At 47.3% G+C, this 115,343-nt stretch carries 103 protein-coding genes, 1 tRNA gene and 1 other RNA gene (2 of these 105 running past the window's edge); 45 read left to right on the top strand and 60 right to left on the bottom strand.

Annotated elements, in window-relative coordinates; translation table 11 throughout:
* Positions 1-222, top strand: partial view of a phosphoglycolate phosphatase gene (gph, locus tag FIU82_RS01875; RefSeq protein WP_152440185.1) — the final stretch only. Its footprint begins 450 nt before the window's first position; only the last 222 of its 672 coding nucleotides appear in the window; its start codon lies beyond the left edge, outside the window; the stop codon is at positions 220-222.
* Here gph and FIU82_RS01870 read toward each other — a convergent pair.
* The 12 genes from FIU82_RS01870 to FIU82_RS01815 form a co-directional block, all read right to left on the bottom strand.
* A complete protein-coding gene (locus tag FIU82_RS01870) occupies positions 219-1,172 on the bottom strand; it encodes a sulfite exporter TauE/SafE family protein (RefSeq protein WP_152440184.1) in 954 nt (317 codons plus the stop codon). The two genes, gph and FIU82_RS01870, sit on opposite strands and share 4 nt — an antisense overlap.
* 16 nt (positions 1,173-1,188) lie before the next feature.
* A complete protein-coding gene (locus tag FIU82_RS01865; protein ID WP_152440183.1) occupies positions 1,189-1,980 on the bottom strand; it encodes a TauD/TfdA family dioxygenase in 792 nt (263 codons plus the stop codon).
* Complete coding sequence (locus FIU82_RS01860) at positions 1,977-2,960, bottom strand: L-tyrosine/L-tryptophan isonitrile synthase family protein (RefSeq protein WP_045980399.1); 984 nt, start codon at positions 2,958-2,960, stop codon at positions 1,977-1,979. The genes FIU82_RS01865 and FIU82_RS01860 overlap by 4 nt, the downstream gene beginning before the upstream one ends.
* A 25-nt stretch (positions 2,961-2,985) precedes the next feature.
* Positions 2,986-4,599: an NAD(P)/FAD-dependent oxidoreductase gene (locus FIU82_RS01855; protein WP_022945981.1), complete on the bottom strand. Its 1,614-nt coding sequence runs from the start codon at positions 4,597-4,599 to the stop codon at positions 2,986-2,988.
* A 9-nt stretch (positions 4,600-4,608) separates the two neighbouring features.
* Positions 4,609-5,784 (bottom strand): hypothetical protein, encoded by a 1,176-nt coding sequence (locus FIU82_RS01850; RefSeq protein WP_152440182.1) that lies wholly within the window; start codon positions 5,782-5,784, stop codon positions 4,609-4,611.
* A 10-nt stretch (positions 5,785-5,794) separates the two neighbouring features.
* The gene (locus tag FIU82_RS01845; RefSeq protein ID WP_152440181.1) at positions 5,795-6,595 is read right to left on the bottom strand and encodes an outer membrane lipoprotein-sorting protein; all 801 of its coding nucleotides are present in this window, start codon (positions 6,593-6,595) and stop codon (positions 5,795-5,797) included.
* Positions 6,576-8,945 (bottom strand): RND family transporter, encoded by a 2,370-nt coding sequence (locus tag FIU82_RS01840; protein ID WP_152440180.1) that lies wholly within the window; start codon positions 8,943-8,945, stop codon positions 6,576-6,578. Before FIU82_RS01840 ends, FIU82_RS01845 begins: the two co-directional genes overlap by 20 nt.
* 90 nt (positions 8,946-9,035) lie before the next feature.
* On the bottom strand, positions 9,036-9,623 hold the full coding sequence (locus FIU82_RS01835; protein WP_022945979.1) for a TetR/AcrR family transcriptional regulator: 588 nt from the start codon (positions 9,621-9,623) through the stop codon (positions 9,036-9,038).
* A 124-nt stretch (positions 9,624-9,747) separates the two neighbouring features.
* Complete coding sequence (locus tag FIU82_RS01830; protein ID WP_235045758.1) at positions 9,748-10,263, bottom strand: DUF3016 domain-containing protein; 516 nt, start codon at positions 10,261-10,263, stop codon at positions 9,748-9,750.
* A gap of 406 nt (positions 10,264-10,669) precedes the next feature.
* Positions 10,670-12,319 (bottom strand): chaperonin GroEL, encoded by a 1,650-nt coding sequence (groL, locus tag FIU82_RS01825; protein ID WP_152440179.1) that lies wholly within the window; start codon positions 12,317-12,319, stop codon positions 10,670-10,672.
* Positions 12,320-12,374: 55 nt separating this feature from the next.
* Positions 12,375-12,662 (bottom strand): co-chaperone GroES, encoded by a 288-nt coding sequence (locus FIU82_RS01820; protein WP_022945976.1) that lies wholly within the window; start codon positions 12,660-12,662, stop codon positions 12,375-12,377.
* Positions 12,663-12,775: 113 nt separating this feature from the next.
* Positions 12,776-13,255 carry an FxsA family protein gene (locus FIU82_RS01815; RefSeq protein ID WP_022945975.1) on the bottom strand — a complete coding sequence of 160 codons (480 nt, stop codon included), beginning with the start codon at positions 13,253-13,255 and terminating at the stop codon, positions 12,776-12,778.
* Positions 13,256-13,395: 140 nt separating this feature from the next.
* Between FIU82_RS01815 and cutA the strand changes: the two genes are divergently transcribed.
* The 8 genes from cutA to FIU82_RS01775 all read left to right on the top strand — a co-directional run bounded on the left by cutA (position 13,396) and on the right by FIU82_RS01775 (position 20,885).
* A complete protein-coding gene (gene cutA / locus FIU82_RS01810; protein WP_022945974.1) occupies positions 13,396-13,716 on the top strand; it encodes a divalent-cation tolerance protein CutA in 321 nt (106 codons plus the stop codon).
* Entirely contained in the window at positions 13,716-15,500 is a 1,785-nt protein-coding gene (locus FIU82_RS01805; RefSeq protein ID WP_152440178.1) for a protein-disulfide reductase DsbD, read from the top strand. Before cutA ends, FIU82_RS01805 begins: the two co-directional genes overlap by 1 nt.
* 250 nt (positions 15,501-15,750) lie before the next feature.
* Positions 15,751-16,203, top strand: a complete 453-nt coding sequence (gene aroQ / locus FIU82_RS01800; protein ID WP_045980406.1) for a type II 3-dehydroquinate dehydratase — start codon at positions 15,751-15,753, stop codon at positions 16,201-16,203.
* Positions 16,204-16,228: 25 nt separating this feature from the next.
* Positions 16,229-16,693: an acetyl-CoA carboxylase biotin carboxyl carrier protein gene (gene accB / locus FIU82_RS01795; RefSeq protein ID WP_045980407.1), complete on the top strand. Its 465-nt coding sequence runs from the start codon at positions 16,229-16,231 to the stop codon at positions 16,691-16,693.
* Positions 16,694-16,720: 27 nt separating this feature from the next.
* A complete protein-coding gene (gene accC, locus FIU82_RS01790) occupies positions 16,721-18,061 on the top strand; it encodes an acetyl-CoA carboxylase biotin carboxylase subunit (RefSeq protein ID WP_022946050.1) in 1,341 nt (446 codons plus the stop codon).
* Positions 18,062-18,473: 412 nt separating this feature from the next.
* A tRNA-Ile gene (locus tag FIU82_RS01785) sits at positions 18,474-18,550 on the top strand.
* Positions 18,551-18,860: 310 nt separating this feature from the next.
* Positions 18,861-19,951, top strand: a protein-coding gene (locus FIU82_RS01780) for an IS3 family transposase (protein ID WP_216651817.1) whose coding sequence is annotated in 2 segments (ribosomal slippage) — positions 18,861-19,110 and positions 19,110-19,951 — 1,092 coding nt in all. Because the reading frame shifts where the segments join, the coding sequence is not laid out codon by codon here.
* 364 nt (positions 19,952-20,315) lie between these two features.
* Positions 20,316-20,885, top strand: a complete 570-nt coding sequence (locus tag FIU82_RS01775) for a sce7726 family protein (protein ID WP_152440177.1) — start codon at positions 20,316-20,318, stop codon at positions 20,883-20,885.
* Here FIU82_RS01775 and FIU82_RS01770 read toward each other — a convergent pair.
* On the bottom strand, positions 20,854-21,963 hold the full coding sequence (locus tag FIU82_RS01770) for a beta family protein (RefSeq protein ID WP_152440176.1): 1,110 nt from the start codon (positions 21,961-21,963) through the stop codon (positions 20,854-20,856). The two genes, FIU82_RS01775 and FIU82_RS01770, sit on opposite strands and share 32 nt — an antisense overlap.
* Before the next feature lie 517 nt (positions 21,964-22,480).
* Here FIU82_RS01770 and FIU82_RS01760 point away from each other — a divergent pair.
* From FIU82_RS01760 to FIU82_RS01750, 3 genes are all read left to right on the top strand, one after another.
* The gene (locus FIU82_RS01760; RefSeq protein WP_239385152.1) at positions 22,481-23,266 is read left to right on the top strand and encodes a replication initiator protein A; all 786 of its coding nucleotides are present in this window, start codon (positions 22,481-22,483) and stop codon (positions 23,264-23,266) included.
* A gap of 323 nt (positions 23,267-23,589) precedes the next feature.
* The gene (locus tag FIU82_RS01755; RefSeq protein WP_152440174.1) at positions 23,590-23,832 is read left to right on the top strand and encodes a hypothetical protein; all 243 of its coding nucleotides are present in this window, start codon (positions 23,590-23,592) and stop codon (positions 23,830-23,832) included.
* 68 nt (positions 23,833-23,900) lie between these two features.
* On the top strand, positions 23,901-25,271 hold the full coding sequence (locus FIU82_RS01750) for a hypothetical protein (RefSeq protein ID WP_152440173.1): 1,371 nt from the start codon (positions 23,901-23,903) through the stop codon (positions 25,269-25,271).
* 47 nt (positions 25,272-25,318) lie between these two features.
* Here FIU82_RS01750 and FIU82_RS01745 read toward each other — a convergent pair whose 3' ends face one another.
* Positions 25,319-25,651 carry a hypothetical protein gene (locus tag FIU82_RS01745; protein WP_152440172.1) on the bottom strand — a complete coding sequence of 111 codons (333 nt, stop codon included), beginning with the start codon at positions 25,649-25,651 and terminating at the stop codon, positions 25,319-25,321.
* A gap of 195 nt (positions 25,652-25,846) precedes the next feature.
* Between FIU82_RS01745 and FIU82_RS01740 the strand changes: the two genes are divergently transcribed.
* Positions 25,847-26,017: a hypothetical protein gene (locus FIU82_RS01740; RefSeq protein ID WP_152440171.1), complete on the top strand. Its 171-nt coding sequence runs from the start codon at positions 25,847-25,849 to the stop codon at positions 26,015-26,017.
* 1 nt (position 26,018) lies between these two features.
* On the opposite strand, the gene FIU82_RS01735 is transcribed toward FIU82_RS01740, so the two are convergent.
* A complete protein-coding gene (locus FIU82_RS01735; protein WP_239385153.1) occupies positions 26,019-26,483 on the bottom strand; it encodes a thioredoxin domain-containing protein in 465 nt (154 codons plus the stop codon).
* A gap of 158 nt (positions 26,484-26,641) precedes the next feature.
* On the opposite strand from FIU82_RS01735, the gene FIU82_RS01730 reads away from it, so the two are divergent.
* The 4 genes from FIU82_RS01730 (at position 26,642) to yjjG (ending at position 31,168) form a co-directional block, all read left to right on the top strand.
* Positions 26,642-28,789 carry a TonB-dependent siderophore receptor gene (locus FIU82_RS01730; RefSeq protein ID WP_152440170.1) on the top strand — a complete coding sequence of 716 codons (2,148 nt, stop codon included), beginning with the start codon at positions 26,642-26,644 and terminating at the stop codon, positions 28,787-28,789.
* A 245-nt stretch (positions 28,790-29,034) separates the two neighbouring features.
* Positions 29,035-29,892, top strand: coding sequence for an HDOD domain-containing protein (locus FIU82_RS01725; RefSeq protein ID WP_152440169.1), 858 nt, complete (start codon positions 29,035-29,037; stop codon positions 29,890-29,892).
* A 41-nt stretch (positions 29,893-29,933) separates the two neighbouring features.
* Entirely contained in the window at positions 29,934-30,494 is a 561-nt protein-coding gene (gene yjjX, locus FIU82_RS01720) for an inosine/xanthosine triphosphatase (protein WP_138508601.1), read from the top strand.
* 2 nt (positions 30,495-30,496) lie between these two features.
* Positions 30,497-31,168 (top strand): pyrimidine 5'-nucleotidase, encoded by a 672-nt coding sequence (gene yjjG / locus FIU82_RS01715; protein WP_152440168.1) that lies wholly within the window; start codon positions 30,497-30,499, stop codon positions 31,166-31,168.
* An 81-nt stretch (positions 31,169-31,249) separates the two neighbouring features.
* Here yjjG and nagP read toward each other — a convergent pair whose 3' ends face one another.
* The 6 genes from nagP to secA form a co-directional block, all read right to left on the bottom strand.
* Entirely contained in the window at positions 31,250-32,557 is a 1,308-nt protein-coding gene (gene nagP, locus FIU82_RS01710) for an N-acetylglucosamine MFS transporter NagP (protein WP_022946057.1), read from the bottom strand.
* 407 nt (positions 32,558-32,964) lie between these two features.
* Positions 32,965-35,586 (bottom strand): family 20 glycosylhydrolase, encoded by a 2,622-nt coding sequence (locus FIU82_RS01705; RefSeq protein WP_152440167.1) that lies wholly within the window; start codon positions 35,584-35,586, stop codon positions 32,965-32,967.
* Between the two features lie 173 nt (positions 35,587-35,759).
* The gene (ggt, locus tag FIU82_RS01700; protein ID WP_152440166.1) at positions 35,760-37,466 is read right to left on the bottom strand and encodes a gamma-glutamyltransferase; all 1,707 of its coding nucleotides are present in this window, start codon (positions 37,464-37,466) and stop codon (positions 35,760-35,762) included.
* Positions 37,467-37,593: 127 nt separating this feature from the next.
* Positions 37,594-39,684, bottom strand: coding sequence for a M13 family metallopeptidase (locus FIU82_RS01695; RefSeq protein WP_152440165.1), 2,091 nt, complete (start codon positions 39,682-39,684; stop codon positions 37,594-37,596).
* Between the two features lie 92 nt (positions 39,685-39,776).
* Complete coding sequence (gene mutT / locus FIU82_RS01690) at positions 39,777-40,166, bottom strand: 8-oxo-dGTP diphosphatase MutT (protein WP_152440164.1); 390 nt, start codon at positions 40,164-40,166, stop codon at positions 39,777-39,779.
* A 66-nt stretch (positions 40,167-40,232) separates the two neighbouring features.
* Entirely contained in the window at positions 40,233-42,938 is a 2,706-nt protein-coding gene (secA, locus tag FIU82_RS01685; RefSeq protein ID WP_022946063.1) for a preprotein translocase subunit SecA, read from the bottom strand.
* Positions 42,939-43,353: 415 nt separating this feature from the next.
* On the opposite strand from secA, the gene FIU82_RS01680 reads away from it, so the two are divergent.
* Entirely contained in the window at positions 43,354-43,851 is a 498-nt protein-coding gene (locus FIU82_RS01680; RefSeq protein ID WP_138548627.1) for a DUF721 domain-containing protein, read from the top strand.
* A 33-nt stretch (positions 43,852-43,884) separates the two neighbouring features.
* On the opposite strand, the gene lpxC is transcribed toward FIU82_RS01680, so the two are convergent.
* The 16 genes from lpxC to mraZ form a co-directional block, all read right to left on the bottom strand.
* On the bottom strand, positions 43,885-44,796 hold the full coding sequence (lpxC, locus tag FIU82_RS01675) for a UDP-3-O-acyl-N-acetylglucosamine deacetylase (RefSeq protein WP_022946065.1): 912 nt from the start codon (positions 44,794-44,796) through the stop codon (positions 43,885-43,887).
* An 86-nt stretch (positions 44,797-44,882) separates the two neighbouring features.
* Complete coding sequence (ftsZ, locus tag FIU82_RS01670; RefSeq protein ID WP_022946066.1) at positions 44,883-46,154, bottom strand: cell division protein FtsZ; 1,272 nt, start codon at positions 46,152-46,154, stop codon at positions 44,883-44,885.
* A gap of 21 nt (positions 46,155-46,175) precedes the next feature.
* Positions 46,176-47,405, bottom strand: a complete 1,230-nt coding sequence (gene ftsA, locus FIU82_RS01665) for a cell division protein FtsA (RefSeq protein ID WP_022946067.1) — start codon at positions 47,403-47,405, stop codon at positions 46,176-46,178.
* A complete protein-coding gene (locus FIU82_RS01660) occupies positions 47,402-48,181 on the bottom strand; it encodes a cell division protein FtsQ/DivIB (protein WP_022946068.1) in 780 nt (259 codons plus the stop codon). The genes ftsA and FIU82_RS01660 overlap by 4 nt, the downstream gene beginning before the upstream one ends.
* Complete coding sequence (locus FIU82_RS01655; RefSeq protein ID WP_045980420.1) at positions 48,182-49,093, bottom strand: D-alanine--D-alanine ligase; 912 nt, start codon at positions 49,091-49,093, stop codon at positions 48,182-48,184.
* The gene (gene murC / locus FIU82_RS01650; RefSeq protein WP_040643288.1) at positions 49,090-50,553 is read right to left on the bottom strand and encodes a UDP-N-acetylmuramate--L-alanine ligase; all 1,464 of its coding nucleotides are present in this window, start codon (positions 50,551-50,553) and stop codon (positions 49,090-49,092) included. Before murC ends, FIU82_RS01655 begins: the two co-directional genes overlap by 4 nt.
* An 11-nt stretch (positions 50,554-50,564) precedes the next feature.
* On the bottom strand, positions 50,565-51,620 hold the full coding sequence (gene murG / locus FIU82_RS01645; RefSeq protein WP_152440163.1) for an undecaprenyldiphospho-muramoylpentapeptide beta-N-acetylglucosaminyltransferase: 1,056 nt from the start codon (positions 51,618-51,620) through the stop codon (positions 50,565-50,567).
* Positions 51,617-52,828 carry a cell division protein FtsW gene (ftsW, locus tag FIU82_RS01640; protein WP_022946072.1) on the bottom strand — a complete coding sequence of 404 codons (1,212 nt, stop codon included), beginning with the start codon at positions 52,826-52,828 and terminating at the stop codon, positions 51,617-51,619. The genes murG and ftsW overlap by 4 nt, the downstream gene beginning before the upstream one ends.
* Positions 52,825-54,153 carry a UDP-N-acetylmuramoyl-L-alanine--D-glutamate ligase gene (murD, locus tag FIU82_RS01635; RefSeq protein WP_152440162.1) on the bottom strand — a complete coding sequence of 443 codons (1,329 nt, stop codon included), beginning with the start codon at positions 54,151-54,153 and terminating at the stop codon, positions 52,825-52,827. Before murD ends, ftsW begins: the two co-directional genes overlap by 4 nt.
* Positions 54,153-55,235, bottom strand: coding sequence for a phospho-N-acetylmuramoyl-pentapeptide-transferase (gene mraY, locus FIU82_RS01630; protein WP_022946074.1), 1,083 nt, complete (start codon positions 55,233-55,235; stop codon positions 54,153-54,155). Before mraY ends, murD begins: the two co-directional genes overlap by 1 nt.
* Positions 55,235-56,620 (bottom strand): UDP-N-acetylmuramoyl-tripeptide--D-alanyl-D-alanine ligase, encoded by a 1,386-nt coding sequence (gene murF / locus FIU82_RS01625; RefSeq protein WP_045980424.1) that lies wholly within the window; start codon positions 56,618-56,620, stop codon positions 55,235-55,237. Before murF ends, mraY begins: the two co-directional genes overlap by 1 nt.
* The gene (murE, locus tag FIU82_RS01620) at positions 56,620-58,089 is read right to left on the bottom strand and encodes a UDP-N-acetylmuramoyl-L-alanyl-D-glutamate--2,6-diaminopimelate ligase (RefSeq protein WP_022946076.1); all 1,470 of its coding nucleotides are present in this window, start codon (positions 58,087-58,089) and stop codon (positions 56,620-56,622) included. Before murE ends, murF begins: the two co-directional genes overlap by 1 nt.
* Complete coding sequence (locus FIU82_RS01615) at positions 58,082-59,905, bottom strand: penicillin-binding transpeptidase domain-containing protein (protein ID WP_045980425.1); 1,824 nt, start codon at positions 59,903-59,905, stop codon at positions 58,082-58,084. Before FIU82_RS01615 ends, murE begins: the two co-directional genes overlap by 8 nt.
* Complete coding sequence (gene ftsL, locus FIU82_RS01610) at positions 59,902-60,228, bottom strand: cell division protein FtsL (protein WP_022946078.1); 327 nt, start codon at positions 60,226-60,228, stop codon at positions 59,902-59,904. Before ftsL ends, FIU82_RS01615 begins: the two co-directional genes overlap by 4 nt.
* Positions 60,225-61,163: a 16S rRNA (cytosine(1402)-N(4))-methyltransferase RsmH gene (gene rsmH / locus FIU82_RS01605; RefSeq protein ID WP_022946079.1), complete on the bottom strand. Its 939-nt coding sequence runs from the start codon at positions 61,161-61,163 to the stop codon at positions 60,225-60,227. The genes ftsL and rsmH overlap by 4 nt, the downstream gene beginning before the upstream one ends.
* Positions 61,164-61,186: 23 nt before the next feature.
* Positions 61,187-61,645, bottom strand: coding sequence for a division/cell wall cluster transcriptional repressor MraZ (gene mraZ, locus FIU82_RS01600; RefSeq protein WP_045980475.1), 459 nt, complete (start codon positions 61,643-61,645; stop codon positions 61,187-61,189).
* A 430-nt stretch (positions 61,646-62,075) separates the two neighbouring features.
* Between mraZ and FIU82_RS01595 the strand changes: the two genes are divergently transcribed.
* From FIU82_RS01595 to FIU82_RS01585, 3 genes are read left to right on the top strand one after another with little or no spacing between them, the layout of a single operon-like run.
* Entirely contained in the window at positions 62,076-62,402 is a 327-nt protein-coding gene (locus FIU82_RS01595; RefSeq protein ID WP_022946081.1) for a hypothetical protein, read from the top strand.
* A 2-nt stretch (positions 62,403-62,404) separates the two neighbouring features.
* Positions 62,405-62,866, top strand: a complete 462-nt coding sequence (locus tag FIU82_RS01590; protein ID WP_022946082.1) for a hypothetical protein — start codon at positions 62,405-62,407, stop codon at positions 62,864-62,866.
* Complete coding sequence (locus tag FIU82_RS01585) at positions 62,832-63,068, top strand: hypothetical protein (protein ID WP_022946083.1); 237 nt, start codon at positions 62,832-62,834, stop codon at positions 63,066-63,068. Before FIU82_RS01590 ends, FIU82_RS01585 begins: the two co-directional genes overlap by 35 nt.
* Here the strand turns inward: FIU82_RS01585 and FIU82_RS01580 are convergent.
* Complete coding sequence (locus FIU82_RS01580) at positions 63,065-64,045, bottom strand: glutathione S-transferase family protein (RefSeq protein WP_130148111.1); 981 nt, start codon at positions 64,043-64,045, stop codon at positions 63,065-63,067. The two genes, FIU82_RS01585 and FIU82_RS01580, sit on opposite strands and share 4 nt — an antisense overlap.
* Positions 64,046-64,057: 12 nt before the next feature.
* Entirely contained in the window at positions 64,058-64,897 is an 840-nt protein-coding gene (locus FIU82_RS01575; RefSeq protein WP_152440161.1) for a pirin family protein, read from the bottom strand.
* A 423-nt stretch (positions 64,898-65,320) separates the two neighbouring features.
* Between FIU82_RS01575 and FIU82_RS01570 the strand changes: the two genes are divergently transcribed.
* From FIU82_RS01570 to FIU82_RS01550, 5 genes are all read left to right on the top strand, one after another.
* Entirely contained in the window at positions 65,321-67,426 is a 2,106-nt protein-coding gene (locus FIU82_RS01570; protein WP_253946335.1) for a TonB-dependent siderophore receptor, read from the top strand.
* Between the two features lie 9 nt (positions 67,427-67,435).
* Positions 67,436-68,155, top strand: coding sequence for an ABC transporter ATP-binding protein (locus tag FIU82_RS01565; RefSeq protein WP_152440160.1), 720 nt, complete (start codon positions 67,436-67,438; stop codon positions 68,153-68,155).
* Complete coding sequence (locus tag FIU82_RS01560) at positions 68,155-69,555, top strand: DUF3526 domain-containing protein (protein ID WP_152440159.1); 1,401 nt, start codon at positions 68,155-68,157, stop codon at positions 69,553-69,555. Before FIU82_RS01565 ends, FIU82_RS01560 begins: the two co-directional genes overlap by 1 nt.
* Positions 69,552-71,021, top strand: coding sequence for a DUF3526 domain-containing protein (locus FIU82_RS01555; protein WP_152440158.1), 1,470 nt, complete (start codon positions 69,552-69,554; stop codon positions 71,019-71,021). The genes FIU82_RS01560 and FIU82_RS01555 overlap by 4 nt, the downstream gene beginning before the upstream one ends.
* 462 nt (positions 71,022-71,483) lie before the next feature.
* Complete coding sequence (locus tag FIU82_RS01550) at positions 71,484-72,464, top strand: helix-turn-helix domain-containing protein (RefSeq protein ID WP_152440157.1); 981 nt, start codon at positions 71,484-71,486, stop codon at positions 72,462-72,464.
* Between the two features lie 68 nt (positions 72,465-72,532).
* Here the strand turns inward: FIU82_RS01550 and rnpB are convergent.
* Both rnpB and rsmI read right to left on the bottom strand, forming a co-directional pair.
* Positions 72,533-72,903, bottom strand: an RNA gene (gene rnpB, locus FIU82_RS01545) — RNase P RNA component class A.
* A gap of 41 nt (positions 72,904-72,944) precedes the next feature.
* On the bottom strand, positions 72,945-73,811 hold the full coding sequence (gene rsmI / locus FIU82_RS01540) for a 16S rRNA (cytidine(1402)-2'-O)-methyltransferase (RefSeq protein ID WP_022946088.1): 867 nt from the start codon (positions 73,809-73,811) through the stop codon (positions 72,945-72,947).
* 90 nt (positions 73,812-73,901) lie between these two features.
* Between rsmI and FIU82_RS01535 the strand changes: the two genes are divergently transcribed.
* From FIU82_RS01535 to dolP, 4 genes are read left to right on the top strand one after another with little or no spacing between them, the layout of a single operon-like run.
* A complete protein-coding gene (locus FIU82_RS01535) occupies positions 73,902-75,791 on the top strand; it encodes a penicillin-binding protein activator (RefSeq protein WP_253946334.1) in 1,890 nt (629 codons plus the stop codon).
* Positions 75,760-76,131, top strand: a complete 372-nt coding sequence (locus FIU82_RS01530; protein ID WP_152440155.1) for a YraN family protein — start codon at positions 75,760-75,762, stop codon at positions 76,129-76,131. Before FIU82_RS01535 ends, FIU82_RS01530 begins: the two co-directional genes overlap by 32 nt.
* Complete coding sequence (locus FIU82_RS01525; RefSeq protein WP_022946091.1) at positions 76,132-76,722, top strand: SIS domain-containing protein; 591 nt, start codon at positions 76,132-76,134, stop codon at positions 76,720-76,722. It begins immediately after the preceding gene.
* On the top strand, positions 76,722-77,288 hold the full coding sequence (dolP, locus tag FIU82_RS01520) for a division/outer membrane stress-associated lipid-binding lipoprotein (protein ID WP_045980429.1): 567 nt from the start codon (positions 76,722-76,724) through the stop codon (positions 77,286-77,288). Before FIU82_RS01525 ends, dolP begins: the two co-directional genes overlap by 1 nt.
* Before the next feature lie 104 nt (positions 77,289-77,392).
* On the opposite strand, the gene FIU82_RS01515 is transcribed toward dolP, so the two are convergent.
* From FIU82_RS01515 to FIU82_RS01495, 5 genes are read right to left on the bottom strand one after another with little or no spacing between them, the layout of a single operon-like run.
* Complete coding sequence (locus FIU82_RS01515) at positions 77,393-79,486, bottom strand: type IV pilus secretin PilQ (RefSeq protein WP_022946662.1); 2,094 nt, start codon at positions 79,484-79,486, stop codon at positions 77,393-77,395.
* Positions 79,470-80,006, bottom strand: a complete 537-nt coding sequence (locus FIU82_RS01510; RefSeq protein ID WP_022946663.1) for a pilus assembly protein PilP — start codon at positions 80,004-80,006, stop codon at positions 79,470-79,472. The genes FIU82_RS01515 and FIU82_RS01510 overlap by 17 nt, the downstream gene beginning before the upstream one ends.
* Positions 80,006-80,605, bottom strand: a complete 600-nt coding sequence (locus tag FIU82_RS01505; protein ID WP_045980430.1) for a type 4a pilus biogenesis protein PilO — start codon at positions 80,603-80,605, stop codon at positions 80,006-80,008. Before FIU82_RS01505 ends, FIU82_RS01510 begins: the two co-directional genes overlap by 1 nt.
* Positions 80,602-81,168, bottom strand: a complete 567-nt coding sequence (locus FIU82_RS01500; protein ID WP_022946665.1) for a PilN domain-containing protein — start codon at positions 81,166-81,168, stop codon at positions 80,602-80,604. The genes FIU82_RS01505 and FIU82_RS01500 overlap by 4 nt, the downstream gene beginning before the upstream one ends.
* Positions 81,156-82,235 carry a pilus assembly protein PilM gene (locus FIU82_RS01495; protein WP_022946666.1) on the bottom strand — a complete coding sequence of 360 codons (1,080 nt, stop codon included), beginning with the start codon at positions 82,233-82,235 and terminating at the stop codon, positions 81,156-81,158. The genes FIU82_RS01500 and FIU82_RS01495 overlap by 13 nt, the downstream gene beginning before the upstream one ends.
* A 134-nt stretch (positions 82,236-82,369) precedes the next feature.
* Here FIU82_RS01495 and FIU82_RS01490 point away from each other — a divergent pair, with 134 nt between their 5' ends.
* Complete coding sequence (locus FIU82_RS01490; RefSeq protein ID WP_152440154.1) at positions 82,370-84,931, top strand: penicillin-binding protein 1A; 2,562 nt, start codon at positions 82,370-82,372, stop codon at positions 84,929-84,931.
* Positions 84,932-84,982: 51 nt separating this feature from the next.
* Here FIU82_RS01490 and metL read toward each other — a convergent pair whose 3' ends face one another.
* Together metL and metB are read right to left on the bottom strand one after the other, a co-directional pair.
* On the bottom strand, positions 84,983-87,328 hold the full coding sequence (gene metL, locus FIU82_RS01485; RefSeq protein ID WP_152440153.1) for a bifunctional aspartate kinase/homoserine dehydrogenase II: 2,346 nt from the start codon (positions 87,326-87,328) through the stop codon (positions 84,983-84,985).
* Between the two features lie 9 nt (positions 87,329-87,337).
* The gene (gene metB, locus FIU82_RS01480; protein WP_152440152.1) at positions 87,338-88,498 is read right to left on the bottom strand and encodes a cystathionine gamma-synthase; all 1,161 of its coding nucleotides are present in this window, start codon (positions 88,496-88,498) and stop codon (positions 87,338-87,340) included.
* A 179-nt stretch (positions 88,499-88,677) separates the two neighbouring features.
* Between metB and metJ the strand changes: the two genes are divergently transcribed.
* Entirely contained in the window at positions 88,678-88,998 is a 321-nt protein-coding gene (gene metJ, locus FIU82_RS01475; RefSeq protein ID WP_022946657.1) for a met regulon transcriptional regulator MetJ, read from the top strand.
* 191 nt (positions 88,999-89,189) lie between these two features.
* Here metJ and FIU82_RS01470 read toward each other — a convergent pair whose 3' ends face one another.
* Positions 89,190-90,434, bottom strand: coding sequence for a malic enzyme-like NAD(P)-binding protein (locus FIU82_RS01470; RefSeq protein WP_130148090.1), 1,245 nt, complete (start codon positions 90,432-90,434; stop codon positions 89,190-89,192).
* A 465-nt stretch (positions 90,435-90,899) separates the two neighbouring features.
* The gene (gene rpmE / locus FIU82_RS01465; RefSeq protein ID WP_081604468.1) at positions 90,900-91,115 is read right to left on the bottom strand and encodes a 50S ribosomal protein L31; all 216 of its coding nucleotides are present in this window, start codon (positions 91,113-91,115) and stop codon (positions 90,900-90,902) included.
* Positions 91,116-91,411: 296 nt separating this feature from the next.
* Here rpmE and priA point away from each other — a divergent pair, with 296 nt between their 5' ends.
* The 5 genes from priA (at position 91,412) to FIU82_RS01440 (ending at position 96,554) form a co-directional block, all read left to right on the top strand.
* Complete coding sequence (priA, locus tag FIU82_RS01460; RefSeq protein ID WP_253946333.1) at positions 91,412-93,565, top strand: primosomal protein N'; 2,154 nt, start codon at positions 91,412-91,414, stop codon at positions 93,563-93,565.
* A 19-nt stretch (positions 93,566-93,584) separates the two neighbouring features.
* Entirely contained in the window at positions 93,585-94,115 is a 531-nt protein-coding gene (locus FIU82_RS01455; protein WP_151173290.1) for an SPOR domain-containing protein, read from the top strand.
* Between the two features lie 154 nt (positions 94,116-94,269).
* The gene (hslV, locus tag FIU82_RS01450; RefSeq protein ID WP_022946651.1) at positions 94,270-94,788 is read left to right on the top strand and encodes an ATP-dependent protease subunit HslV; all 519 of its coding nucleotides are present in this window, start codon (positions 94,270-94,272) and stop codon (positions 94,786-94,788) included.
* A gap of 11 nt (positions 94,789-94,799) precedes the next feature.
* Positions 94,800-96,128 (top strand): HslU--HslV peptidase ATPase subunit, encoded by a 1,329-nt coding sequence (hslU, locus tag FIU82_RS01445; protein WP_152440151.1) that lies wholly within the window; start codon positions 94,800-94,802, stop codon positions 96,126-96,128.
* A gap of 51 nt (positions 96,129-96,179) precedes the next feature.
* Positions 96,180-96,554, top strand: coding sequence for a gamma-butyrobetaine hydroxylase-like domain-containing protein (locus FIU82_RS01440; RefSeq protein ID WP_022946649.1), 375 nt, complete (start codon positions 96,180-96,182; stop codon positions 96,552-96,554).
* A 91-nt stretch (positions 96,555-96,645) separates the two neighbouring features.
* Here the strand turns inward: FIU82_RS01440 and FIU82_RS01435 are convergent, their stop codons facing one another.
* The 3 genes from FIU82_RS01435 to FIU82_RS01425 form a co-directional block, all read right to left on the bottom strand.
* A complete protein-coding gene (locus tag FIU82_RS01435) occupies positions 96,646-98,526 on the bottom strand; it encodes a methyl-accepting chemotaxis protein (protein ID WP_152440150.1) in 1,881 nt (626 codons plus the stop codon).
* A gap of 139 nt (positions 98,527-98,665) precedes the next feature.
* Entirely contained in the window at positions 98,666-99,694 is a 1,029-nt protein-coding gene (locus tag FIU82_RS01430; protein ID WP_151173293.1) for an MJ1255/VC2487 family glycosyltransferase, read from the bottom strand.
* Positions 99,691-100,215 (bottom strand): phosphatase PAP2 family protein, encoded by a 525-nt coding sequence (locus FIU82_RS01425; protein WP_022946646.1) that lies wholly within the window; start codon positions 100,213-100,215, stop codon positions 99,691-99,693. Before FIU82_RS01425 ends, FIU82_RS01430 begins: the two co-directional genes overlap by 4 nt.
* A gap of 167 nt (positions 100,216-100,382) precedes the next feature.
* Here FIU82_RS01425 and rraA point away from each other — a divergent pair, with 167 nt between their 5' ends.
* Positions 100,383-100,904, top strand: a complete 522-nt coding sequence (gene rraA / locus FIU82_RS01420; RefSeq protein WP_045980436.1) for a ribonuclease E activity regulator RraA — start codon at positions 100,383-100,385, stop codon at positions 100,902-100,904.
* Between the two features lie 8 nt (positions 100,905-100,912).
* Positions 100,913-101,965 (top strand): formimidoylglutamase, encoded by a 1,053-nt coding sequence (locus tag FIU82_RS01415; RefSeq protein WP_022946644.1) that lies wholly within the window; start codon positions 100,913-100,915, stop codon positions 101,963-101,965.
* Here the strand turns inward: FIU82_RS01415 and FIU82_RS01410 are convergent.
* Positions 101,962-103,686 carry an EAL domain-containing protein gene (locus FIU82_RS01410; protein ID WP_152440149.1) on the bottom strand — a complete coding sequence of 575 codons (1,725 nt, stop codon included), beginning with the start codon at positions 103,684-103,686 and terminating at the stop codon, positions 101,962-101,964. The two genes, FIU82_RS01415 and FIU82_RS01410, sit on opposite strands and share 4 nt — an antisense overlap.
* A gap of 79 nt (positions 103,687-103,765) precedes the next feature.
* Positions 103,766-104,992: an imidazolonepropionase gene (hutI, locus tag FIU82_RS01405; protein WP_152440148.1), complete on the bottom strand. Its 1,227-nt coding sequence runs from the start codon at positions 104,990-104,992 to the stop codon at positions 103,766-103,768.
* Positions 104,993-105,108: 116 nt separating this feature from the next.
* Here hutI and hutC point away from each other — a divergent pair, with 116 nt between their 5' ends.
* From hutC to hutH, 3 genes are read left to right on the top strand one after another with little or no spacing between them, the layout of a single operon-like run.
* Positions 105,109-105,822, top strand: a complete 714-nt coding sequence (gene hutC, locus FIU82_RS01400; RefSeq protein WP_053910180.1) for a histidine utilization repressor — start codon at positions 105,109-105,111, stop codon at positions 105,820-105,822.
* A gap of 50 nt (positions 105,823-105,872) precedes the next feature.
* A complete protein-coding gene (gene hutU / locus FIU82_RS01395; RefSeq protein WP_152440147.1) occupies positions 105,873-107,561 on the top strand; it encodes a urocanate hydratase in 1,689 nt (562 codons plus the stop codon).
* Entirely contained in the window at positions 107,554-109,083 is a 1,530-nt protein-coding gene (gene hutH, locus FIU82_RS01390; RefSeq protein ID WP_152440146.1) for a histidine ammonia-lyase, read from the top strand. Before hutU ends, hutH begins: the two co-directional genes overlap by 8 nt.
* Here the strand turns inward: hutH and FIU82_RS01385 are convergent.
* Complete coding sequence (locus FIU82_RS01385) at positions 109,080-109,841, bottom strand: NADP-binding protein (RefSeq protein WP_152440145.1); 762 nt, start codon at positions 109,839-109,841, stop codon at positions 109,080-109,082. The two genes, hutH and FIU82_RS01385, sit on opposite strands and share 4 nt — an antisense overlap.
* A 69-nt stretch (positions 109,842-109,910) precedes the next feature.
* Between FIU82_RS01385 and FIU82_RS01380 the strand changes: the two genes are divergently transcribed.
* Positions 109,911-110,333, top strand: a complete 423-nt coding sequence (locus FIU82_RS01380; protein WP_152440144.1) for a BLUF domain-containing protein — start codon at positions 109,911-109,913, stop codon at positions 110,331-110,333.
* A gap of 83 nt (positions 110,334-110,416) precedes the next feature.
* Positions 110,417-111,787: an oxygen-independent coproporphyrinogen III oxidase gene (gene hemN, locus FIU82_RS01375; protein ID WP_152440143.1), complete on the top strand. Its 1,371-nt coding sequence runs from the start codon at positions 110,417-110,419 to the stop codon at positions 111,785-111,787.
* A 35-nt stretch (positions 111,788-111,822) separates the two neighbouring features.
* Here the strand turns inward: hemN and FIU82_RS01370 are convergent, their stop codons facing one another.
* The 4 genes from FIU82_RS01370 to FIU82_RS01355 all read right to left on the bottom strand — a co-directional run bounded on the left by FIU82_RS01370 (position 111,823) and on the right by FIU82_RS01355 (position 114,757).
* Positions 111,823-112,323: a DUF2489 domain-containing protein gene (locus FIU82_RS01370; RefSeq protein WP_151173301.1), complete on the bottom strand. Its 501-nt coding sequence runs from the start codon at positions 112,321-112,323 to the stop codon at positions 111,823-111,825.
* Complete coding sequence (yihI, locus tag FIU82_RS01365; RefSeq protein WP_152440142.1) at positions 112,320-112,895, bottom strand: Der GTPase-activating protein YihI; 576 nt, start codon at positions 112,893-112,895, stop codon at positions 112,320-112,322. The genes FIU82_RS01370 and yihI overlap by 4 nt, the downstream gene beginning before the upstream one ends.
* A 2-nt stretch (positions 112,896-112,897) precedes the next feature.
* Positions 112,898-113,551 carry a class I SAM-dependent methyltransferase gene (locus tag FIU82_RS01360; RefSeq protein ID WP_152440141.1) on the bottom strand — a complete coding sequence of 218 codons (654 nt, stop codon included), beginning with the start codon at positions 113,549-113,551 and terminating at the stop codon, positions 112,898-112,900.
* Between the two features lie 573 nt (positions 113,552-114,124).
* Positions 114,125-114,757 (bottom strand): cytochrome c, encoded by a 633-nt coding sequence (locus tag FIU82_RS01355; protein ID WP_022946632.1) that lies wholly within the window; start codon positions 114,755-114,757, stop codon positions 114,125-114,127.
* A gap of 255 nt (positions 114,758-115,012) precedes the next feature.
* Between FIU82_RS01355 and yihA the strand changes: the two genes are divergently transcribed.
* Positions 115,013-115,343: the 5' portion of a ribosome biogenesis GTP-binding protein YihA/YsxC gene (gene yihA, locus FIU82_RS01350; RefSeq protein WP_152440140.1), read on the top strand. Its footprint extends 317 nt past the window's final position; 331 of the gene's 648 nt are visible here — the first part of the coding sequence; its start codon is at positions 115,013-115,015; the stop codon falls past the right edge of the window.

The following is a 115,343-nucleotide window of genomic DNA, read 5'->3' as shown; positions in this document are numbered from 1 at the left end:
CCAGCCATGCTGTTTAGTGCCTTAAATAATCTCAGTCTTGATATTAGCGAAGGCATATATGTGGGAGATTCAAAAAATGATGTGGCAACCGCCAGAAACGCCGGCTGCCCGGTGATCTGCGTTAATTATGGCTACAACCACGGGTTGGATATCGCCGATGCTAATCCGGATAAAATCATCACCCACCTTGGAGAGGTCGAGACATTGCTCGCGGCGCGTTAAGCGCCTTTTGCCTTCACCCACCGCTCAGGGAGAATGCCCCCGCGTTGGCGCAATGCAAGTACAACCACCGCGAGCGTTGCCGCCACCAATAGCACCTTCAATACCAGCGAAAATTGTAATATCACCACCGTTGAGCACACTTCAATGAATATCAACGCATAAATAAAGCGTAATACGTACTTTTCGTTGATTTTACTCATTACATACCCTCCTAGCGGTGCGCCTATGGCGACCACGGGAGCGGCGAAAAACCACGGTTCAAAGGCCACATGAGCGCCGCTTAGCTGCCCTTGTAAAATGAGCAGTACACTGCCAGTCACAGAAAGTATCGCCATAAAACACACTGTGGTTGGGATCAGTGCTTTAGCATCGAACTTTTGCCGCAATACCAGGTAGAAAAACAGCAAGGTATCAGCTCCGGCGCCAATATATGCCGAGAGTAACCCGCCCAGTGTGGCGATAAGATACAGCGACCAGCTGTTTCGCCACTGCAGCAACCGCGTATCACAGCGCTGCATCAATAAGTAACTACAAGCCAATAGCAAGAAACTAAAGGTGATCTTAAGAGGTTCACCGTCAACCGATAATGAAAACCCACACGCTAAACCAAATAACGCAAAGGGCATTAATCGCGCCAGCAGTGACCAATATATGCGGACCCCGCGAGAAACAAAAAAAATGGTGGCAAAGGTCATTCCCACAGACTGAATCGCCAATGAGAAGACCTTTGCGCTGTGTGCTTCAAACCCGAATAACTTAGTGAAGACCGGAAAAGCAACAGCTCCGCCACCTAAGGGCGTCGCACCTGCGACAAAGGATCCTAATACCATAGTCAACGATGTTCCCCAGTTATGCACAGCATCAGTGACACTGAACTGCGTCGCAAATGCTGAACTCCACGCTATAAAAAATAGCGTCAGTAAAGTGGGGTAAAGATAAGCTCTTTTCATCGTTATTGGTTGCTCGTTACAAAATATGAACACGCTTAAGGTGTCGCGTTAACCCTTCACCTTGAAAGCGGTGGCGACCATGCAACATGGCATGGTTATCCACCAGCAAGTAATCGCCTTGTGTCCACTGATGGGCGTAGAAGCTATCGCTGCCATATAGGTGAGCTATCAGCTCACGCAAAAAAGCGTCACCTTGCGACGAGGACATGCCCTGCACCTGGGTCTCCACTGGATTAACGGCCATATTATCCTCATTGAAGGGTTCAATAAAGCGCATTCGCTGACGTTTAGTCGCTGGATGCGGGCTAATCAGTGGCTCCTCAATAGCCCCACCATAATGCGCTTTTTTCTCAGCAAAATAGCGGATCACCTTATCTTGATACTGCTGCAACTGCTGGGATGAACAGCTCTCAAGCAACCTACAGGTATTCACAAAGGTGGTTTCACCGCCACCACTCATGGCACTACTTTGTAGACACTGAAAGAAGTTAAATCGCGGCGTTGCCCCTGCAAAGGCACCATCCCAATGCAGCTCAACCTTTCCTTGACTAAAAATATGATTTTGCGGCTGTTGGTTTATTTTTAAATCCAGCACATAGCCAAAATCCCACGCCAGCAGCGGCCCCAGCTTTTTCGCAAAGGCCACCATTTGCTCATCGCTGCTGGGGTCAAAGCCACGCAGCAGCACCATACCTTGGTTCAAGATCACTTGCTCAAGTTCGGCAATGTTTAAATGTGCTAGTTTCTTAGCACCGCTTTCTCGTGCGTCAATCGTGAAGCACGCCGGTGAGACCTGTTCGCTGATCATAACTGTGGCTCTCTGTGCATACGCTCATAGTGGCTGGCTTGGCCATTAATGAACACTAAGACACAACCCAGCTGCTCGGCTTGCTCCCGAGGCATCAAACTGTGCTCGTCGCCATCTTTAACGAGTACTGAGTGCCAAGGCGTTGTCCACACGTCGTTTTGTGATACCAGTGAAATGCCGATTTTCTCAGAAACCAGATACTGCGGGTGAATCGATAATCGCAGCGCCTGAGGCAACTCCTGTTTCAACAATCGCCCCCACGCATTACTGCGCTGAATAACACGGTAAGCGGCGGTTTTAGCAACCTTTTGCAGCGCTGTGCGGCTATGTTGAGAAAACTTTTCGATACCCGAGAAATCTTCTAACATGAAACGGGTAATGCCCTTGTACATGGTGCTGGCTTCTTTCTCTGTTTTAATGCGCTGACGCAGAGATTTTAGCGTTTCACCGTATTCAATCATCAGCTCCTCACGCAATACCGCAAAGTCATTGACCTTGTCATATACATCTTCGAGGTTAAAGAAGTCGAAATAATCTGGATAATGTTGATTGGCAAAACGACGCAAGCCGTTTACATACTCACTGACATGGGCGTCGCTGACATGGATAATATCGGCGAAAACGCGCCCATCCGAGCAAATTGTTACTTTTGCACCCGGCTCATAAACCTCCTCAATTTGCTGACATAATTGCACCAGCCGCTCAAATGCAAAAAACTCTCCTTTATCTGGCAGATAGCCCAAGGTTTTGTTGCGATTGGGTGATTTTGCCGGAAAGGCTGGCAGCACCATATTGATGGGCTGCTGGCGGTGAACAAAATCCAACACCTTTTCATAATGACCGGCTATTTGCTCGTCAAACGCCACATCTTGCTCAATCGGTAGCAGCCGCCGCTGGGCAAAAATGAGTTCTAAAATAGCCCGCGCAGTGGCATCCGCCGTGTGTGCATTAACCCTGTTGTTGTTTGCTAAATTTTCCATTTTTGTGCTCTTTGTTCTGTCAGTATCAGTGTTTAAATAATTCCATCGCGTGGGTAAGCGATAGCTTGTCATTAATTGCTGCTTCGACCACTAGCGGCATTTTTTCTTCATCAAAGTCCATACGCTGAATTTCACACAGACTGCGTAAGAACCCTAAATAAGTGACTTCCAATAAGGCCTTATCGAGTTCGGCTATGGCCATCTCGTCTAACATGACGCCTCGGCTATGGGCGTGTTTCATGCGGCACTTGGTGAGCTCTATATCAAAGAAGTGACCGCGATTAAGGCGATACTCTTGACCTTGGATCAGCTGGATAAACTCATCTTTAAGTTCATGAATGCGGGAAATCGCCGCCCCTTGCACCATGGCCAGCGCTTTTTCATTCAGCTGCTCTTGGCTCATTTCACTCATGCTCGGGCAATAACCAAAATGGCGCGCCATGGACGAAGGTAAAATAAAGCCGAACCAATGCATTAATAAGGCTTCAAAATGCGTGCGGTGCACCTCGTAGCTGCCGTGGTAGTTCCCGGTAATATGCAGCATAAAGCTCTCAAACCAGCCTAAAAGGTAGGCATTGAAGGCCTTGGTTTTGCCTGCAAACATGGCCTCGTTACCGGCTAAATCTGCCTCTATAAGTTCACCAATCATGCGATTAGCGTCGGTTAAATAGGCCGAGCCCGGTGACAATAAGGGGTCTAAAAAGGCCGATGACATGCCGGTGAGGAACCAACGATCGGTTGAGAACGACTGCTTGGCCCGCCGTGATAGCCGCTTCATGGCTTTGTAATCCTGCAATTCGAAGTGGCTGCCCAGAATTTCCTGCATACATTTATGCGAGCGTAAAAATTCCACGAAGTCGTCACTGGTTCTCACATTTAAGCTGACATCGGTATTTTTAGCGGTTACACCGATACTGACAGTGTGCTCATCCAATGGAATGAGCCATAACCAATACCCTTTATACATAAAGTGGTTGGTCGCTAATGCGCGGGTGGTAAAGTTGGTACGTGCACGCCACTGCTCACTGCCCAGGCTATCGAGTGGCGTGGTAAACTTAAACCTCGCCCAAGCTGAGCTCACAGAGTGGCGATGATCTTGCGACTCGATTAAATCCAGCTTTTTACCCAGCGGCGCAGCAAACCCGGCGGCATCGACTAAATAACGACAGCGAAAGGATTTGTCTGCGGTTTTCACGCTGTGACCATGCTCGCCATCGAGTTCGATATCGCTGACCGTCTCACCCAGTAAAACGTCCACACCAATATCTCGGTTAAAGCGCACTAGGTCGTTATCAAACTTAGCACGATCAATTTGGTGCGCCGGAATACCGTGATACCAGGTGCGCCCAAGCTCACTCATTTCCTCGACATTGAGATCACGGTCGACGCTGTCGAAGAAAAATCGCAAACCATGTTTGTACAAATGGTTGGTGTCTAGGTAAAAGCCCAGTTGTAGATCACTGGCGGCATAATCCCAAAACGATTCTAGGGTTGATTCCCCGACCCAAGAATTAAATGACTTTTTGCGCTCTAACACGGTGACCGATAGCTCGGGGTGTTTTAGTTTTAATTGTCGTGCTAAGCAACCACCAGCCATTGAACCACCGATGATCACAACATCACTATACTGACTTACCATACATGCTCCTTACAGGTAATAGGTCAATCTTACTTCTATAAAGTCATCATCTCGGTAGAGGTAAAGCGGCTGCTGTGGCTGTTGATCAACAAACATCCGGGCCTCAATATCAAGACTCAACTGACTATGAATACGGGTTTCGAATTCGCCCTTAATAGCGATGGAATCGCCGCCATTATCGATAAGGGCTCCCAATAACAAGGTGGTGGCATCGGTGTCGTTCCAAGCGAGGCGAGAGCCTACAAAGCTGCTATTACGATATATTTGATTTTCCCGAGCCTCGGCGTCGGTGTCGCGGTGCAGCTCCAGCAACAGACTGAGATCTTTACTGCTGCCCGCCACCCCATAAAAGTAATATTCTCCCCCTAAGGTGTAAGCCCAGCTATTACCACCGTAATCATGATTGCGGTGCACCGCTTCGAGCTTACCGAGCCACCGCTCACTGGTGTATTGCGCATCAAGGCCCCATTGCTGCAAGGCGCTGTAAATGGCTTGCCCTTGGCCTTGCTCGGTGATCTCAAAGGCTGGGGTTTTATCTAAACCGTGGAAGAAATAAGCACCGACATCCCAATCATCGAGCACCGTGGCATAGCGCAGCGCCAGTGATTCCCGAGTGTGCTCAGATAAACCGACAAAGCGCTCTTGGCTAATGGCCACTGGCAATGAAAAGCGCTCATCGGGTTGGCTGTAATCGCGGGAGCGAAACCAAGGCATAGATAACAGCGATAAGGTGCCGTTTTCGGTAAAGTAGTCAACCTGCACCAATAGTTCGCCAAGTTTCTCTTCGCCTTCAAAATTACGTGCAGGAATACGCTGATTGACAATATCCACCAAATGACGAGACTCTGCGACGCCCCAAAATACCGTGTTCATACCGGCGCTTAGCTGCCAGTTATAAAAGGTTTTCTGTAAGTAAGCCTCTTGTAAATCCCATTCAGGCAGGGCGCTATTGGTCGCGGCCACAGTCACCACCGGCTTTATATGTGCTTGTATACCCGAGGCGCGGGAGCGGTAATCAAGCTCAAGCCATAGCCTTGGGTCCCAAGCAAAGTTATGCGTTTGCTGAGCCCGAGCGCTATCACTATTGTATTGCCGGGCGCCGAGCTCTACCGCAGGCGTTATTTGCCATTGACCATATACGCAAGGCGCAAACACACAGAGCAATAGCCACCCCTTCCTGAACATCACTACATCCTTACTTCAATGACGATTTAACAAAATCGCGATTACTTAAGCGCACAGAGAAATCGTAATCAGAGAACACCAAGGTGGTTTTTTTACCGCTTTGATGGTTTTCCATATGCATAGTTTGTGGTCGCCAGAATTTGTCTTGATAGTACTGATAATCAGACAATGTCAGGGTTTTAAGATGGGCTTCTTTACGGTCATAAAAGTCGATTTTGCGCACCTGGTAATGACTTAAATCGATTAAGGCGCGCTGGCGGGTATAACCAGAATTTTCATACTTGGGAATACGGTCGACCACCGCACAGGTGAACTCACCGCATTGCTGCTCATCAATATAGCGATATTCGTACTTATTGAGCTCTTGGGCGGTAAAATCTTCAAAAGCAAACTCACTGCCCACAAAGGGGCCCGATTTATTCGCCGAAGAAATGCGCTTTACGCGTTTTAGCGCTGGAAGATAAAGCCATTGATCGTCTGGCTCCAGTATTTGCGCATGCGATAACAGCTTGGTGTCTTGTACATCGGCTGGGGAGTTAAAGACAATAAGGCTTTTATCGCCTTTATCTTCGTCGGCCACTTCTTTGGTGAGCATGCTTAAGCTGCGACTCGATTTACGCCCGCTGGCATCTTCAAGGTGCATCATGACATCGACACGACTGACGCCAAAGCCGCGATCGGAGCGGTCACTTTGTGCCGCGATTTCATAGCCTCGTTGTTGCGCATCACTGGAAGCAGTTGCAGCCCAAACAGGGGTGATAAATGTGACTGCCGATAGCATGGCAAAAGCACTAGGAATTAATGGCTTCATGCGGGTTCTCCTTAATAGCTGAAAGACTCGGTTGAGATGAGGTAGACGGGCGTGCAACAAGTATGAGCAGCGCCGGGAGTAATAAGAAATCAATGATCAGTGCCATAACAATGGCCAGCGCCGTTAACATGCCCATTTGCGCGTTGATCATAAAGGTGGAGTAAGCCAGCACCATAAAGCCGCCCGCTAAAATTAAGGTGGTCACGAAGATGGCCTCTCCGACAGTGGTAAACGCATATTCAATGGCCGCTTGCGGTGTGAGGTCGCGCTCTCGCCGAGCTCTTAGGTACTTGCTGAGGAAGTGCACGGTGTTATCGACAATGATCCCTAACGAAGTGGAGGTCACTGTGGCTGCCGCAACCCCCACTTGCCCCACTAACAGTGCCCACACGCCAAAGGTGAACAACATCGGAATGGTATTGGGGATCAAGCTTAAGAAACCGTACTTAAGGCTACGTAAGGTGAGGATCATAATCAGGCAAATCGCGATGATGGCAATGGCATTACCACTGAGCATGCTTTGTGCGTTACGTTGGAAAATATGTGAAAACATCACCGTAGCGCCAGTGGCTTTGGCATGCATCGCCGCTGGCGTGTTGCTTTGCAGCCAGCCTTCAGCGCGCTCAATAAAGGCCTGAATTTCTGCAGTAGACAGGTTATCTAACGTCAGGCTTAACCGTGAAGCCGATTTATCCATACTGACGCGGTCGGTTAAATCGAGGCCAAAGGGCAGTGACATCTCGTACAGCAACAGATACTGCGCCGCTAACTGGCGATTATCAGGCAAGCGATATAGCGCCTCGTTATCCTGATGCATATTCTTATTTAAGCGTTTAATGATGTCGGTGTAGCTATACACATGGACTACTTCTGGCTGTTGACGTAACCACGTGGTGAAATCTGCCAGTCCCTGCTGGTACTCGGGTTTACTGACGCCGCCACTTTCACCACTTTGAATGTCAAACTCCACTACATAAATGCCTGTTAAGTGCTCCATGGTGAAGTCGGTATCGCGACGAAACTCAACGCGCTGATCAAAGTAGTTTACGAACTCGTCATTGAGCTCAATTTGCGGAATAGCCAAGCCACAGCCAATGCTCAGTAGCACTGTCGCAGCAATAATCATTCGATACTTTTTCGCGACCTGATTACCAAAGCGCCCTAACCACACATTCAGCCCGTTGCGCTTTTTCTTATAGGTTTTTTTATCCGGCAAAATAGTCAGTAAACAAGGCAGGAATACCAGTGAGAGCAACCAAGCTGCGGCGATACCCATCGCGGTGATGTTCCCTAAATCAGCAAATGGCGGCGCATCAGACATATTTAAGGTTAAAAAACCAACGATGGTGGTGATGCTGGTAATGGACACGGCAACAAAATTGACCCGTAAGCTCTCTTTAATTGCAGCGAGCTTGTCCATGCCCTCTCTTCGCGCGCTTGCGTAAGACAACAGCACGTGGATGCTATCGGCAATGGCCAAGGTGAGAATTATGGTCGGTGCGGTAATGGAGATAGGCGTAAGCTCTATGCCGATATAGCCAGTTAGGCCCATGGCCGCAGCACTGGCAAGGATCACTACGCCCACCGCAGCAATGGTACCGGGAATACTGCGCAGGCTCATATACATCACCACGATGAGCACTAGGTACATAATCGGCGTGAGGGTTTGCGCATCGGTTTGCCCAGCCTCACTAAAGGCGTTGTTGAGCATAGAGATGCCACTAATAGCAAAGGTAAGCTCAGGGTGCTGCTTCTTCATTTGCGCCACTAAATCGCGCACATAATTCACCGCTTTTGGCACTTCCGCCAAAGACTCCCCTGGATATTGCACGGTAATATTAATACCCGAGGTGCGGCCATTGTTGGCAATCAACCGGTTGGCCAGTAGCGGCTCATCAAGGGCTATGCGTGCTTTTTCTTGCAACGCTGGCCAAGATAATTGCTCGGCATTTTTGATCAGATCGGCGACGATAAGGTCGTCTTGCTCAGCATAGGTATGTTGGAAATTAGTGATAGAATCGACACGACTCGCAAAAGGGGTTTTCCACGCCTGTTCGGTGAGCTGCTCCACCACCTTCGCATGATTAGGCGTTAACCCTTGGCTTTGCTCGTCGTGCACGACGATCAGAATGTTGTCATTTTTACTGTATTTGTCTTGGAAGTTCTCAAAGGCAACGAGCTCTGGGTTCTCAGGGCTGAAAAACGCCCGGTAGTCGTTCGAGAAAGTGAGCCCTTTAGCTCCTATTGCCAGTGCGATGCAAATCAGCACACTGACAATAAGCAATAGCCAAGGGTAGCGTGTCACGCACTGCCCCCACCGCAGGGCTAAGTTGCTAATAAAGTGGTTCATTATCACTCCTTATAACAGAACGCACATTCTGATAATAGTAAAAAATAACGCCTCAAGTGAGGCTCTTTATTTTCATAATAGCACAGTACCTTATTCGGGTTCAGCCATCATGTCGAATATAGTCGTCAAATATTGCCGTAATGTGTCACGATGAAAATCACTGCGAGCCATCACTGCTACGCCTTGCAACACACCGAGTAAGCACACGCTTAAATCAAATGCACTGAGCTCCTGGCGTACTTCGCTACGTGCTTGAGCTCGCTCAATAAAATGCTGAAACTGTGCGGTTAGCTTGGCATAAATATCACGCACAATGCTGTTCACATCCATATCTGTTTCACCAATCTCGGTAGCTGTATTGCAAATAAGACAGCCATTAGCGCCATGCTCTGCAATGTTCTCGCTGTACATGGAGAAAAAACAGCGTAGGTCTTCAAGCTCACCATCACTCTGCGCAATGCGCTTTAACCCCGGGCTAATTTTGCTGAGGGAATACTCTTGCAAACACCGTTTGAACAGTTCTTTCTTGTTACCAAATTCTTGGTAAAAACCATACCTACTCACACCTGTTGCTTTAACCAACTGCTCCATTGATGTATCGCGGTAACCTTGGCGCCAAAACATAATAGTTGCCTTGCGCAGGGCTTCACTTACATCAAATTCTCTGGTTCGTGCCATAGGTTGTTCTCTGCTTAGCGTTTTTAAGAATGTACATTCTTAAATAAAAAAGATCAAGTTAAGATCAAAAAGAAAAAGCGCCCATTGGGCGCCTAACTTTGCCTTAATTAAAGAGTGCTAGTCGCTAGCGATAGGCTTTCTTCGGCTCGATACCCAGCTCAGGCAGCAATGTTTTCTCAAACCACGAGCTTATCAAGCGAAAATCATAATAGTTGGCTTCGTTGGCTCGAGGTGAGCGAATGCGATCCATAAACTGCATGTCTTTTAAATCCGCTTCCCCTTCACTGACCACGTTACCCTCGGCATCGGTGACCGAGTAAGTAAAGTTAATCTTAGGCATGTAAATAGGTTTAATCACGCGGATCTCATTCATCCCAAAGCGCACATCGCCGGCCAAATCGAGGTTGGTGATCTCAGCGTTAAACACATACCCTTCAGGCAGATTTTCTGCTTCTCTACTAAAGTGCTTATTAAAGTTTTTAACCAGTCGCTTATGAAACGGTCCTTTTACTTCATTAGCTGGACGCGCATCGGTGTAGTCGTCTAAGTCATGCCATTTGATTTTTGCTTCGCCAGCATAGCTACTAAGGGATGTAACTAATGCCGCGATTGCCAAACTGTAGCTCAGTGATTTCATCATACTCTCCAATTGCGTACGTCTATCTACTATAGACCGCTTGTTGTGTTGTTTGATTACTAAAACACCGCCAAGTTCGTAACAATTAGTAATCATTAATAACTATTTGTAGCCTGTGTACCCAATCGAGTCAACGCCCAGCAACTAACCCCTCTGAGTTTAACAGTTTGCCTCGTCGAATCTCTCATTTAGCAGCAGCGACTTTTTATTGCTTGAGTCTAACGTTCGCTACTTTTTGAGCGCCCAACCAATAGGTGTTACTAAGCCAATAATCGTTGCCGCCTTCAACTTTCTCTCAGTACGTCAGAAGAATATTGCTGTCAGGGCCAGGTTAGGGATTAAATTCAGCAGCCATAAAAAAACCCAGCCGAAGCTGGGTTTTTATAAAGCGAGATAGCTTGAGGGATGATTACATCATGCCGCCCATGCCACCCATTCCGCCCATGCCACCCATATCTGGTGCAGCTGGTGCGTCTTCTTTAGGTAGTTCAGCAACCATCGCTTCTGTGGTGATCATTAGACCGGCTACCGAAGCTGCGAACTGCAATGCAGAGCGTGTTACTTTCGTTGGGTCAAGGATACCCATCTCTAGCATGTCGCTGTACTCGCCTGTTGCCGCGTTGTAACCGTAGTTACCTTCGCCACCTTTGACTGCGTTAACAACCACAGATGCTTCATCACCAGCGTTAGAAACGATTTGACGAAGTGGCGCTTCCATAGCGCGAAGGGCTACGTTGATACCATGATTTTGGTCTTCGTTGTCAGCGGTAAGTGAAGCAATCTTAGTTGCTACACGAACCAGCGCTACACCACCACCAGGTACAACACCCTCTTCAACCGCAGCACGCGTTGCGTGTAACGCATCTTCTACGCGGTCTTTCTTCTCTTTCATTTCAACTTCGGTCGCAGCGCCGACTTTGATTACTGCAACACCGCCAGCTAGTTTCGCCATGCGCTCTTGTAGTTTCTCTTTATCGTAATCAGACGTCGCTTCTTCGATTTGCGCTTTGATTTGACCCACACGGCCATCAATCGCTTCTTGCTCACCAGCACCATCAATAATGGTGGTGTCATCTTTGGTGATTACTACGCGCTTCGCTGTACCTAAGTCTTCTAGTGTCGCTTTTTCAAGCTCAAGACCGATTTCTTCAGAAATCACTGTACCACCGGTTAGGATGGCGATGTCTTGTAACATCGCTTTACGACGGTCACCAAAACCAGGCGCTTTAACCGCAGCTACTTTAACGATGCCACGCATGTTGTTAACAACCAATGTTGCCAGTGCCTCACCTTCTAGGTCTTCAGCAACAATCAGCAATGGCTTGCTAGTTTTCGCTACCGCTTCTAGCGTAGGTAGAAGCTCACGGATGTTTGATACTTTTTTGTCAACCAATAGGATGTGTGGGTTATCTAGTTCAACAACACCTTTTTCTGAGTTGTTGATGAAGTAAGGAGAAAGGTAACCACGGTCGAACTGCATACCTTCAACAACATCCAGTTCATTCTGTAGTGATTGACCTTCTTCAACAGTGATAACACCAGACTCACGGCCTACTTTTTCCATTGCTTCAGCAATGATTTCACCAATTTCTTTGTCAGAGTTGGCTGAGATAGTACCCACCTGAGCAATGGCTTTGTTATCTGCACAAGGCACAGAAAGGTTTTTCAATTCCTCTACTGCAGCGGTAACGGCTTTGTCGATACCGCGCTTAAGATCCATTGGATTCATACCCGCAGCAACAGCTTTAAGGCCTTCGTTAACAATTGACTGTGCTAGTACGGTTGCAGTAGTGGTACCGTCACCGGCAGCGTCATTCGCTTTTGAGGCTACTTCTTTAACCATCTGCGCGCCCATGTTCTCGAACTTGTCTTCAAGCTCAATTTCTTTCGCTACAGAAACACCATCTTTAGTGATTGTGGGTGAGCCAAAAGACTTATCTAGAACAACGTTACGGCCTTTAGGACCTAAAGTTACTTTTACTGCATCTGCTAATACATTTACGCCTTTAAGCATTTTAGTGCGGGCGTCATTTGCAAAACGTACTTCTTTTGCTGCCATTGTTTCTTTCCTCTAAATTCTGTTTAAACCAAGTGTGTCAACATCAAGGGGTGAGTTAGCTCACGATACCTAGGATGTTGTCTTCACGCATAATTAGGTACTCTTGACCGTCGATTTTTTCAGTCTTCTCAACGTAAGAGCCGAACAACACAGTGTCGCCCGCTTTTACTTCCAATGCGCGTACTTCGCCGCTATCCAATACTCGGCCGTTACCTACTGCCACTACTTCACCTCGCGATGATTTTTCAGCCGCAGAACCAGTCAGCACGATACCGCCAGCAGACTTGGTCTCTTCTTCTAGACGCTTAACGATCACGCGATCATGTAAAGGACGAATGTTCATTTGTTTGTTTCTCCTAACAGTTTCTGAACAACTACAGAAAAGTCATTAAAATTTAGTTGCCATATCTAATGGGGGTCGAGGTTTTAAAACCCAAGAGTAAAAATTAAAATTTTTTACTCTTTTCGTTCATATTCACCTTCGATGGTGGTGTGCTCTTCGCGACGCTCACTGTGTTGATGCTGTTGATGGCTGTGAAATTCAGCACTGAAGGTGCTTTGCCCCATACCTTGGCTCATGCGCACTTGCGCCTGAGAAGCAAAGGTTGCGGCCATTTTATTGCGCACTGCTGGCGTCAGTAATAAGAAGCCGAATACGTCGGTCACTATACCGGGCGTCAACAACAGAACGCCAGCAATGATGACACAGATACCAGTAAACATTTGTTTTGCAGGCATTTGCCCTTGTGCCATTTGCACCTGCGCCTCACGCATTGCGCCAACGCCTTGTTGCTTCACCAGCTTAGCGCCCAAAATCGCGGTAACGATAATTAAGGCAATGGTGGCAACGCCGCCAATCACCTCGCTTAATTGAATCAATAGCGCGATTTCGATGATTGGAACAATGATAAATAGTAAAAAAAGTGCTCTGAACATAACGGCTCTCATAAAAGTCGATGAAATAGAATTGAGGTTGATAAGGTCAGATTTCAAGTCATCTGTTGTCGCTCTATGGGCTTTGCCCTTGCTATCAGCTAGTATGGGGGTTAGAAACGGGACTCACAAAAAGGTTCAGTATGACTACTCACTACCGGCTTATCTTTACAACTTGTGCAAATAAACAAGAAGCACGCGCGATGGCAGAACAATTGGTGCAGTTAAAACTCGCCGCCTGTGTCAACATTCTTCCCGAAGTAGAGTCAATCTACATGTGGCAAGGAGAAGTGGCCAGCGAAAACGAGACCAAACTGCTAATTAAAACCAAGTCTGAGAAAATGAACCAGGTGATCCAAACCATTAAACAGCTACATAGTTATGAAGTGCCTGAAATTCAGGTTGTTGATGTGGCCACCGGAAACCTGGCGTATTTTAATTGGATGGATGAGGTATTAAATTAATGCGTTATGTGCTGTTTTTGCTCACCTTAGCCTTTAGCTCGCTAAGTTGGGCGAACAACTCCGTTTTAAATAGCTTATTAGAGCCCTCTAAAAGCACTTTTCTCCCCGTTGAGCAGGCATTTAAGCTCGACTTTGACCAACAAGGCGACACCTTATTTGTAGGCTGGGATATTGAGCCAGGTTATTATCTCTACAAACACAAGTTAGAGTTTGTCGGTAAGGGCGCCACCATCACCCCACCCAGTGACCTTCCCCAAGGGGACATGATTGAAGACGAGTTTTTCGGTCGCACTGAGGTCTATTTTGATAGTGTGAGTATTATCTCCAAACTCAGTGATGTGGGTGATAATGCCAGTGTCAAAGTGCGTTATCAGGGCTGCGCCGAAGCAGGCCTTTGCTACCCCCCTGAAGTGGTGGAAATTCCGCTTACGGCTCTTGCTGCCAGCACTGCGACAGCCGAGACGCCAACCAGTGAGGCTCCGGCTAACAAGGCCACCAGTGATGAGGGTGAACAATCACTCACTGAGCGTTTAGCCAGCCAAAGCTTAGTCACTAATTTAGTATTCTTTTTTGTTGTCGGTATCGGCCTGGCGTTTACACCTTGTGTGTTCCCCATGTTCCCGATTCTTTCTAGCTTAATCGCTGGGCAGAAAAACCTCTCTACGAAAAAAGCCTTTAGCCTGTCGTTTGTTTATGTACAAGGCATGGCCGTTACCTACGCGCTACTAGGTTTAGTGGTTGCCTATTTCGGCGGGCATATTCAAGGCTATTTACAGCACCCCTATGTATTAATCAGCTTTAGTTTGCTGTTTGTATTGCTGGCGCTATCGATGTTTGGGCTTTACGAAATTCGTTTACCCCAAAGTTTGATGAGCCGCCTAACAGAAGTCAGTAATAAGCAAAAAGGCGGAAACTACACCGGCGTATTCTTGATGGGCGTGCTCAGCGGCCTGATTGCCTCGCCGTGCACCACAGCACCACTTTCTGCAGCGCTACTTTATGTGGCTCAAAGCGGCGATTTTGTGGTTGGTGGCTTGACCTTGTATGCCCTAAGCCTAGGTATGGGCCTACCGCTGCTGCTATTAGGCACCTCGGGCGGGAAATTACTCCCCAAGGCCGGTGGTTGGATGGAGCAAGTAAAAACCTTGTTTGGCTTTTTAATGTTGTTTGTGCCACTTATCTTATTAGAGCGTATTTTACCTTTCGAGGTGATCCTGCTAATGGCCGGCTTGTTGGCAATTGCTACCGCTATCTACTTACATTATTGGCAAAGCGGGCAAAGCCAAGGGAAAGGAAAAACGACTCTATGGAGCTTTGCCATGCTGCTGTTTGTTGGTGGCTTAATGCTGGTACAAAACTATATTTGGCCTAAGTCACAAAGTAACAGCACGGCTGCGACAGTTTCCTCTAACGAAAAGTATGGTGAATTTGTACATGTAGCCAATTTAGCAGAGCTGGAAACCTTGATTGCCCAAACCGATGGCTTGGTGATGGTTGATCTCTATGCCGAGTGGTGTGTGGCATGTAAAGAGTTTGAGAAGTACACATTCCCGAAAGACAACGTGCAACAGCAGTTTGAGCATTTCACCTTAGTACAGGTCGACCTCACCGAAAGTAACGACACCACCATTGAATTAATGGAGCACTACACCGTGTTTGGTCTACCAAGTATTTTGTTTTTTGATAACAGCAACGAAGAATTACCTGAGCTGAGAGTCACCGGTTTTATGGGGGCAGATGAGTTTGCTTCCCACCTACAAGCAGTACGTGACGCAGCACAGTAATCCTTTTTACTGATTAATGCAGGGTGAGCCTCATCACCCTGCTCACTTTCCATGCACTAGTAAACCCCACCTAACCAACCCTGGTTAACAAGGTCATTAGACCAGTATTTTGCTGCTATTTACGTCGAACTCTCTATAATAGTCGGCAAACGTGAGAAAAGTTTGCTATTTGCTACTTTTGCCCTTAAGTTAAATACTATTATTTGTACAATCACTTAAAACTCACACGATAAAGGATTTTAGTCGCATTATGGCTGCAAAGTTTAAGATTTTAGTTATTAACGGTCCTAACCTAAACATGTTAGGTAAGCGTGAGCCGGATAAATATGGCGTAAAAACACTGGCGCAGATCACCGGTGAACTAAATGATGCAGCAGCGGCCTTAAATGTTGAGCTGGCGCACTTTCAAAGTAACAGCGAAGCAGCATTAATAGAGCACATTCACGACGCGTGGCAGCAATTTGATAGCATTATTATAAACCCTGCCGCATTCACCCACACCAGTGTGGCTCTGCGTGATGCTCTACTCAGTGTTGATATTCCCTTCTTTGAAGTTCACCTCAGCAACATTCATCAACGCGAACCCTTCCGTCACCACTCTTACTTTTCTGACGTGGCACAAGGGGTTATCTGCGGTTTTGGTGCAATGGGTTACCACTTCGCGCTTCAAGCAGCGGTCAACCGGTTGCAGAATTCGAATTAAAAACTAACTAACAGGCGGGTTTTTCATGGACATTCGCAAAATAAAGAAATTAATTGAACTAGTTGAAGAGTCTGGCATTGCTGAGCTTGAGATCACCGAAGGTGAAGAGTCGGTACGTATTAACCGTCATAGCCAAGCTCCTGCGATGCCACAGCATTACGCCTTGGCGCCACAAGCAGCTCCTGCTCCTGCAGCCCCGGCGGCTGCTCCAGCAAGTGATGCACCAGCAGCGAGCGATGCACCTGCTCGCCCTAGCGGCCATGAAGTAACCTCACCTATGGTTGGTACATTCTACGCGGCCTCTTCACCAGAAGCCGCTGCTTATGTTGAGGTAGGTAGTAAAGTTAACGTAGGCGACACTTTGTGCATCGTTGAAGCGATGAAGATGATGAACCAGATTGAAGCTGACAAAGCCGGTACGGTTAAAGCAATCTTGGTTGAGAATGGCGAGCCCGTTGAGTTCGACCAACCTCTTTTCATCATCGAATAATCGCGCAACTCAAACAAGGCACTAACTATGTTAGATAAAGTTGTTATCGCAAACCGAGGTGAAATTGCACTTCGTGTTCTGCGCGCCTGTAAAGAGCTAGGTATAAAAACGGTTGCCGTGCATTCTACCGCCGACCGTGACCTGAAACACGTGCTCCTTGCAGATGAAACTATTTGTATTGGTAAGCCACCTGCTACCGAAAGCTACTTAGATATCCCCCGCATTATTGCTGCGGCGGAAGTCACCGATGCAGTCGCTATTCACCCAGGTTATGGTTTCCTATCGGAAAACGCTGATTTTGCCGACCAAGTTGAGCAAAGTGGCTTTGTATTTATTGGTCCTAAAGGCGACACCATTCGTCTTATGGGTGACAAAGTATCGGCCATTGAAGCGATGCGTAAAGCCGGCGTTCCTTGTGTACCCGGTTCTGATGGTCCGCTCACTAACGACACCGAACGTAATATGCAAATTGCTAAGCGCATCGGTTACCCAGTGATCATCAAAGCCGCTGGCGGCGGTGGTGGCCGTGGTATGCGCGTAGTACGCAGCGAGAAAGAGCTGGTCGACTCCATCGCCCTTACTCAGCAAGAAGCCAAGCAGTTCTTTGGTAACGGCATGGTTTATATGGAAAAATTCCTAGAAAACCCACGCCATATCGAAGTGCAAGTATTGGCAGACGGCCAAGGCAACGCAATTCACCTAGGTGAGCGTGATTGCTCGATGCAACGCCGCCACCAAAAAGTAGTTGAAGAAGCACCTGCTCCGGGTATCACCGCAGAAATGCGTAAGTACATTGGCGATCGCTGTACTCGCGCGTGTATTGAAATTGGTTATCGCGGCGCGGGCACCTTCGAATTCCTATATGAAAACGGTGAGTTCTACTTTATAGAGATGAATACCCGTATTCAGGTAGAGCACCCTGTAACAGAAATGGTAACAGGCATTGACCTAATCAAAGAGCAGTTAAAAATTGCTGCTGGTCAGCCATTATCAATCACTCAGGAAGATGTGCAAATCCGTGGTCACGCTATTGAGTGCCGTATTAATGCGGAAGACCCAAAAACCTTTATCCCGTCTCCGGGTAAGATCACCCGCTTCCACCCAGCCGGTGGTTTGGGGATTCGCTGGGATAGCCACATTTATGCGGACTACACTGTACCGCCACATTATGACTCAATGATTGGTAAGCTTATTTGTTACGGTGAGAACCGTGACGTTGCCATTGCTCGCTCGCGCAACGCGCTCAACGAGTTGGTTATCGACGGCATTAAAACCAATACCGAGCTTCATAAACTGATTTTATCGGACGAGAACTTCAAAAATGGTGGCACTAATATCCACTATTTAGAGAAGAAACTTGGCCTATAGAGCTAAATGTTAAGCAAAGCCAAAGCCGACCTACGTCGGCTTTTTTTGTGCCTGCAAACCCTAAATCGCTTTTTGTAAGTAGCGCGCACTCACCCACCGTCTTAAAAAAAGCCCAGAGCAAGTCGTTTACGAGGTTACAGCCCAAACTATGCCCTTAGGTTAATTAGTAAGCGATTGATTTCGAGCGGCAAAATAATCACCCCACAGCTAGTGACAAGGCCCACAAAAGTTTTTATACTGCTCGGCGCTTGTCAGGATACTGATACCTTTATCAGTGGCACGCAAATGGCCCTATAGCTCTGTTGGGCGAATCAAGACCGAAGTACCGCTTCGCAGCTTGATGAGGTGGAGGCTGGAAGCCGACAGGATACCGCTTCATGGATGAATTCAATGAGCACTTACAAAACAAAATGGCCCTATAGCTCAGTTGGTTAGAGCGCACGACTCATAATCGTTAGGTCCCTGGTTCGAGTCCAGGTGGGGCCACCATTTTTCCTACTCTTCCACGTTATTAACTGATAACCGAATCCCTTCGGTGCTACCTCTGTGCTACTTTGCAGTATAGTTATTTTCTTGGCTGAGTTTCACAATGCGCAAACCGTCATTTGGAATTAAGTGTGCTCTTTTCCCATCGTAAACGGCTAAATACCTGTGTGAAAAGCGAATTAACCCTCCTTCAAGAATTTTCTCATCACCTTTGAAGATAAACACACAGTCAGAGTCTGTGACCGGCCCCCAATAAATAGATCCACAACTTCGATGAATTTGGGCATGATGAATACCATAAAAGGGGCTTATCATGAAATCAAAACGCTTTTCAGTTGAACAAATTGTGTCTGCTATCAAGCAACAAGAAGCAGGGTTGAGTATTGCGGATATATCTCGAAAAATGGGGATTGCCGAAGGCACATTTTACGCATGGAAGAAGAAGTATGCAGGCCTTGAGTCTGACCAGGTACGTGAACTTAAGCAGCTTCGTGAGGAAAACGAAAAACTCAAGCGTATTGTTGCTGATTTAACGCTCGACAAAGTGATGTTACAGGATCTGAACACACGAAAGTTCTGAGCGTGTCGCAGCGCCGTAAGGCGACACGCCATTTGATGAACCTATATGACGTGAGTGAACGTCGAGCCTGTCGATTGACGGGATTGAGTTGTACCGCTTGCCGTTACAAACCTTGCCGCGAGCCTCAGGAGGCTCTGAGGCAGCGCATTGTCGAAATAGCTCAATCTCGTGTTCGCTATGGTTACAAACGTATCCATGTGATGTTGAAACGAGAAGGTATTCACGTGAACAAGAAGCGAGTACATCGCTTGTACTGTTTAGAAGGGCTTCAGCTAAGGCCAAAGCGTCCTAGGCGTAACGTCAGCGGGGCACGCCGCAAGCGAGACTATGTAGCCAGTAGTCACCCAAACGAAGTCTGGGCAATGGACTTCGTTTCTGATCAACTGACGACGGGGAACAAGTTTCGTATTCTCACCGTGGTAGATACATTCACTCGTGAATGTTTAGCAGCAGATATCGGCGCTCGCTTGCGTTCTGAAAATGTTGTCTCAACGCTCACACGGCTGTGTCGAACAAGAGGTACCCCTAAGCGTATTCATTGCGATAACGGGAGTGAATTTGCCGGACAAATGACAGATTTATGGGCTTACACGAATAAAGTAACACTGGCCTTCTCTCGTCCAGGAAAGCCATCTGACAATGCGTTTATCGAGTCACTAAACGGCAGCTTCAGAGACGAATGCTTGAATTGCCATTGGTTCGAATCGTTATCTGATGCTAAATTGAAAATCGACGCTTGGCGAAATGACTATAATCAAAGTCGACCTCACCAGGCTTTAAATAACCTGTCGCCAACGCAGTTTGCGGCATCCATTGAAAACTAACATGCCTATTTCATTGAGCAAGTGGTACTAAATATGGGGGCCGGTCATAATATGAATTATCTCATCGAATGAATGGTACTAATTCAGGGGAAAGGTCAGCTTCAGACATAGATTCTAATAATCTTTGCTGCCAGAATGAAAATAACTACTAGCCTGTTTTTAAAAAGCTTTCACATAATATTCAAAGGAGCTAAAAATTATGGGACGGTTGATTATCAGCTTATTGATGCTTTTAAAATTTCTTTCCATCAACCTCGATGGAGTTAAAACTACACGGACGAATAGATGATAAGATCAAAACTCGGTACTAAGTTGACATTATCGTTATTCCACATATCATCCTTTTTATTTTTCAACCCCGCCTATGAATGAGATTGATGTACGACAGGCCGTTCATAAAAAACTGCTTAAGAAGTATCGCAATGATGGCACAACTTTAATTGTTGATGAGTTGGGCGTACGTCAAGGCAGTGCCCGAGTAGATATCGCGGTTGTAAATGGTGTGCTACATGGCTTTGAACTAAAAAGTGCGAAAGACAATTTAAATAGGTTACCAGCACAAGTAGAGCACTTTTCCTCAGTCATGGACAAAATGACTCTTGTCGTTGCTGATAATCATCTCCAAGAAGCTATGGAAATAATTCCCAGTTGGTGGGGAGTGAAAGTAGTTGCTCAAGGTCAACGAGGCGCAATACATATCAGCACTGCGCGTAGAGAGAAAACAAATAAATATGTTGATCCATGGGCTTTATCACAACTTCTCTGGCATGAGGAAATATTGGACGGTTTGGCTATGTGTGGAATAACCAAAGGAGTTAAATCCAGGCCGCGCTGGGTACTTTGGGAAAAGCTGGCAAAAGAAATGCCTCTTGACCAGCTTAAGGATTTTGTTCGTTCAACTCTCAGAGCGCGTTCAGATTGGAGAGATACCTAGCGATCACTGAAGCATGATGATTAATTCCCACATCCTTCCAAGTAAAGCCCGCACCACAACGAACGTCATTTGTCGCCCTATCTGCAATATAGCGATCTCCGGGGCTAAATTCTGGACCATATTGTTTATAAAAAGGGCTCTCCACGAGAATTTGGCATAGGCGCTGTGTTTGTCCCCAGCCAGGTCCTTTAATCCCCCCTTTTCCTTTTACTTGCTCACCTTTTACGAAGATCCAATGATTCTCATCTGAATATCGAATTGTAGCTGCGGGATTCATAAACTCTACTGGCGTTGAATAATCTAACTCCGCCGGCGCAAGTGCGTAATCACCATACGCTGGTAGCCGTGGTAAGCCTGCAATTCGCATGAGTTCTTTCCATAGCTCAAACTCAAGCATTGGCCTTGTGATTACTTTATCTTTTTCAATACCCGACATCGAAGCCAGATAAGAAGTGGAAGCCATTGATAAAGATCTCCATGCCGTTAGACCATTCAACTGCATAAGGGCCAACACCAAGCGCTCTTTCAATGCACCTTTGTTCTCGAACGATACAGTTTTTATATCTAGTAATAGATCTGTATCCTCAAACACTGTGGAAATACACTCATATAGCTCTTCACATGCTTCAACAATAGCATCTGAGTTTAAGTTGCTTACATCTAGCCTTAAACAAATACCATGGCCTGAATGGCGGTTCGCCGCCTCAATGTAGTCTCGGCTTGACTCTAAGGTGACTACCGGTACAAAGTTTATGTTAGCTTCTTTAGCAAGTGCTGCGATACAGTCTAAAGAATGTAGCTCTTCTCCATCTTCAGTAACGATATACTGATCAAACATGATGGCATCTAACCTCAGGACCCGATCTCCCGACATTGCAGGTATAAGCTTTTCCAAGCAAAGTCGGATATGCTCTTCTACTGAGTATTTATCTCCCCCACCATCTTTTCTCGAGAGCTTTGGAATTGGCGGAATTTCCCATATAGGATTGACCCCCCCAGCTACATCAATTGGTAGCTTGGAGATGGCATCACACTCACCTCTTTGAATTCTTAGTACAGGATAATAATGGTAGTCCATAAGGCTGATTCCTTTTATAAGCCAAAATGTTGGGTGTTCTAAGTATATGGAGGCAGTATAATTATCATTCAAGTCCGGTATGATAAACGAGCTATTCAGTATGCTATAAATAGCTAAATATGACCCCCCTCAAAACTGTGAAACGAAAACCCCTTTAAAGTCACCGGGGTTTTTCAAAGATTTTTTGGTCTCTACCTATTTACACTTCCCTTGAGCTAACAGTAAAGGCTTGGAGTTAACCATTTACCTTCAATGCCAAAGGTTATTAAACAAGGGCATTTTTCATGAATAAGTTTTTTTATCGTTCAGAAGAAATCGCTGAATTTCTTTTTATCAGCAAACAGTTTCTGTTCAATCAGATCTCGAAGAATAAACAAGGCCATGGGAATTACCCTTTACCTCCACATATAAAAATCGGTGGGCGCCTTCTTTTTCCCGTTGAAGACTTCCATACCTGGTTAGACTCGCAACCACGCCAGTAAAGTACTTTGTGGCGATGTGTAGTATGAAGTGTTCAATGGGACGAGTTAGCCTCAAATCAGACATGTTTTCTATGGTTTGGCCTGTTTTTGCACTTGATGGTAAATCAAAAGGTGCAATGGAGTTTGAGTACAAGGGAGTAAAGATAAAAGTTATCCCAAGCGTATTGGGGCGTGCAACAATCAAAGACAAAGAGATTCTGGTTTTCTGCTTAAGCCATGTCATGGCATCAAAAAATGCGGATTTACCAGTTAGCAACACTGTCAGCTTCAATAGCTATGACTTACTCAAAGCAACAAAGCGTGGAACATCTGGCAAAGAGTACAAGCAACTTGAAAAAGCGCTTCATCGATTAGCTGGCACACAGATTACCACTGATCATAAATTCAATGGAAAGCGCTTTTTGGAAACTATGGGCCTCATTGACCACTTTAGGTTAATTGAAGGCGACGGACTTAGTTATTGGCAAATAACCTTACCTGACTGGATTATGGAATCCATCAATAGTAACGATGTACTAACACTTGATGATGCCTACTTCCAATTGAAAACACCATTTGAGCGCCGCCTATACGAAATCTGCCGTAAACGCTGCGGCAAGCAACCATCACACAAAATTAAACTTGATAACCTACGCGAAAGAATTGGTATCCGGCTACCGCTCGCAGCTTTCAGAGGACGAGTTATCAAGAGCAATAAAATCTTGGATTACAGAATTAGAGTCGAGCGTGATGATATTCTTATATTCCGCGACTCAGATAAGGGAAGGCAATTGCTTGGTGAGTTCGAGATTAAGCGTCTAAAGGCAACGAAAAACCTCTAACCCCCTATGGATAGTATCGTACTTTTGATTATTATTCTTTGCTGCCCCCCAATAGATATGAGCCCTTCCACCAACTTAACGCAGAGCTCCCTAAACTTATATTCGAAAAAACAATAAACGAAACTGTCCTTAATTTTGCCTTCATAACCACATCGTATACAGTTCAAAAAAAGAACATCAATGTTGATTTCTTACTCAATATGCTGGTAGCATACGCTCCCTAGAGCGCGAAAGTGGATTTTTGTGGGCTTTTGTTGGTTCATTTATTGCTCTAGTCAGTAGTTCCGACTAATTTTAGTAGTGAACAATGATAAGGATAAACTATGTATATTCTCTATATTCTGATTGCTCTGGTTGGTTTAACACTCACTTTGAACCAAGTTTTTTCTATAGTTGCAGATGAGCGCCAGAGAAACAAAATGAAAGCAGTTGAAGATAAGCTCGACAAAGCCGGAGTTACCCCTTCTGGTTCAACTTTGTCGCATGGCATGTACGTGAACAAAAGCAATGGTGAACTGGTAGCTGACCAGAAACCTTCTGCCGTATGGTATAAGCGCCTCATATAAAAATAAGTAAAAATAATTGACTAGAAAGCTCACTAAAAGTGGGCTTTTTTGTATTTGGAGAAAAAAGAATGGAGTTCACTCATATTGGCTGGATCCCCTGTATTAACGGCCACTTAGATTACGGACTAATGGCTCCGGGTATTTCAGGTAGCTTCACCACAAAAAAATTACGAGACAACAAAACTACCAGAGTTAACTTCGGCCATAGAAAACAATATGACCACCATTCCCGTAGGATAATTCTCCAATCCAAATTAGACTGGAAAGATACCAATACCCCTGACTTCGACGGAGAGTTCAGGATAGTCGTCGTTGGGGAAACTAATGAGTCAGAAAATTTAGATAATCGTATTCTTAGTGGCAAGTTGTTTATTTACCCATTGTCTGAAGAGCCTGAACTCACCAGTGAAGGCAAAAGTGAATTACCTTGGTTTGAACACATTCATCAAGCCAAATCCTTTCAGGATAAGATAAATAGTAAGTTAAGTAGCGAAGCTTGGGAAAAGCTACAACAGCAGTTAAATACCCACTTCCTCGGCGTAAAAAGTTCACTAGAAAGTGACTTCAAAAAACATATTTCATCTCACTTTTATGAAATATGCTTTCAAGTCGACCCCCATGGATTCACCAAATTAAAACTAACCAATTCTTCTACCACACTAAGTGATGAAAAAAAGTACTTAACTCTAAGACAAGCGTTTTATTACATCAAGTACTCTCTTCATTCACACAAGCACCACTACATAGAAGAGGACTCATTAACAACTATCGTTCCTCTTGGGAATTCAACTTCAAGCCACAAGCGGCAAGTAGCCTTAAAACTTCTTGGTCAACTTAAACGAGAGCTAACTAGTATAAAGCGAACATACTCTAGCGGTGGACAAAAAGCTTTTGGCGAAGAGCAAGGTATAATTTCCTATATGAACTCGCTATGCGCTTCTCTAAAGTCAGCTAGGTACATAGATGAAAGCACATATACAAGAGAGAAAGAGTATTTAAATTCTTTATCTAGCTCTTTTTCCGTCCAATCAGGAAAGCGAGAGAAAAAAGACCGAAGTGAAGGAGACATACGCTCTAAATATCGAGTGTATGTCGCTTGGGTACTTTCTCTGATCAGCATCATATGGCTTGTTATCGTAAAAGGGTTTATTAACTACTCAGATACAAACAAGATCGATGCTCCAGGTGGTCTAATAACGCAACTAAGCGCTGTCATCTTAACCCTAATTTGCGGTAGTTTCTTGTACAAAAAGCTTGTAGATAGGGAAATAGAAAATACATTGAATACCGAAGGCCTAATTGCATGGGTTGAAAGAAACTACATAATCGAGAATCAGGTTTTCCGAAAAAAACAATATATTAGAATTCTTAAGGCAGCCCTCACACTTATTTTAACAGTTGGTGTTATTTGGGGCCTGCATGCAACGATTAGCTTCTAAGGTCGGAGACCATGCTTTTCTGGGTGTTACAACACTTAGAAAAGCGCCTAAATAAGTTCAGACAACAACATTAATTTACCCTCTTTTCCAAATTTGCTAATAGCAGTTCTCAAGTTTGCTATAAGATCATACGTGTCACAATCAGGCGAACCGTTTGAAAGTACTTGTCTCCTATTTACAACATCTTCTGCCGGCTCCCTGAGCTCCTCAGCTGTTAATATTGTATACCCAGCAGCTACATCACTTTGATCGGTTAAGTGGTTTAGCAAGCGTTTTTTAGGTCCAGTTAACCAGCCTCTGCTCGTTACTTTACCAAACACATGAGGCGATACCTTGTATTTTTTACGGCGTTCAAAGGTTTCAACTAGTTTAGTAGTCATAGGGAATTCAACGTCTCACCATTATTGGTGTCTTTCAGAAGGTATAGCTTGTCCTACATAAACACCTGCGACCAAGACAATTGCAATAGCTCCATCTCCCGTAAACCGGTAAACGTTGCAAACTCGCTGTAATCGCAAAACGCCTCTCGGCCATGTGGCGAGTATGGCCTTGCGTCTGGTGAGCATAAAGCCGCCATGAACCACTTAGTGCCGCATCTGAAAACGGTGGCGCATTATCTAGGTGTAGAGCGCTTTATTGATGTGCAAATACAAGGACAAGAATTTGCTGATGAGCGCCACCAGCAATCTCGAGAGCAGGCATTTTCGCGCCTTAGTGAGCTTGCTCAGCAGCTCACTGCGCAATGACTTAAAACCGCGTAAGGTCGGCTGCTAGCGATTTTTTGGGCTTTTCAACCACACGGTGAATTTCTTGCCCCTCATCTAGAACAATAAACGTGGGTGTGTACTTAAGATTAAAACGTTGAGCCACACCCGCCTTATCCTGCTTTTGGTAGTCCACGGCAACGAACGACACCTGGGCGAGCTCAACTTCGCTGTGCTTTAGCAATTTAAGCAGTTTAGGGACTTCCCGCTCACTGTCGTGACACCAGGTGCCTAACAACACCACTAACTCCTTACCAGCTAACTTAGCCATTGCTTGTAAGTCTTGCTCTGTGGGTTGGTAGTCTTGGTAATGCTGTTGAAAAGCGGGGTAATCGCTTAGCAACTGCTCGCCGCTCATCGCTCCTTGCTGCACCTGCTGGGCTTGCAGGGGTGTTACCATCAACAAAGCACACAACAGGGCGCAACTAACACTTAGAAATACTTTCATTTATCCTCCGGCGTCATGGTAAAACATTAAATGATAATGATTTACATTTATTCACCTTTCTTTATAATGGCTCGCGTATCTAATTCAGTTCCAAAGCGTCTAGCAGTTTCACAATCCTGTAAGCGCTTCTTTATTCATCAAAATAACGGATTTATTTTATGTGCTCTTTTAGATTTTCCCTACCTTTTTTAAGTCTTTTACTTTCGTTCAGCTCCATCAATTGCGCCTTAGCCAGCGCTAAAGACGATACCCGTCATATCGAGGTTCTCACGGTAACCGGACAAAAGCTCAATAACAGAGACTATCGCGTTGAGTCTTTAAATTCGGCCACCGGGCTGGATTTGAACCACCTTGATACCCCACAATCTGCCATTGCTATTAACCAGCAGCGTATGCAAGACCAACAGCTGACCAGCCCTGTCGAGGCGATTGGTGCTGTCACCGGGATCAGTATTCGCGAGGCGGATAATGGCAAGTTTTCCATTCGAGCGCGCGGTATTGGCGTCAACAGTATTTTATACGATGGTATTGCAACCACCTACGACACCCGCTTCAACTACGGAGATAACTTAACCGATACAGCAATTTATGAACGCGTTGATGTGGTACGCGGTGCCACTGGATTAATGTTAGGAGCCGGTAACCCTTCTGCAGCTATCAACCTTATCCGCAAACGCCCAACCGAGGTCGCTCAGGTTAATGTCTCTGCTTCACTGGGCTCATGGGACTATCAACGAGCAACCGTTGATGCCTCTGGAGCACTGAGCCAACAAGGGGGAGTTCGTGGTCGAGTTGTTGCTGCCTACAGCGACCGTGAATCTTTCCAATCGCGCTTTGCACAGAGCCAAACCACTTTATACGGCGCAGTTGAAACCGATATTGGTCGCGCTAGCTTATTACGAGTAAGTGCGGACTATCAATACACCGACCCAGAAGGAACCATGTCTGGAGGGATGCCGATATTTTATAGTGATGGTAGTCGCACGCAGTACGACCGTGGCACCTCAACGGCACAACCTTGGTCATCATCAAAAACCCAAGCGCTTAATTCGGTGGTGACGTTTGAGCATCACTTCAATTCACATTGGCAACTCTCAGCCAGCTATATATATGGCGATAACGACTTAGAGTACGATGTCTGGTGGGTACGCGGAAACCCCGATCGGGAAAGCAATGAGGGCATGCTCCCCGGCTCAGTTAACTTTATTGACGCCGAACGAACGCAGCACACAGGCGATATCGAGCTACTGGGCCAGTTTGACTGGCTAGGCCAATCGCATCAGCTGCTTGTGGGTTGGAATCAGCAAAAGCAAGAATTTGCCACGCCTTACTACCCAGCAATCAACGCTCCAACCCAGGTCGGTGATTTTCGCCAAGATGATTATGCATTCCCTGCGCCGCAGTGGGCTGACACCGCCGCTTACGGCTCGTATGGTGAGACCGAGCAACAGTCAGCCTATGTGGCTGCACAGTTGAAACCAACGGCATCATTGTCGGTAATTAGCGGTGTGCGCTTAAATCAATGGCAAACCGATACCGATAATTTCGGCCGGGCGCATGATTACTCACTAAACGACGAACTCACTTACTATTTAGGGTTGTCTTACGCGCTCACCGATAACTGGGTTGTTTATGCCAACAGCGCTGATATTTTCTCACCACAAAGCTTAATTGGCGAACAAGGCCAATATCTCGACCCAGTGCAAGGAGAAAACCTCGAGTTGGGTATTAAAGCCACCTTGTTTAACGACAAGCTCGATGTTGCTTTTTCAGCCTTTCAAATCGACCAAGATAATGTTGGTGAATACACTGGCGAGACCATTCCAGGCACCACGCAGCGTATTTATAAAGGCATTGACGGCACCCGCACTAAAGGCGTAGAGCTCGAACTTAACGGTGCTATCACCGAAAATTGGCAAGTGTATCTGGGTTATACTCATGCCGAGGGCGAAACACCAGAAGGCGAGATATTAAACTCAACCAACCCAGAAGATCAGATTAAAGTCTTTTCTACCTATGATTTTTCTGGCGCCCTAGCTGGCTTAACCCTCGGTGGTGGCATTAACTGGCAAAGCGAAACCTTTGATGAAGTTTCCAACCCAGTGACCGGCCCAGTAGAAGTAGGTCAAGGTGGCTACGGTATCGCCAATATCATGGCTCGTTATGCTGTTTCTGAGCACCTTACGCTCAGCATTAACCTCGATAATCTCTTTGATAAACGCTACTACAATCAAATAGGTTTCTACGATCAATACCGCTACGGCGCGCCACGCAACTTTAAAGCCTCAGTGCGCTATCAGTTCTAAACCCTTATCGAATGTTCTTGGTGCGCTGCCCTGCAGTGCACCACTTCCTTTGCTCACTGCCCTACTCCCTACACCACTGTGGTGATAACACGTTGCAAGTGCACGACTTTTCGGGTCACGACCGTGAATTTACGCTAAACTTAGGCGTGATAGTGACTGTACTTGGTGTATAACAACTAAACCCTAGAGGCTCAGCACGGGTGCATCCTTTTTTTGATGCGCGCCAACTAACTTTGGGAGAGGCAATGCAAGGTATTGACGAAACATTACTGTCACAGCTAGAAGCTGGATTTAAGCTGCCTGTTAAGCCCGCCGCATTAGAGCAGCTGCAAGCGGAGTTAAACCGCAACGATCCCAGTATTGATGTTGTTAGTGAGCTTATTGCCACCGACGTGGCGATGTCAGCTACCGTGCTTCGCGTGGTAAATTCACCCAATTTTGGTAAAGAAAAGGAAATCACCGATATTAACTACGCGGTGATTCTCTTAGGCCTCAATACTATTAGCCATATTGTCTCCCGCTATTTGCTCAAACAAGTATTTCGGCAACAAGGGTGCTGTATTTCCCTGGCGCGGTTTTGGGATACCTCAACCGAGATCTCACGCTTATGCGTTTACATCGGCCAAAGCTTAACGCGAAGCTTGCCTGCTGATAATTTACAAACATTGGGGTTATTTCATGATATCGGCATTCCCGTGATGGCGATGAATTATCCTGATTACGTGAACGTACTAAACGAAGCCAACGACAACGTCCATGCATCGTTGACTCAGCTTGAAGATAAACGCTATCCCTGTAATCACGCCATCCTTGGTTTTTACATGGCCCATTCTTGGCATTTACCGAAAGTGCTGTGCAATACCGTGCTTCGCCATCATGATTTAGACTTTTTAGATGAACACCAAAGCAGTGAAGAAGAGCGCTTGTACTACGCGATTTTAAAGGTGGCAGAAAACATTGCTCATACCCACAAACGCTTTCGTAGCATCAATAATTGGTCCAGCATTGAAAGCCAAGTATTAGTCACTCTGGGGTGGCAACAAAATGAATATCAAGCCCGTTTGGAAGCTGGAGAGTCACTACTGATATTTAATGCCAATTGAGCATGCTACACTTTGGGCAAACAGCACAATAAGGACGACACATGCTTGAATGCCACAGCGACAAACCCATTACGCTGATTGTGGGCTCTAAAAACCCAGTAAAGATCAATGCCGCCAAAGCCGCCCTTGCCACCTATTTCCCGGATAGAGACATTATTTGCCAAGGTGTGGACGCTCCCTCAGGAGTTGCCGATCAACCTTTAGGTGAGGCGCAAACCCTGCTTGGTGCGCACAACCGCATTCGTTATTGCCAAGCGCATTATCAAGGTGATTATTACATGGCTATGGAAGGCGGCGCCGCGCAGTTCGACTACGGGGCGGCCACTTTTGCCTTTGTGGTTATCGCTCATGGCGACGAGCACAGTGTCGGACGTAGCTGCAATTTGCCGCTGCCAAAGCACTTATACCAAAAACTAGAGCAAGGCCAAGAGCTTGGCAATGTGATGGATGAAGCTTTTGCAACCAAGAATATTAAACAGCAAGGCGGTGCTATTGGCTTGTTAACCCAAGGCCACGCCACCCGTCAAAGCAGTTACCAACAGGCCTTGTTACTGGCAATGGCACCTTTTAATCACAGTGAGTTATTTGCGAGTACACGTTAATTATGCGCTACCCTTGGATTCTTTTTGATGCCGATGAAACCCTGTTCCACTTTGATGCTAAAGCGGGCTTAACACACATGTTTGCCCGCTATGAAGTGGACTTTGCTGACGCTGATTACCGCACCTTCGAAGCCGTAAATCGGCCATTATGGGTGGCATATCAGGACAACACCATCACTGCGCAGCAGTTACAGGAACGCCGTTTCGAGCACTGGTCCGAGCGCCTAGGCGTGAGTGCTCGAGAGCTAAACTTACGCTTTATGGAAGCGATGGCAGAAATTTGCCAACCCCTGCCCGGTGCAATCGAGCTGCTTAACGCGCTACAAGGTAAAGCGAAGCTGGGCATTATCACCAACGGTTTTACTGAACTACAAAGCGCACGATTAGAAAAAACCGGCTTAAAAGGCGCTTTTGAGTGGTTGGTTATTTCTGAGCAAGTCGGCTATGCCAAACCTCATATGGCGGTATTTGACCATGCCTTCGCGCTAATGGGCCACCCACCAAAAGAGCAGATACTGATGGTTGGCGATACACTGGAATCGGACATTGTTGGCGGCATCAATGCGGGCATTGATACTTGCTGGCTAAATCGCCATGAGAAACAGGCCCCTGAGCATATGACCCCAACATATGAAGTAAAGTCGCTGTGCCAGCTAAGAACGTTGCTACTGTAACGCCGAGCCTACCAATATAAAAAATGCCAGCACATGGCTGGCATTCACACACGGGAATATTTCTAATGGAATAGAAATTAGTTACTTCCAAGAGGTCATCTTGTGACCTTTGAGGGCATAGAACAGGAAGAATACATAGCTAGGTAACATCACCCAATACGCATTTTGCTGTCCTTCTGCGGAAATCGTTGAACCGGTCGCTAAACTCAAAAACACTGGGCCGAACGCCCCACCAGCAATCCCCATCACTAATAGGCCTGAGCCGACGCTAGTCAGTTTGCCTAAGCCCGATAATGCCAGTGGCCAAATTGCTGGCCATACCACAGCGTTAGCTAGACCACACAAAGCGAGCATCAGTACCGTGTCTGGTAGTGCAGGCCCACCAAAAGGCACTAACAATGCTTGCGCTAACACCGTAGAGTCGCGACTCACTGTGGTAATACCAATCACCAAGGCAAAGCCGAGAATTGCTGAGCCACTGAGTGCGGCTTGCTGGGAAATAACGCGCGGAATAAGAATAATCCCAAGAATATAACCCGCCACCATGCACACCATAGTGTAAGAGGTCATGACCCCGTAGTTTTCCACGCCGAGAGCGAGTGCATAAGAGCCAATAGTATCACCGGCGATCACCTCAACTGCGACGTACAAGAACAGGGCCATCACGCCCAGAGCCAAGTTCGGGTGCGCTAATGCGGCTTTAACCTGACCCTTACCACCTGCTTGCTCTTCATCATCGACCAACTCAGGCAGCGGAGAATATTTAACAGCTAACGCCAACGCACCGATAAACAGTGCCATGCCCACATAAGGCCATACTAAGCTGTTAGCCATGGCATCAATATCATCTTGGCTGAGCTCTTTGCCCACTAAACCGGTAAAGTTGCTAATAATCAGTGCGGTAAACACCATAGGCGCAAACACCCCTGCACCTTTATTTAAAATGCCCATAATACTTACACGTGCTGCCGCTGACTCTTCAGGGCCAATGCGCACGACATAAGGGTTAACGGCTGTTTGCAGCAAGGTTTGCCCTATCCCCATCACCAATTGGGCAAATAAGAACAATGCAAACACTTGGGTTTTGGCGGCCGGAATGTATAAGAACCCCGCGACCATCATAGTTGCCATACCCAGTGCCATGCCATTTTTATAGCCGATTTTCTTAATCACTAGTGCTGAGGGCACAGCCGTAAAAGTAACCGCAATATAGAAAGAAAATAGAATAAGCGAGGCCTGAAACGGCGTCAGCTTCAAAATTTGTTGGAGGTAAGGCATCAATGAGCCATTGAGCCATGTTGCGAACCCTAGAATAAAAAACAGGGTTGCGACAATGGCCATAGGCACAAAGTTGCTTTGCTTTTTAGTTGTTGACACTGTTGCTTCCATAAACTCTTCTCGTTGTCGATATAGATAACACCAAAACTAAGCAGATCATATAGTTATCTCTACCGTTTCGATGGAAGCTGACTTCAAAGCCAGCATATAAGTAAGCGCACAAGCTCACCGAATATAAATATTATTGTTATAGCCGCGCTTTTTTCACAGCACGTTAGGATAAAACTAACGCCTAGTTCACAAAAATGACAGCGCTGCCATAAACTGTACGTCAAAAGCGTTTATTTTACCAGCAAGAATTTTATCAGCCTGATAAAGGGCCATATAACAAAGAGTTGGCTTAATTATGCCGGGTTACAAAGGTTATTAACCGGCGCTTTGCGCTGTCTATATGCAATGAGTGGAGGGATACAAAAAAGGCATCGCCTCACAGCCATGCCTTTTTATGTATGCGGTGATTAACGCACGCTAGTGGTGCGACTGATTTGATTATTCACCCGTGAGCGCAGTAACACCTCAGCGTTCGCACTGACAGTGACCGACTGCTTATAAGGCTGCCAAGTACTGCCGTTATCTAGGCTGTATTCGATACTTAGCCCAGGGTAGGCGCTGTTAGCCACCAACTTACCCTGCTCGATCACACCGCCAGGCACCGGTAAGTGCAAGGTAATGCCATCACGATCGAGCTTGTACAGCTCCTTTATTGCTAAGGCACTGGCAAAGCGCTGCCAATCCTGCTGGCGTGCGCGAGAATCGGGTTGCTCTCCTTCCCACTTCGCTTTGTGCCATGCACGCTCAGCGACCGCAAGCATACGGGGGAAAACCATAGCTAAGACTTGTTCTTCGGTACGAATCGTTTCAGACCATACCTGCCCTTGCATTCCCAACACATTTTCAGGCTTTTCCAAGGCTGGCATTGGTCGACCCACCAAGGCTTCGAGGTTATCTATTTTATCGCGAGCGCGGGTATAATCAGCATTGGCATATAGGTCGTCAGGCATATAACCAAACACTTTCTCGGTATCAGTGTAGCGCGTTGCCCAGTAATATCCGCGCTCTTGTGGGTGCGCTTCATAAGGGTGGTCAAAATACAAGTGTGTGCCATGGGAGAGGATCACTTGATAACCGGCGTTAGCCAAGCGATAGGCGCGATCGGCGACGCCCCATTCCCAAATATTGTCCCAGGCGTTGGTAAAGAACACCTCGTTGGGGTATTCATCGCGGTTAAACGGGTTGACCTTGTCGTACATAATGCCGTCTTCCCACACCCCAGGGGCAATGCCGCGCTTATGCAGCAACTGCGCCACCCGCTGAGTAAAGTAGGGTTTTAAATCAGCCACTCCAGCCACCCCATTGTTGGCTTCGGCAAATAGCGCTTGGCATGCGGGAGAGCCAACCCAAGAGCCAGCTCCAACTTCATCACCGCCGATGTGCAAGTAGCGAAGTTTAGTCCCTGCTTCACGGTACATTTGCTGTAACTCATAAGTGACTTTATCCATAAATGCATAGGTTGAGTCCAAGCACACATTCATTGAGTTATCGGTGTAATTTTGCACCGTGATATAGCTGGACGTGTCTTTTGGGTCACTGAGCAGATAGCGAGTGGCGGCACTTAAATCAACCTGACTAAATTCTTGAGTATCGGGTTGTGGGTTAGTTAAAGAGCCTTGAGCATATTGCTCAGCCTGCTGCTTAAGACGACGATAACGAGCTTCCATCGCTTTAATAGAGGCACGAGCATGGCCGGGCCCCTCAATTTCTGGGATGATCTCAATATGGCGGGCTTTGGCAAACTGCAATAGCTCGATAAAGTCGGCGCGACTTAAGTAGCCATTGCCGGAACCTGACTTAAATGGCCCCGTGCCCAACTGCGTAAGCAAACAGCGATTTTCTTGTAGGTCGAAACAACGATACGCGCCAATTTCAGTAAGCTCGGGTAAACCAGGAATTTCTAAGCGCCATCCCTCATCTTCGGAAAAATGCCAATGTAAGCGGTTCATTTTATAGCGCGCCATTTGCTCTACGAGCTTGAACATCGCTGCCTTACCATGATAATTACGGCCATTGTCGTAGTGCATGCCACGCCAGCCATAACGGGGATTATCGCGCACTTCAAGGTTCGGTAATGTTGCCTCTCCAGTCGCTGGTAACAGCGCCAACAAACTCTGCATACCATAAAAAGCACCGGCATTATCGTGGCCCACGATGCGGATAATGTCGTCATCAATTTCCAGGTAATACCCTTCAGGCTCACCGACCTGAGCATCCACACTGAGCTTAATGACTTTATCTTCGCCAGTATTAAGGTGGTCGGCCTGAGCGCTGAGATTCAAGCCATATTTGGCTTTAAGATCCGCAGTGAAGAGCGCAACTTCTGAGCTTAACTGCCCGGCAAAGCTGATACTCCAGCTCTCGTCTAACACCGCACTGCCACGATGGTAATCCACCTCTTGTGGCCTAGGAATAATCCGTTTAACTGCTTGTTCAGCATCGACCTTGGTTAAACCTTGGTTACGCTCAAAACGCACCTTTGCATCAACCAAGATGGTTTTATCTTCGGGGTTGTTGTAACGGCGGAGCTGCTTGGGCTCACTAAAAGGGGTAACGAAGTCACTAAAGTCCTCGCTGTCGGTATTAGCAAAAATAGCAGGCTTAGTATCCTTAGCTACAACAAAGGCACGGGGCATAAAGTCACTGTAAGCGACTATCCATACACTGGCTTCAAATGGGATCACTAGGGTTTCACCACTGGCTAAACCGGCAAAGTCACTGGTGGGGATTAATCGATGTAAGTCGCCATTAACATGCTCGATACGCAGCCCTTTAACGCTTTGCTCCTTCATTTTGCGCACGTTATGCAAGTAGATTTGCCAATCTCCCTGGCCTGCCGGCAGCGCCACATCGGAGCGGTTAGTCAGGGTAATGCTGCCAAGAAAGCTGCTGTCTTTGTTGTGGAAGTTGTCTTCTACCGCGAACATAAACTCGGTATTCGCGGCAAACTGGTTAACTTGCTCTTGGCTCAGCTGAGCCTGAGCCGCAATGGGGAGCATTAAGGCGGCGATAAAGCGTTTTCTAAACATGGTGACTCATTCCTTCCCTTGTTGGTGTTATTGTTTTTTTTGGCTGATTATCGACCATCATATAAAATTCACAATGACAGCGCTATCATTTATCGACTATTTACATCCGCTGATAAAACACAAAGGCGGCCGAAGCCGCCTTTATCAATTAATACAATCTGCCTGCTAGGGTATCAATATCCCGCCGCATGACCGTCTTTTCTGGTTTCAGAGGCGCCGTAATAAACTCCGTTTTCCAGGTCACGCATAATCGCTTGATACCCTCCGAATGGCCCCACTGCGCCTTGCAGGGTATGACCTTTTTTCATTAGCTGACGCTGCGTTTCCATACTAAAGCCAGTTTCGAGTGATACATAGCCGCCGTCGGTCATCACTTCATCAGTAGGCTGGCTGGAGCCCGTATGTAAGATCCGAGGCGCATCGCCCGCTTCTTGCAAGTTCATACCAAAATCAATCATATTGATGAGGATTTGCGCGTGCATTTGTGGCTGTGTTGCTCCTCCCATCACCCCATAACTCATGTACGGTTCGCCATCTTTGGTCACAAAGGCAGGAATAATGGTATGGAACGGACGCTTGCCGGGTTGGTACTGATTAAAATGCCCGGGCTGCAACGAGAATAACTCTCCTCGGTTTTGCAGTACAAAACCCAGCTTTTCGGGGGTCATGCCTGAGCCCATACCGCGATAATTACTTTGAATGAGCGACACCATGTTACCGTCTTTGTCTGCGGTCGTGAGGTAAATGGTATCCCCTTCTACCGGTCCGGCTTGATCGCGCTTCGCCGCTTTATTGGGGTCAATCAACTTGCGTCGCTCGTCGGCATAGTCTTTAGAGATCAGCCGTTGCACAGGAATGTCATTAAACGCAGGGTCAGCATAATATTTAGCGCGATCAGCAAAGGCTAACTTCTTCGCCTCGACAAAAGTATGAATATACTGCGCACTATCAAAGCCCATGGCGGCAATATCATAGTCTTCAAGAATATTAAGGATTTGCTGTGCCGCGATCCCCTGACCATTCGGCGGCAACTCCCATAGCGTATGACCACGATAGGTGCTGGCCACCGGCTCGACCCATTCGCTAGTATGGTTCGCTAAATCTTCATAGCGCAGATAACCACCGTGGGCTTGCATATAACGGTCTATTTCTTTGGCGATTTTGCCCTTATAAAACGCATCACGCCCGCCCATGGCTAGCTGTTTATAGGTATTAGCCAATGCCGGGTTTTTAAATATCTCGCCTTTTTTCGGCATTTCACCATCAGCCATAAAGACTTCTTGGAAACCCGGGTATTGAGCCCGCGCTGACACACTGCGCTGCATGTAATAGGCAATCAATTCACTGACCGGAAAGCCGTTTTCCGCATACTCTATACTCGGCTTTAGAATTTTTGCCATGCTCAACGAGCCAAACTTTTTATGCAGCTCAAACCAGCCATCGACAGCACCGGGCACAGAAACCGGTAAAGGCCCATAGCTGGGGATTTTACCTTCCTCAGCGGTGAGTTTCTTTAGTTCCTCGAAACTCAAGCCTTGGGGCGAGCGCCCTGAGGCATTCAAACCATAAAGTTTGTCATCCTCAGCTGAGTACACAATGGCAAATAAGTCGCCGCCAACTCCGCACCCTGTGGGCTCGACCAGGCCAAGCGTGGCATTGGCGGCAATCGCAGCATCAATGGCATTCCCGCCTTGTTTGAGAATATCTAAGGCCACCTGTGTGGCCAGCGGTTGGGAAGTTGCTGCCATTCCTTGCGTTGCAATCACTTCCGAACGGCTGGCAAAGCTATGGCCGGTAATACGATCATAAGCCTGGGCCACCCCAGATAATACACTGAGCGAAATCCCTGCTGCGCATAGTCCTAATGTTATTCGCTTCATACTCTACTCTGTTGTTTTTTTAGTCGCCTAATTAACTTAGTGATAAATCGACAGTGAAGCAATGTCTTTGCGGTCGCCAACATAAAAAAGCCCAGCAATTGCTGGGCCTTGTAGCGATTAATGGAAATTACCAAATCTTAACGCGATCTTCGGGTTTGATGTACATCTCATCCCCTTCCTTGACGTCAAAGGCCTCATAGAATTCAGGCATGTTTGGCAATACACCAATCACACGGTAGTGACTTGGGGCGTGAGGGTCAGTCATCAAACGGTTGCGTAGCTCTTCATCACGATACTTACGACGCCAAATTTGTGCCCAGCCCATGAAGAAACGCTGCTCACCCGTGAAACCATCCAACTCTGGCGCTGGTTGGCCATTTAATGACAGCTGATAAGCCTTGTAGGCCACGGTTAGGCCGCCTAGGTCACCAATGTTTTCGCCCAGTGTTAGCTCGCCGTTGACGCTGGCATCTTCAAACGGAGCGAAACCGTTAAACTGCTCCACTAATTTCTTACCGCGCTGTTCAAACTGCGCTAAATCCTGCTCACTCCACCAGTTACGTAGGTTTCCATCACCATCATACTTAGCACCTTGGTCATCAAAGCCATGGCCTAGTTCGTGGCCGATCACCGCACCAATCGCACCGTAGTTGACGGCGTCATCCGCTTCTAGGTTGAAAAATGGCGGTTGTAAAATAGCTGCTGGGAACACAATTTCGTTATTCACCGGGTTGTAATAGGCATTAACGGTCTGTGGCGTCATGTGCCACTCAGAACGATCAACCGGCTTACCTAGTTTCTCGCGCATTTCGTTATACGCCCACTCGCTGTAGCGAATAAAGTTACCCGCTAGGTCATCTGCTTTAATTTCCAGTGCCGAGTAATCTTTCCACTTATCTGGGTAACCGATTTTCGGAGTGAATTTATTTAGTTTTTCTTTGGCGGCCACTTTGGTTTCAGCGCTCATCCACTCAAGGCCGTCAATCGCTTGGTCAAAGCCTTTGATCAGGTTCTCTACCAGCTCCTCCATACGCGCTTTCGCTTCTGGCGGGAAGTTGTCTTTGACATAGACCTTGCCGAGCATCTCGCCTAACACGGCATTGGCAGAGTCCACCGCCTTTTTCCAGCGCGGTTTTTGCTCTTCTACGCCACGTAATGTGGTGCTGTAGAAAGCGAATTTACGATCGACAAAGTCTTTACTTAGCTCATCGGCATAGTTGCTCACGAAGTGGAAAGTCAGGTAATCCTGCCAAGTATCCAGCTCAGTTTCTGCGAAGATGCTGCCAAAGTCCTCAAAGTAAGACGGTTGGCGAATGATCACTTCTTTGCTGTCGATGTCCGATTGCGCTAAGAACTGCGCAAAGTCGAATTCACCCGTTAATTCACTGGCCTCGGCTACAGTCATCTTATTATATGATTTGGTTGCATCACGGCTTTGCACTCGGCTCCACTGGGCTTTGGCAAGCTTACTCTCTAATGCAACGATATTCTGGGCCGCTTGCTGAGCATCTTCAACACCCGCTTTAGTCAGCATATCAGTGATGTAAGTAATATATTCATCACGAATAGTGGCGAACTTTTCTTCATCTTTTAAGTAATAATCACGATCTGGTAGACCTAGGCCTGATTGCGATACATAAAGCGCATATTGGCTAGAGTTTTTGGCATCATTGTTAACATACCAAGCAAATGGCGTGGTACCACCTTGAATGCGAATGTCGGCCATCAGCGATACTAACTCTGACTTATCGCTCACGGCGGCAATGTTCTCTAAGTACGGCTTTAATGGCGTAATACCTTTTTCTTCAAGCGCATCAGTATTCATGTAGCTGGTATAAAATGCGCCTAGCTTTTGCTCATCACTGCCCGCTTTAGCGTCGCTATTTTTAGCTGCTGCTTCAATCACTTCTTTAAGCGCTGCTTGCGACTGATCATATAAAGCGGTGAATGAGCCGTAGTTAGATTTATCACCGGGAATCTCGGTGCGCTCAAGCCATTGGCCGTTAACGTGATAGTAGAAGTCATCTTGTGCACGCACGTTACTATCGATATTTTCAATCTCAATACCTGAACCCAGCTGCTGCGATTTTTTTGTTTCTTGTTTTGCAACTGTTTCTGCTTGTTGATTGTTACTGCTTGACTGTGTTGGCTGCTCATTGCAACCAGTCAAACCTAATGCTAAGGCCGTAGCCGCAGCAACTAAGGTTACTTTATACATGTTGTTGTCCCGATTAGATTAATAGAGTTATTATTCCGACTACGCCATATTAACCTGAACATTTGCTAAACACAGGCGCAGTTTGTAACAATTTATGACTGTTCCAGTAGCTTGTTGATGATCGCTACATTCGCCTCAGGAAAGGCGTAGTCGTTTAAGGCTGCGATATCCACCCAAGCCCCTTGCTGCCCTTCGGCACCATGTGGTTCGCCACTGAAATCGGCGACGGTATGAATATGCAGACACACATGCTTATCGCCGTAGTCATGCTCGATGCGCATAAACTCTTCGGTGCTATGCACACGGATTGCCACTTCCTCGTGTAGTTCCCGGCTCAGCGCTTGGGCAACTGATTCACCCACTTCAATTTTACCCCCAGGAAACTCCCACAGCCCGCCCTGGTGCTTATCTTCTGGACGCTTACAAATATAGGTTTGCGATTCGCGTTTAATAATACCTACGGCAACGTCAACCTGCTTCATAGTACAACTCCATAAACAAAAAGCGGCAATATGCCGCTTTTTAAAACCATTATTTTAACTGTGCTATTAGCTTAATTTGCCACAGCACTGCTTATACTTTTTACCTGAACCACAAGGACAGGGAGAGTTACGGCCCACCTTAGGCTCACTACGAGAAGCCACAGCTGCCTGCGGCGCATCGCCACCGACTTGCTCAGCATCAGCATGTTGATACTGACGAGGAACTTCTTCCGATTTACGGTGCTGCTCTTCGACTTTCTCTACGTCTTCTTCGGCACGCACTTGTACCTTGCTTAGAATATTAACTACATCAATCTTGAGGTTCTCTAACATAGCAGAGAACAACTCAAACGATTCACGCTTGTATTCTTGCTTCGGATTTTTCTGCGCGTAGCCACGTAAATGAATGCCTTGGCGTAAGTGGTCCATCGCGGCAAGGTGATCTTTCCAGTGCTGATCCAGGCTTTGTAGCATGACCGCTTTTTCAAATTGGCGAAGCACTTGTGCGCCGACCATTTCTTCTTTCGCTTTATAAGCGTTGGCCGCCTCATCAACAATACGATCACGCAGCTTTTCTTCAAACAGCTTGTTATCGTCGGCCAGCCACTGCTGGATAGGTAACTCGAGCAGGAAGTCAGCTTTTAGACGCTCTTCCAGACCGGGTACATCCCACATTTCTGCCAATGATTGCGGCGGAATGTATTGATCAATCACGCCATTAACCACGTCATGGCGGATGGCGGTAATTGTCTCTGAGATATCCCCTTCTTCAAGCAACTCGTTACGCTGTGCGTAAACGACGCGACGTTGGTCATTGGCCACATCATCGTACTCAAGTAGTTGCTTACGAATATCAAAGTTACGGGCCTCAACTTTACGCTGCGCATTTTCAATTGCACGGTTAACCCATGGGTGCTCGATAGCTTCGCCACGCTGCATACCTAGCTTGCGCATCATGTTAGTCATGCGTTCGCCGGCAAAGATACGCATCAGTGCATCTTCCATTGATAGGTAGAAACGGCTTGAACCCGCATCCCCCTGACGACCAGAACGACCACGTAGCTGGTTATCGATACGGCGAGACTCATGGCGCTCAGTACCAATAATATGCAAGCCACCGGCAGCGATAACGGCATCATGGCGCTCTTGCCACTTAGCCTTGATGTCGGCGATTTGCTCTTCACTTGGGTTATCAAGCTTATCGATATCACTTTGCCAGTTACCGCCGAGCACGATATCGGTACCACGACCGGCCATGTTAGTCGCAATTGTTACTGTGCCAGGCAGACCTGCATCAGCAACGATATCCGCTTCTTGGGCGTGGAATTTGGCATTCAATACGTTGTGCTGAATTTTCTCTTTACGCAAGTATTGCGACAGATACTCAGAACTCTCAATTGAAATGGTCCCCACGAGTACCGGTTGGCCGCGCTCTTGGCAGTCTTTAATATCTGCTAAGATAGCTTCGTACTTTTCGTCTTGCGTCAGGTAAACCAAATCAGCACGATCGTCGCGGATCATCGGTTTGTTGGTAGGGATAACAACCGTATCTAGGCCATAGATTTGTTGGAATTCGAACGCTTCGGTATCAGCGGTACCCGTCATACCGGCCAAGGTTTCATAAATGCGGAAGTAGTTCTGGAAGGTGATCGATGCCAGCGTCTGGTTCTCGTTTTGGATTTTCACCCCTTCTTTGGCTTCAACCGCTTGGTGTAAGCCCTCAGACCAGCGACGCCCTTCCATAGTACGACCGGTGTGCTCATCAACAATAATAACCTCATTGTCTTTGACCACGTAATCAACATCTTTCTGATACAGCTTATGAGCTCTAAGAGCCGCATAAACATGGCTCAGTAGGGTGATGCTACCAGCTGAGTACAACGAGTCACCTTCTTCGATTAGACCCCGTTGCGTTAATAGTTCTTCAACTTTAACTTGGCCGCGCTCGGTCAGGTGAACTTGCTTGCCTTTTTCGTCGATAGTGAAATCACCATCGCCTTCAACACCCTCTTCGTCTTCTTTTTCTTGCAGTTCAAGCTCAGGCACAATCTTATTGATTTGCGTATATAGCTCTGAGCTATCCTCTGCTGGGCCAGAAATAATCAGCGGGGTACGCGCTTCGTCAATAAGGATTGAATCCACTTCATCGACAACAGCGAAGTTGAGTGGTCGTTGCACACGCTCATCAATGCTGAAAGCCATGTTGTCGCGCAAATAGTCGAAACCAAACTCATTGTTAGTACCGTAGGTAATATCTGCACTGTAGGCTTCTTTTTTCTGCATCGGCATCATGCCAGGCACGTTACAGCCAACCGATAAACCTAAGAACTCGAACAGCGGGCGGTTGGTTTCCGCGTCTCGCTTGGCAAGGTAATCATTCACGGTAATAACGTGCACACCTTTGCCGGTCAAGCCATTTAAGTAGGCTGGCAACGTTGCCGTCAGGGTTTTACCTTCACCGGTACGCATTTCTGCGATACGGCCCTGATGTAATACCATGCCGCCAATTAGCTGCACGTCGAAGTGGCGCATGCCATAAACACGCTTAGAAGCCTCGCGCACAACAGCAAAGGCTTCTGGAAGAAGGTCATCTAGACTGGTGCCATTATCGTAACGTTCGCGAAACTCGGCGGTTTTCGCCTTTAACTCGTCATCACTGAGCGACTCTAGTTGGCTCTCTAACGCATTTATTAAAGCGACCGTTTTGCGTAGGTTTTTTATTGTGCGGTCATTGCGGCTACCAAAAACCTTGGTAAATAATTTAGTGATCATGATTTAACCGTTACATTCTCATCTGCATTAAGCGCTCTGGGTCAAACCCGAGTCACTTGCTTACTTAATATCATCCATTTATACAGCACCAGCGTGACATTAGAAGCACTTGGCGTGGACAAACTAAAATGTGACTGCTTGAGCGGTGTACTTTTGAGCGACATCATAACAAACTCAATGAATTGCAGCACCTAATAATACCAATTCCATTTATCCTGTTGGCCGCAGTAGTTTACAGCATTAGAAATTAATGGCATTGGTATTATCGCTGGCCTATCATAGCGTTCATAGAGATCTTTGCAATCATCCGAATGACTGGCTGCCCACCGCTTGCAATAAAGAAGTGATTCTCAGGGCTCAAGCATTCTCTAGAGGTGGTGACGATTTAGGCGAATTCAAGAGGCACCTTAGATTTATGGCGAAAGATAGGTATGCACCCAAACAACTTGACGAAGTTTTGGGACAGCTGAGCCCGCGTATGGGGTCACGTATTGCCAGCTATAGCGCTAAAAGCCAACAGCTCAGTCAGCAACAGACCGTGCTGCGTGAAGTGATCGGTGAGAATCTAGCGAAGAAATGCCGTGTTGCTAATATTCGTGATGATGCACTCATCATTGAAGCACAAAGCGCCACCATTGCGTTAAAACTCAATTACGTAAAGATGGATATCCTTTCCGCCTTTCGCCAACAAGGCTTAGCGCAACTTTGCCAAGTAAAAATTCAAACCTCTCCCGATGCCGCGAGACGTTTAACTCCTCAGTCGCAGACCGGCAGCAACAAAACAACCGCGCCGAAGAAGCGGGCCATGAGCGAGCAAAGCGCTGAGTATTTGGAACATGTGGCCGAGAATGCTCCTCCCTCGTTACAGGAGAAATTACGGCGCTTGGCGCTACACGGCAGACAAAAAAAATGACGCTCAACGGCGTCATTTTTTTATCAGTATTTTTTAAGCTGTTTGCAGCTCGAGTGCCGGAGCAGGCATCGATACGGTGTCTTCGAATGTTGCCCATTCCCATGCAGACTCAGTAGCCATAATCTTACGCAGTAGCTTATTATTCAGGTCATGCCCTGATTTATAAGCTGTCAGCTTACCGAGAATGTTGTGGCCGGTCATAAACATATCACCCACACAATCGAGGATCTTATGTTTTACGAACTCATCGTCATAACGCAAGCCATTCGGATTCAATACTTTAAAATCATCCAATACCACTGCATTATCCATACTACCGCCAAGGGCTAGGTTGTTGGCATGCATGTATTCAATGTCTTTCATAAATCCGAAAGTACGCGCGCGGCTGATTTGTTCAATGAAGTTTTGCGCCGTAATATCAAGACCGATACGCTGACGGCTTTCATTGATAGCTGGGTGGTCGAAAGCAATTTCAAAGTCGATATGGAAACCATCATAAGGCTCAATCTCGGCCCATTTGTCGCCCTCTTCAACGCGTACCTTTTCTTTCACGCGAATAAAGCGCTTAGCAACATTTTGCTCGGCTAACCCACCTTTTTGTAGTAGATAGATGAACGGCAACGCACTGCCGTCCATAATAGGTACTTCTGCACTATCTAACTCAACAATTAAGTTGTCGATACCTAACGCCGCAACCGCAGCGATAAGGTGTTCAGTAGTCGATAAACGAACGCCGTCTTTGTTTGTTAAACAGGTACACAATTGCGTATCACCCACCGCTTCCGGGGTTGTCTCGAAATCCACAACCGGATCAAGGTCCACGCGACGAAACACTATCCCAGTATTTGCGCTCGCAGGTCGGAGAGTTAAGGAAACCTTCTCACCTTTGTGAAGCCCAACACCCGTGGCTTTGACTACTTCTGCAATCGTACGCTGTTTAATCATAGGCTTTCGCTCACTCTTTAAACTAAAGTCAGACGGCGGATTCTACCACACATCACTGTTGTTAACAAATCAGTTTGTTTTCTGTACTAATCAGCCTGCTTACGCAAGAACGCTGGGATGTCGAAGTAATCGCCACCGTCTTCTTGTTTCTTGCTGCCAGCGCTATTGCCGCTGCCTTTGTGGCTTTCTTGGCTCGGCGTTGCCGCCGGGCTAGCACTGCTATTATCGACTTTAGGCTGCTCTTCTACCGGCTTGGACTCTTCGCTAGCGCTTTGAGTTCCCTGCGAAGCAAAACTTGGCACAAACATAGACGTGCTCTGGTTGTTGCTCGTGCTAGAAGTTACATCTGAGCCTGAAGCTCGCTTGAAACCATTGTCGACAACACCGAACTGTGGACGACGATCACCACCGAGACCCGTTGCAACAACGGTTACGCGCAGTTCATCGCTCATTTCCATATCAATTGCGGTACCAACGACCACGGTGGCATTTTCAGATGCCAAGGCTTTAACGTGATTACCAACGATTTCGAATTCTTCGATTGATAAGTCCATACCGGCAGTAATATTGACCAAGATGCCTTTTGCACCCGTTAGATCCACATCTTCAAGGAGCGGGCTTGAAATCGCCGCTTCGGCAGCTTCTTGTGCTCGATCAGGACCTGACGCTGAGGCTGAGCCCATCATCGCCGTGCCCATGGCTGACATAACCGTACGTACGTCAGCAAAGTCGACGTTGATCAATCCAGCGCGGGTGATCAGCTCGGCAATACCTTGTACCGCACCATAAAGTACGTCATTTGCCTTAGCGAAAGCGTCCAATAAGGTTGTGCCTTTACCGAGCACTTTAAGCAATTTGTTATTTGGAATAGTAATCAATGAATCAACAATTTCCGCCAATTCACCGATGCCATGTTCCGCTGCTGCTGCACGCTTCTTGCCTTCAAAATCAAACGGGCGGGTAACCACAGCTACAGTTAGAATACCGAGCTCTTTAGCTAAACGTGCCACCACTGGGGCTGCACCCGTGCCCGTACCGCCGCCCATACCGGCTGCGATAAATACCATATCAGCGCCTTCTAGTGCGCTTTTAATGGTTTCTGCATCTTCTTCGGCGCTTTTCTTTCCAATATCTGGATTGGCACCAGCACCTAAACCTGAGGTGATCTGCGTACCTAGCTGAACCGTAACGTCAGCTGATGATTTACGCAGTGCTTGCGCATCGGTGTTCGCGGTAATAAATTTTACCCCTTCGATGTGCTGTTGCACCATGTGTTCAACAGCGTTACCACCGCCGCCACCGACACCTATTACTTTGATAACAGCTTCTTCGCTGTGTTCTTCCATCATATCAAACATGTTAACTCTCCGACTTGAGCACTAAAACTCGCCTTGGAACCACTTCGTGATTCGGTTCCACCAGTTACCCTCGTCTGCTTTCGCTTTTGTTGCGTTGATCGACTGCATGGTCCGACCATATTGTAACAAACCTACAGCGGTTGCAAATGAGGGATCGTTTACATAGTCGGTCAATCCGCTTATCCCTATCGGACTGCCGATACGTACCGGCATCTGGAAAATGTCTTCAGCCACTTCCAGGGCACCGGCCATCTTCGAACTACCGCCGGTAATAACCAATCCTGCGGCAATTTGATCTTCTAAGCCTGAGCGCCGAATTTCTTCAAGCGCCAGTTCAAATAATTCTCTAAAACGCGGCTCCACCACCTCTGATAAGGTGTGGCGCGACATAATGCGTGCTGGGCGACCGCCTACGCTAGGTACCTCGATTTGCTCTTCGTTGCTGGCCATTTGGCTACTCGCGCAGGCGTGTTGCACTTTAATCGCTTCCGCATGCGAAATCGGCGTACGGAAAATTTTCGCGATATCACCAGTCACCTGGTTTCCAGCGACAGGGATCACTGCGGAGTGGCGTAGCGCGCCATTAATGTAGATAGTGATATCCATGGTGCCACCACCGATATCTAACACCGCAACACCCAGTTCTTTCTCATCATCAGTGAGTACTGAGTAGCATGATGCAAGGGCATTAAAGATAAGCTGATCGACTTGTAAGCCACAGCGCTCAACACATTTCTCAATGTTTTTGGCCATGTCATTTGAGCAAGTAATAATATGCGCCTTAGCTTCCATGCGCACACCGCTCATACCCAACGGGTTTTTAATGCCTTCTTGCATATCAATGCTGTATTCCTGCGGCAATGCATGCAACATTTTGCGCTCCGCAGAAATAGGCACTGAACGGGCAATATGAATGACGTTATCGATGTCCTCGTCGGTGACCTCGGTGTTATTAATCGCCACAACACCGGTTTCATTCTGACATTGAATATGCTTACCAGAAATACCTAAATACACTGAGCTGATACGGCAATCAGCCATGAGCTCAGCTTCATCGATGGCACGACGAATAGACTCGGAAACAAGGTTGAGGTCGTTCACCCCCCCTTTATCCATGCCATGCGAAACCTGGCGGCCGACGCCGACTATGCTGAGCTTATTGTCATCGGTGATCTCACCGACGGTGGCAACTACTTTTGCAGTGCCCACATCTAAACCGATCACAAGGTTACGTTCTACTGACTTGGTCATGCCTTACTCTTTTGTTCTTCTTCCGTTACATCCAGCGGCTTAAACTGCACCGCAAGGCCGGTATCATATCGTAAATCGACAACATCTACTCGCACATCTTGACGTTTTTTCAAGTGTGGATAGACATCAATAAATCGCTGCACCCGCTTAGCTTTCTCTTCGCGCCCTAAGTTCAAGCGAATGCCGTTATCTAACCATAATTGCCAAGCAAAGCGCTCCGAAAGCGCCAAGCTCGTTAGGTTAAGGCCATTAACAGCAAACAACTCTTTAAAGCGCACAAACGTTTGCCACGCCTCTCCTTCGCTGCCCTCGGGGCCAAATAGGCTAGGCAATTGAGTATTCACCTTGTTGGTGGGGGCAGAAAAAACCTGCCCTTTAGTATTGAGCAGCATGTCATCGTTCCAATAAGCAACGGGATGATGTTCAACCACATACACCTGCAAAGTGTCTGGCCATTGCTTGCGCACCGAGGCGCTGGCTACCCAGGGCAGTTCAGTCACTAATTGCTGAACATGCTTTACATCAAGCTCAAAAAAGCTATCCAGATCGGCTTGCTTAATGGCGGTAATAATATCTCGCTCTTCGGTGTAATGTGGCTCACCCAGTACCTGCAGTTGCTTGAGTCGCGCGTCTTTATCTTGGACCAACCAATCGGAGAAATTAAAGGTCAGTTTAATCACCACAAATAGCACCAACAGAAAGAAACTCACACCAAAGAGTAGCGACCAGTTGGTACGCTCTTTTAAGTTGGTAAGCTTCTCTCTCAGTTCACTCATTTACAGGGTCTGCTCCAAAATGCGTTGTACTAACTCTGAAAATTCAATACCTTGCGCTTTGGCGGCCATGGGTACTAAAGATTTCTCTGTCATCCCTGGCACGGTATTCACTTCTAGCAAATAAAACTCGCCGTCATCACCTTGCATTGCATCAACCCGTCCCCATCCTTTGGCACCAACAAGATTAAATGCATGAAGCGCCATCTCTTGTAACTGTGCCGTTTGCTCAGCACTGATATCAGCAGGGCAAAAGTATTCAGTGGTGCTGGATTGATATTTGGCTTGGTAGTCGTAAAAGCCACTGGGAGTGCGCATTTCAATCACAGGTAAGGCCTTATCAGCCAAAATCGACACTGTGAATTCGCGGCCACTTAGCCATTGCTCCACCAGCACTTGATCATCAAACTGAAAAGCGTCTTGCAATGCTTGCTTTAGCTGCTGTGCGGTATGCGCTTCAGCCATGCCAATACTGGACCCTTCATGAGAGGGCTTAACCATCACATGACCAAGCTGTGCCATTATCGCCTGGCTGTCGTAGGCACTGTTTTTATCGACCACAACATAAGGAGAGGTACGCAGTCCCGCTACCTGGAATAAGTGTTTGCAGCGCACTTTATCCATAGCCAACGCGGAGCCCAATACTCCCGACCCGGTGTAAGGCAAGCCCATAAATTCCAGAGCGCCTTGTAAGGTGCCATCTTCTCCGCCGCGACCATGCAGGGCAATAAACACCCGTGCGAATTGGCCTTGCATGAGTTCGTGTAGAGGTTGATGTGCGGGGTCAAACTGGTGAGCATCAACACCCGCTTGGACAAGCGCGTTGTGCACTGCATTACCTGATTTTAGCGATACTTCGCGCTCAGCCGACGAGCCCCCAAGTAGAACGGCTACCTTACCGAAATCTCGACTCATGACGACACCTGCTCAAGTTGGTTTATTTGTAGCTCAGTGGCCGCCAGCTTCTTCACTAGCTGACCAATATTGCCTGCTCCTTGAGTGATCACTAAGTCATCATCAGCCAAAGTGGTCGCCAAAACACGGGCCAACTCGTTGTGATCAGCCACATGCAATGGCTCTTTACCACGCTGGCGCAAACTGCGACACAAACTCTTAGAATCAGCACCCACAATAGGCTCTTCACCGGCGGCATAAACATCGAGCAAAATCAGCTGATCGACATCACTCAATACCTTAACAAAATCTTCGTACAAATCGCGGGTACGGCTATAACGGTGTGGTTGGTAAATCATCACCAAGCGTTTTTGCGACCAGCCGTCACGCGCCGCTTTAATAGTGGCTGCGACTTCACTCGGGTGATGGCCATAATCGTCAATAAGCATGACTTTGCCACGCTCGTTAGTGAACTCACCATAATGCTGAAAGCGACGACCGATGCCCTCAAACTTCTGCAAAGCACTGAGAATAGCGCTATCACTAATGCCTTCATCCTTTGCTACAGCAATCGCGGCGGTGGCGTTTAAGGCATTGTGTTTGCCGGGCATATTTAAGGTCACGTCGAGACGCTCACCCTGTTTTGACAGTACCGTGAACGAGCAGGTGCTGGCATTTTGGCTAAAGTCAGTGAGCCGATAGTCAGCATCACAGTGTTCGCCATAGGTTGTCACCTGACGAGAAAAGCGGGGAATCAGCTCTTTAGCGACTTCAGAATCAATACACACCACGGCAAGACCATAAAATGGCAAGTTGTGTATGAAATCCACATAGGTGTCTTTCATTTTTTCGAGGCTGCCATCATAGGTATCCATGTGATCTTCTTCCACATTGGTGATCACCGATACCATCGGCTGCAAATGTAAAAATGAAGCGTCACTTTCATCGGCTTCGGCAATTAAATAACGACTGTCACCGACCTTTGCGTTACTGCCGGCACTATTGAGTAAGCCGCCGATTATAAAGGTGGGATCGAGCTTGGCCTCAGCAAAAATACTGGCTACTAAGCTCGTAGTGGTAGTTTTGCCATGAGTACCAGCAATGGCAATACCATGGCGAAAACGCATCAACTCAGCGAGCATCTCAGCGCGACGCACAATCGGAATACGGGCACTTCGAGCAGCGATAATTTCAGGGTTTTGCTCATCAATAGCACTGGAAACCACCACTACCGACGCATCTTTAACATTGTTTTGGTCGTGCCCAATAAACACTTCTGCGCCGACTTTAATCAGCCGCTCAGTCATTGCACTTTGGGCTATATCCGAACCGGTAATACGATATCCTTCGTAAGCCAGCACTTCGGCGATACCGCCCATACCAGCACCGCCTATGCCAATAAAGTGAATTGTCTCAACGCGGCGCATCGCTGGTCGTTGGCCGTTATCTTGTTGCTTGCCCAATTTCGGGGCTGTGCTCATTGCCTGTGTCATTAACTATACTGCTCACATTGTTTGGCAACCTGTGCGGTTGCATCGAGCTTGGCGAGCGCTTTCGCGCGTTTGCCCATCTCGGTCATTAATTCTGGTTGCTGCAAAAATGGCATCAACAGCTGTTGCACAGAGCTGTGATTAAAGTCGCTCTGTTGCATACATAATGCTGCTTCACCTTGCACCAAATACTCTGCATTGGCGGTTTGATGGTCATCCACAGCATGTGGAAACGGCACAAATAGCGCCATCCGCCCAGCGGCTGCAACTTCACTGACTGTCAGCGCTCCAGCGCGACAAACAATCACATCAGCCCACGCCAGTGCTGCGTCCATATCATCAATAAATTCAGTTACTTTCGCTTCAAGCCCTAGCTCATCATATTGCTGCTGTACATGCGCTGAGCGCGCCTTACCGGTTTGGTGCCACACAGCAAGAGGATGACTCTGGTTAAGCTCAGCAAAAGCACCAGGCAACACGTCATTCAACACTTTCGCTCCCAAAGAGCCGCCCACGACTAACATGTTAACTGGTGAGTCAACCTGCTTAGGTTCAATATGCATCAATGACTGGCGCACCGGATTACCCAGCACTTTGAAATCATCATTGGCTAAAGCCCCGGGGAAGGCCCCAAGCGTTTGTGTGGCAATTTTAGCGAGCAGTTTATTGCTCATGCCAGCGACCGCATTTTGCTCATGGATAATTAAAGGGATGCCTAAACTTTTTGCCGCCAAACCGACGGGGCCAGTTACATAGCCGCCCATAGTCAGCACCACATTAGGGCGACGCTGCTTGAGAATATGACGCGCTTTAAAAAACGCTTTCAAAATCATCAGTGGCGCTTTGAACAGTCGCATTAAGCCGTTCCCGCGCACGCCTTGAACATCGATAAAATCAATCTCGATGCCGTGTTTAGGGACTACTTCGGCTTCCATGCGGTCGTCGGTTCCGACCCAAGATACCTGCCAACCGCGCGCTATTAAGTATTGGGCTACGGCAATGCCCGGAAAGATATGTCCACCAGTTCCACCTGCAGCCACTACCATACGTTTACTCATGCTGCCCCCTGAACTGCTGAAGTTGAGCCACTGACACTTCGGCGATTACCACGCGGTGTTGCTTGCTTAGTAGCCATTTTCGTTTCAAAATCCACTCGCAGTAACACGCCCGCCGCAATGGCCATCACTAAAAAACTAGACCCCCCGTACGAGATAAAGGGTAAGGTAAGGCCTTTGGTTGGCAAAATTCCGGCGCTGGCACCAACGTTCACCATGCTTTGAAAAGCAAACCAAATACCAATTCCTAAAGCTAAATAACCCTCATATTCCTTATTCGCTTTGAGGGCGCGCTGGCCGATAAGCAGAGCGCGAAATACCAAGGTTCCCAACAGTACGAGAATGGTTAATACACCTATAAAGCCTAATTCTTCCGCTACCACGGCGAATATAAAATCATTGTGAGCGTGTGGCATGTATTGCAGTTTTTGCACGCTGTTGCCTAGCCCTTGGCCTAGCCATCCACCCTGCCCATAGGCCATCAACGACTGAACCAGTTGATAACCTTTGCCAAAGGGATCTTCCCACGGCTCCAAGAAACCCACCACACGAGCCCAGCGGTATGGCTCAAAAACAATAAGAGCGATGACTAAACCTATGCCAGAGAGCATAAGCGCGAAAAACTGCCATAGTTTCGCGCCGGCAAGGAAAAGTAGCCCGACCGTGGTGACAAACATCACCACCACAGTGCCTAAATCCGGCTGCAACAAAATCAACCCGGCGTAGACAATGAACACACTAATGGGTTTAACAAAGCCTTTTAAATTTTCCTGTACTTCATCGCGTTTACGCACGAGGTAGCCAGCTAAGTAGCTAAAAAAGAATAGCTTCGCTACTTCGGAGGCTTGGATATTAATCGGCCCCATGGGGATCCACCGCTTCGATCCATTGATTTCATTGCCGACAATTAATACCAGTACTAATAAACCCAAACCTAACAGCAGCAAATAAGGGTTGGCCACTTTCCACCATTGCATTTTTACGCTGATGGCGACAATAAATAGCACAAAGCCTAAGGCCACAAACACTGCTTGGCGGATCATGATATGGTAAGGGTTATCGTACAGGCGCTCCGCTTCCGGCATCGAGGCACTGGTCACCATCACAAAGCCTACGCCAATAAGGCACAGCAACGCGTAGATAAGTGGCACATCATAAAGTTGCCCTGAAGGTTTTAGATGGAATAAGTCTTTAATCTTTTCCCAACTCATGAAGACTCCTCCAACACCTGTTGAATAAAGTCATTACCCCGGGCCATGTAATTGCTGTACATATCTAAACTGGCGCAAGCCGGTGCAAGCAACACAATATCGCCAGCCTGCGCGCAGGCTTTTGCCTTTTGCACCGCTTCACCCATGCCGCTAACGCGATGACTGCCTGGTTTGAGCGCGGCAATAGCATCACCGTCTTTACCGAAGCAGATGAGTTCAGCGACTTGTTCGGCCAAGATTTCTTTCAGTGGCATCAGATCCGCGCCTTTGGCATCACCACCAGCAAGTAAAATCAATCGCCCGGGCTCAGTGGCTAACCCCTTAATTGCAGCCAATGTAGCTCCGACATTGGTGGCTTTTGAGTCGTTGAAATAGCGCACATCATTTAAGGTAGTAACATACTGACAGCGGTGGTCTAAGCCTTTGAATTCTGACAATGCACGTTCAAACACACCGATATCAAAGTGAAAATCATGACACAACGCCATCACTGCAAGCACATTGAGTTGGTTATGGCTGCCCGGTAACACCGTTTTACGGCAAGGCAATAAAGGCGAGTTACGGTATGCGAAATAGCTCTCGCCCTGATGTTGCATGATATGGTAGTCAGCATCATGCAACGCAAAGCTCAGCTGTTGTGATGCATGCTCTGGGTAGGTATCTGTGTCACCACGATTGTACACAGCTAACTGACAATCTTGATAAATACGCTGCTTGGCGCAGATGTAATCAGCCATGCCTGCGTAGCGGTCAAGATGATCTTCACACAAATTCAAGATGCATGCTGACTTCGCAGCTAAGCTGGTTGTTGTCTCTAACTGAAAGCTCGACAGCTCTAATACATACGCATCCATATCTTGCGCTAGCAAATCAAGTACTGCGGTGCCAATGTTGCCACCTAAGCCCACCTGTAAGCCGCCGCATTCAAGCACTTTAGCTAACAGCGAAACCACCGTGGACTTACCATTTGAACCTGTCACTGCAAGCACAGGTTTGTTATTAAGACGAGCAAAAAGCTCGACATCGCCGATCATTTCAACACCTTCGGCAATTGCTTGGCGCACTTGTGGTGTACTGAGAGCTATGCCTGGGGCGATAATAATGACATCAAACTGCGTCAGTTCGGCTTTGTCAAAATCGCCAAAGCGACGTTCTAAGTGCGGCACGTGAGAGTCGAGCCACAATTGTGTTGGTACCTGCTGACGGGAATCAATAAGCACAGGGTGAAGATTATGAGCATGCAGAAAACGCACCGTGCCCAGACCAGATATACCCAGTCCGAGCACCGCGATACGTTTATTTTTAAGCGTGTCTAAATAGCTCATTACCTAATCTTCAATGTCGCCAAACCGGCCAAAACTAATACAATGGAAATTATCCAAAAGCGCACGATGACGCGCGGTTCTGGCCAACCTTTTAATTCATAATGATGATGAATGGGGGCCATACGGAAAATACGCTCACCGCGCAGCTTGTAGGAGCCCACCTGTAAGATCACTGACAACGCCTCCATCACAAAGACCCCGCCCATAATTACCAGTACCAGCTCTTGGCGTACCAACACGGCAATAATGCCCAGTGCTCCGCCTAGCGCCAAGGAGCCAACATCGCCCATAAAGACTTGAGCTGGATAGGTGTTGAACCATAAAAAGCCTAACCCAGCACCAACAATGGCGGTGCACACCACCACCAGCTCACTGGTCAGCGGTAAATGAGGGATATGCAGGTAGCTGGAAAAGTTCGCATGACCGGTAACATAAGCGATGATTGCCAACGCTGAGGCGACCAGAATAGTCGGTACGATGGCTAACCCATCAAGGCCGTCGGTGAGGTTGACCGCATTAGATGTACCGACTAAAACGAAGTAGGTCATTACAATGTAGAACAGCCCTAGCTGAGGCATCACTTCTTTGAAAAACGGCACTATCAGCGCGGTTTCCGCTGCTTGCTGAGAGCTGGCATAGAGCGCAAACGCGACGACTAAAGCAATAACTGATTGCCAAAAATACTTCCACTTAGCGATTAACCCTTTAGGGTCTTTGCGAATCACTTTACGGTAATCATCAATAAACCCAACGATCCCCAACGAGCCAATGACAAACAACGTTGCCCACACGTATTTATTGCTTAAATCGGCCCACAGCAAAGTGCTGGTAAAAATAGCACCCAGAATGAGTAGTCCACCCATGGTGGGTGTGCCGGATTTACTTAGATGAGATTGTGGACCGTCATCACGTACGGTTTGACCGATTTGCATACGCTGGAGCGCCACGATCAATTTCGGCCCAAAGTACAACGACATCAACAACGCCGTTAAAATTCCTAAAATGGCTCGCAACGTCAAATATGAAAAGACATTAAATCCACTATAAAATTGGGTCAGGTATTCAGCCAGCCACACTAACATTACTTCTCTCCCTCGCTGGCTAACTGCTTGCCATGCGCCACTAAATCTTCCACTAAAAGCTCCATGCGTGAACTGCGCGATCCTTTCACGACTACCGTTGTTTTTTGTTGTGTCTGTCGTAAGTCTTTGAGCATTTGCTCAAGGAGTTGATCACGCCCAGAAAAGTGGCGTTCGGCTTGTTCATAGACATCACTGGCGTAACGGCTCAATACGCCCAGAGAATAAACGGCTTCAATACCGCGTTGTTTTGCATACTCACCCACTTGTTGATGATAATCACGGGCATCTTCACCGAGCTCATTCATATCACCCAAAGCCAGTACACGGTGGCCTTGAACGTCAGCGAGTAGGTCAATAGCGGCTTGCACCGATTTGACGTTGGCATTGTAACTATCATCAATGACTGTGAGCTGACTTGATACCTCGATCAGATTAACGCGGCCATGGGCTTGATGCATGGTCTTAAGACCGCTGGCAACCTCTTGTAAGGAGCAGCCGACACTGGTCGTTAATGCTGCAGCAATCAAGACATTAGTGACATTATGTTTACCGGGAATAGCAAGCTCAACAGCGACTTTTTCTTTGCTGTTACACAGCGTAAACGACGCCCGGGCCAAAGCATCAAGATGAATATCTTCTGCCCATACATCCAGTTGCTGACTCATGGAAAACTGCTTCACTTTGCGTGAGCCCAAATCATCTAGCCACTGCTGTTTAAATTCGCTATCAGCATTAATGACTGCTACGCCATGCTCGCCGAGGCCAGAAAAAATTTCGCCTTTCGCGGTGGCCACTCCTTGTAACGAGCCAAAGCCCTCAAGGTGTGCCTCAGCGACATTACACACTACAGCCACATCGGGTTTAGTTAATGATGTGGTGTAGGCAATTTCGCCGAGATGATTCGCGCCCAACTCAATAACGGCGTACTGATGTTTTGGCGCTAGACGCATTAAGGTTAATGGCACACCAATATCGTTGTTAAAATTGCCTTTTGTCGCCAGCACTTCACCTTTTTGTGCCAATATTGCCGCACACATTTCTTTCACTGTGGTTTTACCCACGCTCCCTGTGATAGCGATAGTTTTAGGGGCGACTTGGGCTTTTACCGCAGCACCGATTTGCCCTAAAGCTAATCGTGTATCAGCCACAATCAGTTGCGGCAAAGTACTATCTACTGGGTGTTCAACAATGAGCGCAACGGCCCCTTGTTGCTCAGCCACATCAATAAACTGATGGCCGTCAAAATTCGGCCCTTTAAGTGCTAAAAACACTTCCCCTGCACATAAGCTACGCGTATCGGTATTAATATTTTCGACAGCACAATTCTCGCCCTGGTAGGCACACCCTAAGGTGTCGCTAAGCCAGTTTAAATCCATGGCAATCATTATTTACCTCCTTGTTGATGCAATAACTGCTGCACCACAGTGCGGTCGCAAAACGCGAGTGTCTGCTCGCCAATGATTTGATAGTCTTCATGGCCTTTGCCGGCGATGAGCACAATGTCCTCACTGCCCGCTTGTGTAATCGCCAAGGCGATTGCCTTCGCTCTGTCCACTTCATAATGAGCTTCAATATTGGCACTGAAACCGCTTTTAATATCATCGAGTATGGTGTGTGGGTCTTCGCTGCGTGGATTATCGCTGGTCACCACAACACGGTCAGCGTACTTTTGTGCCGCCTTGGCCATTAATGGCCGCTTACCTTTATCGCGGTCACCGCCACAACCAAACACACAGGTCACTTTACCAGGTGCGTGTTGACGCAAGGCTTGTAATGCGAGCTCTAAAGCATCTGGAGTATGGGCATAATCCACCACACAGGTTGGCTGCTGTGGTGCACTATATGCTTGCATACGCCCAGCGATAGGCATCAAAGTTTTACAGCCAGCTAGTAACTCAGGCAGCGGATAACCTAGGCCAAGCAATGTTGCCAGTGCAGCGCACACATTATAAAGGTTAAACTCACCGAACAGTGGCAGCTCTATTTGCCCTTCTCCCCAACTACTGCTGATCTGCGCGCGTAAACCGCTAGGTAAAAACTGAACATTGCTAAAATACACATAGCGACCGAGCTCAGGGGGCAAGGTTTTACGGCCGTATACAACCAAGTCATCAAATGGATATTTTTCTAGCCACCCCTGGGCAACCGCATCGTCTTGGTTAAGCACCACCATTTTCGCATTACAATCACGCATAAGGATCAGCTTGGCATCAGCGTAACTTTGCATATCGCCATGGTAATCTAGGTGATCGCGAGACAAGTTGGTAAACACAGCAGCGCGAAAATGGCTATTGGCAACACGGCCTTGAATAAGGCCATGCGAAGAGACTTCCATTGCCACTAACTGTTTTTGTTGTTGTTTTAACTTGGCAAAAATCTGTTGTAGCTCAACACTGCTCGGCGTGGTGTTGCTCAACGCATTCATCTGCTGGGCATCGCCCCAGCCCAACGTGCCGATTATGGCACTGCTGCGCTCACAGTACTGCGCTAAAGTAGCAATAAATGAGGTGGTAGACGATTTCCCATTGGTGCCAGTTACGCCAACCAGATCAAAGGCATTACTTGGCTCGCCGTAAAATTGCGCCGCCAACTGCGAAAGACGCAGGCTCAGCTCATCCACGACAATAATGCGCTCATCATCACTGTTAAGTTGACAACGGCTGTCGGCAATAACCGCATTCGCTCCTGCGGCAATGGCTTGTTTAGCAAATTGTCCGCCATCCAGTTGATGGCCTTTAATAGCTACAAAGACATCGCCGCGATTGACGCGGCGGCTATCGAGCTGCAACTCATTGACCAACTCAATGTCGGTATCTATGCCCCAAGGTGCGAGTACTTCGCGAAGATTACGCATCTCCACCTCCTTCTTCTGCAAGGTTAGCGACGGGCTCTAAATCAGGTGCTACATTCAAAATACGCAGCGCATTGGACATGATCTCAGCAAATACAGGGCCAGCTGTAGCACCGCCATAGTAAACATCGCCGCCGGGTTCGTTAACCATTACCACAACCGCTAATCGCGGGTCGCTGACCGGACCAAGGCCGGCAAAATACCCCACGTATTCATCGCCATAGCCACCCGCAACCGCTTTTTTAGAAGTTCCTGTTTTAGCCGCTACACGATAACCATCCACTTTCACTTTCGAGGCCGTGCCGCCTTTTTCAAAGACGCTTTCCATCATCTCAACTACCGCATTCACGTCTTTTTCTTTAAAGACGCGTTCACCTTGCAAAGGTTGTGGTTGTTTTAAAATCGTCAGTGGCCGAGAAATACCGCCCGAACCCAAGGTGGCATAGAAGCGCGCGAGCTGCGCGGTACTAACGGAAATGGCATAACCAAAGGATAAGGTCGCGATTTCGAAATCTGACCAGCGGCGATTTGGGTAGAATAAGCCGCTGCTCTCACCCACCATGCCAGTGCCGGTATCACTGCCAAAACCAACACGCTCAAATAAACCGACAAAATAGTCTTTAGGGAGATCTTGGGTGATCTTCGCCACCCCCATATTGCTTGATACTTTGAGTATTTCTCGCAGTGACATCTCACCCCGGTTATGGGTATCTTGCACTAGACTGCCACCCACACGCATCCACCCTGGATAAGTATCTATAGTGTCGTTCGCTTGGATGTTGCCATAGTCTAAACCAGCTAACACTGACAAAGGTTTAATGGTTGAACCCGGCTCAAATAAATCGGTAATAGCGCGGTTACGGCGCTTATGTGGTGCTGCATCTTCTAAATTATTGGGATTGAACGAGGGACTGTTAACCATGGCTAAAATTTCGCCGGTTTTTACATCCACCACCATAGCCGAACCTGATGTTGCTTTGTAGGTGAGCACGGCTGATTTCAGTGCCTTATATGCGATAACTTGAATACGCTGATCAATCGATAGCTCGATATTTTCTGGCTCCACGCGCTGACGCTCGTCAAGCACCGCCACTTCGCGGCCACGTGCATCCTTACGAATAGTGCGTCGTCCTTCAGTGCCCGTCAGTGCTTCATCATAGAGTTTCTCAATGCCCTCGATGCCATGACCGTCAATATTGGTAAAGCCCAATACATGAGCGGTGATCTCTCCCGCTGGGTAATAACGTTTAGACTCGTCTAGCAGATGCACGCCTGGCAGATTGAGTTCATCAATATAATTGGCAACCGCAGGGGTTACTTGGCGTTTTAAATAGACGAAGCGGCGGTCTTTATCACCGGTAAGGCGCTTATCGACATGGGCACGTCCTAAACGCAATACATCGGCCAGTTCACGCCAGCGCATATCTTGTTTGTAGAACGCTTGTTTTAAATCTTTTAAGTGGGCGGGTCTATCCAAGACATCTTGCGGGTCTTGGCCCTGCTTTTTGGTATGACTCACTACCTTCTTGCGCAGGTACTTATCAATCGCCTTAGGGTCAGCGTAAACACTCACAACAGGTACGCTGACCGCCAACTCTTTGCCTTGACGGTCAAAAATCATACCGCGTTGCACTTGAAGCTTCTCTACTCGCACGGTGCGTTTGGCGTTCTCGCTACGCGCTTTATCCGGCTCTATCACTTGCAAATAAGCGGCACGTGCAACTAAGGTGACAAACACCATAAGCACAGCACCGCAGACCAGCATAAACCGCCAGGTGATAAGGTTGTTACCATTGTTTTTACGCTTTGCAGCTCTCATGGGACTATTACCACTTCCTCGTCTTCACTGGTGGGGCGCTTCATATCCAACTGCTCTTTCGCTATTTGCTCGATGCGGGCATGTTGAGAATAAAACTCTTCTTCAACTAATAAGTAACGCCAGTTCAAATCTAATTCGTCCCGCTCTTGTAATAAGCGGTCTTGAGCGATCAATTTTGCTCGCGACAAATGAGTGACTTGTACTATAGCCAAGGCACTGATAAGAATAAGAAAAAGCAGCCCCAATGTGATCTTATTGTCAAATAGTCCCCGCAAGATCTCTAACAAGAGATTTGGATGGCGATTTAGTTGTTGTTGGCTCATCCCAATCTCTCAGCTACACGAAGGACGGAGCTGCGCGCACGGCTGTTGCGAGCGATTTCTTCCTCGCTCGGCTTAATGGCTTTGCCTACTGCCTTGAGCGTTAACTGTTGTTTTAATTGCTCATCGGTTAACGGCAGACCTCTAGGCATTGCCTCTCCCTTGCTCTGCTTTTTAATAAACTGTTTTACAATGCGATCCTCTAAGGAGTGGAAAGAAATCACCACTAATCGCCCACCTGGTTTCAGTACTTTCAGAGCAGCTTGTAATGCCGTCTGAATTTCCTCTAACTCACTATTGATATAAATGCGAATAGCTTGAAATGTACGCGTTGCTGGGTGCTTATGTTTGTCTTTAACAGGCACCGCCTCATCAATCAGCTTGGCTAATTGCGCGGTTGAATTAATGTCAGTGTGGGCGCGAGTCTCGATTATTTTGGTTGCGATACGCCGAGCAAACTTTTCCTCACCGTACTTTTTAAACACGAAGACCATGTCCTCTAACTCTGCTTCTGCCAGCCACTGCGCAGCACTTCGCCCTTGAGAGGGGTCCATACGCATATCTAAGGGGCCGTCTTTCATAAAGCTAAAGCCACGTCCGGCATCATCTAGCTGAGGTGAGGACACGCCAATATCGAGCAAAATACCATCAACCTTGCCGGTAAGTCCCTGTGCTTCGGCGACTTCATCAAGACGAGAGAAACGACTGTGGGCAATATTAAAACGCGGGTCATCAGCAAAGCGTTGTGCCGCAGCGATAGCACTCGGGTCTTGATCGATGGCTTGCAAGCGCCCCTGCTCACCAAGACGAGCGAGTATTTCGCCAGAGTGCCCACCACGGCCAAAAGTCCCGTCGATATAAATACCATCAGGTTTAATGGCCAGGGCCTCTATTGTCTCCGTCATTAACACGGATATATGTTGAAAGTCTTCGCTCATGCGTGTGTTCGCGCCTTTTAGAGTTAGAATGAAAAATCAGCGAGATCTTCATCCTGTTCAAATTCTTGTCCTAGTTCGATAGCAATGTCATCTTGCATTTGCTGCTGCCAACGCGCCTCATCCCAAATTTCAAACTTATTCAGTTGCCCCACGAGTACGATTTTCTTACCTAGTTGCGCATAGTCGCGTAGATGAGGAGCTAATAGCACACGGCCATTTTTATCAACTTGGTAATCCATCGCGTTCCCTAGTAGCAAGCGCTGCATGCGTTTCGCTCTGGGCTTAATGTTCGACAAACTCGCTAAGCGTTGCTCGATGACTTGCCATTCACTCAGGGGATACAGCAATAAACAGGGATCACTTAAATTGATAGTGCAGATAATTTCGCCGCCATTATCCGCAAGCAGCTGATTCCGATACTTTGTTGGTATCGCAAATCGGCCCTTGTCATCAAGGCTGAGTGTGCTGGCGCCGCGAAACATAAATAAAATGCCGTCCAAGTGTTGCTGTTTTGGTTTTCGGTAATAGTGCAGATCCACATTGATCCACTAAAACCCACATTTTCCCACTGAACTACAGTCTAGGGCTTGACAAGCCTTTTTGTCAAGCAATGAAAAATCCAACAACCTCTTGCAAAGCTAGATAATATGCGGGTTTTAAGGAAGTCTATGAATTCGGTGGGAAAATGTGGATCATACTTTTACCTAGGGAATAAATGTTCATTTTTTATTCATTCCACGTGATACCGTGATCTTCACTTTGTAAATTTTACTGCCTGAGTGCGTAAGTATTTAGTCTTACCCTCTCAATTTTATCTGCGTATGTTTTTAAGCTACTGATTTTGTTGACTTCTAATACTTGGAATGAGAGTTGCGTTAAAAACTGTGAACTGTCAGATAAAGGAGATACACCATGGCAAATGCTAATACTAAGACTGCTGAACAAACGCAAAGCAATTCAGCTCACACACCCACAGCTCCAACTACTGAAAGCGCCTCTAAAGCCGCCCACGCTGCGGTAGACCAAGTGGCTCAGAAAGCGGCCACGGCGGAAGACTATGTGCGCAAACATGCTAGTGAGTCTGCCGAGACTCTACACGAGAAACGCGAAGCGTTAGAAGCGAGTTTGAAAAGCTCTGTGAGTCGCAGTCGCCGCTTTGCGCAAGAAAATCCATTGCTGTGTGCGGGACTGGCATTCGCGGCAGGCATGGCCGTTACCGCTCTTATTCGCCGTAAATAATCATGGCTGAAGAGCATCATGACTCGGCTGCTGAGAACGAGCAGCATGATGAGCAATCTGCGTCTTTGACGCGGGTTGCTCAATTATTTCAAGATTACGCGCAGCGCTGGGGTGAACAAATACAGTGCATCTTTGAGCTCGCTGCCACTGAAGCAAAAATCAGTGCCAAAGCGCTGTTATTAACTTTGGGTTTGATTGTCGCCATTGCTATGACCGCATTGGTAATTTGGTTAACTGTTGTTGGCGCCGCCGCCACGGTGCTGTACTGGTTAACACAATCGATGGCTCTGAGTATCTGTGGCTCATTAGCGGCGCAATTACTGCTGCTGTGGTGGCTAATCCGGCAAATGAAGCTTGCCTTGGCGCAAGTGAGCTTTGAACGCACCATTGCAGTAAGCAAGAAACCTTCATCTTCACAGGAGCAAACCGATGCTGACCCGTCTGATCCTGAAAAAACAGACTGAATATGCTGATTTACTGGCCGAGCAAGGGCAGATTCGTAAGCAGCTTATCGCTTTGGACAAACAGCAGCTACATTATCAAGGTGGTAAGTTGATGAGCCACCCCAAAGGTGTGGCTACGGCATTTTCTGCTGGCAGTCTTACAGAGCTGCTAACCAGCCGCCCTTCTTTAAAATGGCTGCGACTGGCTCAGCTTTTAATTTAGCCCATAAAGCGACGGTTGTGCGGACGACTAAAATCTAAATCAGGCCCTTTAGGCACTACTTGAGTCGGATTAATCATGGTGTGACTAAAGTAATAATGACGTTTAATGTGCGCCATATTGAGTGTTTCAGCCACGCCCTTAACTTGGTATAAGTCACGCAAATAATTCGCTAAATTATCATAGCTCTCTATGGTGCGCTTATTACACTTAAAGTGGCCAAAGTAAACGGCATCGAATCGTATCAAGGTCGTGAATAACCGCCAATCTGCTTCAGTGAGCTCGCTGCCCACCAGGTAACGCTGACCTGCCAGTCTTCTTTCTACTTTTTCCAGAGCGCTAAATAGCGTATCAAAGGCTTGTTCGTAGGCTTGCTGTGTAGTGGCAAACCCCGTTCGATAGACGCCGTTATTGATACCGTGGTAAACCAGCTCGTTAATCGCGTCGATATCCTTGCGTAAGTGCTCAGGATAAAAGTCCAGCGTGTTGCCAGTCAGATGGTTGAAGGCCTCATTAAACATCCGGATAATTTCCGCTGATTCATTACTCACGATACAGTTTTGTTGCTTATCCCACAGCACAGGAACAGTGACACGACCGCTGTATGTAGGATTATTGCGCGTGTACAACTGATGCATATAGTGGTAGCCGAATAATGAGTCACCCGAGCTACCCTTAGCTTGATCGAAAGTCCATCCTTGCGACAGCATATCTGGGCTCACTACCGACACATCAATATAGTCTTCAAGGCCTTTTAAGGTGCGGAAAATAAGCGTTCGATGCGCCCATGGACAGGCTAAACTCACATATAAATGATAACGCCCCTTCTGCGCTTTAAACCCTTCCCGGCCACTTGGTCCAGCACTGCCATCAGCGGTGACCCAGTTACGTAACTGCGCACTTTCTCGCTGAAATTCACCTTTGCTACTATCAGTGTCGTACCACTTGTCTTGCCACTTTCCATTTACGAGTAAACCCATAAAGGTAGCCTCCTATTGTGATAATTGTCCGAATTGCCCGTTTTGATAATCGCGGATAGCATCCTGTAACTGGGCTTGTGTATTCATAACGAATGGACCCATGTGTGCGATCGGTTGGTGCAACGGTTCGCCCCGCAGCAGTAGTAACCCACTGGGTTGATCCGTTCTCGCAATGATGGCACTGTCGCCATCAAGCACCAGCAACTGTCCCGCCTGATACCTTTGTCCTACCGCAGTAATTGAACCAGTGTGTATATAGGCTAGCACCCGCTCACAGCCCATCGCCGGCATCTCTAGTTGCGCCTTTGATTCGATGTTGATATCAGCAATGGCGCCGTTGCAAGCTAGGTTGCTCAGAGGTGACTGCACTTGTTCAGCGTTAAGAGTCCAAGCTCCTGCCAAGGCTTTTAAATGCACTCCTTGGCTACTTATTTGCGGCAAGCCACTTTGCGCTGAGTCCTGATATTGTGGCGCATTCATTTTGTCTTTGGCATCCATATTGAGCCAAATCTGAAAACCGTGCAGGCCTTCACTATCAGCGAGGGGCATTTCACTATGGATGACTCCTTTACCTGTACTCATCCATTGCACATCACCGGCGCGAACAGCTTTACGGTTGCCAAGATGATCGCGATGTTCAAAACCACCTTTAATAAGATAAGTAAACGTTTCAATGCCGCGATGGGGATGCGCGGGAAACCCTGCCATGTAATCGTCACTATGGTCTGATTTAAGCTCATCAAGCATTAAAAAGGGATCTAGATAACGACCGTCGAAACCTGGTACGCGGCGGATCTTAACGCCCGCCCCATCTTCAGCAGGCTGGGCATTGAGTACTTTAATAACATTCATGGTGCACCTTTAGACTTACGCTGATAACTCGCGTTATGAAACGACATAGGTTCAGTGTAGTGTGCGTTTATGGATAGAGTAACCGGAAATATTAGCGTGCTAGATGCTAATTTTTAGCATACTGAAAATAAAGAGCGGTAAGAAATAAGAAGGGAAAGCAAATGGTTACTACTTTTATTTAATTGCAAATAAAATTAATTCAATTACAACAACAAATAGTCAGTCCCACTTTTCTGAATGAGGCTCATTTTAAAAAGGATTTCGGAGTAACGCAGAAACCATTGCTGCAAAAAACAAAACAAGCAATAGAACACATACCTATGACTTCATTTAAAGCACTATTAACCTTTCAAAAAAGATATATTATAACATACTCAAAACAGTGAAATCTTATTTGTCTCCCCCTTTGTAGTTGGAACTAAAATGACTCGAATATTAACTATTATATTGGCCTTTTTGGGCACCCTCACCTACCCAACTTTTGCAAGTCAAGAAATTGAAAAAATTGAAGTTTCAGGTTCTCGCGCGCCTTTGTATAGTACCCGGGATGTCAATGCGTCAGCGTTGGGCATCAAAGACCCGCAACTGCTTCCTATTTCCATCCAATCATTTTCTGAAGAGCTGATCAGCAATCAAAGAGTAAGAACGCTAGGCGAAGTGCTTGCAAACGATGCTTCGGTTCAAAATACCTCAATTGGTACCGTGTTTGACTTTGTGAGTCTGCGTGGCTTTCAACTAGATTGGACCAATGGCCTAAGACGCGACGGTTTAGCGCTTGCCCCCTATCAAGATGTACCGCTAGAGAATATTCAACGCATTGATATCGTTAAAGGCCCGTCAAGTCTCGTATCAGGCTTTAACAACCCCGGCGGTACAATCAACTATGTGACAAAACGCCCTACCATGGACGCCTTTTTGGATGTCACAACAGAAGTACGTAGCCGTGCAGGCAAGTATTTACACATCGACCTCGGTGGACCAATTTCCGAAGAGCGAACACTTGGCTATCGTATTAATGCCGCAGCAGAGAAAAACGGTGACTTTACCGGTGGTGATGACTTAGAGCGCTATTTTTTTAGTGCAGCACTGGATTGGCAAGCCTCAGACCGCCTATTTATCCGATTAGACGGCGATTACCAAGACAAAAGCACCGTATCACAGCCTTTGATAGGACTTGCCAGCGACCCCAATGATCCTGAGCGTAAAATATTACCGCCGTATGTCGACACCAGTGATGTATTGCTTGGACAACCGTGGGCAAAGTATCAAACCGAGTCATATAACCTTGCCGCACGTGCTGATTTTTGGTTGAACGACACGTGGCAATGGGTAAATCAAGCTGCGCTTTCTGGTAATGATAGGTTTACTGTTTTTCCCGATATCTACTCGGTTGACACACAAGGCAATGTGCTCTCTGCAGCTATCCACATTACCCCAGACGAAACGTATGACACACTCTCGGCACATAGTTTTATTAGTGGTCAGCTTGCCACTGCAGCAATTGAACATGAGCTAGTTATCGGCGTTAGTATTCGTGATTATGAGTCTAAGGATGGGCGTTGGTTTGAGTTAACCAACCCCGTTGGCAATATTTTCAATCCAATTCACAGCAGTAAACCGCAATTCCCTGATTATCCAGAACCAACCAAAACTGAAGCCTCTGAAAGCGCGTTGTTCATCACAGATACCTTGCACTTTAACGATGTATTCTATGCCACCTTAGGGCTGCGCCATATTCAATACAAAAAAGAGCAAACTCTACCTGGCCAAACTAAAACCACGCTAGACGACCGAACTTTTAATACTCCCATCATAGGTCTTAACTACAACCCAAGCGATCAACTCGCGTTTTACGCCAGTTACTCAGAAGGAGCGGGGGAAGGCGGCGTTGCTGTCATCGGCAGCGGTGCAATAAATGAGGGCGAATCACTCGGCCCACAAGAAAGCGAGCAAGTTGAAGCTGGTATAAAATACCAAACGGACACCATGAACTACTCGATAGCCGTCTTCGAAATAGAAAAGATGTTGGAGTATCACAATCACATTACTAACTATTTCGTGCAAGACGGTGTCCAATCACATAAAGGTATTGAGCTCAATGCCAGTGGTTCATTGGCTCAGGGCCTTGCAACCGTAACATCTATCACCTTGATGGACCCAAGCTTAGATAAACTTGACGGCGAGCCCGCGCTTAATGGCAACACCCCAGCCAATGTGCCTGAATTTCAAGCAAATATCTACGTCGACTATCAGCTGCCATTTTGGGAGGCGATAAGCATCAATGCGGGTATTTTCCATGTTGGTGAGCGCGAACAAAACGTCAATAACACGCTAAAGCTACCAGCCTACACGCGCTTCGATTTAGGTGCGAAATACCACTTTACTGATATTAACACCACGCTGCGACTCAAGGCCGAAAACCTGTTCGACAAAGAATATTGGCTATCTGGCGGTGCCAAAGGCATAGATTGGGGGGTCGCTCCCGGTCGTGGGCGCACCTTTATCGCCTCATTAAGCGTGAGCTTTTAAGGATAAGTTATGACTACACCTGTTATTCAAATCAATAACCTGCAAAAGCGCTTTGGTGAATACCAAGCGCTACAGGGACTAAGCTTGAGCGTACATCAAGGTGAAATCCTAGCGCTGCTAGGCCCAAATGGGGCAGGCAAAACCACCACGATTAATTGCTTACTGGGCTTTTTACAACCGGATGCCGGGGAGATCACCATCGCCGGAATTAATCCACAGCATGACGTAGTCACGGCAAGGCAGCAGCTGGCTTATATTCCTGAACAAATCGCGCTCTATCCGCGACTTAGCGGACTTGAGAATCTCGCATATTTCAGCAAAATGGCCAGCATAGAAAAGACCGACGAGGCCTTTCGCACACTGCTCAGTGAAGTAAAACTGCCAAGTCACGCTGTAGACAAACCCGTTGCAACCTATTCAAAAGGGATGCGACAAAAAGTGGGCATAGCCATTGCCCTCGCAAAACAAGCCAAGGCGTTGATCTTAGATGAGCCTACATCAGGTCTTGATCCTTCAGCCAGCCATGAATTTAGCCAGCTCATCCAGTCTTTAGCAAAGCAAGGCGTCGCGACTTTAATGGCGACCCACGACTTATACCGCGCTCAAGAAGATGCTCATCGCGTGGCAATTATTAATCAAGGGCAACTAGTCGATACCTTAGTCTATGAACAACTGCAAGAAGTCCAACTTGAATCCGTTTACCTCAAACATATCAAGGTGGGTGTCTGATGTTTCAAACGACATTAAAAAAGGAATGGCTCGATACCAAGCGGCAGGGACAAGCGCTTTGGCTTGGGGGCATTGCAATATTACTACTCTTGCTTGCCTGCTTGACTGGTTTTAAAAGCCACCAAAGCTATCAGCAAGCCGTTACTGAGGTGTCTCAGTCAGAGCAATTACGCTGGCTAAATCAAGGTGAAAAAGGCCCTCACTCCGCCGCCCACTACGGTATTTATGTGGTCAAACCCACCACCCCATTGGCTGCACTTGACGCAGGGTTACAAGCATACCAAGGGAATGTGTTGAGGCTTGAGGCTCATATTCGCAACGATAGTATGTTTAGAAGTGCGCAAGATAACTTGCCGATGTCACGTTTTGGCAGCTTATCACCCGCCTTTGTACTGCAAGTGTTACTGCCGCTGTTAATTATATTAATAGGCTACCCACTACTTGCCCGAGAGCGTGAGCAAGGCACCTTAAAACAACTGCTCGCATCAGGCGCAAGCCCAGCTAAGTTGTTTATCGCCAAATGTGCGCTGCTTTTTGCTATTTCTTGCTTATTTTTATTACCTGTTGCGCTTTTTTTACTTTATAACCAAGTAACAAGCACAGAGCCTCACACACTTAGAAGCGGGCTATTTTTACTATTTTATTTAGTTTACTTACTACTTTGGTCGTTACTCACCACTACGCTTTCAAGTTTATTTCCAACGGCAAGGCGCGCATTAATCACGCTATTAACCATTTGGGCCTTCACCACGCTTTTACTGCCAAAACTGGCGATGAATATCGCGACCACGATTCATCCGCAAGGTTCAGGTCAAGCGTTTCAAGCTAAGCTTGAAAGTGAGGTTTATACCGAAGCACGAGTTGAAGCAATAGCAAAGTTCAAACAGCAAACATTGACTCAGTATGGCGTTAGCAATGTAGAAGACTTGCCCTTTGATTATGCCGGAGCACAACTCCAATTTGGTGAACAATACGCAGATAAAGTCTTTGACCGCCTATTTTCGGCGCGTTTAGCTCAACTGGAAGCGCAATCACAAAGTTATCAACTTGCAGGGATGTTAACACCGTTTATCGCGATACAAACGCTGTCGATGGCCACCGCCGCCAGCGACTTTACCCACCATCAAGCATTTGAGAATGCGGCAGAGCAGCACCGTCGTATGATGCAAGAAGTACTTAACTTTAATCAAAGAGATCACGGTCACAAGGCCAATGGTCATTACACGGCAGGCGAGGAATTATGGCAACAGATCCCGAAGTTCGCATTCCGATATCCCAATTTCATTCATTACCTGCCTCACTACGTTATCAGCCTGTTTAGCCTGATCTTTTGGCTGGTTGTGCTGGGGTTATTGAGTTTCTTCGCGATTAAAAAACTGCGTTTGGAGGAGCAAAGATGAAACGCTTAATGTTAGCTACTGAGTTTAAAAACCTCTGGCGAGAAAAGCTCGTACTCGCGCTGTTTTTAACCACCTCCGTGCTTGCACTAGTAGCATTTTTTAACGCCCATTACTTTGCTAAAAAACAGCATGGTGTGGTGCTTGCCGCGCAGCAAATGCAGCAACAGGCCATCCAAGATGCCAAAGCGGGATTACCCGAAAGACTCGCCAGTACAGCAGATTATAAGTGGTGGGAAGACCCATACGACCTGCGTGGGCAGGCTTTTTACTTGATGCAAAATTACGCCACCAAAACCCCGCTTGCAACGTCGCCAATCGCGACAGGGCAAGCCGACGTATTACCTTACTATTTTAAGATGCTAATCAAAGAGAAGCAGCATATTGTTCATCAATATGACTATGTGCACCCGCTATCACTGTTGTTAGGCCAGTTCGATTTAAGCTTTGTGATTATCTACTTATTGCCACTGCTCATTATTGGTATTTGCTTTAATGCCTTGGCAAGTGAGCGCCAAGGTGGGCAGCTAAGATTACTAATGCTTCAAGGAGGCAGTGCGACCCGCCTTCTGACTTATCAATTATTGCTACGAAGCGCGTTAATTGTGCTGCCATTTTTAAGTATTAGTAGCCTGCTTTTAATAACAATACGAGAGCAGCTAGGGGTGATTGAACTGCTGAGTTATAACCTTATCGCACTATGTTATTGTGGCTTTTGGATTGCCTTAACCGCTTGGGTAAATAGCAGAGCTAAAAGTGCGGCAAATAACGCAGCTACCTTAGTCACCTGTTGGCTTGCCTTGGTGATTGTGGTTCCAGCTTTGGTCAATACCAGCATTGCCTTACTCGACCCAACGCCTTCACGCATTCACTATATAGATAGCCTGCGTGCCGCCAGTGACGATGCTCAAAAAGCGAGTGAAAAGACCTTGGCTCAGTATTTTCAAGATCATCCAGAGCTTGCAAAAAATGACAGTGGTGCCAGCGATTACGCCACCAAAAAAATTGCTACGATTAATTCTGTTGAACGCGCAATGGCAGCCCAAGATGTACGATTTTTAAAGGCGCAACAAGCACAGCAACATAACGCGCAAAAGCTACAATATCTCTCCCCCGCACTCATCGTACAAACACTGTTGGTTGATTTAGCGGGCAATGGATTAGCACGTCATCACGCCTTTATGGAAGAAGTTGAAGCTCATCATCAAGCACTACAACGCTTCTTTGCCAGCGAAATTGCCAAAGCCAATCAAAGAGGCGATTTTGCACCTTGTGAGGGTTGTAGCGCAAAGCCAACGCTCACGGACCTTGCGGATATTCCCCAATTTAGTAGTAACTTTGCCACACCAGTGAACAATTACACGCCTTTAATCTGGTTGCTGCTTCTAGCCATTGGCCTGCTCCTTATAGCAAAACGCCGCGTTAACATGCTAGACAGTGCAAACAACAAAGAGGTGTTAGTCGTATGATTGGCGCCTTCACTGCAAAATTGTATCTGCAAACGCAGAGCCTGCTAACGGAGAACTAAGCCAAGTTTCTAGAATAGACTGTGGCTTTAGACAATTCACTACAATTAAAAGTATTAAGAAAAAGCATGTCTCTTCAATTAACAAGAGGTCTGGGTAAGAGATGTGCTCTTAAAGGGGTGATTAAAAATAACGCAGTTAGGTTTGAGTCACCTATAAGGCAACACAGTCTCTCGCGTTGGAGGGATTTGAGGATACTTTGAGTCAGCCTCTTTAACATTACGCGGTCAAACAGCATTGGCTACTTAGGGTATAAACACTATAAGAAAGCTGCTGTTACTTTAGCTTTTTCTCTATAAAATTACGAATAGCAACCATCAGTTTACAAAATACCAAGCGGGCTTGCTGGTTTGCAACCGCCGTAGTTTCTAATCTGAGAGCGATTTTAATAACTGAGAACAAAGCATGATTCTATCAGAGAAAATTATAAAATTAAGAAAGCAGCTTGGCTGGTCGCAGGAAGAGCTGGCGGAAAAGATGGACGTTTCCAGACAGTCCGTATCCAAATGGGAAAGCACCAATAGCATTCCAGACCTTAATAAAATTATCAGGCTGGCCGGATTATTTAATGTATCAACCGACTTTTTACTGAAAGATGATATCGACACCACTGAGTACTTGAATGAAAGCGCTGATGCCGACACCGTTCAGGTAAGCCTAGAACAAGCGCTGAGTTATATCGACAACAAAAAAGCACAAGCCAAATTAACTGCTAAGGGCGTCGCATTTTTTGTCTGCTCGTCAGCTCCTTTGTTTTTCTTCCTGGCGTTGTCGAATATGAAAAATCTAGATTTTGATGTGAATATGGCGGTTGCTTTGGGCTTAGTGTCTATTTTTCTAATGATCCCAGCCGGAATTAGACTCGTGATCTCAACCAATCAATATAACCGCGCCTTAATCCCTTTTGAAAAGACGCCTTTTGAACTAGCCTATGGTGTACACAGTGCTTGCAGTGAAAAGTTGGAAGCCTTTACTCCAAGCTATAACAATAGGTTATCCCTAGCAATTGCTTTGTTTATTACCAGCTCGGTGCCGATGTTATTGGTTAATATATTTATTGGTCGAGTCGATTTAGTGTTGCTGATGTTAGCCGCCCTACTGTTTATAGTAACGGCAGGGCTGTGGATTATCATTCCGGCGTCAGCCCAATATGAAGCCTATAAACACATATTGAATGAAGGTGATAAAGGCCGCGAGCTGACTAGAAGTGAGCGACATGCATTGAAACTCGCGCCATTTTACTGGCCACTAACTGTTGCCATATATCTAGGCTGGAGCTTATGGACCATGAATTGGGGAGTAACCTGGATCATTTGGCCAGTGGCCAGCGTTTTATTTGCCGCTATGGTAGGGCTCATGGGCTTACTTGAAAAAGACAGGAGTTAATCTTTCTGGAAGTAAGGCGTGAAGGAAATAAAAAACCCGCTTATCGCTAAGCAGGTCTTCTTTTGAATTGTTTGAGTCAGCCTATAAGCCGGGTTCTGTTCTCTCCCGAAGGAGATCGATAATCATTCGTCTAGGCCATAAATTGCTCTATGGCTCAAGCAACCTACCCGGTTCCGATGTGGGCCACACCATAAGGAACCCTATTTGGTCTTGCTCCGGGTGGAGTTTACCTTGCAACCAACTGTTACCAGTGGCCCGGTGCGCTCTTACCGCACCCTTTCACCCTTACCGGTCCCGAAGGACTTAGGCGGTTTTCTCTCTGCTGCACTTGTCGTAGGCTCGCGCCCCCCAGCCGTTAGCTGGCACCCTGCCCTGTGGAGCCCGGACTTTCCTCCCCCTGATCATTTTCGTCACAGGCAGCGATTATCCGGCTGACTCAGGGGCGCCATTATACGCATGCCAAGTGATTTGCCCAGCACTTTATTGTTTTTGCGCTATCACGGCCTTATACAGTGCATTTTTCTTTTGTCCGAGATAATCAGCAGCCACACCGCAAGCTTGCTTCAGTGGCATGTGCTCTTCCAGTAAGGCAATCAAACGCAGTGCTTCTTCACTTACGGCACTGGCCTTATTCGGTTTCCCTGGTAACATCAACACGATTTCACCCTTTTGTCGCGCGGGGTCCTGCTGTAAAAACTGTTGTAACTCAGTGACCGTACCACTGAAGAAGGTCTCGAAGCTTTTCGTTAACTCTTTAGCAAGCACGACTTGAGCTTGCTCTCCTAGCGCGGCACTTAAATCCTCTAAGCTCGCCATAATACGGTGCGTACTTTCGTAAATAATGCTAGTCATGCCTGAGTTATACGCGTCACTGAAAAAGCTTTGTCTGGCTTTGGATTTTGCTGGAGCAAAACCAATAAATTGGAATTGGTCGGTGGGTAATCCGGAGCAACTCAGCGCTGCAATAGCTGCGCATGCGCCGGGAATTGGGGTTACTTGAGCCCCTTGTTCACGGCATAAACTCACTAAGGCATAACCAGGATCGCTTATCAGTGGTGTTCCGGCGTCGCTCACCAGCGCTACGTTTTGCCCCTGTTGTAGCCAAGTGAGTACCTGCTGTGCCTTTTGTTTTTCGTTATGATCATGCAAGGCAAAGGTACGCTTACTGAGTCCCAGGTGCGACAGCAGCTTGGCAGTGTGGCGCGTGTCTTCAGCAGCGATTAAGTCGACGTCACTTAGGGTTTTGATAGCACGCTGGCTGATGTCATCCAAGTTACCAATGGGTGTGGCAACAATAAACAAGGTACCTTGGTCTTGGGGGTCGGTTGAAATATCCGCATTGGACATTGAGCTCTCCTGCATCAGTCAGTAAGATAAGCGAATCACACTAAGGCCAATTGGAATACAAAGACTGTGCGACTCAAATCGATTGCTTTTATGCTGTTATTGTCAGGCTTATCGGCCTGCAGCACAACACAAAAGCCACAAGAAAGTGAAAATCTTACAACTAACGTGAGTGAGCCTGAGCCGATTCAGACACTCAGTGCACAGCAGTTATACCAACAAGCTCAAAATAGCGAAGGCGCCACTCGCGTACAGTTACTTAACCGCACTCAAAATCAGGCTATTAGTGAGCAAAATTGGTCGCTACTATTGCAAGCCAGCGACACCCTGTTACGCAGCCACCCTGAGCAACAAATTCAAGCGGTGTTATTAAAGTCTTACGCGCAAGCGCAAATGGGCGAACCACAACGTGCTTTGCAAACCTCACGCTCAGTGCAATCGCAATTGCAAACGCCAGAGCATTTCTACTGGCATCAGTTAGTGCAAGGCACCGCCTACATGCGAATGCAAATGCCACAACAAAGCGCACCATTTTTATTACGTGCTTCAGAAACCGCAAACCGCTATCAAATAGAAGCATCACAGTTAAACCCCATTTTGTGGCGGTCTTTACAATCTTTGAGCCCGCAACAGCTAACAAAGTATGACTCTGGCTCAGCTATCGCTAAAGGCTGGGTACAACTTGCTAAAATAAAACAACTTTATTTGGGCTCTCCAGTTGAGTTACACCAAGCTTCCAATAACTGGCAACGCCGCTATCCAGGACACCCCGCGAGCTTTGCCCTAGACGAAAAAGTGGCTGAGCTGATGAAAGTTGAGCCCTATAACGCCACTAAATTAGCTGTTATTTTACCTTTAAGTGGCGCTAATAAGGGCCTGGGTGAAGCCGTGAAGTCAGGTGTATTGGCGGCCCTAGATAACTATCAATTCGAAGACATTTATTTCATTGATGCAAATTCAGAAAATCAGCAACTAACGCAGCAGCTCAATGACAAGCAAATCGATTTCGCCGTAGGGCCATTACTGAAAAGCAACATTAACCGCTTTGAACAGCACAACCTGCTAGAGGGAATACCCAGCATATACCTAAACCGCAGCGACATCGAACGCCAGTCTTTACAGCATTATTATTTTGCTCTAGCCCCGGAGCACGAATTAGATCAGGCCTTAGCACACTTCATGGCTAAAGGCTTTGAAAAGCCGCTGATCTTGGCCCCAAATGAGCGCTCAGGACAAAGATTGAGTGAGCACTTTAGCAGTCAGTGGCAACGTTATAATGAGCAGCCACCACTTGTGGGGTTATTCGATGACAATAAAGAAATGGAAAAAGTCATCACTGAGTTACTTGAAGTCGACGATAGCGAAGCACGCATAGACGCCATCGAGGGCATTTTTAAGCGCAACGTAAAGAGTGAAACCCGTTCTCGTCGCGACATAGATGTGGTTTATCTACTCGCTAATGCCACGCAAACTCGGCTATTAAAGCCCTATCTTGATGTTAACGTGAGCACCTTCGTTGAGCGCATTCCCCTGTATGCAAGCTCCAAAAGCCACAGCACGCGCATTGATAGCACCGATAAACGTGATTTAAATGGCTTATACTTCACTGAGTTACCGTGGATGCTACCGACAAAGGGGTTAGCTAACCTGAACACTCGGCAGCTCAGAGAGCGCTTTGATAGCCTCTGGCCTGACGTTGCCGACATTGAGCAGCGTCTATTTGCCATGGGCTATGATGCGATTTCACTGATCCCGCAATTGCGACAGCTCAGTATGCTGCCAGGAAAAAGCCAAACCGGTCTTACTGGAGAGCTAAGTGTAATAAGTAACGGCGAGATTGTTCGCCATTTAGCGTGGGCACGCTATCAGTCAAGAAGCATTAACAAAGTGAGTCTTGAGCACCTCGATCCCACACCGCTTTTCATGAAGAAGCAATTTGAGGAATCGAGTAATGTCATGGCTCCCGAAAGCGTGGCGCAATAACCGAGAAAAAGGCCAGCACTTTGAGTTGCTGGCACAGAAATACCTAACTCAGCAAGGGCTGACGCCGGTGGCGCGCAATTACCATTGTCGCTATGGCGAACTGGACCTGATAATGAAAGAAGGTCAAGTGTGGGTATTTGTTGAAGTAAAGTTTCGTCGCCACAGTAGTTATGGCGGGGCTCTGCATGCGCTTAGCCACACCAAACAACAGCGACTACAAAGAACCATTGCACACTATGTGCAACAAAAGGGCTTAGCAGGCTGCGTATTGCGTGCTGATTTTGTCGCAATACAAGGTGAGAAAGAGCCAGAGTTTCACTGGATAAAGAACGTATTATAAATGCAGGAACAAGTTAAAGCACTTTTTACCGAAAGCATTCAGGCGCAAATTGCCGCAGGGGAAGTTTTACCTAGCGTGCTTGAAACCGCTTCGTTGAGTATTGCACAGACATTGATTAACGGCCGCAAATTATTATGTTGTGGCGCTGCGAGCTGCCATATGCTCAGCGACCATTTTGCTGCTCTGTTGGTGAACCATTTTGAGACCGAGCGCCCGTGTTTACCTGCGGTATCACTGTCATCGCATGCACTGAATTTAAGCCCGGCTGGCTCATCACAACCCAGCCGCGATATCTTTGCTAGGCAGATTAAAGCGCTCGGCGAGCAAGGGGATTTATTACTTGCCATTGCTATTAATGGCAATGAAAAGAATGTCGTCAGCGCCGTAGAAGCCGCTTTGACTAAAGACATGACCGTTATCGTGTTAGTCGGCGATGATGGCGGCGAGCTGGCGGGACTGCTCAGTGCAAGTGACGTCGAGATTCGCGTACCAGCTAAGCGTCCAAGTCGTATTTTGGAATCTCATTTAGTCAACATACACTGTTTGACAGAACTTGTTGATATGACCTTATTCCCACAGGAAGAAAGCTAATGAATAAGAACCTTATAGCTATTTTGGTTGGTACTGTGCTCTTGCAAGGCTGCGCCGCAGCCGTAGTGGCCGGCACTGCTGGTGCAGTCACAGCAGCCAACGACCGCCGCACTATAGGCAGTCAGATAGATGACAATAATATTGAAATAAAAACCACCATGGCGATTAAAGAGGCGTTAGGCGAAAATGCCAACGCCAACGTGTCTGTCGTCAGCTATAACGGTATTGTATTACTGCTAGGGCAAGTGCCTAGTGAACAGTATAAAACCACTGTACAACGCGCAGCAGAGCGCATCGATGGCACGCGAAAGCTTCATAACCAATTACGTATTGGCTCTCCTACCAGCATCACCACACAAAGCCACGATACCTGGCTAACATCTAAGGTAAAAACCCAATTGTTGGCAGCTGAGGATGTCAGTGGCAACAATATTAAAGTAGTCACGGAAAATGGTGAGGTCTTTTTAATGGGGTTGGTAGCAGACGTGGAAGCAAACAAAGCGGTCAATATCGCTCGCAATATTTCAGGCGTGGAGCGCGTCGTTAAGGTATTCGAATACATGTAAAAACGTGAGCACCTATTATCGGGTTACTTAACTCGCATTTTCGTTATCAACGCGCACAAAAAAGCCACTTCGTTTGAAGTGGCTTTTTGCTATCTAACTCGTGCTTAAATCGAGTCTTCTACCATGATCTTCGGAGTAACAAAGATCAGTAGCTCTCGTTTCTCATTACGCTCACTGGTTGAGCGGAATAAGTAACCTAGGTAAGGAATGTCACCCAACAAAGGTACTTTACTGGCAGAGTTAATAATCTGCTGCTGGTAAATACCACCAAGCACCACTGTTTGACCATTTTCTACTAACACCTGCGTCTCAATACGTTGTGTATCGATTGCTGTCGCAGGGCCAGTTGGCGTGTCTACGGTGTCGCCTCGTGTATCCTGGGTAATAGCAAGATCGAGAATCACTTTGTTATCTGGCGTGATATGAGGCGTCACCTCTAAGCTCAACACCGCTTTTTTGAAGGTTACGGTAGTGGCACCACTTGAGGCGGCCTGAACATAAGGAATTTCCGTACCTTGTTCAATTCGTGCCTTTTTCTGGTTAGCCGTTGTGATTCGCGGGCTAGCAATGATTTCACCTTTGTTCTCTTGCTCTAGCGCTGTAAGCTCGAGGTCAATTAAAGTACCATCAGCTAATTTCGCTACATGCATACCAATGCTTCCCGCAGGGTTAGCGATAGGCAAGTTAACATTTAAACGATCGCCAATACTTGGGCGCTGACCGTTAGCAATAGCATTGGCACCATCAAGATTACCAGAAATACCGTCACTGTCTTGCTGGTCACTGAAACCCCAGCGAATACCTAAGTCTTCTTGAACATTGTCACGAACGGTGACCATGCGCGACTCAATCACAACCTGCTTAACTGGCACATCGAGGTTTTCAATCATACGACGCACGTTTTCAATACTCTTCGCCGTATCTTTGATAAGCAAAGTATTTGTACGTTCATCAACAGACACACTACCACGCTGAGAAATAATGCTGTTTACATCCGTTTTCAGTAGGTCTGCAAAGGTCTGCGCCTTAGCATAGTTAAGCTGAATATACTCACTGTAAAGCGGCTCCAGGTCTTCAACTTGCTGTTTGGCCTTAAGCTCTTTTGCTTCTCGCGCAGCAAGCTCTTCGGTCGGTGCAACCATTAAAATGGAACCATCCATACGCTTATCTAAGCCTTTAACTCGCAGCACAATGTCTAACGCTTGGTCCCAAGGTACACCATCTAAACGAAGAGTAATGTTACCTGCTACTGAGTCACTAACAACTAGGTTAAAGCCGTTATAGTCAGCGATGATTTGCAATACTGCTCGAATTGAGATGTCCTGGAAGTTCAAAGACATTGGGCGACCTTGGTATTCTTTACCATTACCCAAGAAGCTACGCTTCGACTCATCTTTTTCAACAGTGATAGTAAAGATGTTGTCTAGCTGCTGATAGTTGTAATCAAAGGCATCTGTGGTATCGATAACGATACGACTGTTGGAACCATCTTTGAAGGTTTCAATCATGCTCACGACAGTGCCAAAGTCCATAACATCGAGTTGATACAACAGATCATCGATAATGTCCGTATTATGGAATTCAACAACAATCTTACCCGCTTGCTCTCTTACGTCGATAGCCGCCATATTCTCTTGCAAGAATACCAGCACCCGAGCTTCGCCTTTCTCGCCACGACGAAAATCTAACGCTTGGATACGGTTGATGTAGCTTGTGCCTTCATCTTCTTCTGCAATTGTTTGTGCAGCATCTTGCGTAGGGTTGTCAGAAACGTGCAAGTAGAACAGGTTTTTATCGATACGGGTTTGATAAATCTTTAAGTGATCAAGATAAACCGTCACTTTAAAGCCGTCGTTTACGAACTCACTGGTGACTTTTTCAACACCCGCCTTATTGATTAAGACCTCTTCAAGGCTCTGTTCATAATCGGCTTCGTCAAAAAACAGTTCAATTCGCGCTGGCTCACTAAATACCTGAATCTGCGGTTCGATGTAGATCTCTTCGTCAAAAACGAACTCGATCTCAGTTTCACCTTCCAGCAAAGGGTTATAGCGAACGTCGTACAACAGCGGCACTGCGGTCGCAAAGCTCGACATAAATAGGGTCGCAAAAGCGAGTACCAAAGAGTAAATACGATTCATATTGAATCCGTGTTTTTGCATTGTGCTTTTACCTTGATTTTTATGAACTGGAATCATCGCCTGCCTCCAACATCTCTAGCTTGGTCAGGCGTTCTTTCCAACATCCTGCTCCATCAGGGATTAACTCTAATAATTCTATATAGTTACTGCGTACTTGTGTCACTTTACCGTGATACAAGCCAACATAGTTGCCGCGTGATACACGGTGCAATGTTGCATCCGACGCTTTCACTAACGCCCACGTTTGCTCACCTGAGCCTAAAGTTCCCTTCATTGATAAGTTATCCAACGGATAACGCTCCAGCGGTTCCTTTTTACGCTGTGGATCGGGGTGCAAACAGTTTTGCACTTGTATCAATTTATCTTGAATAACTTCCGGGCGGGGTGCCACAAACGGGCTACGCAAGCTCGAAGCATCATAAGCAAAGTGTTCAAACTGCGCGACTTCGGGGATAGGCTCAACATTAGGTTGAGTGCTGGCTTTTACCCGGTTAATAAATTCGCGCTGTTCGGTTGTATCATCAAAACAACCACTCAATAACACCGCCACGGTGGTAATTGTGAGGAGTTTTTTCATTATTCTGCCCCCTCATAGCGATAAGTTTTAGCAACCACACTGAATACCAGCTGGTCATCACCCGTCGCTTCAATTTCAAAGTCATGCAAGCTGATAATACGAGGTAGCTGAGCCACTTTGCCAACAAACTCGCCAAACTCGTGATAACTTCCCTCTACTTCGATTTTGATCGGAAGCTCGGTGTAGAACTCTTTCTTAATCTCGGGAAGCCAACCGATTTTTACGAAGGTCAGGCCACTTGTTGTCCCTACATAAGAAAGGTCATCAAGTAACCCTGGGGTTTCGTTCGACGTTGGTAGCTTCTTCAACAACTGCGAGAACTTTTCTTCCATTTCCTGCATTTGTTGCTTGTAGATTTCTAATCTACTTGCCACGGCGTACTTGGTACGGTAAGTGCTGCGTAACTCAGACTCTTTTTGCTGAGCTTGCTCGTAAGAGGTTATTTCGTCAGCAACCAATAGTTTATAGCTGAAAAACAACACCAATGCTGCAGCAATCACACAAACAATTGCTTTTACGGCTACCGGCCAATCCCCGATATTATCTAGTTCCAGCTCATTCCAATCGATATCGTTGAGGGATTTAAGATCTATACTCATTCTTGTGCCTCGCCAATTTCATCGAAAGACTTCACATTGAATTGCATATTGAAATCGCTAAGTAATCGTGACTGCTCTTCACCGGCTACAATGCCTTGCAATGAGGCATTTTCAAGCAGGTATGAACTCTCTACCTGACGGATCATAGTCGATAAACGGTTGTTTGACTCACTTTTACCCGTTACTTGAATCGCATCGCCGCGACGCTCTAAGGTCGTGAAGTAAACACCTGAAGGTACAATTTTCGCCACTTCATCCATTATTTGGGTACCGAGGTTTCGGTTACTTTGCAGCTCTTCAATTAGACGCATGCGCTGTTGCAAGCTTTCTTTCTTCTTATCTAGCTCACGAATTTCTGCGATGCGCCTATCTAAGATCTGAATTTCCCGGCTCAGGAAGTTGTTACGAACGTTCTGCCCATCTTTGAGTGCGCTGTAGAATGAACTTAAAGCAAACATTGACGCAAAAGCGGCGACTAAAACAACAACTAGAATAGTTACAAAACGTTGTTGCGCTTCTTTACGCGCGGCCTCACGCCAGGGCAATAAATTTATATGTGGCATGCTGAGAAACTCCTCAATGCAAGACCCGCAGCAACAGCGAACTGTGCCTTATGCTTTTGCATTAGCTCTTGGTCCACTTTGGAACCAATCTCCATGCTCGCAAATGGGTCAACGACAACAGTGTGGATCCCTAACTCGTCGATTAATAGTCTATCTAATCCTTCGATCATTGCCGTTCCACCAGAGAGAACAATGTAATCCACTTGGTCTTTCCCGCTGGTCGTAAGGAACATCTGCACGGCCCGACGCACTTGCTGTAGCAATGAGGTCTGGAACGGCGCAAGTACCTCAAACGTGTAGTTTGGCGGCAAATCGCTGGTGCACTTGGCGCGCTCAGCTTCGTCAAAGTTTTTATTGTAGTAGGAGACAATAGTGTTAGTGTACTGCTCGCCACCGAATACTTGGTCCCGGGTGTAGATAGTTTCACCCTTTTGCACCACACTCACTAGCGTCATCACCGCGCCGATATCCACAAGCGCCACAACTTTGTCTTTCGCATCTTCTGGCAGTGCAGCATAGCTCACATCCAAGCTACGTGATAATGCGTACGTTTCAACATCAACCACCTTAGTATCAAAGCCACCGGCCTCAACGGCGCCGGAACGAGCTTCAACACTCTCAGTGCGCGCAGCAGAGAGTAAAACATTAACCTTGGATGGATCAGCTTCATTTATTTCCAACTTTTCAAAGTCGATACTGACTTCATCAAGTGGATAAGGAATTAAGCTGTCAGCCTCAATTTCGATTTGTGATTCTAGTTCAGAGTCACTCAGAGACACATCCATGTAGATCATCTTAGTGATCACTGTTTGACCGGAAACTGCAACAATGGCATGGCTAACAGACTTTGGAATGCGCCGTCTAAGTTTTGCAATAACTCGTCCAATCGCCTCAATGTCTTGAATGTTACGCTCGGCCATAGCCCCTTTAGGCATGGGCTCTATAGCAACAGCATCAAGGCGATAACCCTGCTCATGCTGTGTTAATAACACCGCTTTTACAGAGTGCGAGCCAATATCTATACCGACCATAGCAGGCACAGACTTTTTAAGAAGTCGATTTAACATAAGAGCAACGTGAAACCTTTTTTTATAATTATAATAGACTTATAAATTATCGATGAAAAAATTTTATTCACTATTCAATCAAGATATACTACCAATCTCTTCGCTCAATTGGGAGTCCAAACAGGGAAATATCCGTGAAAATATTCAAAAAATTTTTACAAATCCTTTGCATATGTGTCCTCTTGGGCTGCATCGTACTAGCTGGGCTGTACCTTTACGTCAGATCTGACATCCCCAGTGTGGCGGTGCTAAAGGACGTAAAATTGCAGACTCCAATGCAAGTATTTACCCGAGATGGAAAACTTATCAACCAGTTTGGTGAAAAACGGCGAATTCCCGTAAAAATCAGCGAAGTACCTCAGCCTATGCTGAATGCATTCCTGGCCACTGAAGATAATCGTTTCTACGATCACTACGGTATCGACCCTATCGGTATTGTCCGTAGTGCAATCGTTCTTATCTCGACCGGTGAAAAGCGCCAAGGCGCAAGTACCATCACCATGCAGCTGGCACGAAACTTCTTTCTTACTCGGGAAAAAGCATACATCCGAAAAGTGAAAGAAATATTTATTGCATTGCATATTGAGCAATTATTAACCAAAGACGAAATTTTCGAGCTCTATCTCAACAAAATTGAGCTTGGTAATCGTGCCTTTGGCATCGGTGCTGCAGCACAAGTGTACTATGGAAAGCCTCTACAAGAGCTTGATTTAGCGCAAATGGCTATGATTGCAGGCCTACCTAAGGCACCTTCTGCACTTAACCCTATCCGCAACCCTGAGCGTGCTAAAAATCGTCGTAACGTGGTGTTAGGCCGGATGTTAGATGAGGGCTATATCACTCAGGCTGAGTTTGATGAGGCAACTAACAAACCAATTACCGCCCGTTTCCATGGCGCCGAGATAGAGCTTTATGCTCCTTATATTTCTGAGATGGTGCGCGCCGAGTTAGTTGCTCAGTATGGCGAGGAGCAAGCCTATAATTCAGGTATGCGAGTCTACACCTCGGTAGAGTCAAGAGTGCAGCAAGCAGCTCAGCAAGCATTGCGTGATAATCTATATGCTTACGATATGCGCCATGGTTATCGCGGCCCCGAAGCCGTGCTATGGGATAGCGAAACCGAAGCTCCTCTTGACGAACCACAGTTAATTGCCCACTTACAGGGCCTTAACCCACTCGCCGACTTACATGGTGCAGTGGTGATGAGTGTGGACGAACAATCCGTTGAAGTACTTAATGAATTAGGTGAACGGTTCACCATAGAGTGGGACGGATTAAAATGGGCGCGCAAATTTATTACCCAGTCTCGTCAAAGTTACGCTCCGAAGAGCGCAGCCGATATTCTCTCTGCAGGTGCACAGATTTGGTATCGTTTCGACAATGACGGCCGCCCGCTGTTAGCGCAAGTTCCCGAAGCATCCAGTGCACTGGTCTCTATTGACCCTAAAGATGGCCGCATAAAGGCGATTGTCGGCGGCTACAGCTTTGAACAAAGCCAGTACAATCGAGCGGTTCAAGCAAAGCGCCAAGTTGGCTCTAACATCAAGCCCTTCATTTACTCAGCGGCGTTAGAGCACGGTTACTCCTTAGCAACCATTATTAACGATGCGCCGATAAACCACTGGGATAAAAGCCAAGGTGTTGCTTGGCGACCCAAGAATAGCCCAGCTAAATATGTCGGCCCGATCCGTGTTAGACGTGCCTTAGCGCAGTCAAAAAACGTGGTTTCAGTCAGGTTGCTGCGCGGCGTAGGTGTTGACCCTGCCGCTGAACATTTACTCAAGTTTGGCTTTCATGATGAAGATATTCCGCGCAATGAAACCCTGGCGCTGGGGAGTGCTTCATTAACACCTTTAGAATTAGCTCGCGGTATGAGTGCTTTCGCAAATGGTGGACATTTAGTTGAGCCTTACTTTATTACCGAAATACAAAGCGCCGAAGGCGAAGTGCTAATGCAAGCTCACCCCTATAAGGCCTGCTCTGAAGAGCAAAAGCGCAGTAATGAAATGTTTGCAGAGCTGGCAATGCTTGAGCCCAGCGGCGCCAGTGAGGGTAACCCCGACAACACTGACAGCACAGAGACTACTGATACCCAGTTACCGCAATGCGCACCACGGGTTATTTCTAAACAGAATGCCTTCTTAATTGCCGATGCGATGACCAGTGCAATTTGGGGTGGTGGCAGCTGGAAGCATGGCACCGGCTGGAATGGCACTGGCTGGCGCGCGACGCGGTTAAAGCGCCGTGATTTATCAGGTAAAACCGGCACCACTAACAACTCGGTCGATACCTGGTTTAGTGGCTTTAACGCCAATGTTATGACCACAGTGTGGGTTGGCTTCGATAACCCAGGTAACCCACTAGGGCGCACCAGTTACAACAACAACTTAGGGAAAGGACAAACCTTTGGTGCCGAGTCTGGTGCAAAAACAGCGCAACCGGCTTGGATTGATTACATGCGTGTGGCCCTTGAAGATGAGCCTGCGGCCCCTATCGAGCCACCCGAAGGACTGGAATCAGTACGAATTGATCTAAAATCAGGATTATTGAGTCATCAAAATGACCACACCAGCCGCTTCGAATACTTTATAAAAGGGACTGCCCCCACTAAATATGTGGAAAAAGCGCCGCCGGTGATCTTCGAAACTCAAGGGCAGGATGAACCTGAGCTGCCCACTGAAGACGAACTCTTCTAAATAAAAAAGCCAAGCAATAATGCTTGGCTTTTTTATTACCCTGTTACCGCATTAACTAAGACTCTCAATAAGCCAGTAGAGATCTGAGTGGACACCTGCAGCGGTGACCTCTTTCCCTGCACCAGGGCCTTGAATAACCAAGGCATTCTGCGCATACCAGCGACTGTTAACGACAAAGATATTGTCGCCCGGACTTAATCCAGCTAAGGGGTTGGATTGTGCTACTGCAACAAGACCCACTTGGGCTTTTACCTTGTCATCAACAATGCGTAAGTCAGCGTTGTACCTCAGTACCTTTTGCTCTTTTTGCGCCTGCTGTGCGTGGGTGCCAACAAAGTCATCAAGTAAGGCAATGTTATCCAGAAAATCTTGCCAGCTCCCTTGTGCTAAAGACTCTGGCATCAGCGGGCTTAGCTCAATATCGTCAATGTCCAACTGCAAACCCAACTCGCGTGCGAGGATCAACAGCTTACGTTGTACATCTCGGCCGGATAAATCTTCACGCGGATCGGGCTCGGTAAAGCCTAACTTTTGCGCCGCAAAAAGCAGCTCAGAAAAAGCTTGGCTGCCATCATAGTGACTGCATAGCCATGATAGCGTCCCAGAAAACACACCTTGAATACGGGTGATCTCATCGCCACTGCGCTGCAAATCGGCTAATGCAAAGTTAATGGGTAGCCCAGCGCCAACACTGGTGTTATAACGCCATTTGAGATTGCGCTCTGCCAGCTCGTTACGTAACGACTGATACCAACTATGTGGCGCTGTTCCGGCATACTTGTTGGCACTGATCAAATGACAGTTAGCACGCACAAAATCAGGGTATAAACCACTGAATGACTCACTGGCGGTTATATCAATGACCACCTTGTGTTCGTAATCAAGCTCATTGAGGCGTTCGCACAACTGCTCGCTTTGATAGGGAACTGCTTGTTCTAACCATTGACCTTGCCAGTTCTGCGGGTCTAACCCACAGGGGTCAAATAACATGCTGCGACTTCGCAGTAGACCAACCAGTTTTACCTCAAAGTGCTGCTCTAAACGCGCTAACTGCTGCGTAAACTGTTGTAAAAACACACTGCCCACATTTCCAAGGCCGGCGACAATCACGGCAATTTGCTGGTGTGCACCAATTAAAGTGCGGTGTACCTTCCCTAAGCTATCGGCATCAATGATTTGATCGGTCAGTACCAAGGCGTAGTCTTGATCGCAGTGGCTAAAGCGGATAGTTAAGTTAAGTTGCTCTAAGCATGCCAGCATTTCTTGGTAGCCTTGCTGAGTATACTGGTTTGGGCTGACTAAGGCGCACCCATTGAGGTTTGACTCAACGAGTTGTCCACGCTCTCCCAGCTCACGGGAGATAAGAGTGCTATGGGCGCTGGGTACAATCAAAAAGTCTACCCCCTGCTGCTGAAAGTGGCCTATGGTGTGCTGTATAAGCTGGCTTAAGGTTGCCAGTTCATCCACTTTAAGGCTCGACACACGATATAGGTCAACGCCCTCTATGGTGGTCAAAAAACGTTTATGCTTACAGTAACCTTCGCGGACAATCTCAGTGCCACTGGCATCGCTGTCATAGGAGCTGCGCACCGATAGCTTGATGGCGCTACCTTGCAAAGGCGACAGCGTTTTCGCATGCAATACCGGATTACCTAACTGGGCCAGGCGGTTGGCTTGGCCACGGCAAATTTTTTGATACTTTAAGGCATCGGCTACTTTACGTGGGTCGGTGCTGAAAACCCCCTGCGTGTCGGTCCATATGCAAACTTGTTTGGCGTTGACATAACGGGCCAATAAGGTGGCGCTGTAGTCACTGCCATTGCGTCCCAAGGTGACTGTTTGCTGGTTGCTATCGGCGGCAATAAACCCCGTTACAACGTTGATTTTATCCCTGGCAATATGGCGCTCGCAGAGCTTTTCGTTATCCAAATGCAGTAGTTGCCCTTGGTGCACACACAGTAGCTGCCGCGCATCAAGATCTTGCGCAGCATAGCCTAATTGCTGCAAATAGGTCGCGAGCAAGCGGGCCGACCACAGTTCACCATGGGCTAATAAGGACGCCTCATCTAAGGTGTTGGTCTGCAACTGCTCGGCTATGCGCTGAAGCTCGCTATTAAGCTGTGACTGCAGAGCGTTTGCCGGGGGCGCAGCTAATAGCTCATCAATAAGCTCATGCTGATGGGTGCGTAGCAACTGCAAGACATCATGATAGCCATGGCTATCGTGCTGTTGGTAGGCCTGCCACAACTTCACTAGCGTATCCGTGGTTTTGCCCGCCGCAGAGACCACCACCACGTCACCGAGTTGGCTGTTGCCGATAACAATATTGGCGACCGCATGGTAACGCGCCGCGTTGCTGAGACTCGAACCACCAAACTTATGTACAACCTGAGTCATAGTATCCTCTTATTTTCTTGCTAACGCGTTAAAAGCGGCTTCTAAGTCATCGATAAGATCTTGTTTATCTTCAATACCTACAGAAATCCGGATAAGCGTGTCGCCGACCCCGGCTTCAAGTCGCGCGGCTTTATCCATGCCCGCATGAGTCATGGTCGCGGGATGACAAATAAGGCTTTCCACCCCGCCCAACGACTCCGCTAAGGTAAACTGCGTTACTGAAGTAAGGAATTTTGCACTGTCTTGCAGCTGACCTTTAATATCAAAGCTCACCATACCGCCAAAGCCCTGTTGCTGCGCTTTTGCCAAGTCGTGTTGTGGGTGCGAACTCAACCCTGGGTAGTAAACTGACTGCACACTAGGATGCTGTTCAAGGTATTGAGCAATCGCCAAGGCATTTTCTTCATGCTGCTTAAGGCGCACTTTCAAGGTACGCAAACCACGCAGGGTGAGATAGCTATCGAAAGCGGCACCGGTAATGCCAATATTATTAGCCCACCATGCCAGCTCTTCACCCAATTCTTTGGTTTTGGTGATCACCGCACCACCGACCACATCGGAGTGACCATTGATATATTTAGTGGTCGAGTGCACCACCACATCACAACCCAATAACAACGGGTTCTGTAAGGCGGGAGATAAAAACGTGTTGTCGGCTGCAACCAGCGCACCGATGCTCTGCGCGGCATCGCACACTGCGCGGATATCCGTGAGTCGCAAAATGGGATTACTGGGCGTTTCAATCCACACCAGTTTGGGTTTGGCGGCCACTAAGCGTTGGTAACAGTTTGATTGAGTGAAATCGATAACCTCGACCTTGAGCAACCCCCGCTTGGCTAAAGAGGTAAATAAGCGATAACTGCCGCCATAACAATCATGGGGGATCACTAGGGTGTCATTGGGTGTCAGTAGCTGCGTCACTAGATGCACTGCGGCCATACCTGTCGCGGTGATAATTCCGTGCTCACCTCCCTCTAGTTGCGCTAAGGTCTGCGCCAAAATATCCCGATTGGGATTACCACTACGACCATAATCATATTCGCGTTTGCTATCAAAATCGGCAAAGGAATAAGTGGTCGATAAATGAATGGGTGGCACCACCGCACCATGGTGCTTATCAGCATCAATACCATGGCGCACGGCGATGGTGTCTTTTTTTAGTTGTGACATATTTGCCCCCAATCAAGAAAATGGATGTTTAGACGTCCAAAAGGTTAAATTAACACAATTTAGAAGTCAAAACATTTATACGTCTAAATAGCTAATTTATGAATATTTGACTATCCTTACCAACGCGATAAAATTTCGCCCTTATTGATGCCTAAGTGACCAAAAATAAGACGCAAATTATGGCCAAGTGGAATGGTGAATACATTCACCCTTATGCGGAGCATGGAAAAAAAGCCCAACAGGTAAAGAAAATTACCGTTTCCATCCCGCTCAATGTTTTAAAAGTATTAACCGATGAACGTACTCGCCGCCAGGTGAATAATCTTCGTCATGCCACCAACAGTGAGTTGCTGTGTGAAGCATTTCTACATGCCTTTACTGGTCAACCGCTGCCAAATGACGAAGATCTCCGAAAAGATAATCCGGAGAAGGTACCGGAAGAGGTGAGAAAAATTATGGAAGAAATGGGTGTGGAAGTGCCTGTTATCGGAGAGGACTAACAAAGACAAGCAAGTTTAACTAACCCCTGAGCATTAGGCCTCATTGCAGGAGCTAGCTTAGTGTTGTTCATACATGTCGCAAGTCGGCCTGTATGAAAAGCGGTTAGTGAAGCAATTGCTCTTTGCAAGCCATAAAAAACCCAAGCACTAAGCTTGGGTTTTCTTTTTTCTGGCGCTGAGTAGTAAAGTGATTACTCAGCCATATAATTCGCTGGCATATCAATTTGCGCAACACCTGATTCCACAGCCGCCTGCGCCACGGCTTTCGCTACGCGTGGCAATAATCGTGGGTCCATGGGCTTGGGAATAATGTATTGCGCGCCAAACTCTAATTCGCTCACTCCAGATGCCGTTAACACTGACTCAGGTACTGGCTCCTTGGCGATGCTGCGAATAGCCTCTACAGCGGCAATTTTCATCTCATCATTGATAGCGGTGGCACGCACGTCCAGTGCACCACGGAAAATAAATGGGAAACACAGTACGTTATTCACCTGGTTCGGGTAGTCAGAGCGCCCAGTGGCCATAATTAAGTCTTTGCGCGCACTGTGTGCCACATCCGGCTTAATTTCTGGGTCTGGGTTAGAACAGGCAAAAATGACTGGCTTGTCGGCCATCAATTTAAGGTCTTCAGCTGAGAGCAAATCTGGGCCAGAAACACCAACGAACACATCAGCATCAGCAATAACGTCTTGCAAGGTGCGCTTATCGGTGTTGTTAGCAAATAATTGCTTATATTCATTTAAGTCATCCCGACGCGTGTGGATCACCCCTTTACGGTCAAGCATGTAAATATGCTCGCGCTGGGCGCCACACTTAATAAGCAGTTCCATACATGCAACTGCCGCTGCGCCAGCCCCCAAACACACGATCAGAGCATCACGAATATCTTTACCTTGAATTTCTAAAGCGTTTAGCATGCCTGCGGCCGTGACGATAGCAGTGCCATGTTGATCATCATGAAATACTGGCACATTACAGCGTTCAATGAGCGCTTGCTCGATTTCGAAGCACTCTGGGGCTTTAATATCTTCGAGGTTAATACCGCCAAAGGTATCGGCAATATTTTCTACAGTGTTAATAAAGTCTTCCGTGGTGCGATGCTTCACCTCGATATCGATGGAATCAAGATTAGCAAAACGCTTAAACAGTAGTGCCTTGCCTTCCATGACCGGCTTAGACGCTAACGGCCCTAAGTTACCCAACCCTAAAATGGCACTGCCATTAGAGATCACAGCAACCATATTGCCTTTGGCCGTGTATTTATAAGCATTGTTAGCATCGGCAGCGATTTCACGCACCGGCTCTGCAACACCTGGGCTGTAGGCTAAAGCGAGATCGTTAACGGTCTCGGCGCTTTTGGTGAGTTCAATGCTAATTTTTCCTGGAACGGGGTTAGCGTGGTAATCGAGGGCTTTTTCACGAAAGTCAGACATGAACGAGTATCCTGCTAGAAATGTATGTGAGAGTTCAGCTAGTTAAGGCAAACCATACCGCTTTTCTAAATATATTCAAGCAATATCAGGTCTATCCTGTTGTACGAAATTACAGGGTTTTAAGCCCAAATTCATGCACATTATCTAAAGCTTTATGTGTAAATTTTGATATTCCATGCACTATAGGGACTTATGCATGCATAAAAAACCACCTAAAGCCATGCATAATGCTATATCCGAATAACTTAATATAACTAAAAAGAATACCGATCGGATAACGAATCTTATTGTTCGCTAATAACAAAGTAAGTGAATTTTAGTGAACTTTAGCGTCATTATTGTGCTTTTTTGTCACTTTAAATGAGCTAGAGCTTAAGGTGAAATGGCTAGTATGAATAATGGGGATGGATAAAAATCATAGACACAAAAAAAGCACCCGAAGGTGCTTTTCTCGACAAGCAAAGATTACTTCTTGCTGCTAAGCGCACCGAAGCGCTTATTGAAGCGATCTACACGACCACCTGTATCAAGGATCTTTTGCTTACCAGTGTAGAAAGGGTGACACTCTGAACATACGTCTAGGTGAATGTCTTTACACAGGGTAGAGCTTGTCTGGAATTTGTTGCCACAAGAGCACGTTGCGTTGATTGCTTCGTACTTAGGGTGGATACCTTCTTTCATGGGGGTTACCTCTAAATAGGCCGTATCGCTCTCCAAACCCGAAGTTTGGCACCATACGCGTTAGTTTCAATGTGCCAAAGCATGGATATAACCCGCTCAGCACCCTTAAGGCCGCGTATTTTATTTGACTCCTGATTAATGTTCAAGCTTTAATTGCGGCTATTCACTGCGCCATGAATTTAGTACATTAGCGCTATATTCTAGTTCTTGGGGCCTGATTTTTGTTGCCATCATCTCGCGATTCCAACAGCCACAGTAGCAACGCGACCCCGTGCTACGTTGAAGTAGCACTTAAGGTGCCCTTACACCGTAGCTTCGACTATTTATTGCCCACCGAGTTGTGCTCTCGCGCCGTGACTGTAGGGGTGAGGGTCAGTGTTCCTTTTGGTTCGCGTGTCCTGACCGGTATGGTATTAAAGGTAAAAGCCAGCACAGAGATGCCGGAAGAGAAAGTCAAAGCCGTTAAGGCCGTGCTCGATAGCACTGCCATTATTGATGACAGTCACCTACAATTATTGCAATTTACTGCTCGCTATTATCATTATCCATTAGGTGAAACCGTCTTTACCGCTTTGCCAAAAGCGCTGCGTGAAGGCGCCGATATTGATAAAACCAGCATTAATTACCTGCAACTCACCGAGCAAGGGCAACAGCAGCCGACACTGCGGGCGAAAAAGCAACAAGCCTTGCTTAAGCAGCTGGCTGAATCAGGGAAATCGCCCACCACGGAAATTAAAGCTCTAGGCTACTCCAAAGCCACCATTGATGCCCTCATTAATAAAGAACTAATAACCCAAGCAGTTGAATTTGATAGTCAATGGCGCGAGCAGCCATTGCAGGTGGCCAACAAACCAAGGTTAAACAGCGAACAAGCCATCGCCTGCACTGCCATTAACCAATCCCCTGGCTTTGCCGCTTTTTTACTTGAGGGGGTCACAGGCAGCGGCAAAACCGAGGTGTATCTGCAGTGCTTAGAGGAGGTTTTGCAACAGGGCAAACAAGCCTTAGTCTTGGTCCCTGAAATAGGCCTAACACCACAGACGGTAAACCGCTTTCGCCGCCGCTTCCCCAATACGCCAATTATGCTTTGGCACTCAGCGTTGACAGATAATGAGCGTTTGCAAACCTGGCGGTTTTGCCAAAAAGGTAGCTGTGCCATAGTGATCGGCACACGTTCGGCGATTTTTATGCCGTTTTTACGCTTAGGCATGATTATTGTTGATGAGGAGCATGACGCCTCATTCAAACAGCAAGACACCCTACGCTATCACGCCCGTGATTTGGCCGCTTACCGTGCGCAACAGCAAAACATTCCCTTAGTTCTAGGCAGCGCGACCCCTGCCCTGGAAACACTCAACCGTGCATTGTCCGATAAGTACCAATTGCTCAGTCTCACTCAACGGGCACAAACCAGCAGTGATAATCAATTTGAACTCATAGACATTAAAGGTCAGCACCTTGAGGCTGGACTCAGCCATAGCGCCCTAGCCTATATCAAGCGTGAGCTGGCGAGACAAAAGCAAGTGATGGTGTTTTTGAATCGTCGCGGCTTTTCCCCTTCGCTCATTTGCCATGAGTGCGGCTGGCTCAGCGACTGCTCGCGTTGTAGCACCAGCGCGACCTACCACAAGGCCATGCGTCGTTTGGTGTGCCATCATTGTGGCGAGCAAAGTGCACCGCCCATGCAATGCCCGGATTGTGGTAGCACACAAATAAACCCGGTGGGGCTGGGGACCGAGCAATTGCAAGAAGCACTAAGCGAGCAATTTCCCGACACACCCATCAGCCGTATCGACCGAGATTCAACACGACGTAAAGGCAGTTTGGAGGAAGAACTGGCTGCCATCAATCGCGGCGGCGCACGCTTATTGGTGGGCACACAAATGCTAGCCAAAGGCCACCACTTTGCCGATGTCAGCCTAGTCATTATTCTTGATGTCGACGCCGGGTTATACTCATGTGATTTCCGTGCCACCGAACACTTAGCACAACTAGTGACTCAAGTAGCAGGACGCGCGGGGCGCAGTGGCGAACCAGGCACCGTGTTGCTGCAAACTCACTTCCCAGAGCACCCACTATTGCAAGATTTAGTCAATAATGGTTACCAACACTTTGCCCGTTATGCTTTGCAAGAGCGCCATGAAACAGAAATGCCACCGTTTTCGCACTTAGCCCTGCTAAGGGCGGAAGCGCATGATTTATCGCTACTGTTGCGCTTTTTATCGGATTTAGTTCCCGCAGCCCCCGTGCCTAAGATACAATTGCTGGGTCCGATTCCCGCACCGCTCGAACGAGTCGCTGGCAAATACCGTTATCAATTGCATATTCAAGGGCAAGATAGAGGCGCGCTACACGGCTTTTTGGTGCAACTAATGAACTACCTCGGTAGTAATAAGCTGGCGCAAAAAGTACGCTGGAATTTGGACGTTGATCCCATAGACATGATGTAAAGAGAACACAAAAACAATTATGGCGCAGCACGACTATATAAATCGCAAACGACCTCAGCGTGGTAAGAACAAAAAAGCCCCAGCAAAAAAGCCTCTGCCGCTTGTGCTTATTACTTTGGCCATTTTGTTACTCGCCGGCTTCGCTTACGGCCTCTGGTATATAAAAACCAATGCTGATCCTGAGGCTGTTGAGCAAGTTAAGCAGAAACCAAGCGCCTCCAAGCCAGAAATTAAAAAACCGCAAACGCCCGAATTTATCAACGAAATAAAGCAAGCCGAGATAGAGGTTGAGGTCAAAGAAATTGAGCAAAAAGGCCCTTATCAAATGCAATGCGGGTCATTTAGAACCTATGCACAGGCGGAAACGCTCAAGGCCAAAATAGCCTTTGTCGGGCTAGTATCAGAAATCAGGCGCACTGAAGGCAGCAATGGCGTCTGGTTTAGAGTACGGTTAGGCCCCTATCCGACCAAGCGCGGCGCAGAGAGCGATAAGAACAAGCTTAAGCGTCAGGCAAAAATCATGGGCTGTGGCATCTGGTTGTGGAATTAGGCAAAGCGAAAGCCGTTATCGCCATGTAAATAACCAAGCAGGCACAGCAAATCACATAAAGGGATTGCAAGTTTACCTTGAAATCCCTTTTTCATGCCCATATTTCCTCGCTATTAGACAGTTACAAACACCCAGACTGGGTATAAGGACACACATGACCACAATCGTTTCTGTACGCCGTGAAGGCAAGGTTGTTATTGGCGGCGATGGCCAAGTTTCGCTCGGCAACACGGTAATGAAGGGCAACGCGCGTAAAGTGCGTCGTCTTTTCAACGGTAAAGTGATCGCCGGGTTTGCAGGCGGTACAGCCGATGCGTTTACCCTTTTTGAGCGTTTTGAAAGTAAATTAGAGATGCACCAAGGGCATTTAACCAAAGCCGCTGTAGAGATGGCCAAAGATTGGCGCAGTGACAGAGCCTTAAGGCGACTCGAAGCCATTCTTGCTGTTGCTGATGAAACCACCTCACTGATTATTACTGGTAATGGCGATGTGGTACAGCCTGAACATGACCTAATTGCGATTGGTAGCGGCGGCAACTTTGCCCAATCAGCCGCAATTGCATTACTAGAAAACACCGAGCTTGGTGCGCGTGAAATCGTTGAACGCAGCTTAAAAATCGCTGGCGATATCTGCGTATTTACCAACAACCACCAAACTATCGAAGAATTGTAAAAGGAGCTGCCATGTCAGCTATGACTCCCAGAGAAATCGTTCACGAGCTTGATCAACACATTATTGGTCAGAGCAATGCTAAGAAAGCGGTGGCTATCGCCCTGCGCAACCGTTGGCGCCGTATGCAGCTTGACGAAAGCCTGCGCCCGGAAGTAACACCGAAAAATATCCTTATGATCGGCCCAACCGGTGTGGGTAAAACTGAAATAGCACGCCGATTAGCCAAACTTGCTAATGCTCCTTTTTTGAAAGTAGAAGCGACTAAGTTCACTGAAGTTGGCTATGTTGGCAAAGAAGTAGAGACTATTATCCGCGATCTCGTCGACATTGCCATTAAGATGGTTCGTGAGCAGCAGGCGAAGAAACACCACTTCCGTGCTGAGGAAGCTGCAGAAGAACGTATTTTAGACGCATTATTGCCACCAGCTAAAGACACCTGGGGCGAGTCACAACCGAGTGAAAATAGCAGTACCCGCCAAAGTTTCCGTAAGAAATTACGTGAAGGTCAGCTCGATGATAAAGAAATTGAAATCGATGTTGCTGAGCAAGCGCCTAATGTTGAAATCATGTCACCGCCCGGCATGGAAGAAATGACCAACCAGCTACAGAGCATGTTCCAAAACATGTCCGGCGGCAAAACCAAAAAGCGCAAGTTGAAGATTAAAGAAGCCTTTAAACTGCTTGTTGAGGAAGAAGCCGCCAAATTGGTTAACCCTGAAGATGTTAAAGAGCTCGCTATTGAAGCCGTTGAGCAACACGGTATTGTGTTCTTGGATGAAGTAGACAAAATTTGTAAGCGCGGTGAAGCAAATGGCCCAGATGTAAGCCGTGAAGGGGTACAACGTGACCTGCTGCCGCTTATTGAAGGTTCAAGTGTGAGCACCAAGCACGGTATGGTGAAAACTGACCATATTCTATTTATCGCTTCTGGCGCGTTCCAAATGGCCAAACCCTCGGATTTAATCCCTGAACTACAAGGTCGTTTACCGATCCGAGTTGAGTTAGACGCCCTCAGCGCCGATGACTTTAAGCGTATTTTGACTGAACCGCATGCTTCGTTAACGGAGCAACAAATCGCACTCATGAATACCGAAGAAGTGACTATTGAGTTCACCGACGATGCCATTGACAGCATCGCTCAAGCAGCGTGGCAAGTGAATGAAAAGACAGAAAATATTGGTGCTCGTCGACTACACACAGTTATGGAGCGATTGATGGAAGAAATATCCTTCGATGCTTCCGATAAGGCAGGCTCACGTCTTACCATTGACGGCGAGTACGTCAATCACCACTTGGGTAACTTGGTGCAAGACGAAGATCTAAGCCGCTTTATTTTATAACGGCATGGGCTTGGGCAACTCCACCCAAGCCCTTTTTACTGAGGCTGGTTTATGTTGATAACAACCTTACACTATCATCAGCGTTCAAAAACCTTAGACATTCACTTTGACAATGGCGATAGCGCCGAGCTCAGTGCTGAATTCCTGCGTGTACACTCCCCTTCTGCCGAAGTACAAGGCCACCATCAAAGCGAGCCAAACCTCGTTACCAACAAACGGGACGTTGGTATCAACAAAATCGAACCTGTTGGCCACTATGCCGTGCGCTTAATTTTTGATGATGGCCATCTCAGTGGCTTATACAGCTTTCGCTACTTAGCCGAACTGACCAGCAACAAAGATAATCTCTGGCAGAGTTATTTGGCGCGACTTAAAGCTGCGAATGCCCAGCGTGATGCAAGTATTGCGATTAAGGTGACGCCTTAAGCTAAGTGCATTGCCATCACCACCTAGGGTGGGTGAGTAAAGAAAAGGGGGCTCTCGCCCCCTTTTATTATGTTACTGTCTTCGGCTTTTTCTAAACCTTGTATTTAGCCACGGCATCGTGCAACACCCGAGCCTGCTCTGCTACTTCCTCACTGGTATGGGCATTATTACTTGCATGGCCGCTGGCTTGCTCAGCAATATCACGAATACGCACCACGTTTTGATTCACTTCAGAGGCAACCTGTGATTGCTGTTCAATGGCCACCGCGATTTGCGTACTCATTTCCATTATGGTTTCAATTTCTTGGGTAATCGAGCTCAGTAGGTCGCCGGCACGAGAAGCTTGCTCTGCACTCTCACCTCCTTGGTCGCGACACTGTTGCATAATACTCACAACTTGTTGGGTCCGCTGTTGCAGGCCGGAAATAATATTTTCTATCTCTTGTGTGGAATCTTGTGTACGTTGCGCCAATGAACGTACTTCATCCGCAACCACCGCAAAGCCACGGCCTTGCTCACCTGCCCGTGCAGCTTCTATGGCAGCGTTCAACGCTAGGAGGTTGGTTTGCTCAGCGATACCGCGAATAACATCCAGTACTGAACCAATGGTGTCAGCATCTTTTTCTAAATCACCAACCACCCCAGAGGCATTGCCAAGCGAGTCTGAGAGCTGGGCAATACGAGATACGGTGGCATCCACTTCCTGACGCCCTTGAGAAGCACTTTCATTAGTTGTTTGCGCTCGTTTTGCAGCTTCCTCTGTGTTGCCAGAGATATCATGAATGGTTGCCTGCATCTCGGTGGCCGCTGTGGCCACCATATCAGCTTCTTGCAACTGCTCTTGTACGCCAGTACTGGTTGATGCGGTGGTGCTAGCTAAGTCTTCTGTTGCGGCGTTCAATGTCGCTAGGGCGTTATTCACATCAAAAATCAGCCCTCTAAAACCGGCGGTGAGGTTATTGATATTACTGGTCAGCGTAGCAATTTCGTCATTGCCATGGGTGTCAATTTGAATACTTAAATCATTGGTCTCACGAATACGGGTAATAGCACTGACCGCTCTATCAATTGGCTGAATAATAGCGCGACTGGTCATTGTCAGCAGCGCCGCCACCAAGATTGCAGCAATCACTAAAATTGTCAGAGCGGTGATCTGAGTCACTCGCATCTCTTGCTCTATCATCTCTTTCGTGGCGCCCAGCACTTGGCGAGCATACTTGTCACTTTGCTCAACAGACTGGCGTAATTGCCCCAGCGCGCCAGACTCTAAATCAACGCCCAAGCGTTGTTGCGCATCAACCAAGCTTTTAAATTTACTGCGATAGTCATCAAGGAGGGTGATTAACTTGGTGCGATAAGGCGCATCAAACCCCGCGCTTTGCACTTTGTTTTTCAGCGCGCTGAAATGGGTGTCAAACTTCCCTAGATACTTCACATCAAGGCGCAACATAAAATCTTTTTCAGCCCGGCGAAGTTGTAACATCAGCGCCAGCATTTCAAAGTTTTGTCGCTCTTTAAGAAGAGTTTCGACTTCATGTACGGCGCTGCGTAGAGCGCCGTAAAGTGCATCTTTCGGGTGCAAACCGATTTCGCGCTGTAAAGCCTGGACATTGTTAAAGTCATCACGATACTGCTGCGCCTGTGAAGCGAAATTATCAATAAGCTGAGTATCACCATCGAGGGTCACAAACTGCCTGCGCAGCTTCGCTACCCGCGCTTCAAGCGCTTGATATTCACTGGCGAACTCATCCAATGATTGTTCTTGCTTGTAAAATACAAAGTTTTTCTCATGCTTACGTAAGGTAAGCTCATGAACATTGAGCTCTTCAGCATTTTCCAGTGTGGAGTTAAGTAACCCCATTATGCGGGCTTCATAGATAATTACAGCGAATAACACCAGCAAAGCTGTTGCTACGACTGCGCCATTTAACTGTAAACGACGTTTAATCGTGAGCTTTTTCATAAAGTTCATGGTTTTGACCTTCTAAGTAACTGCAGCGCCATTATCTTCAAATTTTAGCCGTCATATATGATATGTCGCAAAAAATTTGTCGATTTTTCTTAAAATCAAGGCAGTTATATCTTAATCAAGCGACCAGAACCAACAAAAATTACAACACGTTGTGCCACAACTGCTCATTTAAGCCTTTACGCTGATGCCACTGCCCCTGTACTAACCAATCGACCAAAGGCGCAGGATCTTGAGGATAGTTAATTCGAGAGTGGGTCGCAATATTGACCCAGTCTTCGAGCGCATCTTGGTCAAGGTAGTGCATCACTTGCGCCCGCTGCATTTGCTGCAACGTCAACGCATTTGAGTATTGCTCGAATTGACCGTTCAGAGGTTTAAGCAAGAGCTTCTTACCCAATGTAAGCGCTTCACTGGCAAGTTCAAAACCGGCATTGGCTATAACTCCGCTCGCACTTGCCAAATCACGCAGGAAGTTTGCCCGAGACGGGCGGCGCAAATGAATATGAGCAAGTGACTGGTCTTGCGCCTGTGGGTGATAACAGTAAAACTCTTTGCCAGGGAAATCTTTGAGATAATGTATGACCTCCTCCAGCTCCTCAAAAGGCAGGTACACCAATACCTTGTTATCAACATACTCACTATCAACCGCAGTGCCATGCTCAATAAACGGAGGAATAATAGAATCGTCAAAAGGCTGCCAATGCACTCCGAGATAAACATCCGCTGGAGCGAAGTTGCGGATCATTGCTTTGGTAAAGAGGTTATCGCCAGTCACTGGTACGTGGGGTGATAAAAATGCAGCTTGATGGCTCATGCCAATGACAGGAATTTTTTGCCGACGCCCAGCCCACGCGGTAACGGGCTCAAAGTCATTAAAGATTAAATCATAATGGCGTAAGTTGAGTTCACGAATATCACTGATAAATTCTCGTATTTTCGCTTGTTTAACCGTTTTAAAACCATTGACTCGCCCCCGCTCGGTGACAAAGGTAAGCCCTGTTCGCGTCTGAAAGTCGGCAAACTCCTGCATATCAAAATAGTCAGCTTTGCTGCGCCCAGAAAATAAGTAATCCACTTCAATACCTGCCTTGGCAAATGCCTTGGCCATGACCCGAGCGCGTGTGGTGTGGCCATTCCCTGTGCCCTGAACGCCATAAAGAATTCTCATAAAGTCCCTGTAATAATAAGTGCTAACAGTGCACAGCCGTAACCCATCAACGAGCCGATGACGACATCAAGGGGATAATGCACCCCGAGCAACACCCGCGATAACGCTACCAAGCTTGCCCACGCATAAAGAAATATAGCTAGTGGTGGATAGAAGTGGCTGACTACAGTCGCAAAGACCCACGCCGCTGCGCTGTGCCCTGAAGGCAAGCTAAATTTGTCGCTTGGGCGAATATGCGCATGGCTTATAACGCCATCACAGGGCCTTACACGCTGAAACAGGTTTTTCGTAGCGTAGTACACTGGTCTCTCTATTAGGTAAGCCACCAGCAGTACCATCACTAACGTCTGTTGCTGCGCGGTACTAAATGCCACTAAATACAGTGCAAAGGCCCCATATAAAATGCCGTCTCCTGAACGTGAAGTCATGCGAATGCAGTGATGTAACCAGCGTCGGTAACGCGGGCGAAATATCACCTTAAACAGTGCCCTGTCTATGCGATCTATGTGCGATAAGATCATTCGCTTTCACCTAACTAGCTGACTTACTTTGACTATAGTGAGCGAAAATAACAATTACATGACGTTTTTTAGACACTAATATGTCGTCTCACGATGACCTTGCGCTTCGCTTGCTAAGCCCCATAACCTAGGTATACTTGATGCAAAAGTGCCCGTAGGAGAGCCCAATGGAATACAGTACTTCTGAACTTTGCGACCATTTTGCCGATGTAGTTGATGTGCTTGAACCCATGTTTATTAATTTTGGTGGTCAAAGTGCATTTTGCGGCCGTATAAGAACGGTGAAATGTTTTGAGAGTAGCCAACTGCTGCGTGAGGTACTGCAACAAGATGGTACTGACTGTGTGCTGCTTGTTGATGGTGGCGGTTCTACTCGCCGCGCGCTGGTAGACATCGAGCTTGCAGAACTGGCCGTCGAGAATAATTGGGAAGGGATCATCGTATATGGTGCGGTACGCCATGTTGATGAGCTTGAAGAACTGGAGCTAGGCATCCAAGCGATTGCCTCAATTCCTGTGGGCGCAGACAACCTCGCTCCGGGTGAAGAAGGAATTCCAGTTAACTTTGCCGGGGTCTCTTTCTACGAAGATGATTATATTTATGCCGATAGTACCGGCATTATATTGTCCGCCGAGGAGCTAGAGCTGGAGTACGTCGAAGACGAAGAGCTTGATGTATTAGAGGATTAATCCACTATATGAACCATGCAGTCACTATTTATGATGAGCAGAGCTTACAAGGCATAGTGGCTGCTCGCTCCGGCGAACAGCGTGTGTGGCAAGCGATGGCCTTGCTCGATACGCGTTTGGAGTTCAGTCAAGCCCTCAAAGATGCTTATGCCTTTGGCATACGTTACGTTATTCTCGGTATTCCAGAAGATATAGGCCCTCGGGCAAACTTAGGTAAAGGCGGTGCTCAACAAGGTTTTCGCGCTTTTTTATCAAAGTTTTTAAACCTTCCTGTCAATGAATTTACCCCCGTACAAGACACACTCCTGCTAGGAGAAATAGACTGCCAAGCGCTGCAGCTGCAAAGCCAAGCTTTGGACAATCTTAATCCAGACGACACGGTGCGCCTACGGGCTTTGTGTGAGAATATAGATCAGTTAGTCGAGCCTGTAGTGGCAGCTATTCTAGCGGCCGGACTAACCCCGATAGTGATAGGTGGCGGTCACAATAATTGTTACCCGTTACTGAGCGCAAGCAGCAAGCATTTCGGCTGCGCCATCAATGCGCTCAATCTAGACCCACACGGTGATTTTCGTGCACTTGAGGGACGCCACAGTGGCAATGGTTTTCACTACGCTGCACGCCGGGGATATTTACAGGGCTACCATGTTATCGCTCTGGATGAACAGAAAAATAACCAAGATATATTAGCCGCACTGCATGAACATCACGCCAGCTATACCAGTTATCATGCTCTTAAAGTAGCCACGACCACATCAATAGCAGAGTCGGTGAATAGCGCCCTACACAGCTTTACTCTTAATAGCCCACTGGCCATAGAGTTGGATGTCGATGCCATTACCTGCGCGCCAGCCAGTGCGTTTAATCACCGAGGTGTAAGCCTTAGCGAAGCTGAGCAATATGTCTTTTGCGCTGCGCGCACTTCGGCGCTGGCGTACATTCATTTGTGCGAAGCGGCTCCAGAGCAAGACCCTAATGGTTATGACGCTGGTGCGAATGCCGCTGGGCAAATTCTCACTGCCTTAGTTATTGCTTTTTTACGTGCAAGATACCAACGCTAGCTGAAAGATTGCTGGTGACGCCACTGTCGCCCCCACCCTAATAACCCTTCTAATGGTAAAGGCTGGGTAAAAATGAACCCTTGCGCGCCTTGCACATTGAACTCTTTGATATAGCTAAGCTGGGCTTCGGTTTCAATACCTTGGCAAATCACTTGCGCCTTTAGGTGGCGATGCATGTCAATAAGGCCATTGAGTAGCGCTTTGTTGGCGCTGGTGTAATCAACATCTTCGGTCAATGCGGGGTCTACTTTGACGTAACTTAGCTTAAGCTTCGGCAATTTCGCTAAAAATAGCGGCGTTTCGCCAAGGCCATCCAAACAAACGTGAACCCCCACCTGGTGTAACCGAGTTAACAATGATAAAGCGCGATTATCCAGCGACATAAGCACTGGCAGAGGACATTCAACAATTAAATCGCCATGAGCAAGATTATGCTCTCGTACCATACGCTCAGCAAAATCAACAAACTCATCGTGCAAGACTTCTTCACCATACAAGTTAATGCTTATCGGGGTCGGCTGCCCGTCCATTTTCAATGCCAAGGCCATTTCCGCTGCACGTTCAAGCACATGAAATGCCAGCTTATAACCACGTCCGACGGCGCGCAGATCAGCAATAAATTCTTCGGCTTTTAATAACCCTTTTTCTGGGTGCTGCCATCGTAGTAATAATTCTACATACAAGAGCTCTTGTTTGGGCAATCCAATTACAGGCTGAAAATAAAGCACAAAATCTTGCTCAAAATCGACCTTTTCTAACTCTTTCAGTTGTACTTCGTGGGCTTGCACCTGTTGCTCTAGCTCAGCACTGTAATGACTAATACGTTGCTCGGGATAAAAGTCACGCGTTTTAAACGCGCACTGCAACATGTCATCAAGGCTTGATGCTGAACTCGCCCCTTGTACGATAGCGATATGCGGTTTTAGCTCGACGATACCTTGCTGAGAATTGAACGGCCGCTGAGCGGCATCGGCTAGCTGCTGAGCAACTTGCTCATGTACGTGTCGCTCTTGGTCAAAGACCACCACGGTGCCGTAACACAGCGGAGCAACTTGGAAAAGTTGCGCGCTCTGTTGCACTTGTCGTCGCGGCACATTGAGATTTAACACTTGCGGGTGGTCGATGACTTGATTCATCCGCGTTAACGCTTGCATCAATAATAGCTCAGCGAACTCTTGCCCGAGCTGACGGTTAAGAGGCTCATAGCCTTCTATTTGCACTAAGATCAAGGCGATATCAGCACGATTATTGGCGCTCCAATCTTGATATTGCGCTAACGCTTGCGGCCAAGAAATAATAGGGAGAGAGTGGTTATCAAGTGTATTAGCTTGTTGGTTGGATGCAACTTCCGGCTCATTAAAGCTCAGCTCCATATAAGCGCTAAGCTGCAACAACAAAGGGACGATGCATAACCAAGCGCTGTGCAGCTCAAAAGAGAGGTGCGTTGCTATCAGCAAGCTCTGCAATAGCACTAACCCACCCTTGCCAAGCAGTAATCGTTTATTTTGATGCCGGTATACAAGCCAACAACGAACGCCATAAGCGCCTAACAAAATGACGCTGGCGACTTGCCAATAGCCACTGATATAGGCCAGCCCAGCGATTGAGTAGAACATCGCACTTAAGCCATCACGGCGCTCGCTGACAAGAACAACGCTGACGATTAGCGCCATCATAAACAGTCCGCTAATAAAGGCGCTCAAATGAATGCTGGTGATCATGATTATTATCGTTATTGTTGACGCGGCTGACGCTTGTTAATAAGCCAAGTATAGCCGCTTATAATTTAGCCGCCCATGATCAGAAAGTTTTGCTTAACACTCCCTGAATCCACAGTTGTTTCAAGGGCTTGGTTCCAAATTCGTAACTTAATTGTGCGGGGTGCTCAATGTCCCACAAAGCCACATCGGCACGCTGCCCTGGTGCAAGCGTACCTCTATCTGCAAGCCCTAACGCTCGTGCCGCATGACATGTCACACCTTGTAACGCTTGCGCTGGTGTTAGTCGAAACAAAGTACAGGCCATATTCATCATTAGCTGCAATGAGCACAACGGGGATGTGCCGGGATTAAAATCAGTGGCAATCGCGATAGGCACATTAAAACGGTGCAACAACTCTATTGGTGGATACTGACTCTCTCTAAGGTAATAGAACGCCCCCGGGAGCAATACCGCGACCATGCCGCTTTGTGCCATTGCCTTAACCCCTTGTTCGTCAAGGTATTCAAGATGATCACTCGATAACGCCTGATATTTCGCAGCCAAGGCAGTACCGCCCATATTAGAGAGCTGCTCGGCATGGAGCTTAAGTTTGAAGCCTAAATCCTGCGCCGCCTTAAGCACCCGCTCCGTTTGCGCATGGGAAAAACCAACATGCTCACAAAAAACATCTACCGCACTGGCCAGTTTCTTGGCCGCCACTTCAGGGAGCATCTGCTCACATACCTGGTCGATATAACCATCACTGTCACCTTGATACTCTTTCGGCAATGCATGGGCACCTAAAAATGTGCTCTGAATTGATACTGGATGATGGCTATCAAGTAACTTGGCGACCTCCAGCAGTTTTAGCTCAGCAGCTAGGTTTAAACCATACCCTGATTTTGTCTCTACTGTGGTCACTCCTTCAGCGTAGAGCGCATCAAGGCGCTGTTTGGCGCTAACATACAACTGTTCCGGCTCTGCCGCGCGGGTTGCGCTCACGGTGGTCGCAATCCCTCCCCCTTGCTCAGCAATAGCTTGGTAACTTTCTCCTTGTAAACGGCGCTCAAATTCTCGTGCACGATTACCGGCAAACACCAAGTGAGTATGGCAATCGATGAGCCCTGGAGTCACCCACGCCCCTTTTGCCGAGGTCACAGGAATACTTAATAAATCCAGTTCTGGGAGCTCACTCATCGGCCCAAGCCATTGAATAACCCCCTCACCCATGACCACGGCTCCTTGCTCGATAACACCATAAAGGTCATCACCTTGAGGCTCCATAGTGGCGATATTTACATCTACTATAATGTGATCCGCGTGCATTAGACGTGCTCCTAATGAGTAATTTGCTAAGCTTGTATATACAAGATATTTATGCCATGTTTACATAATAACCAAGGCAGTGCAAAGTGCCGCGATGGTATTGATTAGGAGCCCCCATGTCGTCAGCTAAGTATCATCAAATTAAAGATCATATTTTAACCCAGATCCGCAGCGGACAATGGCAAGAGTTCCAACGTGTGCCATCAGAAAACCAGCTCGCGCAGCAGTTTGCAGTCAGCCGCATGACCGCACGCCGCGCTCTAAGTGAGCTTACCGATGCCGGCATACTCACTCGCACTCAAGGCTTAGGAAGCTTCGTTGCCAGTTTTAAATCACAGTCATCACTGCTGGAGATCCGTAACATCGCCGATGAGGTGCGTGAACGTAACCATAGTTACAGTTGTGCGCCGGTAACCCTAGAGTCCATTGATGCCGTTGCTCCCATCGCTATTGCGCTAGGCGTGGAGCCCGGCGATCAGGTGTATCACTCAGTATTAGTGCACTTTGAAAACGATGCGCCCCTGCAAGTAGAAGAGCGCTTTGTTAACCCGGAGCTGGCACCTAACTACCTGCAGCAGGATTTTCATACCCTGACGCCACATGAGTATTTGTCTCAAGTTGCCCCTCTAACCGAGGCGCGACATACGGTCGAGGCTATTACTCCAAACCAACAAATGTGTACGTGGTTAAATCTCTATAACGAAGAGCCTTGCTTACAAGTGATCCGTCGTACCTGGTCACAAAGAGGCATTGTTAGCTTCGCTAGGCTTGTATCTCCGGGCAGCAAATATCGCTTGGGTGGCCATTTAACATTCACTAAACGCAGTTAAAAAATTTTATAAAAACCAATTGTATATACAACCTATCAACAGGTGACATTATGACAACACACAGATTAGATAATAGCCGCGTTATTCGCGCCCCGCACGGTGATAAAATCGCCGCTAAAAGCTGGCAAACTGAAGCTGCTAAACGCATGCTAATGAATAACCTCGACCCAGAGGTTGCCGAGCACCCTGAAGCACTGGTTGTGTACGGCGGGATAGGCCGCGCAGCTCGTGACTGGCCTTGTTTTGATGAGATCATTCGCACCCTAGACCGCCTTGAGGACGACCAAACCTTATTGGTGCAATCAGGAAAGCCTGTTGGCGTTTTTACAACCCACAGCAATGCTCCCCGAGTGCTCATCGCGAATTCAAATTTGGTGCCTCATTGGGCTAATTGGGAGCACTTTAACGAGCTCGATAAACAGGGTCTGATGATGTACGGACAAATGACTGCTGGCTCATGGATTTACATTGGCTCTCAGGGCATAGTGCAAGGAACCTATGAAACCTTTGTGGCAATGGCCAAACAGCATTTTGAAGGTCAAGCAAAGGGCCGTTGGATCCTCACCGGCGGCCTAGGAGGCATGGGCGGAGCCCAGCCGTTAGCAGCAACCATGGCAGGCTTTAGTGCCTTAGTCGTTGAGTGTGACCCAAGCCGAATTGAGTTTCGTCTAAAAACCCGCTACCTGGATAAACAAGCCAGTAGCTTAGACGAAGCCTTAGCAATGATTAACAGCGCCTGCGCTCAAGGTGAAGCAGTCTCAGTGGGGTTATTAGGTAACGCCGCCGATGTTTACAGCGAGCTGGTTGAGCGCCGGGTTACACCCGATGTGGTCACCGACCAAACCTCCGCTCATGATCCATTAAATGGCTATTTGCCACAGGGATGGACTCTGGAGCAAGCTCATGAGCTGCGCCAGCAAGACCCAGAGCGGGTGGTACGCGAAGCGAAGCAATCCATGGCGGTGCAGGTACGTGCCATGCTCGCCATGCAACACGCAGGCGCCGCTGCCACAGATTATGGCAACAATATTCGCCAAATGGCACAAGATATGGGCGTCAATAACGCCTTCGATTTCCCTGGTTTTGTGCCTGCTTATATTCGCCCACTCTTTTGCCAAGGTATTGGTCCCTTCCGCTGGGTGGCTTTATCGGGCGACCCAGAAGACATTTATAAAACCGATGCCAAGGTGAAAGAGCTTATTGCCGATGATCCGCATCTGCATAATTGGCTCGATATGGCCCGTGAGCGTATTCAATTCCAAGGCCTACCGGCTCGTATTTGTTGGGTAGGGCTCAAAGATCGCGCCCGCTTAGCGCAAGCCTTTAACACCATGGTTAAAAACGGTGAACTAAAAGCCCCGGTTGTCATTGGCCGCGATCACCTTGATTCTGGCTCAGTTGCAAGCCCTAACCGCGAAACAGAAGCGATGCGCGATGGCTCAGATGCGGTATCGGATTGGCCGTTATTAAACGCGTTACTGAACACCGCTGGCGGCGCCACTTGGGTGTCACTACACCATGGTGGTGGCGTAGGCATGGGCTTTAGCCAACATGCAGGGGTAGTCATTGTTGCCGATGGCAGCGATGAAGCACACGACAAACTGGGGAAAGTGCTGTGGAACGACCCCGCTACCGGAGTGATGCGCCATGCTGATGCCGGCTACGATATCGCCATAGACTGCGCTGCTGAGCAAGGCTTAGATTTACCTATGGTCAATAAGGAGCAGCGCCATGATTAATGTTCACTTGCACCCTGGTCAGCTCGATTTAGCCACTTTGCGCCAAGCGCAGCAACAACCTATCAATATCACCTTAGACGAGCGTGCTCTGAGCGCTATCGCCGCAAGCGCCGCCTGCGTGCAACAAGTGATTAAGGATAAGCGAACCGTTTATGGCATTAATACTGGCTTTGGCTTACTTGCGAACACCAAAATTGCTGAACCAGAATTAGAACTGCTACAGCGCTCTATTGTGCTCTCACATGCCGCCGGTATTGGTGAGTTGATGCAAGATAGTACAGTTCGCTTAATGATGTTGTTGAAAATCAACTCGTTATCACGCGGTTTTTCCGGGGTGCGACAATGCGTTATCGATCTCTTAATTGCCCAAGTTAATGCTGGTATTTACCCGTGCATTCCCATTAAGGGCTCAGTGGGCGCATCCGGAGACTTAGCGCCCTTAGCACATATGTGCCTACCGCTATTAGGCGAAGGAGAAGTGCGCTATCAAGGTAATATCTTGCCAGCAGCGCAAGCCTTCGCCAAAGCTAACCTGACCCCCATCACCCTTGCCGCGAAAGAAGGCTTGGCACTACTCAACGGCACCCAAGCGTCGACGGCATTAGCCTTAGAGGGGCTATTTCAGGGCGAAGATTTATGGGCACAAAGTGCGGTTATCGGCGCCATGAGCATTGAGGCGGCGATGGGCTCACGGGCACCTTTTGACGAGCGTATTCACCTCGCCCGAGGCCAACAAGGGCAAATCGACAGCGCCCAAGTTTTTCGGCAACTGCTAGATAAAGAATCAGCCATTAGCCGCGCCCATATCGACTGTGAAAAAGTGCAAGACCCTTACTGCTTACGCTGCCAGCCACAAGTACTAGGGGCCTGCTTAACGCAAATTCGCCAAGCCAGTGAAGTAATTCTAGTCGAGGCCAATGGCGTCACCGATAATCCGCTGGTCTTTGCCGAGCAAGGTGAAATCATTTCCGGGGGCAACTTTCATGCCGAGCCCATCGCCATGGCGGCGGACAACCTCGCCTTAGCGATCAGCGAAATCAGCGCGCTGTCCGAGCGCCGTATCGCCCTACTCATAGATTCGAACTTATCTAAACTACCGCCATTTTTGGTGGAAAACGGCGGCGTAAATTCGGGGTTTATGATAGCTCAAGTCACCGCAGCAGCTTTGGCCTCGGAGAATAAATCCTTAGCTCACCCTGCATCGGTCGATAGCCTACCCACCTCAGCCAACCAAGAAGATCATGTGTCGATGGCCACCTTTGCTGCGCGACGACTGCAAGATATGGCGGAGAATTCTCGCGGTGTACTCGCAGTAGAGTATTTAGCTAGTGCGCAAGGGCTTGATTTTCGCGCTCCGCTAACAGCGGCCGCCAGTGTTGAGCAAGCCAAGGCCACTTTGCGAGAGCGCGTCGCTTACTATGACAAGGACCGGTATTTCGCCCCCGATATTGAGCGCGCTAATCAATTGCTCAAAGAGCGCGCACTATGTGCTCTGATTGACGGGGTGTTGCCGTCGGCCTAAATGGGTTGCTGATAACTAAACCCTAATTGTTCGATGGCGCTCCCATCGATACGCCGTTTAATGGGCCTCTGATTGGTAAAGGTCGGAGGCTCATTGCCCAAACGCTGACAGTGATCACGGTAATATTGCTGTTTCGTAGGGTGCCGTGGATGAACCAAATTGTAAACGCTTTGCGTTTGCTCATAGTGCGACAGTAGCTGCAAAATGCCGTCAATCACATCGTCACGGTGCACCATGTTCACCACATCATCGCCATGTGATGATAGCGCTTTACCACTAACAAAACGCCCCGGTTCCCGCTTCGGGCCTATAAGACCTCCTAGACGCAGTGCCCGACCACCCTGTTGTAACACACGCTGTTCGGCAGCAAACAAACGCTGCTGACGTTCACTGCTTAGCGTCAATTCACTGCTTTCTTTGTAGTCGCCACTCTGTTGAGGGTAGATACCCGAACTTGAGCACAATACGAATCCTCGGCCATGCAATGTTTGATAGAGCGCCAGCGCCGCCTCGAGGCTTTGTAGGTAGTTGCTATTGGGGTTTCGACTCCCCGGAGTCATTGCGCATAGCCAAAACGCATCGGTTAAGTCGAGGTCATGCACAAGTTCACCACGCTCGTTAATAACAAATTGACGTTCGTGACTTTGCTCACCACGACGACGGTGCGTTGCTTGTACCTGCCACCCTGACGATAAACAGCGCTGTGCCAGCGCTTCACCAAGCCAACCGGCTCCAATAATCACGATTTTTTTTGTCATATTTTCTCCCAAACTAACTCAGCGCCATCTACACTTTGCACAGTACAACACCAAGGAATTCAACTTACTATGTTTTTAGTTCGTTTAGTTTACGCTTCCCGTGTCAGTGATTCTCTCAGCACTGACGATGTGGCACAAATTTTAGAGCACTCGCGCAGCAACAACCGAAGTCACGATATATCAGGATTACTCTGTTTCAACCATGAATACTTTTTACAGTGTTTAGAAGGCTCAAGAGCCAGAGTGAATGCTTTGTACCAGCGCATACTAAGCGATACACGGCATCAAGATATACTGCTACTGAGCTATGGTGAGATCACTGAACGTAATTTTGGCCGTTGGAGTATGGGTTATATCCCCGCTTCAAGCATTATTCGCGAAACCACCATGCGCTTTAGCGGCAAAAGTGAGTTTAATCCGTATGAAATGACCGGCGATAGTGCCCATGCTCTACTGGTTGAACTGGCACGCAATACCCCGACTTTGGAATAGTTCACGCTCAATTGCTGTAGATCAAAGCACCGCTGTGCAAGTTAAGTAAACTAGCCGCACTTCCACCTGTGTGAGAGAGCGTCGTGATAGCACAAGTACAATGGCACAATGAGCTAATAAACAAATACAACGTTTCTGGCCCGAGATATACCTCTTATCCTACGGCTTTACAATTAACCGATGGGGCCGATGGCAATACGCTAATAAACGCACTAAATCAGTGTCAGGGCGATGAATTATCGTTGTATATTCATATCCCCTTCTGTCACCAACTTTGCTATTACTGCGGCTGCAATAAAATTGTCACCCGCCACCAACATAAAGCGGATTTATACCTGGATTATCTAGGCCAGGAAATGGCGCTATTAAGTGAGCATAGCCGCCACTTAAAAGTTAAACAGCTGCACTTGGGCGGCGGCACGCCAACATTTTTAGATAGCGCACAGATGCACCGCTTAATGGCACTCATTAATGAGCACTTTAATATTGCCAGCGACAGTGAACGCAGCATTGAAGTTGATCCCCGCGCTTTACCGCTAGAGCGCATTGATGAGCTTAAGGCGCTCGGTTTTAATCGTATTTCTTTTGGTGTTCAAGACTTCAATGATGAGGTACAAAACGCCGTTAATCGGCCACAGTGCGCACAGGATGTAGAACAACTGGTTCGTCGCGCGCAAGCGGTAGGCTTTACCTCGGTCAATGTTGATATGATCTACGGATTACCGAAACAATCAACGGCTTCCTTTGCGCGCTCCATTGCCAGACTGATTGATATTGGCCCAGATCGCGTCTCGGTATTTAATTATGCCCATCTGCCAGAACGTTTTGCCGCGCAGCGCAAAATTAAAGACGCCGATTTGCCCAGTGCCCAAGCCAAGCTGACGATGTTTAAAGAAACCCTCTCTGCCATGCTCGCGGCTGGATACCAATTCATTGGTATGGACCACTTTGCCAAGCCGGAAGATGAACTGGCTGTCGCTCAGCGTCAAGGTCATCTGCACCGGAACTTTCAAGGATACACTCTCGGCGGTGACCTTCCCCTACTGGGTTTAGGCGTGTCCGCCATTTCGCAACTGGGCAATCACATTATTCAAAACCACAAAGAGTTGAAGCTGTATTATCAAGCGTTAGAACATCATACTCTGAGTGCCTGTAAAGCACTGACACTCAACGATGAAGACCATATTCGCGCGGCGGTAATAAAGCAGCTTATTTGCCACTTTGAGCTAGATATGGACGCATTCTCAAATCACTACCATATCGACTTTAAAGCGCACTTTGCCAACGAGCTAGCGCAGTTACAGGGGTTTATTAACGATGACATGCTTAGCGTTAGTGGGCAGCATATTCGCGTAACTGCAAAAGGTATTCTCTTCATTCGCATTATCTGTATGTGTTTTGATCAATACTTACAACAAAAACTCAACCAACAACGCTTTTCGCGAGTAATCTAGAAGTGATAAAAAAAGCCGCTGTACAGCGGCTTTTCTTACATAAACACATGCTTACTGTTGGGGTCAGCTGTAAATTCACTGAGAATCTTCTCTGCATCCGCAAGAATATCCGCTTCCAACTCTTTTTCTTTACGCCAACGCGCACTATCTTGCTTGAAGATTTCCTTCTTCGAATATTTTTTACGCGCCTCGTGAGTAGGTAAGTCCTTGACCGCATCGTACATGGCATAGACACCCGGATAGTGCACCTGCAAATCGCGCTCTTGATCGAAGCTGTACTGACTCATAAGTACCCACACTCGTAAACACCCTTCCGAGTATTCACACTGACCTTCTTTCATCGCTTTCGCGAGCAGGTGGATACTATCACTCAATTTTGCATTACGGGCTAAGCGCTTTTCGGCGAGCTCCGCTCGTTTAGCTGCAATCGCCTGATTTTGCTCCTTCACTTGCCAAATCAAGCGCCCTGCGTAAAAAGCCAACCCGGCAATGATCAGCGCCCCAATTACGATGGCAATGATCCACATGGAATTCATTTTTTACCCTCTTCGTCTAGCCACTCATCCGCCAACGAGTCATTCATATAACTATCAAGCAAATCTTCGTCATCCGCAAAGTCTTCATCATCAATGCCAAGTATTTCACACAGTTGCTCATGACGTGCGACCTTGGCATTAAAATATTTTGCATCTTTGCCTGTTAAAACTTCGCCCTGATCGTGACGCTCAATAAGCGCTAGCAGGCGTTCATCCGCTTCAATCTGTGCCAACTCTTGTTGCGGACTCAGTTCTGGCTCATGCGCTTGGCGCAGAGTCGCTTGTGGTTGAAGGTTGCGCCGAGGCTTAGACTCAGGCTTGCTCTGTTTAGGTGCCTGTGGTGTTAAGCTCACAGGCTTTTTGCTGCCCACCCGCTTATCTGTTTTGCCGCTCTCACTGCTCTCGCTACCCTCAACTTTTAAAAGTTGTGAATTACGGTTACCGGGCTCGGCACCTTTTTTCTTTTTCTTGCTGCGTTGCTCTTTCATCGCTCGCAGCTCTCTGAGCTTATCTTTACTTAAACGCGCAGTGCCGTTGTTGATGACCTTGCGGGACTTTTTCTTTCTCGTCATAGTTAATCTCTATCGCGCGGCCGTGTTAAGAAGATCACATCAGCCGCAATAAATTCCACATTAAATCCAAACTGCTCGGCGATATAAGCAAAGGTATCTTTGCTATAAAAGGCAATGTGTGTTGGATCATTTTTATAGTGCCAGGTGGCAAAACGCTCAGCATTGATAACTAACTTGGTCATCAAAGCCAAAGTGCCCCCTGGGCGTAATAATTCGTACCATTGTCCAAGGACAATATTAGGTTCGGCCAAATGCTCTATTACTTCGGTGCTGCATATAAAGTCATAACGATCATTAAGCACACATTGATCAGGGTAGTAATAGAGATCATACAATGCCACTGTATGTTCTTGCTCTTGCAACATAGCAGCGAGTAAGGGCGCTGGCCCACAGCCAAAATCTAAGCCTTTACTTCGAGCAACTAAACGCTGCTGCAACGGATTAAAGACCCTGCTTAGGAAACGACGGTACCCTGGGTCATCAAGGTCATTCTCATGATGATCATAGATGGCCTTCTCTTGTGCTGCCGTTACGTATTGGCACGCCGCCACAAACACCAATGCACAACGCTGGCATTGCCAGTAGTCGCGTACTTTGTCGCGGTAGTAGTGATTTGGGTTTGAGCTTTGACACAGCGGGCAGGTATTCGCTTTCATAGCGACTATTGTAACAGGACAAATAAAAAGGCGGTAGAGCTAACCTCTACCGCCTCGCAACTCGAGCGCCAAAATGAATTTGGACACTTCTCCCTTCGACTTGATTTTAAGTCTTATTTTATTATTTTTGTTATCACTTTCCGTATTGTTTTTATTATCTTCCGTGTGGTGTTTTATTTTTCTCGGTCTTCCTAACTCTTTGTTATTCTTCCTTGGTTGTGCATCTTTCGATGCTCCCCTAGCGCACAAACTTGCCGCGATTCCGTTACGAATTTCCCTGTTGTTATTGTTTGTTGCGACAGCAACTAATTTACTGATTCATAACTTAGTTACAACTGGTTTAACTATTTTTTGTAGTTTTGTTGCCGTACCAAAATAGGTAATTTTTTTAATTTCATTAAGTTAAGGTTTATTTAGTGATTTAAAATGAGCAATAGATTACATTCACATATGGTCAATGTCTCACAAGCAGGTGGAGATATCGTCAACTTAATTAACATGCACAAAAAAAGCAGCTAATGCTGCTTTCTTAGTCACTTTTCAAAACCTCATCCATTTGGACGAGGCTGAATATTAGTGTAGACCACCTAGGTACTTTGATAAGACCTCGATATCTTCATCGGTCAATTTTTTAGCGATGTCACGCATCATGCCATTGTGGTCATTTGCACGTGCACCATCACGGAATTTCTCTAGCTGCGCCTTAAGGTATTCCGCATGCTGGAACGAGATTTTTGGGAATCCAGCTAAAGAAGTACCGTTACCACGAGGACCATGGCACGCAGCACAAGCAGGAATTCCACGTTCAGCGTCACCTGCTTTGTAAAGCATTTCGCCCTGCTCGACAACATCTTCAGGGGTTGTGCCCTCAGACATATTGAGCGAGGCAAAATAAGCAGACAAGTCTTTCATATCTTGATCGCTCAAAGGCATTGCCATGCCACCCATGACTGGATCCGCGCGACCTTCTTCGCCCCCAGAGGTCATGCCTAATTTAAATTCTTTAAGCTGCTTATATAGATACTCAGCGTGCTGACCTGCGATCTTAGGGTACATGGTGACAGGCGCGTTACCATCAGCGCCATGACACGCAGCACATGTCGCCGATTTGTCTTTACCTGCGCTGGCGTCGCCATCAAATGCTGCTGCGTTGTTTGCACTCAACACACCAACTAACATAGTTAAGGATAGTGCTAATTTCTTCATGGTAAATTCTCTGTTTCGGACCCTGTATTCGTTTACAATCTTTTCGATGCAATGGCTCTATTCTACACGATAAAAATTTCTCTGGCACGTTTTCTGCCCACATTAAGCTTATAAAATGCGGGGTTTTAAGGAAAATTTGTCTCAGCGCATAGTTTTGCCGAGCTTTCCTGACCCATTGCTTGCACCTTTAGCTTAGCCGCTTTCTGATATAAACTAGCGGTTAATCTAATTTTGGTGCCTCACTGAGGAGTTCATGTGGCCAAATCCCGCGTTGATTATACGCAAGCTAAGTTTATAACAAGTGCCCCGGATATCAGTAAATTACCGGAGGACACAGGTATTGAGATCGCGTTTGCTGGGCGCTCCAATGCCGGTAAATCCAGTTCACTAAATACGCTGACCGAACAAAAACTCGCTCGTACTAGTAAAACGCCTGGACGCACACAATTGATCAATACTTTTGCGTTGCAAGAGGATCAGCGGCTAATTGACTTACCTGGATATGGTTTTGCCAAAGTGCCAATGGAGATGAAATTAAAATGGCAACGCTCTTTAGGTGAGTATTTACAAAAGCGCGAGAGTCTAA

Source organism: Pseudoalteromonas sp. THAF3 (assembly GCF_009363775.1).
Taxonomy (GTDB): Bacteria; Pseudomonadota; Gammaproteobacteria; order Enterobacterales; family Alteromonadaceae; genus Pseudoalteromonas; species Pseudoalteromonas ruthenica.
The sequence above is the reverse complement of the archived record's forward strand: the minus strand, read 5'-3'. Positions and strand labels throughout refer to the sequence as shown.

Excerpts from the sequence above, each read along its gene's own strand:
- FIU82_RS01870 (WP_152440184.1), bottom strand. The coding sequence starts at position 1,172 with ATGAAAAGAGCTTATCTTTACCCCACTTTACTGACGCTATTTTTTATA.
- FIU82_RS01865 (WP_152440183.1), bottom strand. The coding sequence starts at position 1,980 with ATGATCAGCGAACAGGTCTCACCGGCGTGCTTCACGATTGACGCACGA.
- FIU82_RS01860 (WP_045980399.1), bottom strand. The coding sequence starts at position 2,960 with ATGGAAAATTTAGCAAACAACAACAGGGTTAATGCACACACGGCGGAT.
- FIU82_RS01855 (WP_022945981.1), bottom strand. The coding sequence starts at position 4,599 with ATGGTAAGTCAGTATAGTGATGTTGTGATCATCGGTGGTTCAATGGCT.
- FIU82_RS01850 (WP_152440182.1), bottom strand. The coding sequence starts at position 5,784 with ATGTTCAGGAAGGGGTGGCTATTGCTCTGTGTGTTTGCGCCTTGCGTA.
- FIU82_RS01845 (WP_152440181.1), bottom strand. The coding sequence starts at position 6,595 with ATGAAGCCATTAATTCCTAGTGCTTTTGCCATGCTATCGGCAGTCACA.
- FIU82_RS01840 (WP_152440180.1), bottom strand. The coding sequence starts at position 8,945 with ATGAACCACTTTATTAGCAACTTAGCCCTGCGGTGGGGGCAGTGCGTG.
- FIU82_RS01835 (WP_022945979.1), bottom strand. The coding sequence starts at position 9,623 with ATGGCACGAACCAGAGAATTTGATGTAAGTGAAGCCCTGCGCAAGGCA.
- FIU82_RS01830 (WP_235045758.1), bottom strand. The coding sequence starts at position 10,263 with ATGATGAAATCACTGAGCTACAGTTTGGCAATCGCGGCATTAGTTACA.
- groL (WP_152440179.1), bottom strand. The coding sequence starts at position 12,319 with ATGGCAGCAAAAGAAGTACGTTTTGCAAATGACGCCCGCACTAAAATG.
- FIU82_RS01820 (WP_022945976.1), bottom strand. The coding sequence starts at position 12,662 with ATGAACATTCGTCCTTTACATGATCGCGTGATCGTTAAGCGTCTAGAA.
- FIU82_RS01815 (WP_022945975.1), bottom strand. The coding sequence starts at position 13,255 with ATGTTCAGAGCACTTTTTTTACTATTTATCATTGTTCCAATCATCGAA.
- cutA (WP_022945974.1), top strand. The coding sequence starts at position 13,396 with ATGACTACTCACTACCGGCTTATCTTTACAACTTGTGCAAATAAACAA.
- FIU82_RS01805 (WP_152440178.1), top strand. The coding sequence starts at position 13,716 with ATGCGTTATGTGCTGTTTTTGCTCACCTTAGCCTTTAGCTCGCTAAGT.
- aroQ (WP_045980406.1), top strand. The coding sequence starts at position 15,751 with ATGGCTGCAAAGTTTAAGATTTTAGTTATTAACGGTCCTAACCTAAAC.
- accB (WP_045980407.1), top strand. The coding sequence starts at position 16,229 with ATGGACATTCGCAAAATAAAGAAATTAATTGAACTAGTTGAAGAGTCT.
- accC (WP_022946050.1), top strand. The coding sequence starts at position 16,721 with ATGTTAGATAAAGTTGTTATCGCAAACCGAGGTGAAATTGCACTTCGT.
- FIU82_RS01775 (WP_152440177.1), top strand. The coding sequence starts at position 20,316 with ATGAATGAGATTGATGTACGACAGGCCGTTCATAAAAAACTGCTTAAG.
- FIU82_RS01770 (WP_152440176.1), bottom strand. The coding sequence starts at position 21,963 with ATGGACTACCATTATTATCCTGTACTAAGAATTCAAAGAGGTGAGTGT.
- FIU82_RS01760 (WP_239385152.1), top strand. The coding sequence starts at position 22,481 with ATGGGACGAGTTAGCCTCAAATCAGACATGTTTTCTATGGTTTGGCCT.
- FIU82_RS01755 (WP_152440174.1), top strand. The coding sequence starts at position 23,590 with ATGTATATTCTCTATATTCTGATTGCTCTGGTTGGTTTAACACTCACT.
- FIU82_RS01750 (WP_152440173.1), top strand. The coding sequence starts at position 23,901 with ATGGAGTTCACTCATATTGGCTGGATCCCCTGTATTAACGGCCACTTA.
- FIU82_RS01745 (WP_152440172.1), bottom strand. The coding sequence starts at position 25,651 with ATGACTACTAAACTAGTTGAAACCTTTGAACGCCGTAAAAAATACAAG.
- FIU82_RS01740 (WP_152440171.1), top strand. The coding sequence starts at position 25,847 with ATGAACCACTTAGTGCCGCATCTGAAAACGGTGGCGCATTATCTAGGT.
- FIU82_RS01735 (WP_239385153.1), bottom strand. The coding sequence starts at position 26,483 with ATGAAAGTATTTCTAAGTGTTAGTTGCGCCCTGTTGTGTGCTTTGTTG.
- FIU82_RS01730 (WP_152440170.1), top strand. The coding sequence starts at position 26,642 with ATGTGCTCTTTTAGATTTTCCCTACCTTTTTTAAGTCTTTTACTTTCG.
- FIU82_RS01725 (WP_152440169.1), top strand. The coding sequence starts at position 29,035 with ATGCAAGGTATTGACGAAACATTACTGTCACAGCTAGAAGCTGGATTT.
- yjjX (WP_138508601.1), top strand. The coding sequence starts at position 29,934 with ATGCTTGAATGCCACAGCGACAAACCCATTACGCTGATTGTGGGCTCT.
- yjjG (WP_152440168.1), top strand. The coding sequence starts at position 30,497 with ATGCGCTACCCTTGGATTCTTTTTGATGCCGATGAAACCCTGTTCCAC.
- nagP (WP_022946057.1), bottom strand. The coding sequence starts at position 32,557 with ATGGAAGCAACAGTGTCAACAACTAAAAAGCAAAGCAACTTTGTGCCT.
- FIU82_RS01705 (WP_152440167.1), bottom strand. The coding sequence starts at position 35,586 with ATGTTTAGAAAACGCTTTATCGCCGCCTTAATGCTCCCCATTGCGGCT.
- ggt (WP_152440166.1), bottom strand. The coding sequence starts at position 37,466 with ATGAAGCGAATAACATTAGGACTATGCGCAGCAGGGATTTCGCTCAGT.
- FIU82_RS01695 (WP_152440165.1), bottom strand. The coding sequence starts at position 39,684 with ATGTATAAAGTAACCTTAGTTGCTGCGGCTACGGCCTTAGCATTAGGT.
- mutT (WP_152440164.1), bottom strand. The coding sequence starts at position 40,166 with ATGAAGCAGGTTGACGTTGCCGTAGGTATTATTAAACGCGAATCGCAA.
- secA (WP_022946063.1), bottom strand. The coding sequence starts at position 42,938 with ATGATCACTAAATTATTTACCAAGGTTTTTGGTAGCCGCAATGACCGC.
- FIU82_RS01680 (WP_138548627.1), top strand. The coding sequence starts at position 43,354 with ATGGCGAAAGATAGGTATGCACCCAAACAACTTGACGAAGTTTTGGGA.
- lpxC (WP_022946065.1), bottom strand. The coding sequence starts at position 44,796 with ATGATTAAACAGCGTACGATTGCAGAAGTAGTCAAAGCCACGGGTGTT.
- ftsZ (WP_022946066.1), bottom strand. The coding sequence starts at position 46,154 with ATGTTTGATATGATGGAAGAACACAGCGAAGAAGCTGTTATCAAAGTA.
- ftsA (WP_022946067.1), bottom strand. The coding sequence starts at position 47,405 with ATGACCAAGTCAGTAGAACGTAACCTTGTGATCGGTTTAGATGTGGGC.
- FIU82_RS01660 (WP_022946068.1), bottom strand. The coding sequence starts at position 48,181 with ATGAGTGAACTGAGAGAGAAGCTTACCAACTTAAAAGAGCGTACCAAC.
- FIU82_RS01655 (WP_045980420.1), bottom strand. The coding sequence starts at position 49,093 with ATGAGTCGAGATTTCGGTAAGGTAGCCGTTCTACTTGGGGGCTCGTCG.
- murC (WP_040643288.1), bottom strand. The coding sequence starts at position 50,553 with ATGAGCACAGCCCCGAAATTGGGCAAGCAACAAGATAACGGCCAACGA.
- murG (WP_152440163.1), bottom strand. The coding sequence starts at position 51,620 with ATGAGTAAACGTATGGTAGTGGCTGCAGGTGGAACTGGTGGACATATC.
- ftsW (WP_022946072.1), bottom strand. The coding sequence starts at position 52,828 with ATGAGTTGGGAAAAGATTAAAGACTTATTCCATCTAAAACCTTCAGGG.
- murD (WP_152440162.1), bottom strand. The coding sequence starts at position 54,153 with ATGAGCTATTTAGACACGCTTAAAAATAAACGTATCGCGGTGCTCGGA.
- mraY (WP_022946074.1), bottom strand. The coding sequence starts at position 55,235 with ATGTTAGTGTGGCTGGCTGAATACCTGACCCAATTTTATAGTGGATTT.
- murF (WP_045980424.1), bottom strand. The coding sequence starts at position 56,620 with ATGATTGCCATGGATTTAAACTGGCTTAGCGACACCTTAGGGTGTGCC.
- murE (WP_022946076.1), bottom strand. The coding sequence starts at position 58,089 with ATGCGTAATCTTCGCGAAGTACTCGCACCTTGGGGCATAGATACCGAC.
- FIU82_RS01615 (WP_045980425.1), bottom strand. The coding sequence starts at position 59,905 with ATGAGAGCTGCAAAGCGTAAAAACAATGGTAACAACCTTATCACCTGG.
- ftsL (WP_022946078.1), bottom strand. The coding sequence starts at position 60,228 with ATGAGCCAACAACAACTAAATCGCCATCCAAATCTCTTGTTAGAGATC.
- rsmH (WP_022946079.1), bottom strand. The coding sequence starts at position 61,163 with ATGAGCGAAGACTTTCAACATATATCCGTGTTAATGACGGAGACAATA.
- mraZ (WP_045980475.1), bottom strand. The coding sequence starts at position 61,645 with ATGTTTCGCGGCGCCAGCACACTCAGCCTTGATGACAAGGGCCGATTT.
- FIU82_RS01595 (WP_022946081.1), top strand. The coding sequence starts at position 62,076 with ATGGCAAATGCTAATACTAAGACTGCTGAACAAACGCAAAGCAATTCA.
- FIU82_RS01590 (WP_022946082.1), top strand. The coding sequence starts at position 62,405 with ATGGCTGAAGAGCATCATGACTCGGCTGCTGAGAACGAGCAGCATGAT.
- FIU82_RS01585 (WP_022946083.1), top strand. The coding sequence starts at position 62,832 with ATGCTGACCCGTCTGATCCTGAAAAAACAGACTGAATATGCTGATTTA.
- FIU82_RS01580 (WP_130148111.1), bottom strand. The coding sequence starts at position 64,045 with ATGGGTTTACTCGTAAATGGAAAGTGGCAAGACAAGTGGTACGACACT.
- FIU82_RS01575 (WP_152440161.1), bottom strand. The coding sequence starts at position 64,897 with ATGAATGTTATTAAAGTACTCAATGCCCAGCCTGCTGAAGATGGGGCG.
- FIU82_RS01570 (WP_253946335.1), top strand. The coding sequence starts at position 65,321 with ATGACTCGAATATTAACTATTATATTGGCCTTTTTGGGCACCCTCACC.
- FIU82_RS01565 (WP_152440160.1), top strand. The coding sequence starts at position 67,436 with ATGACTACACCTGTTATTCAAATCAATAACCTGCAAAAGCGCTTTGGT.
- FIU82_RS01560 (WP_152440159.1), top strand. The coding sequence starts at position 68,155 with ATGTTTCAAACGACATTAAAAAAGGAATGGCTCGATACCAAGCGGCAG.
- FIU82_RS01555 (WP_152440158.1), top strand. The coding sequence starts at position 69,552 with ATGAAACGCTTAATGTTAGCTACTGAGTTTAAAAACCTCTGGCGAGAA.
- FIU82_RS01550 (WP_152440157.1), top strand. The coding sequence starts at position 71,484 with ATGATTCTATCAGAGAAAATTATAAAATTAAGAAAGCAGCTTGGCTGG.
- rsmI (WP_022946088.1), bottom strand. The coding sequence starts at position 73,811 with ATGTCCAATGCGGATATTTCAACCGACCCCCAAGACCAAGGTACCTTG.
- FIU82_RS01535 (WP_253946334.1), top strand. The coding sequence starts at position 73,902 with ATGCTGTTATTGTCAGGCTTATCGGCCTGCAGCACAACACAAAAGCCA.
- FIU82_RS01530 (WP_152440155.1), top strand. The coding sequence starts at position 75,760 with ATGTCATGGCTCCCGAAAGCGTGGCGCAATAACCGAGAAAAAGGCCAG.
- FIU82_RS01525 (WP_022946091.1), top strand. The coding sequence starts at position 76,132 with ATGCAGGAACAAGTTAAAGCACTTTTTACCGAAAGCATTCAGGCGCAA.
- dolP (WP_045980429.1), top strand. The coding sequence starts at position 76,722 with ATGAATAAGAACCTTATAGCTATTTTGGTTGGTACTGTGCTCTTGCAA.
- FIU82_RS01515 (WP_022946662.1), bottom strand. The coding sequence starts at position 79,486 with ATGATTCCAGTTCATAAAAATCAAGGTAAAAGCACAATGCAAAAACAC.
- FIU82_RS01510 (WP_022946663.1), bottom strand. The coding sequence starts at position 80,006 with ATGAAAAAACTCCTCACAATTACCACCGTGGCGGTGTTATTGAGTGGT.
- FIU82_RS01505 (WP_045980430.1), bottom strand. The coding sequence starts at position 80,605 with ATGAGTATAGATCTTAAATCCCTCAACGATATCGATTGGAATGAGCTG.
- FIU82_RS01500 (WP_022946665.1), bottom strand. The coding sequence starts at position 81,168 with ATGCCACATATAAATTTATTGCCCTGGCGTGAGGCCGCGCGTAAAGAA.
- FIU82_RS01495 (WP_022946666.1), bottom strand. The coding sequence starts at position 82,235 with ATGTTAAATCGACTTCTTAAAAAGTCTGTGCCTGCTATGGTCGGTATA.
- metL (WP_152440153.1), bottom strand. The coding sequence starts at position 87,328 with ATGACTCAGGTTGTACATAAGTTTGGTGGTTCGAGTCTCAGCAACGCG.
- metB (WP_152440152.1), bottom strand. The coding sequence starts at position 88,498 with ATGTCACAACTAAAAAAAGACACCATCGCCGTGCGCCATGGTATTGAT.
- metJ (WP_022946657.1), top strand. The coding sequence starts at position 88,678 with ATGGCCAAGTGGAATGGTGAATACATTCACCCTTATGCGGAGCATGGA.
- FIU82_RS01470 (WP_130148090.1), bottom strand. The coding sequence starts at position 90,434 with ATGTCTGACTTTCGTGAAAAAGCCCTCGATTACCACGCTAACCCCGTT.
- rpmE (WP_081604468.1), bottom strand. The coding sequence starts at position 91,115 with ATGAAAGAAGGTATCCACCCTAAGTACGAAGCAATCAACGCAACGTGC.
- FIU82_RS01455 (WP_151173290.1), top strand. The coding sequence starts at position 93,585 with ATGGCGCAGCACGACTATATAAATCGCAAACGACCTCAGCGTGGTAAG.
- hslV (WP_022946651.1), top strand. The coding sequence starts at position 94,270 with ATGACCACAATCGTTTCTGTACGCCGTGAAGGCAAGGTTGTTATTGGC.
- hslU (WP_152440151.1), top strand. The coding sequence starts at position 94,800 with ATGTCAGCTATGACTCCCAGAGAAATCGTTCACGAGCTTGATCAACAC.
- FIU82_RS01440 (WP_022946649.1), top strand. The coding sequence starts at position 96,180 with ATGTTGATAACAACCTTACACTATCATCAGCGTTCAAAAACCTTAGAC.
- FIU82_RS01435 (WP_152440150.1), bottom strand. The coding sequence starts at position 98,526 with ATGAACTTTATGAAAAAGCTCACGATTAAACGTCGTTTACAGTTAAAT.
- FIU82_RS01430 (WP_151173293.1), bottom strand. The coding sequence starts at position 99,694 with ATGAGAATTCTTTATGGCGTTCAGGGCACAGGGAATGGCCACACCACA.
- FIU82_RS01425 (WP_022946646.1), bottom strand. The coding sequence starts at position 100,215 with ATGATCTTATCGCACATAGATCGCATAGACAGGGCACTGTTTAAGGTG.
- rraA (WP_045980436.1), top strand. The coding sequence starts at position 100,383 with ATGGAATACAGTACTTCTGAACTTTGCGACCATTTTGCCGATGTAGTT.
- FIU82_RS01415 (WP_022946644.1), top strand. The coding sequence starts at position 100,913 with ATGAACCATGCAGTCACTATTTATGATGAGCAGAGCTTACAAGGCATA.
- FIU82_RS01410 (WP_152440149.1), bottom strand. The coding sequence starts at position 103,686 with ATGATCACCAGCATTCATTTGAGCGCCTTTATTAGCGGACTGTTTATG.
- hutI (WP_152440148.1), bottom strand. The coding sequence starts at position 104,992 with ATGCACGCGGATCACATTATAGTAGATGTAAATATCGCCACTATGGAG.
- hutC (WP_053910180.1), top strand. The coding sequence starts at position 105,109 with ATGTCGTCAGCTAAGTATCATCAAATTAAAGATCATATTTTAACCCAG.
- hutU (WP_152440147.1), top strand. The coding sequence starts at position 105,873 with ATGACAACACACAGATTAGATAATAGCCGCGTTATTCGCGCCCCGCAC.
- hutH (WP_152440146.1), top strand. The coding sequence starts at position 107,554 with ATGATTAATGTTCACTTGCACCCTGGTCAGCTCGATTTAGCCACTTTG.
- FIU82_RS01385 (WP_152440145.1), bottom strand. The coding sequence starts at position 109,841 with ATGACAAAAAAAATCGTGATTATTGGAGCCGGTTGGCTTGGTGAAGCG.
- FIU82_RS01380 (WP_152440144.1), top strand. The coding sequence starts at position 109,911 with ATGTTTTTAGTTCGTTTAGTTTACGCTTCCCGTGTCAGTGATTCTCTC.
- FIU82_RS01370 (WP_151173301.1), bottom strand. The coding sequence starts at position 112,323 with ATGAATTCCATGTGGATCATTGCCATCGTAATTGGGGCGCTGATCATT.
- yihI (WP_152440142.1), bottom strand. The coding sequence starts at position 112,895 with ATGACGAGAAAGAAAAAGTCCCGCAAGGTCATCAACAACGGCACTGCG.
- FIU82_RS01360 (WP_152440141.1), bottom strand. The coding sequence starts at position 113,551 with ATGAAAGCGAATACCTGCCCGCTGTGTCAAAGCTCAAACCCAAATCAC.
- FIU82_RS01355 (WP_022946632.1), bottom strand. The coding sequence starts at position 114,757 with ATGAAGAAATTAGCACTATCCTTAACTATGTTAGTTGGTGTGTTGAGT.